The sequence below is a fragment of the Thermanaeromonas sp. C210 genome (genome assembly GCF_013167955.1).
In the GTDB taxonomy this organism is placed as follows: domain Bacteria; phylum Bacillota; class DSM-521; order Neomoorellales; family Neomoorellaceae; genus UBA12545.
In genome coordinates, this window is record NZ_BLWF01000004.1 from 172,737 (window position 1) to 286,928 (window position 114,192).

121 protein-coding genes, 2 pseudogenes and 3 riboswitches (1 of these 126 cut by a window edge) are annotated in these 114,192 nt (G+C 55.7%); of the genes and pseudogenes, 24 read left to right on the forward strand and 99 right to left on the reverse strand.

What is annotated here, in order from left to right; genetic code table 11:
- The first annotated feature begins 309 nt into the window (after positions 1–309).
- Genes TAMC210_RS11160 through TAMC210_RS13700 form a run of 6 tightly spaced genes read left to right on the forward strand, consistent with a single transcriptional unit; the run spans position 310 to position 5,019 of the window.
- On the forward strand, positions 310–972 hold the full coding sequence (locus TAMC210_RS11160; protein ID WP_173298882.1) for a hypothetical protein: 663 nt from the start codon (positions 310–312) through the stop codon (positions 970–972).
- 59 nt (positions 973–1,031) lie between these two features.
- Positions 1,032–2,009 (forward strand): NAD-dependent epimerase/dehydratase family protein, encoded by a 978-nt coding sequence (locus TAMC210_RS11165; RefSeq protein WP_173298883.1) that lies wholly within the window; start codon positions 1,032–1,034, stop codon positions 2,007–2,009.
- Positions 2,006–3,355, forward strand: a complete 1,350-nt coding sequence (locus TAMC210_RS11170; RefSeq protein WP_173298884.1) for a nucleotide sugar dehydrogenase — start codon at positions 2,006–2,008, stop codon at positions 3,353–3,355. Before TAMC210_RS11165 ends, TAMC210_RS11170 begins: the two co-directional genes overlap by 4 nt.
- Positions 3,352–4,356 carry a Gfo/Idh/MocA family protein gene (locus TAMC210_RS11175; RefSeq protein ID WP_173298885.1) on the forward strand — a complete coding sequence of 335 codons (1,005 nt, stop codon included), beginning with the start codon at positions 3,352–3,354 and terminating at the stop codon, positions 4,354–4,356. The genes TAMC210_RS11170 and TAMC210_RS11175 overlap by 4 nt, the downstream gene beginning before the upstream one ends.
- Positions 4,296–4,904 (forward strand): acyltransferase, encoded by a 609-nt coding sequence (locus tag TAMC210_RS11180; RefSeq protein ID WP_173298886.1) that lies wholly within the window; start codon positions 4,296–4,298, stop codon positions 4,902–4,904. Before TAMC210_RS11175 ends, TAMC210_RS11180 begins: the two co-directional genes overlap by 61 nt.
- The gene (locus TAMC210_RS13700; RefSeq protein ID WP_256366497.1) at positions 4,891–5,019 is read left to right on the forward strand and encodes a hypothetical protein; all 129 of its coding nucleotides are present in this window, start codon (positions 4,891–4,893) and stop codon (positions 5,017–5,019) included. The genes TAMC210_RS11180 and TAMC210_RS13700 overlap by 14 nt, the downstream gene beginning before the upstream one ends.
- A 96-nt stretch (positions 5,020–5,115) precedes the next feature.
- Here TAMC210_RS13700 and TAMC210_RS11185 read toward each other — a convergent pair whose 3' ends face one another.
- Genes TAMC210_RS11185 through TAMC210_RS11200 form a run of 4 tightly spaced genes read right to left on the reverse strand, consistent with a single transcriptional unit; the run spans position 5,116 to position 9,311 of the window.
- Entirely contained in the window at positions 5,116–5,805 is a 690-nt protein-coding gene (locus TAMC210_RS11185) for a diphthine--ammonia ligase (RefSeq protein ID WP_173298887.1), read from the reverse strand.
- Between the two features lie 52 nt (positions 5,806–5,857).
- The gene (locus TAMC210_RS11190) at positions 5,858–7,153 is read right to left on the reverse strand and encodes an ABC transporter ATP-binding protein (protein ID WP_173298888.1); all 1,296 of its coding nucleotides are present in this window, start codon (positions 7,151–7,153) and stop codon (positions 5,858–5,860) included.
- 14 nt (positions 7,154–7,167) lie between these two features.
- Complete coding sequence (locus TAMC210_RS11195; RefSeq protein WP_173298889.1) at positions 7,168–8,271, reverse strand: FecCD family ABC transporter permease; 1,104 nt, start codon at positions 8,269–8,271, stop codon at positions 7,168–7,170.
- 50 nt (positions 8,272–8,321) lie between these two features.
- Positions 8,322–9,311 (reverse strand): ABC transporter substrate-binding protein, encoded by a 990-nt coding sequence (locus TAMC210_RS11200; RefSeq protein WP_173298890.1) that lies wholly within the window; start codon positions 9,309–9,311, stop codon positions 8,322–8,324.
- Between the two features lie 148 nt (positions 9,312–9,459).
- Positions 9,460–9,656: riboswitch (cobalamin riboswitch) on the reverse strand.
- 401 nt (positions 9,657–10,057) lie between these two features.
- Here TAMC210_RS11200 and TAMC210_RS11205 point away from each other — a divergent pair.
- The 4 genes from TAMC210_RS11205 (at position 10,058) to TAMC210_RS11220 (ending at position 14,651) form a co-directional block, all read left to right on the forward strand.
- Complete coding sequence (locus tag TAMC210_RS11205; protein WP_173298891.1) at positions 10,058–11,410, forward strand: MFS transporter; 1,353 nt, start codon at positions 10,058–10,060, stop codon at positions 11,408–11,410.
- 128 nt (positions 11,411–11,538) lie between these two features.
- Entirely contained in the window at positions 11,539–12,324 is a 786-nt protein-coding gene (locus tag TAMC210_RS11210) for an SPL family radical SAM protein (protein WP_173298892.1), read from the forward strand.
- A gap of 156 nt (positions 12,325–12,480) precedes the next feature.
- Positions 12,481–12,616, forward strand: a riboswitch (molybdenum cofactor riboswitch).
- Between the two features lie 233 nt (positions 12,617–12,849).
- A complete protein-coding gene (locus TAMC210_RS11215) occupies positions 12,850–13,887 on the forward strand; it encodes an ABC transporter substrate-binding protein (RefSeq protein WP_173298893.1) in 1,038 nt (345 codons plus the stop codon).
- Between the two features lie 62 nt (positions 13,888–13,949).
- The gene (locus TAMC210_RS11220) at positions 13,950–14,651 is read left to right on the forward strand and encodes an ABC transporter permease (RefSeq protein ID WP_217267364.1); all 702 of its coding nucleotides are present in this window, start codon (positions 13,950–13,952) and stop codon (positions 14,649–14,651) included.
- A gap of 349 nt (positions 14,652–15,000) precedes the next feature.
- Here the strand turns inward: TAMC210_RS11220 and TAMC210_RS11225 are convergent, their stop codons facing one another.
- From TAMC210_RS11225 to TAMC210_RS11325, 21 genes are all read right to left on the reverse strand, one after another.
- A complete protein-coding gene (locus tag TAMC210_RS11225; RefSeq protein ID WP_373996454.1) occupies positions 15,001–15,711 on the reverse strand; it encodes a DNA-methyltransferase in 711 nt (236 codons plus the stop codon).
- 101 nt (positions 15,712–15,812) lie between these two features.
- The gene (locus tag TAMC210_RS11230) at positions 15,813–17,708 is read right to left on the reverse strand and encodes an aldehyde ferredoxin oxidoreductase family protein (RefSeq protein WP_173298896.1); all 1,896 of its coding nucleotides are present in this window, start codon (positions 17,706–17,708) and stop codon (positions 15,813–15,815) included.
- Positions 17,709–17,730: 22 nt separating this feature from the next.
- Entirely contained in the window at positions 17,731–17,958 is a 228-nt protein-coding gene (gene thiS, locus TAMC210_RS11235; protein ID WP_256366498.1) for a sulfur carrier protein ThiS, read from the reverse strand.
- Positions 17,959–18,034: 76 nt separating this feature from the next.
- Entirely contained in the window at positions 18,035–19,288 is a 1,254-nt protein-coding gene (locus tag TAMC210_RS11240) for an NAD(P)/FAD-dependent oxidoreductase (RefSeq protein WP_173298898.1), read from the reverse strand.
- Positions 19,289–19,295: 7 nt separating this feature from the next.
- Positions 19,296–21,242 carry an aldehyde ferredoxin oxidoreductase family protein gene (locus TAMC210_RS11245; protein ID WP_173298899.1) on the reverse strand — a complete coding sequence of 649 codons (1,947 nt, stop codon included), beginning with the start codon at positions 21,240–21,242 and terminating at the stop codon, positions 19,296–19,298.
- On the reverse strand, positions 21,235–21,723 hold the full coding sequence (locus TAMC210_RS14000) for a 4Fe-4S dicluster domain-containing protein (protein ID WP_173299223.1): 489 nt from the start codon (positions 21,721–21,723) through the stop codon (positions 21,235–21,237). Before TAMC210_RS14000 ends, TAMC210_RS11245 begins: the two co-directional genes overlap by 8 nt.
- Before the next feature lie 35 nt (positions 21,724–21,758).
- Positions 21,759–22,067 (reverse strand): MoaD/ThiS family protein, encoded by a 309-nt coding sequence (locus TAMC210_RS11255; protein WP_173298900.1) that lies wholly within the window; start codon positions 22,065–22,067, stop codon positions 21,759–21,761.
- 53 nt (positions 22,068–22,120) lie between these two features.
- On the reverse strand, positions 22,121–22,855 hold the full coding sequence (locus TAMC210_RS11260; RefSeq protein WP_173298901.1) for a GntR family transcriptional regulator: 735 nt from the start codon (positions 22,853–22,855) through the stop codon (positions 22,121–22,123).
- Positions 22,856–23,187: 332 nt separating this feature from the next.
- Positions 23,188–23,880, reverse strand: a complete 693-nt coding sequence (locus tag TAMC210_RS11265; RefSeq protein ID WP_217267366.1) for a L,D-transpeptidase — start codon at positions 23,878–23,880, stop codon at positions 23,188–23,190.
- 156 nt (positions 23,881–24,036) lie between these two features.
- On the reverse strand, positions 24,037–24,732 hold the full coding sequence (locus TAMC210_RS11270) for a hypothetical protein (protein ID WP_173298902.1): 696 nt from the start codon (positions 24,730–24,732) through the stop codon (positions 24,037–24,039).
- Positions 24,733–24,843: 111 nt separating this feature from the next.
- Entirely contained in the window at positions 24,844–25,536 is a 693-nt protein-coding gene (locus TAMC210_RS11275; RefSeq protein ID WP_173298903.1) for a TrkA C-terminal domain-containing protein, read from the reverse strand.
- A 146-nt stretch (positions 25,537–25,682) separates the two neighbouring features.
- Positions 25,683–27,158: an asparagine synthase-related protein gene (locus tag TAMC210_RS11280; RefSeq protein WP_308791921.1), complete on the reverse strand. Its 1,476-nt coding sequence runs from the start codon at positions 27,156–27,158 to the stop codon at positions 25,683–25,685.
- A 73-nt stretch (positions 27,159–27,231) separates the two neighbouring features.
- Positions 27,232–28,173: a glycine betaine ABC transporter substrate-binding protein gene (locus TAMC210_RS11285; RefSeq protein WP_217267367.1), complete on the reverse strand. Its 942-nt coding sequence runs from the start codon at positions 28,171–28,173 to the stop codon at positions 27,232–27,234.
- 153 nt (positions 28,174–28,326) lie between these two features.
- The gene (locus tag TAMC210_RS11290; protein WP_173298906.1) at positions 28,327–29,055 is read right to left on the reverse strand and encodes an ABC transporter permease; all 729 of its coding nucleotides are present in this window, start codon (positions 29,053–29,055) and stop codon (positions 28,327–28,329) included.
- Complete coding sequence (locus tag TAMC210_RS11295; RefSeq protein ID WP_173298907.1) at positions 29,045–30,157, reverse strand: betaine/proline/choline family ABC transporter ATP-binding protein; 1,113 nt, start codon at positions 30,155–30,157, stop codon at positions 29,045–29,047. Before TAMC210_RS11295 ends, TAMC210_RS11290 begins: the two co-directional genes overlap by 11 nt.
- Before the next feature lie 39 nt (positions 30,158–30,196).
- Positions 30,197–30,817, reverse strand: a complete 621-nt coding sequence (locus TAMC210_RS11300; RefSeq protein ID WP_173298908.1) for an ABC transporter permease — start codon at positions 30,815–30,817, stop codon at positions 30,197–30,199.
- A gap of 174 nt (positions 30,818–30,991) precedes the next feature.
- A complete protein-coding gene (locus tag TAMC210_RS11305) occupies positions 30,992–32,008 on the reverse strand; it encodes an alpha-hydroxy-acid oxidizing protein (RefSeq protein WP_173298909.1) in 1,017 nt (338 codons plus the stop codon).
- Between the two features lie 298 nt (positions 32,009–32,306).
- Positions 32,307–32,450: a hypothetical protein gene (locus TAMC210_RS11310; protein ID WP_173298910.1), complete on the reverse strand. Its 144-nt coding sequence runs from the start codon at positions 32,448–32,450 to the stop codon at positions 32,307–32,309.
- Between the two features lie 30 nt (positions 32,451–32,480).
- Positions 32,481–32,609 (reverse strand): transposase, encoded by a 129-nt coding sequence (locus TAMC210_RS14005; protein ID WP_273178071.1) that lies wholly within the window; start codon positions 32,607–32,609, stop codon positions 32,481–32,483.
- A gap of 844 nt (positions 32,610–33,453) precedes the next feature.
- Entirely contained in the window at positions 33,454–34,650 is a 1,197-nt protein-coding gene (locus tag TAMC210_RS11320) for an ABC transporter substrate-binding protein (protein WP_173298912.1), read from the reverse strand.
- Positions 34,651–34,765: 115 nt separating this feature from the next.
- Positions 34,766–35,269, reverse strand: coding sequence for an ABC transporter ATP-binding protein (locus TAMC210_RS11325; RefSeq protein WP_256366503.1), 504 nt, complete (start codon positions 35,267–35,269; stop codon positions 34,766–34,768).
- A 75-nt stretch (positions 35,270–35,344) separates the two neighbouring features.
- On the opposite strand from TAMC210_RS11325, the pseudogene TAMC210_RS11330 reads away from it, so the two are divergent.
- Positions 35,345–36,529 (forward strand): annotated as a pseudogene (locus tag TAMC210_RS11330) (IS256 family transposase); the annotation flags it as partial.
- A 77-nt stretch (positions 36,530–36,606) separates the two neighbouring features.
- Here the strand turns inward: TAMC210_RS11330 and TAMC210_RS11335 are convergent.
- Complete coding sequence (locus TAMC210_RS11335) at positions 36,607–38,256, reverse strand: IS1634 family transposase (protein ID WP_173297029.1); 1,650 nt, start codon at positions 38,254–38,256, stop codon at positions 36,607–36,609.
- 320 nt (positions 38,257–38,576) lie between these two features.
- Here TAMC210_RS11335 and TAMC210_RS11340 point away from each other — a divergent pair, with 320 nt between their 5' ends.
- Positions 38,577–39,095: a ferredoxin domain-containing protein gene (locus TAMC210_RS11340; RefSeq protein WP_173298914.1), complete on the forward strand. Its 519-nt coding sequence runs from the start codon at positions 38,577–38,579 to the stop codon at positions 39,093–39,095.
- A gap of 33 nt (positions 39,096–39,128) precedes the next feature.
- Here the strand turns inward: TAMC210_RS11340 and TAMC210_RS11345 are convergent, their stop codons facing one another.
- Positions 39,129–39,809, reverse strand: coding sequence for a metallophosphoesterase (locus tag TAMC210_RS11345; RefSeq protein ID WP_173298915.1), 681 nt, complete (start codon positions 39,807–39,809; stop codon positions 39,129–39,131).
- Positions 39,810–39,811: 2 nt separating this feature from the next.
- Positions 39,812–40,828, reverse strand: a complete 1,017-nt coding sequence (locus TAMC210_RS11350) for an isocitrate/isopropylmalate dehydrogenase family protein (protein WP_173298916.1) — start codon at positions 40,826–40,828, stop codon at positions 39,812–39,814.
- Between the two features lie 461 nt (positions 40,829–41,289).
- Between TAMC210_RS11350 and TAMC210_RS11355 the strand changes: the two genes are divergently transcribed.
- Positions 41,290–42,966 (forward strand): hydantoinase/oxoprolinase family protein, encoded by a 1,677-nt coding sequence (locus tag TAMC210_RS11355; RefSeq protein ID WP_173298917.1) that lies wholly within the window; start codon positions 41,290–41,292, stop codon positions 42,964–42,966.
- On the forward strand, positions 42,959–44,272 hold the full coding sequence (locus TAMC210_RS11360; RefSeq protein WP_173298918.1) for a histone deacetylase family protein: 1,314 nt from the start codon (positions 42,959–42,961) through the stop codon (positions 44,270–44,272). The genes TAMC210_RS11355 and TAMC210_RS11360 overlap by 8 nt, the downstream gene beginning before the upstream one ends.
- A gap of 392 nt (positions 44,273–44,664) precedes the next feature.
- Here TAMC210_RS11360 and TAMC210_RS11365 read toward each other — a convergent pair whose 3' ends face one another.
- The 40 genes from TAMC210_RS11365 to TAMC210_RS11560 all read right to left on the reverse strand — a co-directional run bounded on the left by TAMC210_RS11365 (position 44,665) and on the right by TAMC210_RS11560 (position 76,971).
- On the reverse strand, positions 44,665–45,027 hold the full coding sequence (locus TAMC210_RS11365; protein WP_217267369.1) for a YraN family protein: 363 nt from the start codon (positions 45,025–45,027) through the stop codon (positions 44,665–44,667).
- A 77-nt stretch (positions 45,028–45,104) separates the two neighbouring features.
- The gene (locus TAMC210_RS11370) at positions 45,105–46,535 is read right to left on the reverse strand and encodes an NADH-quinone oxidoreductase subunit N (protein ID WP_173298919.1); all 1,431 of its coding nucleotides are present in this window, start codon (positions 46,533–46,535) and stop codon (positions 45,105–45,107) included.
- Positions 46,535–48,064 carry a complex I subunit 4 family protein gene (locus tag TAMC210_RS11375; RefSeq protein ID WP_173298920.1) on the reverse strand — a complete coding sequence of 510 codons (1,530 nt, stop codon included), beginning with the start codon at positions 48,062–48,064 and terminating at the stop codon, positions 46,535–46,537. Before TAMC210_RS11375 ends, TAMC210_RS11370 begins: the two co-directional genes overlap by 1 nt.
- Entirely contained in the window at positions 48,061–49,944 is a 1,884-nt protein-coding gene (nuoL, locus tag TAMC210_RS11380) for an NADH-quinone oxidoreductase subunit L (RefSeq protein ID WP_173298921.1), read from the reverse strand. The genes TAMC210_RS11375 and nuoL overlap by 4 nt, the downstream gene beginning before the upstream one ends.
- Positions 49,945–49,978: 34 nt before the next feature.
- Positions 49,979–50,287, reverse strand: a complete 309-nt coding sequence (gene nuoK, locus TAMC210_RS11385) for an NADH-quinone oxidoreductase subunit NuoK (protein ID WP_254388650.1) — start codon at positions 50,285–50,287, stop codon at positions 49,979–49,981.
- On the reverse strand, positions 50,284–50,775 hold the full coding sequence (locus tag TAMC210_RS11390; protein ID WP_173298922.1) for an NADH-quinone oxidoreductase subunit J family protein: 492 nt from the start codon (positions 50,773–50,775) through the stop codon (positions 50,284–50,286). The genes nuoK and TAMC210_RS11390 overlap by 4 nt, the downstream gene beginning before the upstream one ends.
- A 27-nt stretch (positions 50,776–50,802) precedes the next feature.
- On the reverse strand, positions 50,803–51,216 hold the full coding sequence (locus tag TAMC210_RS11395; protein WP_173298923.1) for a 4Fe-4S dicluster domain-containing protein: 414 nt from the start codon (positions 51,214–51,216) through the stop codon (positions 50,803–50,805).
- A 2-nt stretch (positions 51,217–51,218) separates the two neighbouring features.
- On the reverse strand, positions 51,219–52,253 hold the full coding sequence (nuoH, locus tag TAMC210_RS11400) for an NADH-quinone oxidoreductase subunit NuoH (protein ID WP_173298924.1): 1,035 nt from the start codon (positions 52,251–52,253) through the stop codon (positions 51,219–51,221).
- Positions 52,254–52,289: 36 nt separating this feature from the next.
- A complete protein-coding gene (locus TAMC210_RS11405) occupies positions 52,290–53,357 on the reverse strand; it encodes an NADH-quinone oxidoreductase subunit D (protein ID WP_217267393.1) in 1,068 nt (355 codons plus the stop codon).
- Between the two features lie 41 nt (positions 53,358–53,398).
- Positions 53,399–53,848 carry an NADH-quinone oxidoreductase subunit C gene (locus TAMC210_RS11410; protein ID WP_173298926.1) on the reverse strand — a complete coding sequence of 150 codons (450 nt, stop codon included), beginning with the start codon at positions 53,846–53,848 and terminating at the stop codon, positions 53,399–53,401.
- Positions 53,845–54,321, reverse strand: a complete 477-nt coding sequence (locus TAMC210_RS11415) for an NADH-quinone oxidoreductase subunit B (RefSeq protein ID WP_217267395.1) — start codon at positions 54,319–54,321, stop codon at positions 53,845–53,847. The genes TAMC210_RS11410 and TAMC210_RS11415 overlap by 4 nt, the downstream gene beginning before the upstream one ends.
- 20 nt (positions 54,322–54,341) lie before the next feature.
- Complete coding sequence (locus tag TAMC210_RS11420) at positions 54,342–54,683, reverse strand: NADH-quinone oxidoreductase subunit A (RefSeq protein ID WP_373996455.1); 342 nt, start codon at positions 54,681–54,683, stop codon at positions 54,342–54,344.
- Positions 54,684–54,792: 109 nt separating this feature from the next.
- The gene (locus TAMC210_RS11425; RefSeq protein WP_173298928.1) at positions 54,793–55,398 is read right to left on the reverse strand and encodes a ribonuclease HII; all 606 of its coding nucleotides are present in this window, start codon (positions 55,396–55,398) and stop codon (positions 54,793–54,795) included.
- Between the two features lie 12 nt (positions 55,399–55,410).
- Positions 55,411–56,079 carry a response regulator gene (locus TAMC210_RS11430; protein ID WP_254388652.1) on the reverse strand — a complete coding sequence of 223 codons (669 nt, stop codon included), beginning with the start codon at positions 56,077–56,079 and terminating at the stop codon, positions 55,411–55,413.
- A 34-nt stretch (positions 56,080–56,113) separates the two neighbouring features.
- Positions 56,114–56,947 carry a ribosome biogenesis GTPase YlqF gene (gene ylqF, locus TAMC210_RS11435; protein ID WP_173298930.1) on the reverse strand — a complete coding sequence of 278 codons (834 nt, stop codon included), beginning with the start codon at positions 56,945–56,947 and terminating at the stop codon, positions 56,114–56,116.
- 12 nt (positions 56,948–56,959) lie between these two features.
- Positions 56,960–57,496, reverse strand: coding sequence for a signal peptidase I (lepB, locus tag TAMC210_RS11440; protein ID WP_173298931.1), 537 nt, complete (start codon positions 57,494–57,496; stop codon positions 56,960–56,962).
- Positions 57,497–57,562: 66 nt separating this feature from the next.
- Complete coding sequence (gene rplS, locus TAMC210_RS11445; RefSeq protein WP_173298932.1) at positions 57,563–57,907, reverse strand: 50S ribosomal protein L19; 345 nt, start codon at positions 57,905–57,907, stop codon at positions 57,563–57,565.
- Positions 57,908–57,943: 36 nt separating this feature from the next.
- Positions 57,944–58,690 carry a tRNA (guanosine(37)-N1)-methyltransferase TrmD gene (gene trmD, locus TAMC210_RS11450; protein ID WP_173298933.1) on the reverse strand — a complete coding sequence of 249 codons (747 nt, stop codon included), beginning with the start codon at positions 58,688–58,690 and terminating at the stop codon, positions 57,944–57,946.
- A gap of 14 nt (positions 58,691–58,704) precedes the next feature.
- Positions 58,705–59,211, reverse strand: coding sequence for a ribosome maturation factor RimM (gene rimM / locus TAMC210_RS11455; RefSeq protein WP_173298934.1), 507 nt, complete (start codon positions 59,209–59,211; stop codon positions 58,705–58,707).
- 5 nt (positions 59,212–59,216) lie between these two features.
- The gene (locus TAMC210_RS11460) at positions 59,217–59,444 is read right to left on the reverse strand and encodes a KH domain-containing protein (RefSeq protein ID WP_173298935.1); all 228 of its coding nucleotides are present in this window, start codon (positions 59,442–59,444) and stop codon (positions 59,217–59,219) included.
- Between the two features lie 22 nt (positions 59,445–59,466).
- Positions 59,467–59,739 (reverse strand): 30S ribosomal protein S16, encoded by a 273-nt coding sequence (gene rpsP, locus TAMC210_RS11465; RefSeq protein ID WP_173298936.1) that lies wholly within the window; start codon positions 59,737–59,739, stop codon positions 59,467–59,469.
- A 39-nt stretch (positions 59,740–59,778) separates the two neighbouring features.
- A complete protein-coding gene (ffh, locus tag TAMC210_RS11470) occupies positions 59,779–61,122 on the reverse strand; it encodes a signal recognition particle protein (RefSeq protein ID WP_173298937.1) in 1,344 nt (447 codons plus the stop codon).
- Positions 61,112–61,510: a YlxM family DNA-binding protein gene (gene ylxM, locus TAMC210_RS11475; protein WP_217267370.1), complete on the reverse strand. Its 399-nt coding sequence runs from the start codon at positions 61,508–61,510 to the stop codon at positions 61,112–61,114. The genes ffh and ylxM overlap by 11 nt, the downstream gene beginning before the upstream one ends.
- 43 nt (positions 61,511–61,553) lie before the next feature.
- Positions 61,554–62,855, reverse strand: coding sequence for an amidohydrolase (locus tag TAMC210_RS11480; protein WP_173298938.1), 1,302 nt, complete (start codon positions 62,853–62,855; stop codon positions 61,554–61,556).
- 65 nt (positions 62,856–62,920) lie between these two features.
- On the reverse strand, positions 62,921–63,835 hold the full coding sequence (gene ftsY / locus TAMC210_RS11485; protein WP_173298939.1) for a signal recognition particle-docking protein FtsY: 915 nt from the start codon (positions 63,833–63,835) through the stop codon (positions 62,921–62,923).
- Between the two features lie 21 nt (positions 63,836–63,856).
- Positions 63,857–67,435, reverse strand: a complete 3,579-nt coding sequence (gene smc / locus TAMC210_RS11490) for a chromosome segregation protein SMC (RefSeq protein WP_173298940.1) — start codon at positions 67,433–67,435, stop codon at positions 63,857–63,859.
- A 72-nt stretch (positions 67,436–67,507) separates the two neighbouring features.
- On the reverse strand, positions 67,508–67,768 hold the full coding sequence (locus tag TAMC210_RS11495) for a stage V sporulation protein S (protein ID WP_173298941.1): 261 nt from the start codon (positions 67,766–67,768) through the stop codon (positions 67,508–67,510).
- A gap of 107 nt (positions 67,769–67,875) precedes the next feature.
- Positions 67,876–68,625, reverse strand: a complete 750-nt coding sequence (gene rnc, locus TAMC210_RS11500) for a ribonuclease III (protein WP_173298942.1) — start codon at positions 68,623–68,625, stop codon at positions 67,876–67,878.
- A 22-nt stretch (positions 68,626–68,647) separates the two neighbouring features.
- Positions 68,648–69,889, reverse strand: a complete 1,242-nt coding sequence (gene fabF / locus TAMC210_RS11505) for a beta-ketoacyl-ACP synthase II (RefSeq protein WP_173298943.1) — start codon at positions 69,887–69,889, stop codon at positions 68,648–68,650.
- 75 nt (positions 69,890–69,964) lie between these two features.
- On the reverse strand, positions 69,965–70,198 hold the full coding sequence (gene acpP, locus TAMC210_RS11510) for an acyl carrier protein (RefSeq protein ID WP_173298944.1): 234 nt from the start codon (positions 70,196–70,198) through the stop codon (positions 69,965–69,967).
- A gap of 42 nt (positions 70,199–70,240) precedes the next feature.
- Positions 70,241–70,984 carry a 3-oxoacyl-[acyl-carrier-protein] reductase gene (fabG, locus tag TAMC210_RS11515; RefSeq protein WP_173298945.1) on the reverse strand — a complete coding sequence of 248 codons (744 nt, stop codon included), beginning with the start codon at positions 70,982–70,984 and terminating at the stop codon, positions 70,241–70,243.
- 1 nt (position 70,985) lies between these two features.
- On the reverse strand, positions 70,986–71,927 hold the full coding sequence (gene fabD / locus TAMC210_RS11520; RefSeq protein WP_254388653.1) for an ACP S-malonyltransferase: 942 nt from the start codon (positions 71,925–71,927) through the stop codon (positions 70,986–70,988).
- Between the two features lie 12 nt (positions 71,928–71,939).
- Positions 71,940–72,884 (reverse strand): enoyl-[acyl-carrier-protein] reductase FabK, encoded by a 945-nt coding sequence (gene fabK, locus TAMC210_RS11525; RefSeq protein WP_173298946.1) that lies wholly within the window; start codon positions 72,882–72,884, stop codon positions 71,940–71,942.
- Positions 72,885–72,901: 17 nt separating this feature from the next.
- Entirely contained in the window at positions 72,902–73,903 is a 1,002-nt protein-coding gene (locus TAMC210_RS11530; protein ID WP_173298947.1) for a beta-ketoacyl-ACP synthase III, read from the reverse strand.
- Positions 73,870–74,907, reverse strand: a complete 1,038-nt coding sequence (gene plsX / locus TAMC210_RS11535) for a phosphate acyltransferase PlsX (protein WP_173298948.1) — start codon at positions 74,905–74,907, stop codon at positions 73,870–73,872. Before plsX ends, TAMC210_RS11530 begins: the two co-directional genes overlap by 34 nt.
- Entirely contained in the window at positions 74,904–75,497 is a 594-nt protein-coding gene (gene fapR / locus TAMC210_RS11540; RefSeq protein WP_173298949.1) for a transcription factor FapR, read from the reverse strand. The genes plsX and fapR overlap by 4 nt, the downstream gene beginning before the upstream one ends.
- Positions 75,498–75,714: 217 nt before the next feature.
- Positions 75,715–76,188 (reverse strand): ferritin-like domain-containing protein, encoded by a 474-nt coding sequence (locus TAMC210_RS11545; protein ID WP_173298950.1) that lies wholly within the window; start codon positions 76,186–76,188, stop codon positions 75,715–75,717.
- A 48-nt stretch (positions 76,189–76,236) separates the two neighbouring features.
- Entirely contained in the window at positions 76,237–76,377 is a 141-nt protein-coding gene (locus tag TAMC210_RS11550) for a rubredoxin-like domain-containing protein (RefSeq protein ID WP_173298951.1), read from the reverse strand.
- 17 nt (positions 76,378–76,394) lie between these two features.
- Positions 76,395–76,556, reverse strand: coding sequence for a rubredoxin (gene rd, locus TAMC210_RS11555; RefSeq protein ID WP_173298952.1), 162 nt, complete (start codon positions 76,554–76,556; stop codon positions 76,395–76,397).
- Between the two features lie 37 nt (positions 76,557–76,593).
- The gene (locus tag TAMC210_RS11560) at positions 76,594–76,971 is read right to left on the reverse strand and encodes a desulfoferrodoxin (RefSeq protein ID WP_173298953.1); all 378 of its coding nucleotides are present in this window, start codon (positions 76,969–76,971) and stop codon (positions 76,594–76,596) included.
- Positions 76,972–77,537: 566 nt separating this feature from the next.
- Between TAMC210_RS11560 and TAMC210_RS11565 the strand changes: the two genes are divergently transcribed.
- Both TAMC210_RS11565 and rd (TAMC210_RS14010) read left to right on the forward strand, forming a co-directional pair.
- A complete protein-coding gene (locus tag TAMC210_RS11565; RefSeq protein WP_173298954.1) occupies positions 77,538–78,737 on the forward strand; it encodes an FprA family A-type flavoprotein in 1,200 nt (399 codons plus the stop codon).
- Positions 78,738–78,753: 16 nt separating this feature from the next.
- On the forward strand, positions 78,754–79,443 hold the full coding sequence (gene rd / locus TAMC210_RS14010; protein ID WP_173298955.1) for a rubredoxin: 690 nt from the start codon (positions 78,754–78,756) through the stop codon (positions 79,441–79,443).
- Between the two features lie 221 nt (positions 79,444–79,664).
- Here rd (TAMC210_RS14010) and rpmF read toward each other — a convergent pair whose 3' ends face one another.
- From rpmF to TAMC210_RS11585, 3 genes are all read right to left on the reverse strand, one after another.
- The gene (rpmF, locus tag TAMC210_RS11575; RefSeq protein WP_173298956.1) at positions 79,665–79,850 is read right to left on the reverse strand and encodes a 50S ribosomal protein L32; all 186 of its coding nucleotides are present in this window, start codon (positions 79,848–79,850) and stop codon (positions 79,665–79,667) included.
- Between the two features lie 3 nt (positions 79,851–79,853).
- The gene (locus TAMC210_RS11580) at positions 79,854–80,390 is read right to left on the reverse strand and encodes a YceD family protein (RefSeq protein WP_173298957.1); all 537 of its coding nucleotides are present in this window, start codon (positions 80,388–80,390) and stop codon (positions 79,854–79,856) included.
- 294 nt (positions 80,391–80,684) lie between these two features.
- Positions 80,685–81,887 carry an acetate/propionate family kinase gene (locus TAMC210_RS11585; protein ID WP_173298958.1) on the reverse strand — a complete coding sequence of 401 codons (1,203 nt, stop codon included), beginning with the start codon at positions 81,885–81,887 and terminating at the stop codon, positions 80,685–80,687.
- Positions 81,888–82,025: 138 nt separating this feature from the next.
- On the opposite strand from TAMC210_RS11585, the gene ylbJ reads away from it, so the two are divergent.
- Complete coding sequence (ylbJ, locus tag TAMC210_RS11590) at positions 82,026–83,225, forward strand: sporulation integral membrane protein YlbJ (RefSeq protein WP_173298959.1); 1,200 nt, start codon at positions 82,026–82,028, stop codon at positions 83,223–83,225.
- On the opposite strand, the gene TAMC210_RS11595 is transcribed toward ylbJ, so the two are convergent.
- The gene (locus tag TAMC210_RS11595; RefSeq protein ID WP_173298960.1) at positions 83,213–83,677 is read right to left on the reverse strand and encodes an ATPase; all 465 of its coding nucleotides are present in this window, start codon (positions 83,675–83,677) and stop codon (positions 83,213–83,215) included. The genes ylbJ and TAMC210_RS11595 overlap by 13 nt on opposite strands.
- Position 83,678: 1 nt before the next feature.
- Positions 83,679–84,230 (reverse strand): 16S rRNA (guanine(966)-N(2))-methyltransferase RsmD, encoded by a 552-nt coding sequence (gene rsmD, locus TAMC210_RS11600; protein ID WP_173298961.1) that lies wholly within the window; start codon positions 84,228–84,230, stop codon positions 83,679–83,681.
- Positions 84,231–84,711: 481 nt separating this feature from the next.
- Between rsmD and iorA the strand changes: the two genes are divergently transcribed.
- Genes iorA through TAMC210_RS11615 form a run of 3 tightly spaced genes read left to right on the forward strand, consistent with a single transcriptional unit; the run spans position 84,712 to position 88,312 of the window.
- Positions 84,712–86,469 carry an indolepyruvate ferredoxin oxidoreductase subunit alpha gene (gene iorA, locus TAMC210_RS11605; RefSeq protein ID WP_173298962.1) on the forward strand — a complete coding sequence of 586 codons (1,758 nt, stop codon included), beginning with the start codon at positions 84,712–84,714 and terminating at the stop codon, positions 86,467–86,469.
- Positions 86,466–87,047: an indolepyruvate oxidoreductase subunit beta gene (locus TAMC210_RS11610; protein ID WP_173298963.1), complete on the forward strand. Its 582-nt coding sequence runs from the start codon at positions 86,466–86,468 to the stop codon at positions 87,045–87,047. The genes iorA and TAMC210_RS11610 overlap by 4 nt, the downstream gene beginning before the upstream one ends.
- A 2-nt stretch (positions 87,048–87,049) precedes the next feature.
- Complete coding sequence (locus TAMC210_RS11615; RefSeq protein WP_173298964.1) at positions 87,050–88,312, forward strand: phenylacetate--CoA ligase family protein; 1,263 nt, start codon at positions 87,050–87,052, stop codon at positions 88,310–88,312.
- Here TAMC210_RS11615 and TAMC210_RS11620 read toward each other — a convergent pair.
- The 3 genes from TAMC210_RS11620 to TAMC210_RS13770 all read right to left on the reverse strand — a co-directional run bounded on the left by TAMC210_RS11620 (position 88,297) and on the right by TAMC210_RS13770 (position 90,409).
- Positions 88,297–89,346 (reverse strand): molybdopterin-binding protein, encoded by a 1,050-nt coding sequence (locus TAMC210_RS11620; RefSeq protein WP_173298965.1) that lies wholly within the window; start codon positions 89,344–89,346, stop codon positions 88,297–88,299. The two genes, TAMC210_RS11615 and TAMC210_RS11620, sit on opposite strands and share 16 nt — an antisense overlap.
- 425 nt (positions 89,347–89,771) lie before the next feature.
- Positions 89,772–90,098 (reverse strand): thioredoxin, encoded by a 327-nt coding sequence (gene trxA / locus TAMC210_RS11625; RefSeq protein ID WP_173298966.1) that lies wholly within the window; start codon positions 90,096–90,098, stop codon positions 89,772–89,774.
- 26 nt (positions 90,099–90,124) lie between these two features.
- The gene (locus tag TAMC210_RS13770) at positions 90,125–90,409 is read right to left on the reverse strand and encodes a CC/Se motif family (seleno)protein (protein WP_264175371.1); all 285 of its coding nucleotides are present in this window, start codon (positions 90,407–90,409) and stop codon (positions 90,125–90,127) included.
- A gap of 164 nt (positions 90,410–90,573) precedes the next feature.
- Between TAMC210_RS13770 and gpr the strand changes: the two genes are divergently transcribed.
- Positions 90,574–91,533: a GPR endopeptidase gene (gene gpr / locus TAMC210_RS11630; protein ID WP_173298967.1), complete on the forward strand. Its 960-nt coding sequence runs from the start codon at positions 90,574–90,576 to the stop codon at positions 91,531–91,533.
- Positions 91,534–91,580: 47 nt separating this feature from the next.
- Here the strand turns inward: gpr and TAMC210_RS11635 are convergent, their stop codons facing one another.
- The 4 genes from TAMC210_RS11635 to TAMC210_RS11650 all read right to left on the reverse strand — a co-directional run bounded on the left by TAMC210_RS11635 (position 91,581) and on the right by TAMC210_RS11650 (position 94,962).
- Positions 91,581–91,982, reverse strand: a complete 402-nt coding sequence (locus TAMC210_RS11635) for an alpha/beta-type small acid-soluble spore protein (RefSeq protein WP_173298968.1) — start codon at positions 91,980–91,982, stop codon at positions 91,581–91,583.
- 143 nt (positions 91,983–92,125) lie between these two features.
- On the reverse strand, positions 92,126–92,521 hold the full coding sequence (locus TAMC210_RS11640; protein ID WP_173298969.1) for a hypothetical protein: 396 nt from the start codon (positions 92,519–92,521) through the stop codon (positions 92,126–92,128).
- Between the two features lie 131 nt (positions 92,522–92,652).
- Positions 92,653–94,695: an ATP-dependent DNA helicase RecG gene (gene recG, locus TAMC210_RS11645; RefSeq protein WP_173298970.1), complete on the reverse strand. Its 2,043-nt coding sequence runs from the start codon at positions 94,693–94,695 to the stop codon at positions 92,653–92,655.
- Positions 94,696–94,725: 30 nt separating this feature from the next.
- The gene (locus TAMC210_RS11650; protein WP_173299230.1) at positions 94,726–94,962 is read right to left on the reverse strand and encodes a DUF1858 domain-containing protein; all 237 of its coding nucleotides are present in this window, start codon (positions 94,960–94,962) and stop codon (positions 94,726–94,728) included.
- Between the two features lie 732 nt (positions 94,963–95,694).
- Between TAMC210_RS11650 and rpmB the strand changes: the two genes are divergently transcribed.
- Positions 95,695–95,883: a 50S ribosomal protein L28 gene (rpmB, locus tag TAMC210_RS11655; RefSeq protein WP_173298971.1), complete on the forward strand. Its 189-nt coding sequence runs from the start codon at positions 95,695–95,697 to the stop codon at positions 95,881–95,883.
- 47 nt (positions 95,884–95,930) lie between these two features.
- On the opposite strand, the gene ribH is transcribed toward rpmB, so the two are convergent.
- From ribH to ribD, 4 genes are read right to left on the reverse strand one after another with little or no spacing between them, the layout of a single operon-like run.
- The gene (gene ribH / locus TAMC210_RS11660; RefSeq protein WP_173298972.1) at positions 95,931–96,392 is read right to left on the reverse strand and encodes a 6,7-dimethyl-8-ribityllumazine synthase; all 462 of its coding nucleotides are present in this window, start codon (positions 96,390–96,392) and stop codon (positions 95,931–95,933) included.
- Positions 96,393–96,419: 27 nt separating this feature from the next.
- Entirely contained in the window at positions 96,420–97,622 is a 1,203-nt protein-coding gene (locus tag TAMC210_RS11665) for a bifunctional 3,4-dihydroxy-2-butanone-4-phosphate synthase/GTP cyclohydrolase II (RefSeq protein WP_173299231.1), read from the reverse strand.
- Between the two features lie 27 nt (positions 97,623–97,649).
- Positions 97,650–98,297 (reverse strand): riboflavin synthase, encoded by a 648-nt coding sequence (locus TAMC210_RS11670; protein WP_173298973.1) that lies wholly within the window; start codon positions 98,295–98,297, stop codon positions 97,650–97,652.
- Between the two features lie 6 nt (positions 98,298–98,303).
- Positions 98,304–99,422 (reverse strand): bifunctional diaminohydroxyphosphoribosylaminopyrimidine deaminase/5-amino-6-(5-phosphoribosylamino)uracil reductase RibD, encoded by a 1,119-nt coding sequence (ribD, locus tag TAMC210_RS11675; protein ID WP_173298974.1) that lies wholly within the window; start codon positions 99,420–99,422, stop codon positions 98,304–98,306.
- A gap of 73 nt (positions 99,423–99,495) precedes the next feature.
- A riboswitch (FMN riboswitch) is annotated at positions 99,496–99,619 on the reverse strand.
- A 161-nt stretch (positions 99,620–99,780) separates the two neighbouring features.
- On the opposite strand from ribD, the gene TAMC210_RS13360 reads away from it, so the two are divergent.
- Positions 99,781–100,389: a hypothetical protein gene (locus tag TAMC210_RS13360; RefSeq protein WP_217267371.1), complete on the forward strand. Its 609-nt coding sequence runs from the start codon at positions 99,781–99,783 to the stop codon at positions 100,387–100,389.
- Positions 100,390–100,565: 176 nt separating this feature from the next.
- Positions 100,566–100,904 (forward strand): hypothetical protein, encoded by a 339-nt coding sequence (locus tag TAMC210_RS13595; RefSeq protein WP_254388654.1) that lies wholly within the window; start codon positions 100,566–100,568, stop codon positions 100,902–100,904.
- A 233-nt stretch (positions 100,905–101,137) separates the two neighbouring features.
- Here the strand turns inward: TAMC210_RS13595 and rpe are convergent.
- The 15 genes and pseudogenes from rpe to TAMC210_RS11755 all read right to left on the reverse strand — a co-directional run.
- A pseudogene (rpe, locus tag TAMC210_RS11685) lies at positions 101,138–101,782 on the reverse strand (ribulose-phosphate 3-epimerase); the annotation flags it as partial.
- 6 nt (positions 101,783–101,788) lie between these two features.
- Complete coding sequence (gene rsgA / locus TAMC210_RS11690; RefSeq protein ID WP_173298976.1) at positions 101,789–102,661, reverse strand: ribosome small subunit-dependent GTPase A; 873 nt, start codon at positions 102,659–102,661, stop codon at positions 101,789–101,791.
- Positions 102,662–102,695: 34 nt separating this feature from the next.
- On the reverse strand, positions 102,696–104,564 hold the full coding sequence (pknB, locus tag TAMC210_RS11695; RefSeq protein ID WP_173298977.1) for a Stk1 family PASTA domain-containing Ser/Thr kinase: 1,869 nt from the start codon (positions 104,562–104,564) through the stop codon (positions 102,696–102,698).
- Positions 104,565–104,568: 4 nt separating this feature from the next.
- Positions 104,569–105,960 carry a peptidoglycan D,D-transpeptidase FtsI family protein gene (locus tag TAMC210_RS11700; RefSeq protein ID WP_173298978.1) on the reverse strand — a complete coding sequence of 464 codons (1,392 nt, stop codon included), beginning with the start codon at positions 105,958–105,960 and terminating at the stop codon, positions 104,569–104,571.
- A gap of 3 nt (positions 105,961–105,963) precedes the next feature.
- Complete coding sequence (locus TAMC210_RS11705) at positions 105,964–107,193, reverse strand: FtsW/RodA/SpoVE family cell cycle protein (RefSeq protein WP_173298979.1); 1,230 nt, start codon at positions 107,191–107,193, stop codon at positions 105,964–105,966.
- Positions 107,186–107,896 carry a Stp1/IreP family PP2C-type Ser/Thr phosphatase gene (locus TAMC210_RS11710; RefSeq protein ID WP_173298980.1) on the reverse strand — a complete coding sequence of 237 codons (711 nt, stop codon included), beginning with the start codon at positions 107,894–107,896 and terminating at the stop codon, positions 107,186–107,188. Before TAMC210_RS11710 ends, TAMC210_RS11705 begins: the two co-directional genes overlap by 8 nt.
- On the reverse strand, positions 107,850–108,353 hold the full coding sequence (locus tag TAMC210_RS11715; protein ID WP_173298981.1) for an FHA domain-containing protein: 504 nt from the start codon (positions 108,351–108,353) through the stop codon (positions 107,850–107,852). Before TAMC210_RS11715 ends, TAMC210_RS11710 begins: the two co-directional genes overlap by 47 nt.
- Complete coding sequence (locus tag TAMC210_RS11720; protein WP_173298982.1) at positions 108,354–109,088, reverse strand: FhaA domain-containing protein; 735 nt, start codon at positions 109,086–109,088, stop codon at positions 108,354–108,356.
- 12 nt (positions 109,089–109,100) lie between these two features.
- Positions 109,101–110,180: a 23S rRNA (adenine(2503)-C(2))-methyltransferase RlmN gene (rlmN, locus tag TAMC210_RS11725; protein WP_173298983.1), complete on the reverse strand. Its 1,080-nt coding sequence runs from the start codon at positions 110,178–110,180 to the stop codon at positions 109,101–109,103.
- 154 nt (positions 110,181–110,334) lie between these two features.
- A complete protein-coding gene (locus tag TAMC210_RS11730; protein WP_173298984.1) occupies positions 110,335–110,469 on the reverse strand; it encodes a cyclic lactone autoinducer peptide in 135 nt (44 codons plus the stop codon).
- Between the two features lie 6 nt (positions 110,470–110,475).
- The gene (locus TAMC210_RS11735) at positions 110,476–111,147 is read right to left on the reverse strand and encodes an accessory gene regulator ArgB-like protein (protein WP_173298985.1); all 672 of its coding nucleotides are present in this window, start codon (positions 111,145–111,147) and stop codon (positions 110,476–110,478) included.
- A 50-nt stretch (positions 111,148–111,197) separates the two neighbouring features.
- Entirely contained in the window at positions 111,198–112,058 is an 861-nt protein-coding gene (locus TAMC210_RS11740; RefSeq protein WP_173298986.1) for a sensor histidine kinase, read from the reverse strand.
- Positions 112,051–112,557: a hypothetical protein gene (locus tag TAMC210_RS11745; protein ID WP_173298987.1), complete on the reverse strand. Its 507-nt coding sequence runs from the start codon at positions 112,555–112,557 to the stop codon at positions 112,051–112,053. The genes TAMC210_RS11740 and TAMC210_RS11745 overlap by 8 nt, the downstream gene beginning before the upstream one ends.
- Before the next feature lie 40 nt (positions 112,558–112,597).
- Positions 112,598–113,950, reverse strand: a complete 1,353-nt coding sequence (gene rsmB, locus TAMC210_RS11750) for a 16S rRNA (cytosine(967)-C(5))-methyltransferase RsmB (protein ID WP_173298988.1) — start codon at positions 113,948–113,950, stop codon at positions 112,598–112,600.
- On the reverse strand, positions 113,940–114,192 hold the final stretch of the coding sequence (locus TAMC210_RS11755) for a zinc metallopeptidase (protein ID WP_173298989.1). Its footprint extends 443 nt past the window's final position; only the last 253 of its 696 coding nucleotides appear in the window; the start codon falls outside the window, past its right edge; its stop codon occupies positions 113,940–113,942. The genes rsmB and TAMC210_RS11755 overlap by 11 nt, the downstream gene beginning before the upstream one ends.

The window sequence follows — 114,192 nt, forward strand, 5'->3', positions numbered from 1 at the left end:
CCCTTGAGGTCTTATACCCAACTTCTGCTCTTCATCGTAAGTAAACTTGCCGGATACCACCATTTGCCAGGGCCTACCCACTAGTTCATGGAACGACCGGTAACTTCCCTGAGGCGTGACTAATATTATATACCAGTGATTTCTAGTTGCCGCTCATACCTCCATAGGCTGTCTAATCAGGAAGTAATGCCAGGCAAATAGATAACATATTTCGGGAGCTTCTGCCCAAGGCTCAAGAAGACTATCCGGCTCCAGCGGTGGCGGCAGGGGCAATGGTACGGAAACAAGAACGGGGGGATATGTGTTTCAATGACCTGTTCCTGGACTTATGAGCACTACCGTTTCTGTATAGCCAAAGCCCAGGACCAAGGCTATATCCTGCTTCCGTTTAAAGAGGTTGCCAGTTACCCGGAGTCGCAACCTTTGATTATTCTAAGGCATGATATCGACCGTTCCCTCACTAGAGCTTTGGCCATGGCCAGGATAGAAAGAGAATTAGGGGTGAGGGCTACCTATTTTGTCAGGGTGCACGCACCCACATATAACGTTTTTGAGTATAACGCTTACCGGGCCCTGAAGGAAATACAATCCCTGGGGCATGAAATCGGTCTGCACTTTGAAGCCGTGGATTTCGGCCACATTAACGGCGAAGCCCCGCTGGAAGTCTTCCGGCGGGAAAAGGCGGTGCTGGAAACGGCCCTCGATATAACCGTCGTTTCGGCGGCTGCTCATGGTGAACACAGCCGGTCAGGCCCCGGGCATAACCGCGATTTCTTCCAGTGCTTCACCAAGGAACAGGTTGGTATCAAGTACGATGCCTATGATACCGCATTCACAAAGGAAATGAAGTACATCTCCGATAGTTACGGCATCTGGCAAGAAGGTTGTATGTGTAACCATATCGGTAAATACCCGCGCCTGCAGATCCTGGTCCACCCCTGCTGGTGGTTCAAGGATCACCCCTTTGAATAGCCCTGCCGGCTTTTGCCCAATTAGTAGGGATTTAGACAAATAAAAGGAGCGTAGAAACAATGAAGCATGTTCTGGTAACCGGGGGGGCAGGGTTCATAGGTTCCAACTTGGTGCGGATGCTGGTTAATGATTACGGGTGCGAGGTCACGGTCCTCGATAACATGTATACAGGTTGCCCGGAAAATTTAGGGCAACAGGGAATTGCCACCGGCGTCCAGCTTGTTACCGGCACCGTGTTGGACCAACCCCTCGTCAGAAAGCTTATCCAGGGAAAGGACACCATCTTTCACCTGGCGGCCGTGAACATTACTGCTTCAATGGAGAATGCAAGGGCAGATTTAGAAACCAATATTATCGGCACCTATAACGTCTTAGAAGCGGCGCACCAGGCGGGTGTTGCCAGGGTCGTTTACGCCTCGACTGCATCCGTATACGGCAACCCGGAGTATCTGCCGGTATGCGAAGAAGATAGGGTACGATTTCTCAACTTTTATGCCGCCAGCAAGTACGCCGGCGAATGTTACGCCCAGGTATTTTACGAACAATACGACTTGCCGGTTACGGTGGTGCGCTATTCAAATGTTTATGGTTACAACCAGCGGCCTGAGAACCCTTATGCGGGTGTGGTAGCCAGGTTTATCAACTGGGCACTGCACGATGCACCTTTAAGAATCTACGGCGACGGCAGCCAGACCCGGGACTTTACCTTTATCGCCGATGCCTGCCGGGCGACGGTGCTGGCGGCTTTATGTCCCCAGGCCGTTGGCAAGGTCTACAATATCGCTACCGGTACAGAAACAACCATTAATGAGCTTGCGCGGATAGTTATCGAACTTACCAGCAGTAAAAGCAAAGTCCTTTACGAGGATAGGCGTCCCATTGATAATGTTCACCGCCGGGTGCTAAACGTGGAAAAAGCCAGAAAGGAACTTGGATTCTTCCCTGAATGGACCCTCACCAGGGGGCTACAGGAAACCATCAATTGGGCCCGGAGCCTTGCCATTGATAAAGGCATTTCCGGGGGGTTACCGGCATGACTGCTGAACCAGTTATAACCGGAGCGTTCCAGAAGACACCTAAGGACAGTCTATTGCAGAAGATAAAAGGTAAAAGTGCCGTTGTCGGGATTGTCGGGCTGGGTTATGTTGGGCTCCCTTTAGCCCTGGAAATGGCCAGGGCCGGTTACCAGGTAATCGGCATCGAAGAAAACCCTTTCCGGGTGCAAAAAGTCAACCGTGGTGAAAGTTATATTACCGATGTGCCGGACCAGGAGCTGCAGTTCCTGGTAAAAAGCGGAGCCATAGCTGCGGTTAACGATTTTTCCTGCGTGCCGGCAATAGATATTATCATAATCTGTGTACCTACCCCCTTGACCAGGAACCTCGTGCCAGATTTGCAATACGTGGAAAATGTAACGCGAAGTATTGCTGCCGGGCTCAGGCGCGGCCAGCTGGTAAGCCTGGAGTCAACTACCTATCCTGGAACTGTGGAAGAGGTTATACTGCCAATACTGGAAAGCTCAGGGTTAAAAGCCGAGATAGATTTTTTCCTGGTCCATTCTCCCGAGAGGGTAGACCCCGGGAACAAGCGCTACACCATGAAAAATACGTCCAGGGTCGTAGGAGCCATCGGACCGGCTTCCCTGGAAGTGGCCCTGAGCTTTTACAGTCAAACTGTAGAAAAAGTAGTACCCGTTTCCAGCACAAGGACTGCCGAGCTGGTTAAGGTTTTCGAGAATACCTTCCGGGCGGTCAACATTGCCCTGGTTAACGAGCTGGCCATGCTCTGTGACCTAATGGAACTCAATGTCTGGGAGGTTCTCGATGCCGCTTTTACCAAACCCTTCGGTATCATACCCTTTTATCCCGGTCCGGGGGTGGGCGGTCATTGCATACCCGTTGACCCCCATTACCTGGAATGGAAAGCCAGGGAATTGAATTTCAATACCCACTTTATCGCCCTGGCGGGAGAAATCAACCGCAAAATGCCGGAATTCGTGCAGCGAAAGGCCCTGCGGATTTTGAACAACATGGGCATCCCCGCGTCCCGGGCCCAGATACTGGTTTTAGGGGTCGCCTACAAAAAGGATGTTGCCGACAGCCGTGAATCCCCGGCTATCCAGGTCATTCGCCTCTTACTAAGGGATGGGGCGCGCGTTCTCTACCACGACGAGCTGGTTAAAAGGATCCAAGACCGTGAATTGGATATGGCCTCGACGCCCCTAAGCGAAGAGGTGATCAGGGCCAGTGACCTGGTTATTATCACCACAGATCATTCCCACCTCGATTATCAATGGGTGGTGGAGAAGGCCAAACACGTGCTCGACACCCGCAACGCCACGCGTTACGTTGCTAACAACCGGGAGAGGATAACGCTGCTATGATGGTCGGTGTGATCGGAGCAGGCAACTGGGGCAAAAACCTGGTGCGTACCTTCTTTTCCCTGGGCCGGCTTGCCGGGGTAGCGGAAATAAACCCGGCAACAAGGCAATGGCTGGTGGCTGCATATCCCGGCCTGCCCGTGTACTCAGATTACGGGGACCTGCTGGCCTGCGATATTGCCGCGGTGGCCATTGCCACACCGGCGGCCACCCATTACCAGGTGGCCCGGGAAGCCCTGCTGGCGGGAAAGGACGTATTTGTGGAGAAACCGCTAGCCCTTTCCCGGGCGGAGGCCGAAGAACTGGTTGCCCTGGCGGAAAACAAGAACCGCATCCTGATGGTGGGACATCTCCTGCTCTACCAGCCGGCCGTCCAGTGGTTGAAACGTTACCTCGAGGCAGGGGTTATCGGGCCGGTGGCCTTTCTAACCCAGGAACGCCTCAAACTGGGGCGAGTGCGGTCAGCCGAGAATGTGCTATGGAGTTTCGGCGTTCACGATATCGCCGTGCTCCTCTACCTGGTAGGGCAAAAACCCCAGCAGGTAAAAGCCAGCGGGCAGTGTTTCCTGCAAAAAGAGATTGCAGACGACGTCTACCTGCACCTGAGGTTTCCCGGTGGTATTGCAGCCCACCTGCATGTATCGTGGCTGTGGCCCGAGCAGCGACGCCTCCTTACCATCGCGGGTTCTAAAGCCATGCTTGTTTACGACGAGGTGCAACAGCGATTAACCCTGCACAAGAAGCGGATAACCCCCGACCTGCAGAACGAAGACGCCGGCAGTGAAGTCGTTTTTCAGGGGGAGGGGGAACCCCTATTGCTGGAGTGCCGCCATTTCCTGAATAGGGTTGCGGACCGCCGCCGGCCGCTCTCCGACGGTAAGGGTGCCCTGGAGGTAATCGCCGTGCTGGAAGAAGCAGAAAAACAGTTAAAGGAAGATGGGAAATGGAGCGGAAAGATTATTTCGTCCACGAATCAGCCTGCATCGATGCCGGGGCCAGAATAGGCAAAGGCACAAGAATATGGCACTTCAGCCATGTGATGAGCGGTGCCGAAATAGGAGAAAACTGCACCCTGGGCCAAAACGTCTTTGTGGCCAGTAACGTAAAAATAGGCAACAACGTTAAAATCCAGAATAACGTTTCTGTGTATGAAGGAGTCACCTTGGAAGACGACGTTTTCCTCGGCCCAAGTATGGTCTTTACCAATATCAAGACGCCCCGTGCCGCCTATCCCCGGAACACCAGCGACGACTACGTCCGCACTCTGGTAAAAAGGGGGGCCAGCATCGGTGCCAACGCGACTGTAATCTGCGGGGTGACTATAGGGGAATGGGCTTTCGTAGCAGCAGGGGCGGTGGTGACCAGGGACGTGCCGCCTTACACCCTGGTTGCCGGTGTGCCTGCCAGGCTTTGCGGCTGGGCCTGCGAGTGCGGCCGGCCTTTACGTTTCGAGGGCAGGAGAGCCGCCTGTATTGAATGCGGCAAGAGGTACGAGAAACGCGGCAAGAAAACTATCGTCAGGATAGGCGGGGTGGGCGATGGGTCAGGTTAAAATTCCCCTGCTGGATCTTACCCCGGAGATTGAGACCCTCCGGGAGGAGCTGACGTCTGTCGTCGACCTGATCATGCATCAGGGGCCAGCAAGCCGCCGCTTATTACTTAGCTGAACCGGCTTTGCATGATGAGCCGTTTGCGCGAAGTGGTCCAGCGCCCAGCGCCGATATTTTCCCCGAGCCAGCCCGTTTTGCGGATTGGCACGTGACCTACCGTCCAGCCTTGCCAGCAAGTGCCGGGGCTACCCTCACTTGTTGAAACCAATAGCCGTCGTGCAAGACTTGGCTTTCCATTTCTAGGGAGAGGGGGAAAGAAAAGATAGGACCATCTGTCACTACGGTGTGAAATTCCCCCTGCTCGCCCATGGGATCCACCCCCGAGCGCTCCATCCTATCGATAATTTCCTCGTCCAGGGTTTTCCCCAGAAGGCTTTTGTCCAGGATGTCATCTTTAACCGCGATAATCGTGGCTTTAAAGCCCAGCTCCAGGAACTCTCTCAAAAGTTCGCGATGAGGTTTTTTCCACAGGGGCAGGAAGGGAAAAATGCCCGCCGAAGAACAGGTATTCTCTACCCATTCCCGGTGGGCTTCCAGATCGATATCGCCGAAGACACCGGCCTCAATCCCCTGTTCCTTAAGTTGACGGAGCACCGATATAAATACGGCAGTATAGTCCTCCCACGAAGTTGCCCGGGTAACTAGGGGAATGCCGAGGGCCGCGGATTGACGGTGCAGCAGGTCCAAGGGCAGGCCGTGGGCCCGGGTCTTATCTCCCCCTTCCGCCAGGGTGGTAAATAGCGCCCGCGGCTTCCCACCCTCCCGGATGGCGTAATACAAGGCCAGGCAGGAGTCTTTTCCCCCGCTCCACGAGCAGAAAAAAGGCAAGCCCTTGATGGACACGAAAATGCCCCCTTTGTCTTATTTAGCTTTCATTCCAGTCCACAGATCCACATTACTCGGATAGCGTAATACCCTTAGCGAAATGACTTTGGATGGCCTCTAAGGCGGAGGTCTCGCTCGGCACCGAGCAAGCTCCCTTCTCTATCATTCGCTTATAGACCTTTGTGGCCGCTCCTCCGGTGTAATCCCTTTCCTCAATGGGGCTTTCGTCTACCAGAAATACGGGCAGGCCGCCGGACAGGGCCTCCTCAAGAGCGTAAAGGTTGCGGATATTTCCCTGGCCGAAGGGCACGCTGGCCAAGAGGGCGCAATCCGCCTTCTTCATTAGGGCCAGGTTGCGCCGGTGGTCTTCGTCGCCGATGGGAACAAAGGGGGGTATTTCCACCATCTCAATCCCCAAAAGCCTCCCCTGTTCCCAGTCCCGGTCGCCCCGGTTCAGGACGCCGGCCGTAACCTTCCACCCCCGGCAGAACATGGCCTCCATTAACCCGGCCGCCGTCCCTCCCCCGCCCACCAGGTGCACCGCAGGGCGGGAGTTACCGGACGTCCTCCCTGCGCTTCTACGGGGCAACAAGGTTACAAAAAGCCGCCCGTTCCCGGGGTGACGGCTGAGGAGGATTTCGCTATTGTAAGCCTTCCTTATGTTAGGCGTAGTAATCACCTTCTCCGGGGGACCGACGTCCACAATCTTGCCCCCGCTTAAAAGGATCACCCGCGGGAAATACTGGGCGGCCAGGTTCAAATCGTGGATGACCGCTATGATAGATATATTCTTGATGCGGTTGAGGTAGGCAAGTAAATCCAGTATTTCCACCTGGTAAGTAATATCCAGGTGGGAAGTAGGCTCGTCCAGAAGGAGAACTTCGGGTTCCTGGGCTAAGGCCCGGGCAATAATAACCCGCTGCCTCTCTCCTCCGCTCAGGCTGGACACCGGACGTTCCGCCAGGTGCAGGATCGAAGTAAGTTCCATGGCTTCACGTACAATGGCCAGGTCCCGCCAGCTTTCGCGCCTCAACAGCCCGGACAGGTGGGGCTGGCGGCCCATAAGAACAACTTCAGCCACTGTAAAGTCAAATTCCGTGACCGTTTCCTGGGGCACCACGGCCATACGCTTAGCCGTTTCCCGGGGCGAATACTCCCACAAATCCCGTCCGTCGAGCATAACTGCCCCCCGCTGGGGGCGAAGGGCGCGATCAAGACATTTAATAAGGGTGGATTTACCGGAACCGTTGGGTCCTATCACGGCTATCATTTCCCCCGGCCGCACCCGGAAAGTTATTCCCTCTAAGGCCGGGACGGAACTGTAGCTGTAGGTAATTCCGTGAACATCCAGTAGAACTTGGCCCAAGACCCCCACCTGCCCTAACTAAAGAACCTCATTTTCCTCCGATTGCGGAGGACGTAGATAAAGAAGGGACCTCCTGCCAGGGCCGTTATCAATCCCACGGGAAGCTCCGTAGGAGCCAAGACTGTTCTGGCCAGGGCGTCGGCGGCCACCAGGAGCGTGGCGCCCGCCAGGGCCGAAGCCGGGACCAGGAAACGGTGGTCAGGCCCGGCCATCAGCCGAACGGCATGGGGAACGATCAGCCCTACGAACCCGATCACGCCGCTGGTAGAAACGGCGGTGGCCGTTAAAAGGGTGGCCCCCGTCAGGAGAAGTTTTTTCGCCCGCTCGACTTCAACGCCCAGGTGGCCGGCCGTCTCTTCGCCTAAGAGGAGAAGATTTAGTTCACGGGCATGGAAGGCGACCACACCCGTCCCCAGGATGAAATAGGGAACTGCCACCCGGACGTAGGACCAATTAGAGCCGCTGAACCCCCCCATTAGCCAGAAAACAACCTGGTGCAGCCGTTCACCGGAGAAGTATACCAATAAGGAAACAATGGCCGACAGAAAAGAACCTACGGCGATCCCCGCCAAGAGCAGGGTAAAAATGGAAACGACATTCCCCGTTCTGGCCAGGTGGTAAACGAGGACCACGGTAGCCAGAGCCGCGGCGAAGGCCAGTACGGGCACGGAGCCTACCCCTAGAAGCCGGAAATCCAGGGCCAGTAACATGGCTACTGTAGCTCCCAGGGAAGCACCCGAAGAAACCCCAATAACGTACGGATCGGCCATAGGGTTACGAAACAATGCCTGAAAAGTGGCACCCGCAACTCCCAGGGATGCCCCTACCAGGGCGGCCAACACGACCCGCGGCAGCCGAAGCTCGATGATGATGGCCTTGTTCACCGGGTCATGGGCAAGACCAGAGCCGGAAATCATCCCCAGCGTTCTCAATAAGTCCGTCAGCGGGATGTGGACCGCTCCCACCCGAACGGCTACCATCATGGTGGTGAGCAACAGCACAAGAAGCAGTAAGATGAGGATCCTGGCCTTCCATCTCTTGTGCTCCAGTACCGTGAATGGTGTATCGGGTATTCCGGAGGAGGCCTCAGGACGAGTCGCGAGTTTAATTATTTCCATCCCCCATAATCCTCTCAGCGCTCTTTATGAGTTTCTCCTGGCCGCTCCCTTCACGACGACGGCTCGGCCGGCTCCTCGAACAGTTCCGGGTGGATTATTTTGGCCAGCACCTCCAGGGCCTCAACTATCCGCGGACCCGGACGGGAGATAATGTTGGCGTCCACGCCGAAAACGCGGTTATTCTTGATGGCCCTGACCTGCTGCCACCCATTCCGCGACTTCACCTGTTCAACCGTAAGGGATTCACTGCCGTGCCACTGGGGGAAAATAATCACTTCTGGATTCCGCTCTATGATGGCTTCGACACTGAATTCTGGGTAGTCGGCCTGGGCGTCATAAGCTATATTCCGACCGCCGGCCAGTTCTATTAACTGGCCGATAAGGGTCTGGGGTCCGGCAGTCATAAGGGGGTCCGAGTAGACTTCATAGTAGACCCACGGCCTCTTCTCCCGGGGTATCTCCTTTACCACGGCCTCAACCTTTTGCATTCTGCCCCTTAAATCGGCCACCAACCTGGCGGCGCCCTCGCCCGCGCCGGTCATCTTGCCTATCCATTCGATGCTTTCCAGGACGCCTTCTACCGTTTTAGGAGATACGACGGCAACAGGTATCCCCACTTCCTCCAGCCGCCTTACGGCCTGCTCGTGCATATTGGTGGCCAAGACCAGATCCGGCTGTAGCGCCACGATTTTTTCCACATTGGGGTTAGAAAAACCGCCTACTTTGGGCACTTCCGCGGCCTTTGGCGGATAATCGCTGTAGTCGTCAACTCCTACTACCTTGTCCCCCAAACCCAGGGCGAAAAGAATCTCCGTGTTGCCAGGGGAGAGGGACACCAACCTCTCCGGCCTCGACTCCAGGGTGACTGTTCTACCCATGTCGTCGGCGACAGTCAGGGGATACTCCTCACCACCGGCCGCCGGAGAATTCCTCACCTGTGTCGCTTTTCGGTCGGCACAACCGAATAAAAAGAACCCCAACGCCAGCACTATTATGACCGCCGAAACAACCCGCAACTTTCTCCGTCGTCTTAAGTACACCTCATCATCTCCTCCCGAACATCAAGACGCCGCTTACTTGGAGAGGTCTAGCCGCCATCCCGGAAACAAAAAACCCGGCTACGACGGACCGGGGTATCGTTTCCTCTGCCATTAAGTATAGCGTGGCCCCCTTTCCCCCGAAGGTTGACACCACACCCCCGGACGGGCAGGTCTCCTGACTCCCGGATCATCGCCCCACGGCGCCTTCCCGTTCCCTCACGGTGCTTTTTGAAAGGAGAACAGTGGCTCCTGCCGCAGGCTTCCCGGTCACAGTGGCGGGACCGTTCAGGATTCTCACCTGATTCCCTATTAAGTCTCTTGGACACCCGTCCGCAGAACTAGCTTGTCAGCAGTATTATAACTTATAATCGCTTAAAGGTCGAGGGGGAAATTCGTCTGAGTTATCCCCACTTTTTGCAGGGCAGGCCTGCTTGGGCTTGGAAGCGAGCGACTAAACCTGAGCGGTAGCCAAACTTAGCGAGGCGAAAGGCGGAGGCAGGCCCGAGGCCATGGATGGCCGAGGCCGGCAACTGAGACAGGAGGTCGAATTTGCCGGGAAGCCTGCCGGAGCCTTGAGCCAAGCGCTAGTTTGGCCCGCGAGGGTTTTTGGAGCGAGCGAAAGTCAAGCAGGCCTAGAAGCAAAACTGGGGATGCGCCAGGGAAATTCGTACCCCAGCAACTAGGAGACGCCTGCAACTGGTGATATAATTAAACTGCGACCGGTAAAAATTAAGGGGGATGACCTGATGAGCATAGCTGCGAGGCTCGAGCGCCTCCCCCTCAGCTCCTTTCATTATAAATTGCTCCTTATATGCGGCCTTGGCTGGCTGTTCGATGCCATGGATGTGGGGCTGATATCATTTGTCCTGCCGGCCATAGCTCAAGATTGGCAGCTAGACGCCGCGCAGCTGGGCGCCCTGGGAAGCATCGGTATGGCGGGCCTGGGACTGGGAGCCGTCCTCGGCGGGATCCTGGGTGATTTGTGGGGACGGAAACGGGTATTTACGTGTACTCTAGTAGTGTACGGTGTGGCTACCTTTCTGGCAGGATTGTCCACTAACTATGCCGTGTTAATGTTTACCAGGTTTGTTATCGGATTAGGTTTGGGAGCCGAAATACCTGTGGCCTTCACTTTGGCCAGCGAATTCTCACCGGCCGCACACCGGGGCCGCATGACGGTCCTTCTCGAAAGTTTTTGGGCCTTGGGTTGGATAGCGGCAGCGCTGGTCGGCTACCTCGCGGTTCCTTCCTGGGGGTGGCGAGCAGCCTTTTTCATCGGGGCCCTGCCGGCCCTTTATGCTGCCGTATTGAGGCGCGCCTTGCCCGAATCACCGTCGTATTTGGAAAAGGTCGGGCGCACTTTTGAGGCCGAGGCCATCGTCAGCAACGTAGAAAAGGCCTGCGGGATTTCGCCCGGTCCTGCCGCGGCCAATCTACCCTCACCTAACGGAGCGGGAGTAAACCGCCACGTAACCCGAGCCAAACTCTCTGACCTGTGGTCCCCGCGGTATCTCCGACGAACCCTGTGCCTGTGGATCCTGTGGTTTGGTATTAATGTGGCCTACTACGGGATTGTGACTTGGCTGCCCACCCTCATGGTGGGCAAAGGCTTCACCATCATCAAGAGCTTTGAGTATGTCCTGCTCATGACCATGGCCCAAATACCGGGATATTTCAGCGCCGCCTACCTGGTAGAAGTGATAGGCCGCAAGGCTACTCTAAGCGTATATCTCCTCATGAGCGGGTTAGGTGCCTATATGTTTGCCCAATCGGCTACGGTACATCAAGTAATACTATGGGGTTCCGTGATTTACTTCTTTATGCTCGGTTCCTGGGGGGTACTCTACGCCTACACCCCCGAAATGTATCCTGCCGCCGTGCGGGCCACCGGGTCGGGCTGGGCGTCCTTCTGTGGTCGTATAGGGGCGGTCCTCGCTCCCTACGCCGTCGGCGCGGTACTTTCTTCCCTGGGACAGGCCACCGCCTACCCGGTAATTTTTGCCCTGATAGCTGCCGTTTGCCTCGTAACTTCCCTGGCCATGATTATACTGGGCATTGAAACGAAAGGCAAAACCTGGGAAGAATTGGCCCGGCTTTAGCTGGGCAGACCTATGTAAATAGATTCGTTGTGGCGCCCTCCAGGGGTAAAGGAAAAGGCGATTGCCGGTTGCCAATCCCGCCGACAGAGTAAAACCTTAGGCTTTTGCGGAAATGGAGACCGCCGGCCATGCTTAAATTATATGAAACCTCATGTCAGAGCGCCCTGAACCGCTCCCGCATCCCCGGCATGGACTACTGCCTTAACCCCTATACCGGCTGCAGCCACGGATGCATTTATTGCTACGCCAGCTGCATGACGCGCTTCTGTGGCGGCCGGGAAAAATGGGGCTCCTTCGTAGGCGTCAAGAGGAACTTTGTCGAGGTCTTGGCCCGCCAGCTGCGCCGGCCCAAGACGGGGAGCGTCATGCTGGCCAGCGTTACCGACGCATACCAGCCCATCGAGAAAAAGTACGGCCTGACGCGAAGTTGTTTGGAACTACTAACCCGAAGCAGGCTGCAGGTATCCATCCTCACCAAGTCCGACCTGGTCATTAGGGATATAGACCTCTTGAGGACCATGCCCTCCGCCGAAGTAGGCTTTACCATTACCACTTTGAATGACCGACTGGCCGGGCTACTGGAGCCCGGTGCCTCCCCTCCTTCCCGGCGCCTCAAAGCCCTGGAAAAGCTCGCCGGGTCCGGCATCAAAACCTGGGTTTTTGTTGCTCCGGTGATACCCGGGCTGACGGATGTTCCTGAAAACTTGGCCTCCCTAATAAAGGCGGCCCGGGCGGCAGGTGCCCTGGAGGTGGACTTCGATCCGCTTAACTTTTATCCTTCAGCCGTGGCCGGCATTAGGCACCTTATGGCTCGGTACTGGCCCGGCAGTAGGACTGCTTTTGAGCATGCCTGCCGCGACCCGGCGGCTTACCGGCAGCGGCTGCGGGCTCTAATCAGGCAACTCAATAAATAACCGCCGCCGGCGCCGGTTCTGGCCCCCTGCTCCTTGCCTGCGGGAAGCCCGGACCAACCGCGTTGGTAAATTATGGATGTACCATATCCAAAGGAAATTCGGCGGTTAAAGGGTGGATGTCGGCAGGAATTTTTGAACATATGTAGAAATAAACTCGACAAGAAGCCTCTCCGAGCCGGTTAACCTAAAGGGCAACCCATGGTTAGTCGGCCTGGGTTTTCCAAGCCCACGGGGTATATCTGGAAACGGGTATGCCTTCCGAGGTTTGAAAAGGAGGTGGCTCAGTTAGGGTTATTTTGGGTGTCTTCTTACTAGCCCCACCTCCTAGCGGTGGGGCATTATTTTTGGGGCCCAAACCCGCGGGCCGGAGGCGGGTAACATGTGCCCTCTCGGGCGGGCCAAGCCGGGTCGCAGGCCTTTCCCTGATCCGCAGGTTAAAGTTGTTATGCTCTAGACCCGCTCCGGCCATTGTCGACCTTAACAGTCAAAGCCTCGACTCATTTCAAAAGGGGGAGGAAAATCCTTATGGGAAACTTTTTTAGGACCAAAAGTATACTGGCTATCGGGGTGCTTGTGGTCTTACTGCTGGTCTCTGGGGGTTGCGGCCGCCTAGGCCCAGCGGAAACGGAAAAGAAACAGGAAGAAGCTACAGAAGTTACAGTGGCCGTAGAATATACCGACCATGCGGCCGGGTTTTACGTGGCTCAGGAGAAGGGTTGGTTTGAAGAAGCCGGTCTTAAAGTCCGCAGTTGCAACGTGTACGCCACCGGTACGGCCTTGGCCGCAGCCCTTACCAAAGGAGATATCGATGTAGCCTATATCTGTCTGGTTCCTGCGCTGACCGCTTATGCTCACGGCGGCGTATCCTTAAGAATCGTAGCCGGTACGCACAAAAACGGCTATGCACTGGTTTCGAACCAGGCTCGAGTACGGGAAATAGAGGGCCTGGAAAAAGAAGGAATTAAAATAGCTAATATGCAGCCGGGTTCGACCACCGATTTGCTTTTTGTTTTTCTTCTGAGGCAGAAGGGGTTAAATGAAGCCAAAATACTAGGCCGTACCGCCCGCATGAACCCGTCCAAGCAACTCTTAGCCTTGCAGACAGGCCAGGTAGACGCCATTTTTGTCCCCGAACACTTTGCGACCATGGCCGGCAGTCTACCGGGCATGGGGGTGCTGGCCACAAGTCAAGAGATCTGGCCGGACATGCAGGGTAGCGTGCTCGTGGTCACCGAGAGGCTGCTTAAAAAGGACCCCCAGGCGGTAGAAAAGCTTAAAGCCGTAAATGCTCGCGCTCTCGATTATATCAACCGGCATCCGGAAGAGGCTGCCAACATAGTAGCCGCTCGCCTGAACGAATACCAGTCGGTGGTGAAGAACGAAATGGCTACCCCCGAAGCTTCCCTGGAGGTGACGCCGGAAATAGTACGTCAATCCATGGCCAACCTGCGTTATACCCCGGACCTGGAACCGGGGGAAATCCAGAAGGTAATTGACCTAATGGAGTCCCTAGGCTATCTGAATACTCCGGTACGGGCAGAAGACCTTTGGCCTAAATCATGAACTGGGGAATGGTGAGCAAGATGCAATCATGGCCTAAGGCCTTAAACGGGTTGCCTTTGATATTGGTCGCCATAGCCTGGGAAGCAGGCGGGCGTCTGGCCGACACCCCCCTTGTTCCCCCTTTGAGCAGCGTATTGAGGGCTTTAGGACAGATGCTTTTGCAAGGTATACTGGTTGAGAACCTGGCCTTTTCCTTAACTCGGGTGGCATTGGGGTTTTTGGCAGGGAGTATTGTGGGGTTGTCCATGGGCATTTTGATGGGTTGGAGTGAATTTGCCTATAGATTCTTTAGCCCGCTGTTCAGCCTCCTGTATCCTATTCCGACCCTGGGCTGGATGCCCCTCCTCATGCTCTGGGTTGGTTTAAACGAAACGCTGCCGGTGACCATAATTTTCATCTGCACCTTCATCCCCGTCCTGTACAACACCACAACCGGTATAAAGTCGGTAGACAGGCAGTATATCATCGCCGCCCGGACCCTGGGAGCCCCGCCTCTCATGGTGCTGCGCAGAGTCGTGCTCCCCATGGCCCTGCCTCAAATCTTTACCGGCCTCCGTTTGGAAGCCGGGATGGCCTGGCGCACAGTAGCAGTCGCCGAGATGATAGCCATTCCTACCGGCATAGGTGCCCTGCTGATAAAGGCGGAAAGCCTTATTCGGGTGGACATAATCATGGCCTGCCTCCTCGTCATCGCCTGCATCAGCCTGGGTTGTGAAAAAATGTTCTGTTGGCTGGAAAACAAATTTACGTCAGGGTGGAGGTAAAGCCGAACGCGAACCCCGGCTCTACCGCCCGCAGTCCCGAAACCACGGCCACGCCCTAGTTAAACCTAGGCCGGTCAGGCGCATTGTAGTGCTGGGGGCTATTATATTTATATTATCAGGCGACGATCCACCTCAAGCCTGGCGCTGTTTCTGGCAGCCAGTGCGCCGCGTAGCCTCCAACTCGAAGACACCGGGGGTTCCTGTGAAGTAAAAAAGGCAGCCTTTGAAGGCTGCCGATGTCGTGAGAAATTGCGGCCATTCCATGAGCCAAACCTCCTCCCCGGCAGTATCCCCTGCCGGGGCAGGTAGCCCGGCAGACCGGCTATTCCGGGAGGGCATTGAAGACCACCTAATCCCGTGCAGGCGGCGTACCGTAAACCAGGTCGGCCCCCAGAAACTTGCGGCCCGCAAGCTTGCACGCTTCCAGCACGGAATAACTACCGGCTGCCGGGTCCAGCACCACATCCCCCGGGTTGGTCACCGCCTCTATCAGGCGCTTCTGTAAGCCTACCGGCTTGCAGTGGGGATGCGCGCCGACCACCCTTTCTTCCCACACGTCGGGAATATCATGAACCGCCCAAATACCTTTAGCCCGAATAGGCCTCTTCTGAATGACCACCAGGTACTCGCACTGCCTTCGCGTCCGATACCCCATTCCCATCTTCTGCTTATTCCATACGATCATATCCACTACCTGCAAGTCCCGGGGAAGCCAACCGGAAACTCCCTCACAAAGGTGGAACTTATCTACCCAGAGAAACAGGTGGCCGCTGGGAATGAGGACCCTGCTTATCTCCTGGATAAATTCCCTTATAGTTTCCTCGCTCATCTGGGGCAGCATAGAACGCCGCATACCCCTGCTTACGCCTTCGTTGCCGTAGGCCAACTTGTCGAGCACGCCCCGGTACTGCGGATCAAGGAAGACACAGGGAACTGAACTGTCGTGAACGGCCCTTAAAAGTTCCCTGCCGTCGCACCGGTTCCGATAGTCATACCTGTAACTCTTGTCGCGCAAACCGTCAGTAAACGTTTCTGTACGCCTCGCGTTGGAAAAAACCAGAGACACCTGACCGTCACCCTCCATGGCAAAAGAGCCGGGGCGCGCGCATCCCCGTCAGCCTTCAACCCTTTTAATTTCAGCGGCAACCCGTATAGATACTGTTAATCATTTCTAGGCAGATCCTTGATCAGGTCCTCTAGACCAAGTTCTTTCAGGCGGGCCGGGGTGGGAATGCCTTCTTTGGTCCACCCGCCCAGGGTGTAGTATTCGTCCAGCATGGTATCGAGGTCAACGGTCAGGCCTTGGTAAAGGAGTTCTGCCTCCTGGGGAGAAACCCTTTCAATATCTTCAGGGTGAACGTATACATCTAAGGGTTCCTTTAAAAAGCGCGGCGGGAGGTAATCGTCTTTGCGGCCCAAACCGTGACGCACATTATACATCCGCTCCAGATTTACTATCCGCTGTCCGGCCAGTAAAATCTCTTCATCTTTAATAGGTATCCCTAAGGCCCGCAATCCCTTCGCCAGATCATAGGGAGACAAGGCATAAGTTTCGGTGAAACTAAATTTGCATATTCCTAAGGCATCCGCCAGGGCATTACAAGCCTCGGTAAAGCGGACCATGTGGGCCTTGAACTTCTCAGAAGTTACCTGCATGAGTTCGGGCCCGCACTCAGGCAACCACTCCTCGGCTACATCTGTTTTTCCGGCCAAATCAATAATGGGCAAAGCATAAAGATGATCTGCTCCCCGATTACCAGTAGCATGGGCCAACCCGAAGGCTTTTAAAACCCGGCCTTCTTGGCGCGGGACCTCTACTCCCTTAACATGCAGCGCAAAATCACGGCTTGAACTCCCGAGCTTCATGCTAGCCCCTTTAACTCCCTCGGCAAGAAGCTCTCCCAGCCCTTCGCGGTAAGCTATATCCCTAATGAGTCCCAGGATAGTTTCCGGGTCCCCCCAGGCCAGGCTATATTTTTCCGCCTGCAGCAGCCCTTTTTCCCTGGCTTCCATGGCAAAAGAAATAACCATACCGGTGGAAATAGTATCCAACCCCAGTTCGTTACATAATTTATTAGCATGGATGACCACTTCTATATTGTCATTCCACAAGTTGGAACCCAAGGCATTGGTGGTCTCGTACTCAGGCCCTTCCGCTTCCGGGGTCTTGAAGGGGCCTTCTGGAACACAAGTTATGCGTGAACATCTAATGGGGCAGGCAAAACAGCCCTGGGTGCGGACTGTGTAACGGGCTACAGCTTGAGCATCAATATTTTTACCGCCCGGGAACTGTCCCCAGCGGTGGTTCTTGGAAGGCATGTCGCCTATTTTGTTTTTCGAAGCAATCAGCACCACCGTGCCCCATTGGCGGTACGCCCGGCTACCGGGATGTTCGCGTACCCGGGCCATGGCCTCCCGCGCCGTGGCCACAAATGCAGGAGGAAAGGAAAGTTTCTGAGAGCCTTTTACCACCAAAGCCTTTAAGTTTTTGGAACCCATGACCGCCCCCATGCCGGTGCGGGCGGCAGCCCGGGCATAATCGTTAATAACGGCCGCAAAGTATACCAGATTTTCCCCGGCGGGCCCTATGGAAGCCACCCGGCTTCCCGGATATCTCTGGCGAAGGATAGTTTCAGTTTCGGCGGTGGTTTTTCCCCACAGCTCCCCGGCCGGCAGGATGTCGATCTGCCCATCCAGGAGGGACAAGTATACCGGTTCAGACGCCTTACCGGTAATAACTACCAGATCATAGCCTGCTTTTCTCAATTCAGGACCGAAGAAGCCCGAACTGTTGCCATAACCATAGGCTCCCGTGGCCGGGGATTTGGCGGTGACAGTATAGCGAGCCCCACACGGCCAAGGAGTACCCGTAAAAGGGCCCACCGAAAAGATCAAAAGATTGCGGGGATCAAAGGGAGAAATGTCCGGACCTACGTGGTCATAAAGGATCCTCGCCGCTATCCCCCGGCTTCCCAAATACTTGCCAGTATATTCCTGGGGAACTTCTTCTACCCGGATTTGCCGGGTGGTAAGGTCTACCCATGCCATTTTTCCCATTATCCCAATCCCCTTCCTAAAATTAGCCTCCCACTACGGCGTTGAAAATCTCCACCCTGTCCCCGTCTTCTACCAGAGTCCTATCCCATTCTTCCTGCGGAACCCGCCTGCCGTTTAAACTTAAGCCTAACACATTGGCTAAGGTGGGGTCCTGCAAGAAAGGAAATTGAGAGGACAGAAGTTTAAGCAATGAAGAAATGCTTTGCGGGGAGGGGATATCCAGCTTATATTTACCAGTCTTAAACAACACCTGCCATGAACCGAAAAAAGAAACTTCTACCCCACTAAGGTAGCCCTCCCTTTATGACCTCTTAAATATAAACCCTTTAAGCCTCTCGGCACCAGGGGGCCACCTGGAGCCGGTAGGCGCTGAAATTATAGATTTTCCTCCCCAGCTCCCGCCGCAGGAAATGGGCCGGCTTTTGTTCGGCTATTAACCACCGGTAATGTCCTATGCTCCTTATATCCCCTACTATCACGGCTCCCACCAAGAATTCCTCGCGGAAAACCAGCTTGTGGTAATAACCCTCACGGTTTACCACCACCTCCTCCTCGTCCCCGTCCAGCGGCCGGACACGGCCCACCGATGCGGCCTGAAGGCCCAAAAAGGAAGCGGCGTTTACCCTCGTCCCCGGGCGGCAGGCTACGCGCTGCCCCGCCATGTTAAGACCTGCAGCCTCACCCTGAAATACGGCATTGGGCCACATGGCGTTAACACTGCCCTGCTGCCGGACGGGATCGTAAGCTTCGGCCACATCCCCGGCTGCATAAATCCCCTCCCGGCTGGTCTCTTGATAGGGGTTCACTACTATCCCCTGGTTCACGTGCAGACCAGCTCCTTGAGCCAGCTCAAGGTTAGGACGTACACCTTTAGCTACTATGGCCAGCCTTGCAGCTATCTCTTGCCCGTCCTCTAAGTAAACGGCCTCTAATTCTCCTTCACCCTCATAAGCCCTAAGATCACAACCCAGCCTTATCGTTACGCCGGCGTCTGCCATACGTCTTTGGATAATGCCGGCCGCTCTTTCATCCAGCATCTGGGAAAGAACTTGGGGCGATTTAACTATTAGAGTTGCTTCCCCTCCCCGCCCTATTAGCGCCTCAGTAACCTTAAGACTCACCAGGCCACCGCCTACAACAACTACCGGCAACCCCGGCGTATCTTCGATCCTTTTCGCTACTTCTAAGGCGTCGGCCAAAGTTCGCATACCGGTAATCCCCCGCAAACCGCTACCCGGCACGGAAGGCAGTTGGGGCGAAGCCCCCGTAGCTAAGAGCAGGCGATCAAAGGTAAGCACAGCCCCCTTTTCTAAATAAGCCTCGTGGTTTGCCGGATCTATCTGCACCACCTTTTGCCCCAAAACAGCCTTGATCTGAAACTCCTCGTAAAAGCCCGGCGGCCGCATTAATATGTTTTCTGGCCTCGCCTTGCCGGCCAAGACATTGGTGATAAAAATCCTGGAATAAGCCGGATAAGGCTCGTCGGAGACGATGGTGATCTCTCCCTTAGTGTCTATCTTCCGGATGGCTTCGGCCGCCGTCACCCCTGCCGCACTGTTGCCGATAATAAGGTACCGCATTCCTAACTCACTCACTTCGATCCGGCTTCATGTCTTCCCGGGAATAAATCAACTTTTCGCGTCCGATCCGGTCTACAGCATCCTTGAGGTCCAATTCCTCCAGTTTCTTGATAGTCGGGTATCCAGTACGGGGATCCCAATTCCGCAGGTAATAATACTCCTCAAGCATAGGCTCCAGCCTACACACCAATCCTTTAGCCGCCGCAGAGGGGTTGGGCTCTTCCAGAAATCTACGGGGTAAAGTATCGTCTTTGCGGCTGATGCCGCACAAAACATTGTAGCAGCGCTGGAGGTTGTATATCCTTTCCCCTATTTTCTTTAAACCCTGTACCTCTATCTCCAGCCCGGTAGCATAGCGGATGGCCCTGGCCATATCCTCCCAGTAAATCTCGGCCAGGACAAAAGTGCCTCCCGATTTGCAGTTTCCGGCGCTGTCTACCACTGCTGCAAAGTCTTCCCCATCCTTAACTAAAAACCCTTTATGTTTGATACTGCGCGGGTCTGCCATATCCGGTAAGTATTCCTTACCATACCGGCGCTCCGCTTCGGCAGGATAACCGGTCTCGTCAATAGTGGGAAAACCCTTGAGGTGGTCGGCCCCGCGGTTGGAGGTAACATGGGCCAGGCCCATGGACTGCTGAGCCCTTCCGTCCTGGGCTGCTATCTCCTGGCCCTTCACATGCATGGCATAGTATTCTGCGCCGCGGCCTATCTTCTCGGCAGCCCTCTTTACTCCTTCGGCCAGGAGGTCCCCAAAGCCCTGGCGGTAAGCTATCATGTTAAGGAGCTTAAAAACCGTTTCCATATTGCCCCAGGAAAGATCCATCCCCTCTACTTCGCCGTGGCTCAGTATCCCCTTTTCCCATAACTCCATAGCAAAGGAAATAGCCCGGCTGGCCGATATTACGTCCAGGCCCAATCTATCCGCCATATCGTTGGCCTTAAGGATCGAAGCAAGGTCCCGGTTTAATATATTAGCGCCGAAGCCGTTCAGGGTCTCGTATTCTACACTCCGGCAGGCAAGCCCCCGATACTCTCCTTCTTTTATCTTAAAAAGCTTGTCGCAGGCCACCGGACAGGCGTAGCAGGCCAGGTGCTTCACAAAATGTTTTTTATGCAGAGACTCGGCATTTATGTCATCGGCCCACTCATAGGCCCCGTACTGGAAGTTTTTCGTGGGAAAGCGCCCTATCATGTTCATTATAGACACAATACCCGGGGTGCCGTATTTAGAAACAGCCGGATACACATCATTAGCCCGCAGCCGACGGTGAAACTCTAAAGCCAGGTCGTGAAATTTGTCCGGTTCGGCAATGGCTATACCTTTAGTCCCCCGGACGGCCACGGCTTTGAGGTTTTTAGAGCCCATAACCGCACCCATGCCGCTTCTGCCCAAAGAGCGCTGGGGAGTAACCTGGATGCAGGCGTAGCGCACCATATTCTCCCCGGCCGGACCGATACAGGCCACCTTAACATCCGGGTCCTTCAGCTCATCGCGGAGGATTTCTTCCGTTTCTATGGTGTCCTTGCCCCACAGGTGGGTGGCATCCCGCAATTCCACCAGTTCATCTTCTATATACAGGTATACCGGCTGCGGTGCCCGGCCCCGGAAAACTAACATGTCATAGCCGGCAAATTTTAGCTCTGGGCCAAAGAACCCCCCGGCATTAGAATCTCCGTACATATTAGTCAAGGGAGATTTGGCAATCGCCTCTATCCGGCCGCTGTTAGGGATGAGGGTACCCACTAAAGGCCCCGTGGCAAAGATAAGGAGGTTCACCGGAGAAAGGGGATCTGCCTCCGGAGGCACTTCATCCCATAAGAAACGAATGCCGAAGCCGTTGCCTCCCAGATATTTTTCGGCCAGGCTTTCGGCCAAAGGGATTTTATCTATCTTCTGCCGGTTAAGGTCTACCCGCAGTATATTCCCGGTGTACCCCCGATACTTAAACATGTGTTTCTACCCCCCAGTTTTGAAGCAGGTGAAGCATATTTTGTGTAACCCGACGCCTTTTGGCCAGGACGACTTCAGGCCCCTTCACTAATTTAAGGGCTCCCGGGGCGCACACCTTGACGCATTCAGGATCCCCACCGCACAAATCGCACTTAAATGCCCGGCCCCTATGGGGATCAAAGGCTACTCCGCCCAGAGGGCAGGAGGCCACGCACATCTTACACCCCATGCACTTATTTGCATCTATCTCCCAAGCTCGTGTATGGGCATTGCGCTTTATGGCCTGGACCGGACATACCTCGGCACATATGGCTTTCTCACACTGCTGGCAAGTGAAGGGTATATATAGGGCCTCCCTTTCGTATTTTAAGACCGAAATACAAGATTTGGTGGGCCATATGGCTTTCTCCCGTCGAAAAGAACAAAAAGCCTCACATAGGCTGCAACCCGTACAAAGCTCCGGATTAACATCTAAGTACACGGGCTCCTCCCCCCTCTTCTGTGTTTTTTAATCCTTTATCCTCCCGCTATCGCCGAAAGCAGAGCTATTTCCGCACCCGGTCCTATAAACTGCTGCCCCATCTCTTCTATATTCCCCTCCCCTCTGGTTAGGAGCTGCCCGTTAGCCAATATAAGCAAGCTAGGGTTCACCTTCCGTGGTTCCCGAAACAGCAGTTTACCCATTTCTTTCCCGTATCTTTGTATCAGAAGCTCCAGCAGCTCAGCCAAAGTTAGGCCCTCTTTCCCTTCCGGCAAGGGAAACCTCTCCGTGGTCTTTCCCGTTACCTCGGAAACCAGGTTATAGTATTTTAAGGTTATTTCCATCCACTGCCTCCTTTCCTTCTTCTTCTTCTTGCCTACTTTCCCGGTCACTTATCCTATCCCAGGGCTACCACCATTGCCAAGGAGGTTATCCCGGGGTTAAAGTATACACTGGCATAGCACGCCGGTTGGTCTTCTAAAGTCAGCCACTTTTCCTGCCACCACAATAGGGGTGTCTGCCCGTCGAGCTGAAAAATTTCCGCGGCGGGAGGATAAATCCGGGACTTCATCCGGATGATCATCTTCACCAGCTCTCCCTCACAGTAGTGCTCATAGAACTCCTTCAAAGTAGGGTGGGCCTCCCCTCCGGAAGGTAATTCCTTAAAGCGGTTACGGGGAATCTCGATCTCGGCCAGGATGGCCGGCCGCCCGTCCTGGTAATAGAGGCGATCAAATCTAACAACTTCTTCTCCCTCTCCCAAGGCCAAGTACTTCCGGGCCTCCGCGGTTCCCGCAGTGAACGCCAGGTTCCTGTGCACCACCCGGGCCTCCTTGCCCTCCGCCCTTAAAAGCTCCAAAAAGTCGGTGCTTATATCCAGGCGGGCAGACAGATTCGCGATGGTAGGGTGGCAAAAATTCCCCTTCCCCTGCCTCTTAGTAATCACTCCCAGCTGAACTAACGAATATAACGCCTCCCTTACCGTAGCCCTGCTGACCCCCATCCTGCGCGCCAGCTCTTCTTCTGCCGGTAATCGGTTGCCGGGGAACTTCCTTTCTTTAATCATATTAAAGAGTATCTCCGCCGCCTGACTGCGGAGGGTGCTGCGGTCAAGCTTCACGTTTAAACTCATAAGCCGTCCTCCATCTACTTGTACGTACGTCTATCAACGTCGTTTATGGATATATTCTACCTGAAGGTTAATTTTCCTTCAAAACCCGCCGGAAAATTTATTAGGGGTTTACACGAAAGACTTCTTACGTGATATTTTATTGTTAAATTCACATAACTCTTAAAATACTAACCCGCATTTCTGTCCCGGTGGACTCCTCCTCTACATTTTTCTTTCAGCAATGTTGATTGGCAACTTGCCAAGATAGAATGACTTCTCGACAGCCAAGGTGAACCTCTCCCGCCGAGAAGCCGGGCCCTAGGCAACCATACCATCTGACAAGCAAGAAGCTTCTAATGTATATAGACCGGCGCTCCCTGGGGGATATGGTCGTAGATCCACTTCGCGTTTTCGGTGGCCAACCTCACACAGCCGTGGGAGGCCGGGGTTCCCAGCCGGGCCGCCTCTGCTTCAATAATGTTCTGCTGCCGGTCCATGGGTACACTATGAAAGAGGTAAACACCCCAATCCTTAAAGGATACCCACCACCGGCCGCCTTGCTGGTACTTTTCACTGAAAAACCACTCCCCCCGGTTCTGGATAGCAAAAACCCCCGTAGGAGTAGGCTTGTCCGGGGTACCGGTGGAAGCGGGCCAGTCCTTGATTAAGTCCCCATCGTGGTAAATACGGACTCTTTGCTCTGCTATAATTACTTCAATCCAGTAACCCCGTGATGGGGGGACAAATACCTGGGAGGTACTACTTTTACTCGCCTGTGGGTTGGTGCTTTCACTTCCCGCCGGGTAGTTACCCCCGCCTGAGCCTGCCGCCGGCTGGATGACCTCACTTTCGTTTTGGGAGGCCGTAGTCCCCGGCTCCTGTTCCGCGTCGGCCACGTCTTTCTCCTGTTCTTCCCCGTGTTGTGCTCCCTGTTGCGCTACCTGCGCCCCGGCAATTTCGCGGCTTCCATTTCCCGCGACGGTAACTAAAATGATGCCCAAAAATATCGCCAGGATGCCCAACGAAAAAGTTATCACCTTGCGCACTATCGTTTCCCCCGAACTTCCGGCTCGGCATTTATTGTCTTTCTATGCAGTTATTCGCCGGATTTCGGGATTTCCCTGCAAAGCCGCAATAGGACCATAAAAAAACCCCATTCCAGGCTTGACTGCCTGAGTGGGGCCCAATCCGTTTACCCTTCCCTAATCCATATAAAAGGAGTGGGTAAGCTTTATAAGTTCCACCTTGTCTTCGTCTTTCAGTGTTTCATTTACATAAGTACCGTCATCCTTGTTGAAATCAAAGATTAAGTAGGCGCCGTCTTCAACCTCAAACCATCCCTGCAGAGTACCTGACCCATGCCTGCTCTGCGGCTCCTTGTACAGGGTCCGGTATTTTGCCAGGACATCCTTGGCGCTGTCCCCCACTTTGGCCCCCAGGTTGGTTGCAAAAGAGGGGCTGTAGGCCACTATATCCAGAACTTTCCGGGTATCTTTCCCTATTACGATTTCTATTCCCGCATCATACTTCCATATGTATTGCCCCTCACCGTAATAACCTTCCTCTTCTACAACGATTTGTTGGTATCTGCTGCCCAAAATCCTCAGGACGTCCTCCGGGGTATCCCATAAATGGATACCTGCTATATTGGTCCTGGTATCGGCTTTATTTTCCTGCCCGGCAGGCGGACTGTGGACCGGCGTATCGGGACTCGAACCTGGATTCTCATTTGCATGGCCCCCAGGCTCCAGGCTCTCACTAAGGGAACCTTCCTGCGCCGTTTCCGTGTTCGCTGGAAGGGTGCTGCCCTTCACCTTCTCCCCCTCCCCGCGACCGCAGCCGGTAAACATTAGAGACACCACGACCATAAGCATCAGCAAAAGAATTCTCGGCCTCACCAGCACCAACTCCTTAAAATAATTTACATATCCCCTCGCAACCAGTTTAGCCCCCAGGCCCAGCCCACGAAAAGGCACCCCTTCCCTTGAGCAAGGTCAGGGGTGCCTGGGTTAGTTCACACAAGTATCTGTCCCACCCGGGTCAAAAAAAGAGCCGAAACCCTTATCTTCCACCAGTGTGCCGGCCACATAGGAAGATACCCTTTCTTTAACCTCGTCGGGTGCTACAATAATCAACAGATCCCCCGCGCAAATCGGAGTCTCGGCCCCAGGGGAAAATATAATTCGGTTATCCCGCTGTATTCCCACCACTGTTGCCCCGGTGCGTGCCCTAAACTCCGAACTGGCTAAAGTCTTGCCCACCAGGGGAGAAGTGCTGGGGATGGAGATTTCGTGAATTTTTTGCAGGCGCATACTGGCTCTAAAGGTATAATCCAGCAGCTCCTCCAGCAAGCGGTTGATCTCTGTTTCCAATTTGCTCTTTTCCCGCAAAAGGACGGATAACCTCTCCTGGATCTCCTGGAGGGCATGGTGTTCTCCAACCCGGGCCAGGTAGGCTTTGGCTGCTTCCCTGGACTTTACAACTACTCCAACGCCGGCTATAACCTGGACTACGCCCATTTCTTCCAGCAACGATACAGCCCGGCGGATGGTTTCCGGCGACACGCTGTACCTTCCGGCTAAAGAGGACCGGCCCAGTACTTTTTCCCCTTCTTTGTATTCCCCCCTGGCAATACGGGCTGCCAAATCGCTAGCAATGGCTACGTAACGCGCAGAAGATGTCCAGCCTTGCCCCTGTTCCATAACCCTTGTCTCCTTTTCTTGGTGCAAGCATATTTCTTCCAAACATGGCTAACCACAATTATACTCTATTATCTACAAAACACAACGTTTAACAGAGCAGACCGGACAAAATCTCTTCGCCCACACCACCCGGCGGGAACTAACCGTTACCATGGAGTCCAGCGTCCTACCAACCGGTCCAGCTCGGGCTGGGGATAAAACTCTTTAAAGATGCGATAATAATAAAGTTCTTCCTTGGAATGGAGGGTAACTCCCGAAGTGACCCGGCCCTCGGCAGCAAACTCCTCGTCGGATATCTTACCGGCGGCCATCTCGGCCATTAACTCCGCCGACCCAGCGCCTTGGCTGAATTCGTCTTTGCGCCGGTCAACTATCTCTGGAGGTAACTCGGCCCTGAAGGCCTCCCGCAAAATCCACTTTTCTACCCCATCCCGGCTGATCTTCCATTCCACCGGCAAAGAAGCTGCCAGCTCTACCACCTTATAGTCCATAAAAGGTAAAATACTGGTTAGGCCATAGGCCGACGTCATGCGGTCCGCCCGCTGCAGTCCCATAGTGTGGGCGCTTTCCAGCAATCTTTTCATTTCTTGCTGCTGCTCCTGTCGGGTTTTGTTCTTTAAATAATGATAACCGCCAAAGAGTTCATCACCGCCTTCTCCCATGAGCACATAATCCAGTCCGTGCTGCCTTGCCAAGCGGGCGGCCAGGTAATTGGGTACTGCACTTCGTACTAGGGACCAATCGAAGGACTCGAGGTGGTAAATTACCCTGGGAAGAACATCTTCTACTTCTTTCCTGCCGTAAACATACTCGTGATGCTCCAGCCCAAGATTCTGGGCCATCAACCTCGCATATTCCAGGTCCAAGCTTCCCTCGTAACCGACGGCAATGCTCCGGATATCCGCACCCAAGCTCCGGGCTACAGCGGCTACAATGCTGCTGTCGAGGCCACCGCTGAGTAAAATACCGACTTTGCCCTTGGCAGGCAAACATCTAGCTACGGCTTCTCTTAGAACATCACGCAGGCGGGAACAGGCTTCCTGCCAAGAAAACGGTGTAGCCGCATTTCCTTCTTCACCTTCTTCAGGGTTAAAACGTACCAGGCCTTCCCGCGGGTGAAAATAGTGGCCGGGAGGGAAAACTCCTATCCCCTCGCACCTGTTGATCAGAGCTTTTATCTCGGAGGCGAAGTATAAGGCCTGGCCTTTCCGCCCCCAATAAAGGGGCTTTATGCCGAACCGGTCCCTGGCCACAAGGAATTCCCGGGTCGGCAAATCCATACAAAGGGCGAACATCCCCCTTAACCGGCAGGAAAACCGGGGGCCCTCCCCTCGGTACAGGGTGAGAAGTTCCTGGGCCCTTAATCGGCGGTCAAAGGAACCCCCGTTATCACAACACGATAATAGTCCATCCAGCGCGATTATCGCGTCCCCTGCAGCATAAAAATTATCTTCTTCACCGCTATGACCAGTAGACGCATAACCTACTGCCCTCGGGGGAAATTCTGAATTCCCCACGCGCTGCCCGGCAGGTCCCCGGTGTTTTATGGCCGCTAACATTTCTAAAGCTCTACCCGCACCGCATTCTCCGTAAACTGCCACCAGCCCGCTCAAGGGAATCATCCTTCCTTCCCGTAAGTTATTCCTTTAAAAACCGGAGCCATTTCTCCCACCCGAGAATTACAAAAAAAAGGGGCTATCTATTTCTTCCTAATCTCTTTCCTTCGTTAATCACCCGCGCCAGGTCGCTAATGGTCTTAATGCCTAATGCTTCAGCGTCGGCCTTGCGCATCATGATGGTATAAGTGTTATCAAAGGGAGCGTAATCAAGCCAGACCAGGTGGTGCTTGGCAAGGTCTTCCTCCTTCACCCGGTTAAAACATTCTTCGGAATCCGTCAGGGGTTCCTCGTGCCCTAAGTGAACCAACCATGCCGTGCCGGTGTACTCCCAGTAAACATCAATCTCCCCGGTGGTCAGCGCTTTGCGTACAACTTCTGAACCGGCCAGGCCAGTGTTATCCACGGCTTCAAATCCTGCATCAGTAAGGACCTGCAGGGTCATGGCCCCAAGGATCAGCTGTTCAGTGAACTCCTTGGAGCCCACCACAATCTTACCTTTCGTGGGCGCCGGGGCCTCTTCCTTTATGAGGCCCTTCTCCAATAGCCACTGCCTCGCCACCTCTTTGGGGTCCTTGTTTTCTACATCCACCTGGGCGTTCAGGTTTATCATGGTCTCGGTATCAAGGAGGGGGCTAATCTTACCCAAAATTTCTTCCAGTTCCGGGTAGCGATCTATAACCTCCTTGCGCAACACCGGCGCAGGGTTGTACACGGGGAAAAATTTCTTGTCGTCCTCCAGGTTAACCAGATTAAAGGCAGCTATGCGTCCGTCAGTGGCAAACCCCATGGCCGCAGCTACTTGACCATCTTTTAATGCGCCATAGGTAACACCCAAATCCATAATCTTAATGTCGTCAAATTCAAAGCCGTAAATTTTAAGTAACTCGGGTAGACCGTCGGGCCGAACCGAGAACTCGTGATCAGTAGCAAAACTCCACTTGTCAATGGACCCCGGGGCCTGCTGCCCCTGCCCCCCGCTGCATCCGGACAATGTTCCGAGTACAAGCAATAGGGCCATTAGCCATATTATTCCATATCTTGACATTAGTCGTCTCATTAATAATTACCCCCCTTAAAGATCGGTACTTCCGAAGCATTCCCCATGCCGGCGTGCTGGCGCCGAAGGACCAAGGATCTGCTTTATGGGTAAAGAGAAATAGCTCCGGCCCCCTTACGTGGAAGCCCTAACCTTATCTTCCACCATACCCAGGAGATGATCACAAAGCATGGCCAGAAGGGCACTTAAAATACAACCCGTCAGCAGTAACTGAAGTCTGCGTACCACAATTCCGGTTACTATAAGGTGCCCAAACCCACCGGCTCCAATGAAGGTAGCCAGCGTGGCCGTTCCCACATTTACGACTACTGCCGTGCGGATACCAGCCATAATAATAGGGAAGGCCAAAGGTAGCTCAATGCGGAGCAGGACACGCCAGGGACGCATACCCATCCCCACGGCGGCCTCCCGAACTCCTTCCGGTACACTCATGATGCCGGCGTACGTATTGCGCAGGATGGGCAAAAGGGAGTAGAGCCAGAGGGCAAAGAGGGCTGTGTTAAATCCCAGACCCAACACGGTAAAGGACAGAGCGATAACCGCAATACTGGGAATTGTTTGCCCTATATTCACCAGGTTCTCCAGGACCAGGCCCAGAAGGCGCAGCCGAGGCCGGCTAATAAGGATACCAAGGGGCAACGCCGTAGCCGTCGCCAGAAGGGAAGATATGACAACCATGCTTACGTGCTGTACAGCCAGGACGGCGAGGTGATCATAGGTGAGCACACGGGCGGCCATGGCGCTCCCAGGATTTTCCACAAAGTACACGGCTGCAGCAACACAGCCCCCTACGAACAGCAGGGGTGGCAACAACTTTCGAACCCAAGACAGCTTAAGACCCATTTTCCTTCATCAACTCCAAGAGATAGCCAAAGGTAATGACTCCTTGAAATTCCTTATTCCGGTTTAAAACTACTACATAACGCTCGCCGTAATTTAACATCGTGGAAAGGGCGTCGTAAAGGGTTGCATCCTCATCGGCCACGCTTTCCAGCGGATTTATGAGGTCCTTGAGGGCAGCCTGCCTGTTCTGGCGCAACAGTTCCTCCCTGTTGACAACCCCCTTGGGGCGGTTCAAGCCGTCCACTATAACGATTACCGGTAAGTTACCACCCTGTAGAATCTTTTTAGCTTCATCAAGGGAACAATTGGTTTGGGCCACGGGCACATCCTGCCGGGCCACATCCCCTGCTTTGACCAGGTGTAGCCTTTTCAGGGCACGATTGTGGCCGACCAGGGCTGCTACAAAGTCATCTGCCGGTGCGCTCAGGAGCCGGTCCGGCGTATCATACTGCACCAGCTCGCCAGCCCGCATAACAGCAATCCTGTCACCCATTTTTATAGCTTCGTCTATATCGTGGGTCACAAAGATGACAGTTTTATGCATTTTTTTTTGCAGGGAAAGAAATTCGTTCTGCAAGTGGGCCCTGGTAATGGGGTCTACCGCGCCGAAGGGCTCATCCATAAGCAATATGGGAGGATCGGCCGCCAATGCCCTGGCCACGCCTACCCGCTGTCGTTGCCCACCGCTTAAGTCCGCAGGTTTACGGTGCCGGTATACGGCAGGATCTAGCCCCACCAATTCCAGTAGCACGTCTACCCGCTGTTGTATTTTATCCGCCGCCCAACCCTTTTCCCTGGGCACAGTAGCAATATTCTCGGCAATGGTCATGTGAGGGAACAGCCCTATTTCCTGAATAACGTAGCCAATATCTTGACGCAATTTAATGGGGTCCACGGCGGTCACATCCTGGCCGTTCACATATATCTTCCCTTCAGTAGGCTCAATCAACCGGTTGATCATTTTCATAGTAGTAGTTTTACCGCAACCGGAAGGACCTACCAGTACACATATTTCTCCTTCCCCGACTTCCATACTCAAATTTTTTACCGCCGGAACTTTTTGACGGGGAAACACCTTAGTAACACCTTCAAGCCTGATCAATCCCGTCCTCCCTCCTTCAAGCCTCTGGGGCCGTCTCCTTTAGCGGCGGGCCCGGCTTTCCGCTCGTTTCAGTAAGCCGTCGGCAAGTACGGCTAATACAGAGACACAAAGGGCTCCCAGCAGAACAAGCTGCAGATTCCATTGGGAAATACCCCGGAAGATAAATTCACCTAACCCGCCGGCCCCAATATAAGAAGCGATTGCCGCAATCCCGACGATCATGACCACTGCGGTACGTATACCGGCCAGAATTACAGGCCAGGCCAGGGGAAGTTTTATGCGGCGTAAAATAGTAGTTTCCCTCATTCCCATGCCCTTCGCCGCCTCAATTATTGCCGGTTCGATTCCCTGGATACCTGCGTACGTGTTGCGCACAATGGGTAAAAGAGAGTAGAGGATTAGAGTGGCCACTCCCGTCTTGTAACCAATGCCAAACACCGGCAGTAAAAGGCCTAGCATGGCCAGACTGGGTATGGTCATAACGACCTGACAAAAGTACAGGACGGGGCCCGCCAGAAAGCGCCAATAAGTAATCATTACCCCCAGCGCCACCCCGACTATAACAGCAATACACACTGCCACAAGAACAATTAAGACATGTTCGCCCGTGGATTCCAGGATGTTATTCCACCGGCTGATGACTAATGACCAGAAACTCATGCCATCACCGTCTCCCCCAAAATAAAAAAGCCCTATAGTTATTCTATAGGAATTCGCACCGGGATGCAACAACTTATTGCATTTAATTAAGATGCCGGCAAATCGTTTGTGAGAGTACTTTAGATGAGAAACTTTAGCACGCCTTTATCGCCTTCGCCGGATTGCCGGCAAAGGTTATACGTTTTTGAGAATAGAACAATTTACATCTTGTAAAGTTCCGCACCCTGTTAACCGCATAGCTGCCTGCAATTCGCTGGCCATATCTAGAAGTTTTTTATGGACACCTTCAGCCCCACCTCCGCACGCAGCTATGCACAACGGACGGCCCACCAATACCGCCTCGGCCCCTAGAGCAAGCATTTTCAGGACATCCACCCCTGTACGTATGCCTCCATCGGCTAGAATGGCTATCTTCCCCTTAACTTTGCCGGCAATCCCCGGTAGGGCTTCAGCAGTCCCCAAAGTATGGTCCAGGGCGCGTCCCCCATGGTTGGAGACTACAATGGCTGCTGCCCCGCCCTCTACTGCCGCTTCGGCATCCGCTACCGTCATTATGCCCTTTAAAATTACCGGTAAAGAGGTAGCCCGCACAATTTCTCTTATATCCGCCACACTCTTGGGTTCAACCAGCTGACCCGCCCTCACCATATTGATAAACCCTGCTGCATCTACATCGATACCCACAGCCGTGGCTCCTGCTTCTTCCGCCTGCCGTATTAAGGCGATAATCTCTTTGTTCGCTCTCGGTTTAATAACGGGAATACCCCAACCCCCGGCTTCGCGTACGGCAATAAGGCCCGCCTTAAAAACCTCTGGGTCCGGCGCATCGCCCGTCATGGCTAGGGTCCCCGCCAGTTTGGCACCCTGGACCATAGCCCTAGCCAGGTCAGTCTCTTTCATGCGACCTCCAAAATTTACTTTAGTACCGGTCACCGGGGCAGCCAGTATGGGAAAGGGTAGACTGCAACCTAAAAATTTCAGACAAGTATCTTGCTCTTTTTTATCATGCAAAACTCTTAAATTTACTTTCCATCCCTTCAAAGCTTCGATATTGCGGCGGAAGGCCTCTCCCGTTCCTACGCCGCCCATGCCGGGCACACCAGTAGGGCAACGGCGTCCGTCGCATACGGGACAAACGCTGCAGATGCCTTTTAAAATCTCGAAGGCCTTCCGCTTAATCTTTTTTTCCATCTCTTCGTCGGGCACCCCCTTTAGGCCGCTCTTCTAAAATCGTAAAAACATTGGGCTTGAGCGCCACCCATGAAAAATCCCACCTATGAAAAACCGCAACCCTGATTTTAGGTGATTTAGGCTGCAGGAGAAGGTATTCCTGTAATCCTTTGCTCTTCTTCTACGAGAGACGTAATTTTTTGCGGTAGAGCAGCCCGGTCAACTTTACGATAACGCCCTTTTGTGCATGCGGCGTATCTTCTTCTGCCTTAAGTCTTCCTTAGAGGTAGCGATACCCCGTGTTCTTGGTCAGCAGGGCCTAGATGATGGTGAGTAGCTTCCTTGCCGCTGCTATGATAGCGATCTTATGGCCTTTGCGCTTCTTAAGCCTTAAGTAGAAGTCCCGCAGAGCACCGGGCCTAACCGCCGTCTGGGCAACCTGAATGAGGATCCAGCGCAGCATACTCCGACCAGCCTTGGTGATGTGTCCGGTTTACCTGATCTTGCCCGATTGGTGCACCGAAGGAACCAGACCGGAAAAACTAGCAAACTTCTTCGCCCCGGAAAAGCGCTTGATATCGCCTATCTCGGCCAGGATGGTCAAGGCGGCTATGGCGTCTATACCAGTAGGCCTAGAGGGATGTTCATCCCAGGTAGAACAGTAGCTCTTAGGTTCCGCTCTTTCTCAATGGTCGCAATTTCCGCCTCCAAGACTTCAAGGATTTTAAGGTTCGAGGTGAGGACTATTTTCTCTACCTCCGGAAGTTCCTCAAGCTCACTCCTGGAGGAACTTCCTGCCCTTTACTCCGAACAGGTCGCTTACCTGCCGACTTATGGCGTGCCTGGCCAGAACCGCGTGGATCCTATTCTTAATACCCTCTAGCCCACTTGGGCGAGTCGAGGGGCGGCCAAACAGTTTGTCGGGCTTTTGATTGCCAATAGCGCTCAACGACTGCCCTGCCTGCGCCCCGCCTTTGCTTTGATCCCCCAAGCCCTAATTGTTTAATCCGCCAGGGTTGCGGTTTTATCATGCCAACAGTTAAATTTCTCGCCACTTTCGTCGGGTTCCACTTCTTTTGCTTGCATGGTAGTATTTCCGGGAGGGCTAAGTGTGTTAATGATTCGCCATGGAGCCTGGAATTCCTTCGATATTGTAACAACCAAAAATCGAAGCCTGGTGGATTTCGCTTATGTTCGTGTTAATTAATTCTTAACCCCGTCTTTTACAAAGTTTGTAATTGGCCCATACCCAACCGTAATGGAGAACACAAATTTTGGCAACATGTGTGGTGCCGCAACGCTTCCTTCAGATAAAACCTTTTCTAATTCCCCGGAGTAGCTGAAGAAAGGTAAAACCCCAGCCTTACTTGTACAGGTAGCCAGTAAGGGTGAGGTTTTACCTACAATTTTACCTCATTATTTCAAAAGGGATTATAGTACGCAGAAGGAGCCAAATTTGAGCCTTCTTATTCAACGAGCACCGTCTTGCCATCCACCACTCTAACCAGATACATCTGCACCTCACTCTGGCCCTTTTCATTGAACTTAATCCGGCTGGCTATTCCGTTAAAATCGAGGCTGCGCAATGCCGGCACCAGGTCTTTAGGATCGTCGCTTCCTTTAGCTACCTTAACAGCTTCCGCAATCGTATAGATTCCGTCGAAACCTCTTACTCCTTCTTGCACTCCAAGCCACGGATAATTGGCCTTAGTCCAGCTTTCCAAAAAGACTCTAGCTCGCTCAGGGTTTGCGGTCTTGTCGGGTATCCACGGGACAGAATGCTGTACTGACCATACCCCTTCAGCCGCTTCTTTTCCTGCCAATTCAATAAGGGCGTCTGAAAAATTGCTGCCGCCGATGGAAATTATGTTCTGAGGTAATTTAAGTTCTCTAACTTGCTTAACAACTAGAGCAATTTGGCTTATCTCGCTATTAATAAAGATAGTGTCGGCACCCGAATCCCTAATCTTAGTAAGTTGGGCATAAAATTCTGTCACTTCCTCCCCCACATATTCAACTGAAACCACTTCACCACCCAGTTCCTTAATTATGGTAGAATATGCTTCTACGCCACCGCGTCCCCAATCGTTGTTAACCGCAATGAAAGCTGCCCTACGAATATCGATGTTCTTAAACAAAGTATCTTTAATCCCTTCCGCCTCCTGCACGCTGGTTGCGGCAATTCTGAATACCATTTTGTACCCTTGCTCTGTTATTTTGGGAGAGCTTGACGTTTCTACCACTATAGGTATTCCAGCCTTTTCTACAATGGGTAAGACGGCCAGCGTAGGAGAGCTACCCCAGCAACCCATTATTACGTTAACTCTGTCACCCGTGATGAGTTTCTGGGCAGCGTTAACGGCGTCGGCGGGGTCGTTCTTGGAATCATACACTACTAGCTCAATTGGTCGCCCTAATACGCCTCCTTCCGCATTAATGTTGTCAACGGCTATTTCGGCTCCCCAGAGCACATTTTGACCAGATTGGGCTACGGGACCTGATAGGGGTTGTATTACGCCCACTCGCAGGGGTGCGGCCGAAAAACTTTCTTTCTCGCCTGTAACCTGTCCCGAATCCTGCCTATTAGTTTCACCTCCGCAGCCTGTTACCGCTAACATCAGGACTAACACACCCACCATTAACCCCAGAACTCGCCTAGCCAACTTTTTCGCCTCCCTTCTCAAGGTTTGTAGTATTTTTGGGGGAACTAAGTAATTTCCTTGTTTACTGCACTAGAACCGATTCATGAGTTGCCCTGTTATCCCATAGCGCAAATTTTCAGTTCGCAACCCCAAGGTAAACCTTTTTCACTCTACTATCCACTATCAAATCTTTGGCCCGTCCCTCCAACACCACCTCCCCATTCTGAATCAAGTATCCCCTATCGGCAATTTGCAAAGCTATATTAGCGTTTTGTTCTACCAGTAAGATACTTATACCTTCTCTTTTCAAAGACAAGATGGCCTCCGCGATGCGCTGGACCATAATAGGTGCTAGACCTAAGGAAGGCTCGTCGAGGAGTAGCAACTTGGGTCTAGCCATCAAGGCTCTTCCTATAGCTAACATTTGCTGTTCTCCTCCACTTAAAGTCCCAGCTTTCTGTTTCCATCTCTCTTTAAGGACTGGAAACAGTTTGAAAACTTTCTCTATCTGTTCCTGCACTATGGTACGGTCTTGGACACTAAATGCGCCAATTTCAAGATTCTCCAGTACGGTCATACGAGGAAAAACTCGTCTTCCCTCGGGAGATAAACCGGCGTTGTCCCAAAAATCGTGGAAAATGAAGGTGGCGGTCCCTCAATCCTCTGTGATATAACAGAGGTGGACAATCCATACAAAAGGAGGTAACCGCCACCAATGCCAGTATATCACAAGTCAAAAGAAAACCCAATATCCTCCGGAGGCTTTCCTAACTTACCTGACCATGTACAAGTATCCTTAAGGGAGATCATAGGTAAAGCCAAGGAAGGGCTCTTAGCCCTTTCCGTTGCCGTAGGCTTGGATGTGGTTCAATCCATGATGGAGGCCGAAGTAACTGAGATAGCGGGACCCAAAGGAAAGCACAATCCGGAGCGCACAGCTAGACGTCATGGGAGCGAGAAAGGTAGCGTGGTGTTAGGGGGGCGAAAGGTGGCGATCCGGCGTCCCCGGGTGCGCGCCATAAACGGCAGAGAAGTAAAACTTAAAACCTATGAAGCCTTCCAGGATGAAAGGTTCATAACTGAGACAGTTCTAGAGCATATACTTTACGGGTTATCCATAAGGCACTATAAGCATAGCCTTGAACCCATAGGAGAAGAATTACCTGTTCATGGGACTTCCAAGAGCACCATAAGCCGGCGATTTATCTACGCTACCCGTAAGGCCTTAGAGGAGCTGCTAAGCAGGCCTTTGGGAGACAAACGTTTCTTGGTTCTGGTAATTGATGGGGTTGTGTTTGCCGGGCATACAGTGGTAGCTGCTTTAGGCATCACTGACAAAGGCGAAAAAGAGGTCTTGGGCTTATGGGAAGGGGCTACAGAGAATGCTGCAGTCTGTAGGTCTCTTCTTACCAACCTTGTAGAACGCGGCCTAAAGGTGGAAGAGGGTATACTGGTGGTCATAGACGGCTCCAAAGCTTTAAGGGCGGCGGTTAAAGAAGTTTTTGGTAATCGGGCCGTAGTACAGAGGTGCCAGGTGCATAAGAAGCGGAACGTCTTAGAACACCTGCCCAAAGGAGCCCAAGAATGGGTGGGTAAGAAGCTAGAGCAAGCCTGGTCAGAAAAGGATTATCATAAGGCTTTAACGGAACTAAATAGGCTAGCTGATGCCCTTGAAGATAAGTACCCTGGGGCAGCGAGGAGCCTGCGGGAGGGATTAGAGGAGACGCTGACCGTTACCCGTCTAGGTCTACCCGAAACCCTGTGGAAAACTTTACGGTCAACGAATGTAATAGAGACGGCCTTTGACAAGGTCAGGGTTGTTACCCGGAACGTAAAGAGGTGGCGAAATGGGATGCAGGTTTTGCGCTGGGCTGCAGCTGGACTGCTTCAGGCCGAGAAGGGCCTGACTTTATCAGATGAGAATCTAGAAGTCGCATAAAATCTAGGAAGATAGAAACCAAGGCGTGCATTTTGCCACTACGCCTGGCCCTGCCAGCGAGAAGCAAACTCTTCTACACGAGTGATATTGGCAGGGGGAGCGATTCGCATCAGGCGCAGGATCTTTTTGCTTAACTCTGTACCCTTGGTCTTAATAAAGAAGGTTTCTCCTTCGATTTCCACCTCGGCAAAGTTGAGGGAGTTTAACGCTTCCCGGATCTCTACCGGCGAGGCGTTTTCTCCAGCTTGCCGGAGCTTGGATTCCAGGGTGCGTTCGAGAAGAAAGGCCAGGAAACAGATTACAAAGTGCCCCTTAATCCGCCTTTCGGTCCAATGGAAAACCGGTCGTACTTCCAGGGTGCTTTTCATGACGCGGAAGGATTCTTCAATCCGCCACAGGTTGTGGTAAGCATCCAGAATGTCTTTGGCGCTCATCTCTTTCTCGTTGGTCTGGATGCCGTAGTAGCCGTCAAATTGTTGGTCCCAGTTAATTGCTTCTTCGTCCAGCACCCAGGTGCCGGTACAATCTACTTCTTTGAGGTATTTCTTGCCGCCGCGTTTATTGCTGGCCCGGATTTTAGCCTTGCTTTCTAAAAGGCTTTGGGCCTTCTCGATTAACCTTTCCCGGTCGGACCGGTCTTTCTCCGCCCGCCGGCTGGAGTAGGTGACGATCAGTTTTTCGGGTAATTGGTATTTTTCTCCTTCAGCGGTGAACTCGTTTATGTATTCGATAACCTTGTAGCGAAGGACTTCTCCTTCTTCGTCGTCCTTGATCTCCTGATAGCCGTCTTCGTCCAGGATCATATCGGTAATCTCTTTCTTCATCTTCTTAATGCGGGCGGCAAAAATGTAGCTGTAGTTACGTTCTACTATGCGCTTTAAATTGAGCTTGCTGTTAATCCCCCGGTCCGCCACGATAATTACCCGGCGCAGGCCAAAACGTTTTTCCAGCTTTTCTAAGGCTGCTTCCAGGGTTTTACCGTCAAAGGTATTGCCGGGGAAAAGCTCATAGCCTATGGGCCGACCTTCGCAATCAATAAGTAAACCCAGTACCACCTGGACTTCGTTGTACTTGCCGTCTTTACTGAAGCCAAAATCTCGTAAAGTATCGGCTTTGACGCTGGCAAAGGAAAAGGTCGTTACGTCGTAAAATACCACATCTACTTTCATGTTGAAAAGGTGGCGGTTCTTCCGGAACATCTCTTCTTCCAGCAATTCTTTGTGCTCACTGAGTAAATCCAGGGAGCGATAGAGGTGGTTCAAAGCCACGTCGGGCAAACTGGCATAACGTTGCTGGTGGTTGTAGGTGCCCAGTTTGCTCCTGGGCTCAAGGAGGTGCTGGACGACCATCAGAAAACTCGCGTCACTTAAGCTGAATTGGACCTTGTGTTTGGCACTAATCTCTTTCAGCAGTTCGGGTAGTTCAAATTGGTTCCAGATCTTCCGGTAGACCACATAACCCCAGTTCTTGATCTGCGCCTCAGAGAAGTTCGCTAAACTGGTCACCTCCCTGGCCTTGGACAATTCTAAAAGGCGCTTTCCCAATCTTTGAAAGCTGGGGTTGTTTTCAATCTCATCCAGGCGGCCGAGATTTAAAAGGACCTTGTGTTTGACAACACCGTTTTCCCGGTAAGACCGAACCAACTGAACGTACTGGTGGTCCCTAGATTTAGTTATCTTGATGAACATGTTTTTATGATACCACTATTTACACCTATTGTCTAGCTATATAACCATTATTACCGCTAATGTTGCCACTACACTTTTCGCTTTCTGACCGGCTTTGAGCCCGCAAACCTAGATTTTATGCGGGTCCCCGTTTCGAAAACGAGTTGTAACTGATAAAGTCAGGATATTCTACGCCTAAAAACTAACCTCCTCCCCGACTCCCTTTTAAATGATGCCGGAGACGGTTATTCTAAAAACTGGGAGGATTTTATGGCCCCTCGCCGAAATATAAAAGTCGGCTTCCGATAATGCCCAAATTTTTTTCAAGAGGTGATCAGTTAATGCCCAACATTATGTATACCGCTGCCGAACTTATGGCGGTAGCCGCCCGTACGGCTCCCAAGGCGGCCGGCAAGGACTTTGTGGTCTTAGAAATCCTGCAAGGAGACCAGTTGCAGAAGCTGGCCGATGCCATGGTTGACTACGGGCGTCAGACTAATCGCAAGAATTTCGACCGGGACGGGGAAAATGTAAGACGTTCCGAAGCAGTCCTGCTGATAGGGTTAAAAAACGCCCAAAAGGCCGGATTGGACTGTGGCGCTTGCGGAGAGCCTCGGTGCGCAGAGCTGAAGGATTTACAGCCGGGCCCGGAGTTTGCCGGCCCTATATGCGCCTGGCGTCTCCTGGACTTAGGCATCGCCATAGGCTCGGCGGTCAAGACGGCCAGCATCCTCAATATTGACAATCGCATTATGTATCGCATTGGGGTCCTGGCCAGGCGTCTGGGCCTCATCGATGCGGACATGGCAGTGGGCATACCCCTCTCGGCTACCGGCAAAAACATTTATTTCGACCGTTAAACGTAAAGGTCCCTCACCATTTGAGGGACCTTGTTAGTTTAGCTGCGCCGGCCGGAAGGCCAGGTGGTCTCCCGACACCAAATGAAATTCCATTCCCCAGTGGTTTCCCTCCAGGGCTCTTAGGCGGTCCTGGCCGTGGAGATGGGCGTAATAACAACGTTGGACGCCATACTCCCGCATGAGGTCCACGAAGGCAGAAGGCTCGCCCGTAAGAGCCGGGGGAAAATGCAGCATTACAATTATGGGTTCGGTTCCCTGCCTTATTCTGGCCAGCTCCTGCAGGGCCCTTTCCAGCCGCAGGGTTTCCCTCCGGTAAACCCTCTCATCGGTTTCCGGATTAAAAAGGGGGTGCCCCGGCACCAGCCATCCGCGGGTACCGCAGATGGCCAACCCTTCCACCACTTCGGGTTTCAAGAGGTCGAAATCCGCGTCTAGAATGGCAGCCCGCATCTTCCTTTCGGTTTGCCACCAGTAATCGTGGTTGCCCTTAAGAATCCTCTTGCGGCCGGGCAAGCTCTTTAAAAGCTGTAAGTGGGGAAGGGCTTCCTCCAGGCGCATGGCCCAGCTGAGATCTCCCAGCAGGTAAACGGTATCCTGCGGTCGAACGGCTTTCTTCCATTCCTCCACTATTCTATGCTCGTGATGATCCCATTCCGGTCCGAAAAGGGACATGTCGCGACCCAGATGGAGATCGCCTAGGGCAAAAAGGGCCATTTTTATCCTCCCGTGCTCTGTTCCAGCCTCCGCACAATGGCCTCCGCCATCTCCTGGGTTCCTGCCGTCCCGCCCAGGTCGTAGGTTAAATATTTGCCTTCCAGCAAAACCTCGTTGACGGCCTGCCGGACCCGCGCGGCAGGTTCATCCTCACCTAGGTGCTCCAGCATCATAACTCCGGAAAGGATAGTAGCCAGAGGATTAACCTTGTTCTGCCCGGCGTACTTCGGCGCGCTGCCGTGGATGGGCTCAAAAACCGCAGCCGCCTCCCCCAGGTTGGCTCCGGGAGCTACCCCCAGGCCGCCCACTAGGCCGGCGCAGAGGTCGGAAAGGATGTCGCCGTACAGGTTGGGCAATACCAGCACATCGTACTGTTCCGGCTTCTGTACCAGTTGCATGCTGAGATTATCCACAATCCGGTCGTCGGCTTCGATTTCAGGATAATCCTTGGCCACTTCGTAAAAGCAGTGCAGGAAAAGACCGTCGGTGAGTTTCAAAATATTGGCCTTGTGACCCGCGGTGACCCGTCGGCGGCCTTTCTTCCGCGCATACTCAAAGGCCGCCCGGGCTATCCTTTCCGAGCCCTTGCGGGTAATGATCTTGATACTCTCCGCCGCATCCTCGCCTACCGTATGTTCCACCCCGGCGTAAAGGTCTTCGGTATTCTCTCGGAAGATTACCAGGTCGATGTTCTGGTACCGGGAAGGTACGTTGGGTAAATTCTTAACCGGCCGAACGTTGGCGTAAAGGTCCAGTTCCTTGCGCAGGGCCACATTGACGCTGCGAAATCCGGTGCCTACAGGAGTGGTAATGGGTCCTTTAAGGGCCACCCTGTTCCGCCTGATGGATTCCAGCACTTCCCCGGGCAGAACGCTGCCGTATTTCTTAAGGGCGGATTCACCTGCCTCCACCACTTCCCACTCGAGCTCGGCCCCGCTGGCCTCCAGGACCCGCCGCGCGGCCGCGGTCACTTCCGGGCCGGTACCATCCCCCGGTATCAACGTTACTACATGCCGCAAATTCTGCCACCTCCGCCTCGGAAACAATTACGCCTCTTATTATACGCAATTTAGTTTCCTTGAGCTAGCCTTCTCTGTGGCAGTTTTGACCTATTTTGAGCAATACACGCTTCCACTACTTCGGGGGTAAGTAACGAGGTATCCCCAATTTTCATTCCAGGCCTGCTTGGCTTCTGCTCGCTCCAAAAACCCTCGCGGGCCAAACTAGCGCTCGGCTCAAGGCTCCGGCAGGCTTCCCGGCAAATTCGACCTCCTCTCTCAGTTGCCGGCCGCAGGTTTCTCATGGCCTCGGGCCTGCCTCCGCCTTTCGCCAAGCTTAAGTTTGGCTACCGCGAAGGCTTGCTCGCTCGCTTGAAGCCTAAGCAGGCCACCCCAGCGAAAACCGGAGATAACTCATGGTAAATAATGATTGCTACCTTTTCCCGCCAGAGTTACAATAAACCAGGAGGCGGTATTTACTCATGCTGATCGGCTTAGACATGGGCGGCACCCATACTGATGCCGTCCTTATCTCTGAAGGCGAGGTTGTGGAGCACGTAAAGGTCCTTACCGATCCCGCCGACTTTTTGGCTTCCATCGAGCAGGCCCTAAACACCCTTCTGAAGCACAGGGACCCTGCAGCCATACGGCGCATAAACTTGAGCACCACCGTGTGCACCAACGCCATTGTGGAAGGGAAAACAGAACCCGTGGGCCTGCTCCTTATACCCGGTCCGGGACTTAACCCCTCTTTTTTGACCTGCGCAAAAGTGACTGTAATCCTCCAGGGCAGCATTGACCACCGGGGCCGGGAGACCAGCCCCCTCAAGCGTGAGGAACTGGAGTCGGCCAGGCGGCAGTTCCAGGACAACGGTATCCGCTGCCTGGCAGCGGTGGGAAAATTCTCCGTCCGCAACCCGGCCCATGAATTGGAGATAGCGCACCTTTTGGAAGGAAGCTATGATTTTATCACCTTGGGCCACCGGTTGTCGGGCCGCTTAGCCTTCCCCCGGCGGGTGTACACTGCGTACCTGAACAGCTCCGTCTGGCGGGTCTACAGCCGATTTGCCGGGGCAGTCCGGTCTTATGTGGAAAGCAAGGGTTTGAAGATAGAACCCTTTATTCTCAAGGCGGACGGGGGTACCTTGACTTTAGCCAGCGCGGTGAATACTCCCGTGGAAACCATCCTTTCCGGACCGGCGGCCAGCATCATGGGTGCTTTGGCGCTGGCACCGGTTGAAGACGATTTCGTCATTCTGGACATCGGCGGCACCACTACGGATATTGCCTTCTGCGCTGGCGGCGTCCCCCTTTTTGAACCCCAGGGCATACGCCTGGGGCCTTATCCCACCCTGGTGCGGTCCTTTTTCGTTCATTCAGTAGGGCTGGGCGGGGATAGCTCCATTAGAATAGTAGACGGGCGTATGGCCATCGGTCCCCAGCGTCAGGGCCCTCCGGCTGCCCTGGGCGGTCCCGCTCCCACCCCTACCGACGCCCTCATCACACTCGGCCTGCTGCAACTGGGGGATCGAGGGCGGGCAGAGAGGGCTATAGAAAGTCTGGGTAAACCGGTGGGCTTATCCATTAGGGAAACGGCTCAAAGTGCCCTCGACGAATTTACCGCAGGTATCGCCCGGACTGTAAACCAGCTTCTTCACTACCTGAACAGCCGACCTGTGTATACGATCCGGGAAGTTCTGACCGAAAGGAAGCTGGAGCCGCGCCGGGTGATTGCCGTAGGGGCCCCCGCTCCCCTCTTAAAGCCCTTCCTGGAAAAAGCCTCCGGCCTGCCGGTAGAAGTGCCTTCCCTCGCAGGGGTAGCCAATGCCGTAGGCGCGGCTTTAAGCCACCCCACGGCGACCCTGGCCCTTTTCGCGGATACGGAGAGGGGTGTCCTGACGGCTCCCGAGATAGGATGGCAGGAAAGAATTGACCGCTCTTTTTCCCTGGAGCAGGCGCGGCGGCGGGCCTTTGCTTTGCTGGAGCAGCGCCTTAGAGAATTGGGGTACACCGGAGGCGTTCCTGAGCTGGAAGTAATAGAGGAACAGGCCTTCAATATGGTGCGCGGGTTTTACACCGTCGGCAGAAATATACGCCTCAAGGTCCAGAACAGGCCGTCTCTCATCGGGCTGAAAGGGGGAACCTACGACCATGCTTAAAGCTGCCCGCCGCGTGGGACTGGTGTTCTTCCCGGCCTACGACTGGGCCATCTCCCCTACCCACCCGGAGCGGGAGGAGCGGCTCCTCTATACCCAGGACCAGGTCTGGGAAGAGGGAGTTTTAGATATCGAAGGCATTACCGAATACCGCCCGCGGCTGGCCGACATTAAGGACGTCGAGCGGGTCCACATCTGCGTGCCCGACGTTAGGAGCCGGGCCGGTGAATCAGATCTCATTGCCGCCGGCGGGGCTCTGGTGGCGGCCGACGCCGTCCTCCAGGGGGAGGTAGACCGGGCCTTTGCCATAGTGCGTCCCCCCGGCCACCATGCCCAGCGCATTGTCTACGGCAACCGCGGCTTCTGCAATATCAACATTGAAGCCATTATGATCGAATACATCCGCCAGAGGTACGGTCCCAAGCGCATCGCCATTGTAGATACCGATTGCCACCACGGCGACGGTACCCAGGACATTTACTGGCACGATAAGGACACCCTCTATATCTCCATTCATCAGGACGGCCGCACCCTCTACCCGGGCACCGGTTTTTTGCCCGAGTTCGGCGGTCCCAATGCCTGCGGGTACACCCTGAATCTCCCCCTACCCCCGCAAACCGGGGAGGAGGGATTCCTCTACGCCCTGGAAAACCTGATCCTCCCTGTGCTCAACGATTTCCGGCCCGACCTGATTATCAACTCGGCGGGGCAAGACAACCACTACACGGATCCCATTACCAATATGCGTTTTTCCGCCCGAGGTTACGCCAGGCTTACCGAACTCTTGCAGCCCCACATCGCGGTTCTGGAAGGGGGCTACTCCATCGAAGGCGCCCTCCCCTATGTCAACCTGGGGATCATCCTGGCCCTGGCGGGGCTGGATTATACTTACGTCCGGGAACCCGATTACACCCCGGCTAAAGTATCCCAGCCCCAGGAAATTACCGACTATATTGCCCACCTGTGCCGGGAAACTTATGCAGCCTGGCAGCAGCGGGAGGAAATACGGGCGCAGACCACACGGGGGAAAAAAGAAATCACCCGCCAGCGCCGCGTCTACTACGACACCGAAGGGCTGCTGGAGATCCAAAAGGAGACCACCTTGGTCTGTGAAGAGTGTGCCGGCCTGACCTGGATAGATTCCCGCTGTTCAGAGCGGGGCGAGCATATTTTGGCCGTCTTTATTCCCCGGGATGCCTGCCCTCGCTGCCGGCAGGAAGGGGAAAAGCTTTTCCGGCAGGCTGACCGGCGGAGCTATACCCGAGTATACCTCCAGGACCGGCCGCGGGATATTCTGGTTAGAGAGTAAGGGGAGGGCGCAAGTCGCCCGTCCTGCTGGAGCTGCATATCCCCATTTTTTGCTGGGGAGGCCTGCCTGGGCTTGCAAGCCAGGTTCTTTCCCTGAGCGATAATCAAACCTGAGCTTCCCTCAAAAGCAAAAGCGGGGTTGAGGATAGCGAAGCCCAAGGCCGGCCCTATCGGCAAGGATGCCGCATGCATCCGGGGACCCCGCTCTTACTGCTTTTAGTGCAGGGCAAGTCCTGCCCGCGAGGGAGACTTGCGTGAGGAAAAGCCAGGCAAGCCCAGGTCCAAGAACTGGGCATAACTCAGCTGCTGGTGAGGCAACCACGCAAAGGAGGGCCAAGTAAGGCTGGTAGCAAAAATAGGGGTGCTCCAGGTGTTGGAAGCCCTGGCTTCTTTCTAAAAGGCGCCCCGCACCAGCTCTATTCTCTCCACCCCTCCCCTTTTATCCAGCCATACGGCTACTACATCAAAGCGGCAGGGAAGGCCGGCCAGGCCCTTCTGTTGCAGATAGTAGGCCGCCAGCCGGCGCAAGCGGTGCTGTTTGCGCCAGTCTACCGATTCCTGGGGAGTTCCCAGTAAGTTCGAGGAGCGGGTCCTGACCTCTACGAAAACTATTTCCCCGCCCTCCTCGGCCACTATATCCAGCTCACCCAGGCCGCAGCGGAAGTTCCTCTCCCGCAGGCGAAAGCCTTTCTCCTGCAGAAAGGCGGCCGCCGCTTCCTCCCCCTGCCGACCTATGCGCTTCCTTTCCAGCGTCATTAAGAACAGCCCCCAACTGTTCCCGGCGTACTTTGCCTGCCGCCCCGGAATGTGCGTCAGGCCTCCGACCCAACGCCTCAGTGCCCGAGAAAAGCCATGGCGGAATTAAAAGCGTAACTGGTAAGGGGTGTTGGATAGAGGCCGAAGAAAAATAGCACGGCCAGGGATAGCACGAGAGCCACCTGCATTCCCAGGGGCACCTGTATAACCGGGCTTCCGGTCGGGGGTTCACCAAAATACATGGCTTTGACTACTTGTAGATAGTAATAGACGGAAACCATGCTCATCAAAACGGCCAGAATGGCCAGCCAGATATATCCCCGGCCGATCACGGCCATAAACAGGTAGAATTTGCTCACAAACCCCGCCAGGGGCGGTATGCCGGCCAGGGAAAGGAGGGAAAAAAGCAGAACGGCTGCCAGCAAGGGCGAACGCCTGGCCAGACCTGCATAATCCCCGATCTCATCGCTTCCCTGGACATTGTAGAAGGCTGTAGCGGCCATGAAGGCTGCCATATTAGCAAAAACATAGAGCATGGAATGGTACAGGATAGCGCCCACCCCCAGTACGGAGAAGGCTACCACGCCCAGGAGCAAGTAGCCTGCCTGAGAAATACTGGAATAAGCCAGCAGCCTTTTGATATTCTTCTGGGGAATGGCCACCAAATTGCCCATGACCATGCTTAAGACAGACAGGGCCACGATTAATTCCGCCCAGAGGCCGTGAGTTTGGGGCAGAGCCCCAAAGAAGATGCGCAAGAAGGCCGCAAAACCTGCAGCTTTAGAGGCTACCGACAAAAAACCGGTAATGGGGGTAGGCGCTCCTTCGTATACATCGGGCGCCCACATATGAAAGGGTACCGCCGCCATCTTAAAGGCAAAGCCCGCCAGGACAAAGATGATACCCACTCCCAACAGAGGTCTTACGCCTTCCCTGGTTATGACTGAGCTTATCTCCCTTATAACCGTACTGCCCGTAGCCCCGTAAATTAGGCTGAGCCCGTAAAGGAGAATGGCCGAAGACATTGCTCCCAGGATGATATACTTAATACCCGCTTCGGCGGATTTCATATCCCCCTTGCGATAAGCGACCAGGATGCAGAGGGAAATGGTCATCAACTCTAGTCCCAGGTACAGGGTAATCAATTCTCCGGCGGAGGCCAGAAGCATCATGCCCAGGGTAGCCAGGACCAGTAAGGCATAGAACTCCCCTTCGCCGCGCGGCAACCGGCCGATATAGTCAAAGGAGGCAATACACGTCAGCACCGCCGCCGCAAGAAAGAGGATTTTAAAGTAGGTTCCCAGGGGATCGATAATGTATCCGTTCAAGACGACTCCCTGGGCCTCCCGCAGAGCCCAGGCCACGGCCGCAATTCCTATTAAGCCGGCTGTAGTCAGGTAAGCCAATCCCCTTTTCTCCTGCCCCGGCACCAAAAGCCCCAGCACCAGCAGCCCTAATCCCAAGGCGGCCGTCAAAAGTTCCACGCTCAAAAGCTGCCAGACACCCACTAGAAAATCCCCCCTACGGCCTTTGCGGCCTCGATCTTGGCTACCAGCGGGGCTACCCCGGTATGAATGAGGTCCACCATAAGGGAGGGAAACAGGCCGAAAAGAACGAGCACCGAGCACAGCACCACAATGGGGACCAGCTCCACTCCCCGGGCATCTTCCAGACAGTCCCACTCGGATTTGCGCGGTCCAAAAAAGGTTTTCTGCACGACCCGCAGGACATAAGTGGCGGTAATGACAATGCCCAGGATGGCTAAAATGGCTAGGACCCGGTAGCTTAAGAGGCCACCCCACAGCGCCTGTTCCCGGGTAAAGGCCCCTAAGAAAATCAAGAACTCGGCCACGAAGTTATTCAGCCCGGGCAATCCCAGGGAAGCCAGGCCGCCGATCAGGAAACCGGCAGCCACCCGCGGCATCTGATGGGCCAGCCCGCCAAAGCGGGCGATCTCCCGGGTATGGGCTTTATGGTAGATATTCCCCACCAGAGCGAAGAAGAGGGCCGTCATGATGCCATGGGCGAACATCTGGGTTACGGCTCCGCTCAAGCTTAAAGTGTTAAGAGCAGCTATCCCCAATAGCACATAACCCATGTGGCTCACGCTGCTGTAGCCGATGACGAACTTTAAATCCTTCTGGACCATGGCTATCATGGCTCCATAGACCACATTCACGATGCAGAGAACGGCGATAAGGGGAGCCCAAAACTTGGCCCCTTCCGGGAAGAAGAAAACTCCCACCCGGATTAAGCCGTAGGCCCCCAATTTCATCAACACCCCGGCGTGGAGCATACTTACGGCCGTAGGCGCTGCCACGTGGCCGTCGGGGGACCACAGGTGCAGGGGCCAGATGGGCACCAGCACCCCGAAGCCGATGAGCATGAGGAAGAAGATAAACTTCTGGAAGCCTACATCATACCGGACGGTAGCCAGCGTCTGGATATCAAAGGTTAGGTAGCCCAACTGGTTGGAGGCGTATAGGAAAAGGGCAATAATGCCTATCAGGGCAAAGGCGCTGCCTACCAGGAGATACAGGGTGAGCTTCATGGCCGCGTACTCTTTTCGGGTGCTTCCCCATATACCGATTAAGAGATACATGGGGATCACCGCTACTTCAAAAAAGAGATAGAAGAAAAAGAGGTCCCTGGTCATGAACACCCCGAAGACACCAGTTACCAGCATCAGGAGGAAAATGAAGAACTCCTTGATGCGGTTGGTCATATCCCAGGAGGCAAAAACGCCGGTAAATATTACTATGGCCGTAAGCAACACCATGGGCAGGCTCATTCCATCCACGCCCACAGAATAATTGATGCCGAAGGCCGGCACCCACGTCCTATCTTCCAGAAACTGTAACCCGCCTGCCCCCTGGTCGTAGGCAATGTATGCATAAACCGACAGCGCCAGGGCGACAAAGGTAGCGACGGCGGCGGTGATCTTTATGAGCAACTGCTCCCTTTCCGGTATTAACAATATGAGGATAAGCCCTATTACCGGCGCCAGAAGAATGGAAGTCAAAAGCGGGAAACTCATCTTATCCCTCCTATCACCGGCGCTGCCGCCCAGATTACCAGGACCACTACCGCTGCAAAAATCACCAGGGCATAAACCGGCAAGCTGCCGCTCTGCAGGTAACGCAATTTACGTCCCGACCAGCGCACCAGGTCTCCCACGCCGTCAAAAATCCGGTCTACCACGTTACGGTCGTGCCAGTTAAAGGCCTCGGCCAATCCCAGTACCACCCGCCGGAAAAACCAGAGGTAAGCCTCATCCACATAGTACTTATTATATACCACCGTATAGATCCCCTTCCACCGCTGGGCCAGGGCCTCATGAGATACGGCCTCCCGTCCGTAGATGAGCCACGCTAGATAGATCCCTAGGAGGGCCACCAGGGTAGAAGTGAACATTATCATATAGTTGGGTTCCACATGGTGGGGTTCCCCGAAGTATACCCACGAGCTGAACCCGTCCTGAACAAAAGGAGCGCCGATAAATCCTCCCACCACGGACAGGGCGGCGAGAACGATGAGGGGAAGGGTCATGGTCCACGGTGACTCGTGGCCGTGGAGACCCGCCCGCCGGCGTCCGAAGAAGGCCACAAAGATGAGGCGGAACATATAAAAGGCCGTCAGGAAAGCCACTACCGTCCCCAGAAGGTAGAGGCCGGTATAGCCGTGGCTGTAGGCGGCCAGCAGAATTTCGTCCTTACTCCAGAAACCCGCTAAGGGTGGAATCCCTGCGAGGGCCAACGCGCCTATAATAAAGGTTCCGGCCGTGATTTTCATATCCTTTGCCAAGCCGCCCATACGGAAAATATCCTGCTCGTTTAGGGCGTGGATGACGCTGCCGGCGCCCAGAAAGAGCAGGGCCTTAAAGAAGGCATGGGTGGTCAAGTGAAACATACCGGCCGTCATGCTGCCCACACCCATGGCCATGACCATGTAGCCCAGCTGGCTGATGGTGGAGTAAGCCAGGATCCGCTTTATATCCCGCTGGACCACCCCGATGGTGGCCGCGAAGAGGGCCGTAAAGCCGCCCACGTAGGCAATGATTAGCATCACTGAGGGCAGGCCGGCAAAGAGGACGAAAGCCCGCGCAAGGAGGTAAACACCGGCCGCCACCATGGTGGCTGCGTGGATCAAGGCACTCACAGGGGTAGGGCCTTCCATGGCGTCCGGCAGCCAGACGTGCAAGGGAAACTGGGCGGACTTACCTATCGGCCCGATAAATACTAGGGTAGCCGCCAGGGCCAGTAACCCTAAGTTGGAGGCCTGGGGGATGCCTTCCGCCAGCTCCCGGAAATTAAAGGTGCCGAACATAAGAAAGAGGAAGAAGAATCCCAGCATAAACCCGAAATCCGCCACGCGGTTGGTTACGAAGGCCTTTAAGCTGGCCCGGGCTGCCTCAGGCTTGTGAAAGTAAAATCCTATGAGTAAGTAGGAGCACAGGCCCACCAGTTCCCAGAAGAAAAACATCATGAAGAAGTTGTTGGCCACTACCAGTCCCAGCATGGAGGCGCTGAAAAGGGAGAGATAGCTGAAGAAAACGCTGAAGCCGGGATCCCCATGCATATATCCCACCGAATAGATCTCTACCAGCAGGGCCACCAGGGTCACCACCACCAGCATGACGGCGGTGAGGGGATCTAGCAAAATCCCAGCCTCAATCTTAAGCAGCCATCCCCGGGGCCCGGGAATAGCCAGCCAGTTGAGGGCCCTTTCCACCGGTTGCTCCATGGTGACCCCCGCCTGGAGTACCTCCACGAGAATCCCTACGGACAACACAAAGGAAGCAGCAATGGCTGCTATTCCCACGAGGGCGCTCAGTAGCTTCAGGCGGCGGGTGAGAAAAACGATGACCGGAAAGGCCAGGGCCGGGAAAAGGGGCACTAACCAGGCGTACTCCATCATGGCTCTTCTATCACCTGCCCTTTGACGAGTTGTTTTACCACTTCAACCAGTCAGCTTCTTCCACATCGGTGGCCAGCCGCCGCCGGTACAGGTTGATGACAATGGCCAGCCCCACGGCCACCTCGGCGGCCGCCACTACAATCACAAAGAGGGCAAAAACCTGGCCCGTCACCTCACCGGGGTTGAGAAACCGGTTAAAGGCCACCAAATTGATGTTCACGGCGTTCAGCATAAGCTCAATGCCCATCAGCACGGCCACCGCATTTCTCTTGGCCAGGGCACCGAAAAGGCCCACGACGAACAAAAGGCCGGCCAGGGCTAAATAATGGCTCAGGGTAATCATTTTTCCCCTTTCTCCTCTCTTGCCAGCAGGATGGCGCCGATTATGCCCACCAACAGCAGTACGGCCGCTACCTCAAAGGGGAGCACATAGGACCCCAGAAAAGCTTCGGCGATGGCTCCCACGGTATTCTCCGGCCAGGTACCGGGGTCCCCATGCCAGGGGCTACGGCCGAGGGCGAGGACCACCAAGATGAACAGAGCTAGGGAAACCACACCCGCGGCCACATGATAACTATTGAAGGGATTGCTCTGGCGTATGTGGCCCCTCCTGGTGAGCATAACACCGAAGATAAGGAGGATGGCCACGGCGCCCGCGTACACCAGTACCTGTACCGCGGCCAGGAATTCGGCTTCCAGCAAAATATAGAGGCCGGCGACGCCTATAAAGGTCAACACCAGATAAAGGGCGCTGTGTACGATATTGGGAAGCAACACCACGGCTACCGCCGAGCCCACCGTCAAGGCTGCCAGCAGCCAGAATACTGCCACGCTCCTCCACTCCCTCCTACCGCCTGCTTATTTCTCATCCACTTCCTGCTTCGAAGCCCCGCCCTTATCTTCAAATAAAACATGAATGGTATCCTCAAAGCGGTAACATGCCAGTTCGAAGTCGGTCTTAAAATGCAGGGCGTCGCTGGGGCAGCTCTCTACGCAAAGGCCGCAAAAGAGGCACTGACCCAACTTCATGGTAAATTTGCTGAGGTGACGTTTCTTATCTTCCCCCCGTCGCGTCTGGACGCTAATTACGTGGTTGGGACAGGCATTGGCACAGACCTCGCATCCCCTACATTTGTCACTTTCCAGCACGAAGGAACCGTGGGAACGCGGTGGTAAATTCGGGCGTCTCTCCGGATATTGTTCGGTAATGGCCTTGCCGAAGGCCAAATGCCAGGTGACCTGCAGACCCTTTATAAGACCTTGTCCGAACACCCTTACCACCTCCCCGGAGACAGCCACTGGTAAACTTTAATACCCACACCGGTCACCAGAATATTGACCAGGGACAGGGGGAGGAGAAATTTCCAATTGAGTTTTAACAAGTGATCGATACGTATGCGGGGGAAGGTCCACCGAACCCACATGAAAAGTAAAATCATGATATACAACTTAATAATGAACCAGAGCCACGACGGCAGCCACGGACCCTGCCATCCTCCGAGGAACAGGGTTACGGCCAGGGCCGAAACACTCACCAGATTAGCGTACTCGGACAAATAAAAGAGGGCATAACGCATGGCCGCATACTCCACATAGGGCCCGGCGATAATTTCCTGTTCCCCTTCTACTAGATCAAAGGGTCCGCGGTTAACCTCCGCGTTGGCCGCAATGAAGTAAATTAAGAAGGCCACCGGCTGCCAAAAGATAAACCACACATCCTTCTGGGCTGCCACAATATCGGAAGTCTTCAGGGAGCCGACGAGCATCACCACGCCCAGAATGGAAAAGACCAGAGGAATCTCATAGCTCACCATCTGGGCTACCGCCCGCATGGCTCCCAGGAGGGCATATTTATTGTTGGCCGCCCAACCCCCCATGAGGATGGCAATGGTGGTGGTAGAGGACACGGCCAGAAAATAAAACACCCCAATGTTCAGATCGGCAGCAATAAGTCCCCGTCCAAAGGGAATCACCGCATAGAGCAGGACGGCCGGGATAAAGATGGCTATGGGGGCCACTATGAATACCCACTTGTCCACATGCCGGGGAATGATATCCTCTTTCCCCAGGAATTTAAGGGCATCGGCCACCGATTGCAGCAACCCACGGGGACCAACCCGATTGGGACCGAGGCGCTGCTGCATATAAGCGCTGATCTTGCGCTCGAGATAAATAAGATAAATCACATTCAGAAAGACAAAGGCCAGGATCCCTACCAGGTAGATAATCCCCGTCAGGAGGCTGTTCAACCACGGAGGGAGACCCCACGTATTTAACCACGCTGCTACGAGATTTCCTCCTCCAGCCATACCTCCACTCCCCTATAGGATAAAACTCATTTTCACTTAGCGATCTACCTCGCCCAGTACGATATCGATGGAAGCAAGGGTAGCCACCGCATCCTGAACGGTGCCCCCGGCAGCCATCAACGGGAAGGCCCCCAGGTTTACAAAGGAAGGGCTGTGGATGTGCAACCTATATGGCTTGGACGACCCGTCGCTCACCACATAGAAACCCAAAATACCCTTAGCCCCCTCGATCTGGTGGTAAACTTCGCCCTCCGGCGGCTTGATTACCCTGGGAACCTTGGCCAAAACAGGCCCTTCCGGCAAGTCTCGTAAGGCCTGGGCAATAATCCTGGCACTCTGTTCTATCTCTAACAGGCGGATTACAAACCGGTCGTAGGCATCGCCGTTGTTCAAGGTGGGAACGTCAAATTCAAAGCGGTCGTAAATCCCGTAGGGCTGGACCTTCCGCAGGTCGAAGGGCAAGCCGCAGGCCCTCAAATTGGGACCGGTAACACCGTAGGCCAGCGCCGTCTCCAAATCTATCTTTCCCACTCCCCGGCACCGCGCCTGAAAGATCTCATTCCCCGTCACCAGCCCGTTAATCTCCTCCAGACCACGGGGAAGCTCCTTCAAAAAGCTCTGTAAAGCCGGGATAAATTCCGGCGGGATGTCGGCGGCTACACCCCCGATACGCATATAGCTTAAAGTCAGGCGGGAGCCGCAGGTCATTTCGAAAAGATCAAGGATCTTCTCCCGGTCCCGGAAAGGGGGAAACCACGCCGTCCAGCCGCTCAAATCCAGGGCCATGGACGCCACCATAACGTAGTGGCTTGCTATCCGGGAGAGCTCGGCCATGATGACCCGCAGGTACTCGGCCCTCTCCGGAACCTGAATTTCCAAGAGTTTTTCCACGGCCTGCACATATCCCAGGTTATTAAGCATAGCGGCCAGATAATCGAGGCGATCCGTATAGGGAATAAACTGGGTATAGGTACGATCTTCGGCCAGCTTTTCCAGGCCGCGATGGAGATAACCCACCACGTTCCGGACTCCTACTACCGTCTCGCCGTCTAGGGTGAGCACGGCCCGGTAAACCCCGTGGGTACTGGGGTGCTGCGGGCCCATATTGAGCGTTATTTCTTCGGTCGTAAGCTGGGCGGAAGCCTTCACTGAGTGCTCACCTCCTCCCGAGTTACCCGGAAATCTTTACGCAGGGGATGTCCCTCAAAATCGTCCGGACAGAGGATGCGCCTTAAATCGGGATGTCCGGTAAAGATAATCCCCAACAGGTCATAAGCTTCGCGCTCTTGTACGTCCGCAGCCGGCCAGACCCCAGCCAGCGATGGGACACGGGGGTTCGCCCGAGGCAGTTCTACCTTTACCCGCAGCATCTTTCCCTGGGGCACGGCCATCAAATGGTATACCAAAACTAACCGCTCTTTAGCGGGCTCATCGACCCCCGTAAGGTCCGACAGGAAGTTGAAACCGTATTCTTTTTTCAGGGCTATCATCACTTCCATTAGCCGTTCCACCGGTACCTTTAACACTGGCATATCGCGCCCCTGCCCCGCCTCTACGCCCGGAAAACGCCTCTCCAGATCCGTCCAGTCCCTCATTTTTCCCTCACCAGCGCTACCTTGGGATTTACCACTTTATCCCTTAGTTTGAGAAGGCCGTTAATCAGGGCTTCCGGCCGCGGAGGACAACCGGGAACGTACACATCTACCGGCACGAGGGTATCGACCCCCGGAACCACATTGTAAGAGTCCACAAAGGGACCCCCGCTGATGGAGCAGCTCCCCATAGCCACCACCCACTTGGGAGCCGGCATTTGATCGTAAAGCCGTCGCAGTAAAGGTGCCATTTTCTTGGTAACAGTGCCGGCCACGATCATCAAATCCGCCTGGCGGGGAGAGGGACGGAATACCTCGTACCCGAAGCGGGCTATATCGTACCGCGCCCCACCGGCGGCCATCATCTCAATGGCGCAGCACGCCAACCCAAAGGTTAGAGGCCAAAAGGAGTGGGCCCGACAATAGTTGAGCAACTTTTCCACAGAAGCCAGCAGCACATTAGGCGGCGTCTCCACCTCAGGGGGTTTTAGCCTTACTACCTCCACTCCAGGGCTCCCTCCTTCCAGGCATACCACAGACCCAGAACTAGAATACCTATAAAAATAATCATCTCCGCGAAGGCAAACCAACCTAGAACTTTGAATTTTACGGCCCAGGGATACAAGAATACCGTCTCCACGTCAAACAAAAGAAAAATGAGGGCGTACAGGAAGTAGCTGATCTTAAACTGGACCCATGTGGGCCCCTGGGTTTCCAGACCGCACTCATAGGTTTCTCCTTTAGCCCCTGTGGCCGGCCTCTTGGGCCTTACCAACCAGTTGGCCGCAATGGCCCCCACGGCCACCCCTATGGCTCCCAACAAAAATACAGCCACAATGACATATTGATATAGTATTTTTGAACACCTCCCCCAAAAAATTAGCAACCCTTCATCCGTACACCTTCCCACGTTCTATTCTATTCGCCAAGGGTAACGCGATTCCTGCCTACCTTACCCCTTTCAGCCTAAAGCTATGGCGATGAATGGGAGTCGGTCCAAGGGCTGCCAGGGCCGCTCGATGCTCACGGGTGGGGTAGCCTTTATGCCGGCCAAACCCGTAGCCGGGAAAAACTCTATCGTAGTCTTCCATAAGTTTATCCCGCGCCACTTTGGCTAGAATGGCCGCGGCAGCTATGGAAGCGCTCAGGTTGTCCCCGGCGATGAGGGGGGTCTGGGGAATATTAATGCCCGGCAGATAAAAGGCGTCCACTAGGATATGCTCCGGAGTAATGGCTAGTCCGGCCACCGCCCGCTGCATGGCCAGACGCGAGGCCACAGCAATGTTCAGGCAGTCGATTTCGAGAACCGAAGCCCAGCCAACGGCCCAGGCCAAACTCTTTTCCATAATTTGCACCGCCAGCCTCTTGCGCCGGCCGGGCGAAAGTTTCTTAGAATCGACCAGCTCAGCCAAGTAAAAACCGGGGGGCAGAATCACAGCACCTGCCGCTACGGGCCCGGCCAGGGGACCCCGCCCCACCTCGTCCACCCCGGCTATATAACGGATACCCCGCGCAGCCAACTGCTCCTCCAAGCGGTAAAGCTCCCGACCCATACCCCCGCCCACCTACTTTAGATTAGCATCTGTTAATCCGTGTTTCAAGGCGTAAACCGCTGCCTGTGTGCGGTCCTGGACGCCTATCTTGCGAAAGATCCGTGTTAAGTGGTTTTTTACGGTTTTCTCGCTGATGAACAAACGGCTGGCGATTTGCCGGTTGGAAGCCCCCCGGCCTACGTAAGCCAGGATCTCCTTTTCACGGGGCGTTAGAGGTACTCTTCCCTCACCTTCCTTCTGTCCGTCGGCCTGAGCTAAGAACCGCAGCACCTTTTTAGTAATACCCGGGTGAATCACCTGGATGCCTTCCGCCACCTGCAACACGGCATTCAAGAGACCCTCGGCGCTTACGTCCTTAAGGATATAACCGGACACGCCCGCCTTTAGCAATTCCACGATATATTCTTCGTGGTCGTGAATGGTAAGGGCGATTACATGCGCCTGCGGCACCTCCCGGCGGATTATCTTGGTAGCCTCGATGCCGTTTAAAACAGGCAAGTTTATGTCCATCAGAACAATCCGTGGGCGCAGGACCCGGGCCAGCTCTACGGCCTTCTGACCGTCCTCCGCTTCCCCTACCACCGCCAGGCGCGGGTCCAGGGACAGAATTTTACGTATCCCCTCCCGCATCAGAGGATGATCGTCGGCAATGAGAACCGTGATCTTGTTCTCCGCGTTCACACCCATGCCCTCCCCCGTAAAAGCCCCTCGACGGCTAACTCCTATCCGCGCTACCCAAGTCCCCCGGGAGCTCCAGGGTAGCCTTGCCCAGGTCACCCCGCCGAAATTCCCGGAGGAAAAAAAGGGCCGCCCTTTCCAGGTCCACTCCTCCTCCGGGCAGCAGGAATCCCCGCTTGCGTCCTACTATCTCCAGTACCGCCTCCACGGGTTCATCTCCCTTGAGGCCGTAAGTTGTGCTGGGAAGAAAGAGATTATTTTCCCTCAAGGCCTTGAGCAACTCCCCCACCGCCTCTTCCGGGCGGACAATATCCGGCGGAAAGCAACCCACGGCCGTAAGAAGGGCAGCGGTTCGGGCCTCCCGGTGCGGCGGGGCGAAAACTCCGGGAGTATCCAGCAGTTCCCATCCATCCCCCTGGCGGACCCACTGGGGACCCCGGGTTATACCGGGACGGTCACCTGTGCGAGTTGCTGCCCTGCCGACCAGGCGGTTGATTAGGGATGATTTACCCACGTTGGGTATTCCCACTATCACAGCCCTTAAGGGCCCCCGCCTGCCCTGTCGGCTCAACCTTTCCTTTTTCTTGCGGGCCATCTCCCCCAACAGGGAACGCAATCTCCCCACGCCCCGACCTTCCCGGGAATTGACGGCTACGGCCGGAATCCCTTGTTCCTTATAGTGTTCCAGCCACTCCTGGGTAGCCGCGGGCAAGGCCAGATCCGCCTTATTTAATACCCGGATAAGTCCCTTGGTGCCCAAAAACTCCTCGATGCCCCGGCACCTGCTAGAGGCGGGCAGGCGGGCTTCTACAACCTCCACCACCACATCGACTAGTTTTAAATAGGGCTGGATGTTTAGGAGTGGGTTCACGGCCTCACCCGCTCACCTGATTAGCCCCAGCCGGCTCAAGGGCCAATAAATGAATGCGGCTTTACCTATCACAAACCTGCGTTCCAGCGGCCCCCAAACGCGGCTGTCTGAGCTGATATTCCGATTATCGCCCATCACGAAATAACTGTCCGCCGGAACTTTAATAGGCCCGAAATCGCTGTGGACCACCCCGGGAGGTAGATAACTCTCGTTCAGAGGCTGGCCATTAACATAAATTTTGTTATCGTGGGCCTCTATCGTGTCTCCGCCCACGGCAATAACCCGCTTCACATAGTCCCGGTTAGGCTCCAAGGGATACCGAAAAACCACCACGTCTCCCCGCTGGGGTTCGCTAAAACGGTAGACCAGGCGGTTAACCAGTATGCGGTCCCCGGGGTAGAGGGTAGGCTCCATGGAGCCGGAAGGGATCCAGAAGGGAGTAATCAAAAAGGCCCTAATTATCATAGCCAGAACCGCCGCTATTACCAGGGCTTGCAACAGCTCGGTAAGAAAAGACCCCTTCTTTTCCTCTTTTTCGATAACATCCATAGCCCGGTTTAGCCTCCCTAAAGTCAAACAAGGGGCTGTTTTCGACCAACCCCTTGTCCTTCGGCTCTACTGCTTCTCACCCCGGATGCGGGCCGCCTTGCCCACACGCTCCCGCAGGTAGTACAGCTTGGCACGCCTCACTTCACCTCTGCGCACCACTTCAATACGCTCGATGCGGGGAGAGTGCAAAAGGAAAATCCTTTCTACGGCAACGCCGTAGGAAACGCGCCGGACGGTAAAAGTTTCCTGAGATCCCTTACCCCTCCGGCTGATAACCACCCCTTCAAAAACCTGGATACGTTCGCGGTTGCCCTCAATGACTTTAAGATGCACCCGGACGGTATCCCCGGGTTTAAAGGAGGGGATGTCCTGTCTCATCTGGTCCTTTTCCAGGGTCTCCATTATGTTCATGGGTTACCCCCCTTTCCTGTTGCAAACCGAGTCATATTATACCATTTTTCCCTTTTCCTTCACACATTCATCCAGCAGGCGCCGATCTTCTTCGGTCAGCGGTGCCTTTTCAAGGAGATCGGGCCTCCTGAGCAGCGTGCGCTCGAGGGCCTTTTTCCGGCGCCAGATCCTTATTTTCTCATGGTCCCCCGATAAGAGAACCTCCGGAACTTCTAGACCGCGAAAAGAGCGGGGCCTGGTATATTGGGGGTATTCCAAGATGCCCCAGGTGAAGGAGTCTTCCCAAGGGCCTTCCTCCGCACCGACCGCCCCTGGCAATAGCCTGGCAACGGCATCGATTATAACCATGGCCGGCAGCTCTCCTCCGGTCAGGATGTAGTCCCCGATGGAAACCTCCCGGGTAACCAAATGGGTGCGTATTCTTTCATCCACACCTTCGTAATGGCCGCAGAGGAGAACCAGCCAGTCTTCCCGTGATAGTTCCACCGCCAGGGCCTGGTTGAAAACCTCTCCCTGGGGGGAAAGGAGAATAATGGGGGGACGCCGGGCGGCCCCTCCCAGCAAGAACTCCACCGCCCGAAAAACCGGCTCGGGCTTTAAAATCATGCCCGGTCCGCCGCCGTACGGATAATCATCCACCCGACGGTGTTTATCTTGAGAGAAATCCCGGATGTCCACCAGGTTCACAGTTAGCAGACCCTTTTCCCGGGCCCTCTTTATAATGCTCGCATCGAGGGGCCCGCTAAACATTTCAGGAAAAAGGGTTAAGACATCTATTCGCACCCCTTCAGGTCCCCCTAATCTAGCAGGCCGGGTATGGGCTTCACTCTGATTATCCCCTGCTCCACATCTATTTCCCGGACTACCTCCTTAACCGCCGGGATAAGGACTTCCCCGGCCTCCGGGGTGACGACGACAAACACATCATTAGCCCCCGTCTGCTGCACGTCCCGCAGTTCTCCCAACAATTCACCTTCCTCCGTATATACCCGGCACCCAACCAGTTGAAAGATGTAGTACCGGCCCGGTGGTAAGGGTTCCACTTCCCAGGGTTCTACCTCCAGGATGGCCCCACGCAATTTTTCGGCCGACGTAAGGTCCTGTATTTCAGCAAACTGGACGATCACGCTTTTCCCGTGCTGCCTGGACCGGGCAACGGTTAGACAAGTATCGCCCTGAGCAAGGAAAAGCCTGGTTCCCGGCCGATAGCGCTCCGGAAAATCCGTCCAGGGCCAGACCTTCACTTCCCCCCGATGACCATGGGTGGAAACCACTTTACCCACCGCTATGCGTTTTTTCTCCATGGGGGCTATATAATCTCCACCACCACGCGCTTGCCCTCACGGGCGGCCGCTGCCTTAACTACGGTGCGAATGGCCCGGGCGATGCGGCCCTGCTTGCCGATCACCTTTCCCATATCAGCCGGCGCTACCCTCAGCTCTAGAATGACCGACTTCTCTCCTTCGATCTGGGTAACTCTAACCTCGTCGGGATGATCTACCAAAGCTCTCGCCAGGGTTTCTACCAGCTCCTTCACAGCTGCCCTACCCCCTTACTAGCTACTTGGCTTCTTTCGCCGCCATGAACTTCTCCCAAACCCCTGCCTTTTTTAGAAGCGCCCGGGCCGTCTCGGAAGGTTGAGCCCCTACCTTCAACCACCGCAAGGCCTTTTCCTCGTCGATGGAAATTTCCTCCGGCTGCCGCACGGGATTATAGTAACCCAGCTCTTCAATAACCCGGCCATCCCTCGGAGAACGGGAATCGGCTACTACCAGGCGGTAAAAGGGAGCCTTCTTAGCGCCCATCCTCTTTAGCCTAATGCGCGTCGCCAATCTTATTTTCACCTCCTTTCCAAGGTTTCGCGGGAATATCTACCCCGGCGGAAACTTTACCTTAACCTTGCCCTTCTTACCTCCGGCCAGGTCGCCCAAATGTTGCATCAACCTCCGGGCTTCGTCGAATTGCCGCAGTAACCGGTTCACCTCCTGGACCGTCGTCCCGCTACCGGCAGCTATACGCCTCCTGCGGCTGGCATTGATGATACCCGGATTTCGGCGCTCCTCCGGCGTCATGGACTGGATGATGGCCTCTATATGCACGATCTCCTTGGGATCCACCTGAAGGCCCTTCAAATGCTTCCAGGGGCCCGTGCCGGGCAAGAGTCCTAATAGCTCATCCAGGGGGCCCACTTTCTGCACCTGTTTGAGCTGCCGCAAGAAATCCTCCAAGGTAAAATCCTGTTGACGCAACTTCCGCTGAAACTCCAGGGCCTCGTCCCGGTCGATGGCAGCCTGGGCCTTCTCTATAATGGTGAGGACATCGCCCATGCCTAAAATTCTGGAAGCTATCCGGTCGGGGTGGAAAGCCTCCAGGGCATCGGGCCTCTCCCCTACCCCGATAAATTTAATCGGGCACCCGGTGACGGCCCGGACGGACAACGCCGCACCGCCCCGGGTGTCCCCATCCAGCTTGGTCAGGATGACCCCCGTCAATCCCAGCTGCCGGTGGAAAGCCTCGGCCACCCGCACCGCATCCTGTCCGGTCATGGCATCCAGCACCAGCAGGATCTCATGGGGCCGAGCGGCTTCCTTCATGGCTCCCAGTTCGGCCATCATCTCTTCATTGATATGCAGGCGACCTGCCGTATCAACAATCACGGGATCGTGACCCAAACGGCTGGCCTCCTCCAGGGCCAGGCGAACTATACGAACCGGACTCTTTTCCTGCTCCGAGCTAAAAACAGGCAGCTTTAACTGCTCCCCCAGCACCTGGAGCTGCCTGATGGCCGCCGGGCGGTAAACGTCCGCCGCCACGAGGAGGGGGCGCCGGCCTTGCTTCTGGCAATAATAAGCCACCTTGGCCGCGGTGGTAGTCTTGCCCGCTCCCTGGAGTCCCACCAGCATTATCACCGTAGGGGGATGACCCGTCCACTTAATTTTAGTTTCCCCGCCGCCCATTAAGGCGGTCAATTCCTCATAAACTATCTTGACCACCTGCTGGCCGGGAGTCAGGCTTTGCTGAACCTCCTGGCCTACGGCTCGCTCTTTCACCCTGGCGAGAAAATCCTTGACGACCTTGAAGTTAACATCTGCCTCCAGCAGGGCCAGTCTTATTTCCCGCAGGGCCTCATTTACATCGGATTCGGTTAGTTTGCCTTTCCCTTTAAGTTTTCTTAACGTGTTCTGTAGTTTCTCCGCCAACGAACTAAACAGCACCCTGGCGACCCCCTTGCCCTCTGCCGTCACCCACAGGCCACTCCAGAAGTTGTTCCAGTTGTTGCAGGGCCTTATCGAACTCCTGCCAGCACCTGCTCTCCTTAAAGGCCGACAATCGGCGGGCTACTTCCTCCAGTTTTTCCCTTTCCTTCGAGTATCGCTCCAAATACCCCAGGCGGGCTTCGTAATCCTCCAGGGCCTTCTCCGCCCGCTGCAGCCCGTCATAAACGGCTTGACGGCTTACCTGGCATAAGGCCGCAATCTCGCCCAGGGAGAGATCATGATGATAATGCAGCTCCAGCCACTGGCGCTGCTTGGGTGTAAGCAGGGGGCCGTAAAAATCATACAAACGGCCGATGCGCGTCATGCGGTCCAAAATGTTGGCCATCGGTTTAAGATTATAACCCCTCGTCACAGGTCTGTCAAGGATTTTACTTTGACAGCCCTTGTAAAGCCCTTATCCGCTGGTTAGTTTCCCTATAAATGCGCTCTTCATCTAAAGTTTTCAACTGGCCCCCGGCCATAAGAATGCGGCCGTTGACGATCACGGTGTCCACATCGCTGCCGCGGGCCGAGTACACGACATGGGCTACGAGGTCGTTGGCCGGCTGCCAGTGGGGCTGCCGGGTATTAAGGAGGATGACATCGGCCTTCTTCCCCGCTTCCAGGGTCCCGATCTCCTTTTCCAGACCCAGCGCCCGGGCTCCGTTAATGGTAGCCAGGGCCAAGGCTTCCTCTGCCCTCAAAACATTAGGATCGCCGGAAATACCCTTGGCCAGAAGGGCTGCCGTGCGGGTTTCTTCCAGCAGGTCGAGGTTGTTGTTGCTCGCCGCGCCGTCGGTACCAATGCCTACCGTGACTCCCGCAGCTAGCATGGCAGCTATCGGAGCCACGCCGCTGGCCAGCTTTAAATTGCTCTCCGGGCAGTGGGCCACCCCCACCTTTTTCTCCGCCAGGATGGCGATCTCTTCTTCCGTCAAGTGCACGCAGTGGGCGGCGAGGGTAGGTAGATCGAACAGGCCCAGGCCGGCCACATGGGCCACCGGCGGCGAACCGTAAGCGGACCGGATTTCCTCGACTTCCTGCCGCGTTTCGGCCAGGTGGATATGTAAACCCACCCCCAACTTTGCCGCCGCCTCGACCACTTTCCGGAGGTAATCCGGCGGACACGTGTAGGGGGCATGGGGACCGAGCATGATGGTTATGCGTCCGTCTCCGGCCCCGTGCCATTCCCGCACCAGGCTTTCGGCCGCCCGGAGCCTCTCTTCTCCCCCGCCACCCAGCCCGATCAGGCCCTGGCTTAAGCAGGCACGTACCCCGGCTTCCTCTGCGGCCCGGGCCACCACATCCATGTGAAAATACATATCGGCAAAGGTAGTAGTCCCCGAACGGATCATTTCGGCCAGGGCCAGTTGGGTACCCCAGTAGATATCCTCCCGGTCGAGCTTGTTCTCCACGGGCCAGATTTTCTCTTCCAACCACTGGCGCAAGGGCAAATCATCGGCGTAACCCCGAAAGAGGGTCATGGCCGCATGGGTATGGATGTTAACCAGTCCGGGCAAGGCCACTTTGCCCTCCGCCCTTATAATTTCCCCCTCCTCCCAGCCGGAAGGCAGCCCTTCCTCCCGCCCCACATAGGCTAACCGGTCACCCGCTATGGCTATGGCCCCCTTATCGATTACGGGACCTTTTACGGGCACAATAGAGCACCCTTTGATGAGGAGTTTTTTCATGCCCTGCTCTCCTTTCTTGCAAGCTTCCCGGCCCCTTCGCCGGCAGGGTCAGGGCTCCACCCGGATTAACCGCCGAACAAGGCCAGGGCAAATTCCCGCGGTCTAAATTCTTCCAGGTCCTCAGGCCCCTCGCCCAGGCCCACCAGCTTGACGGGAATTTTCAACTCGTGGGCAATGGCCAGTACTACTCCGCCTTTGGCCGTCCCGTCCAACTTGGTCAGCACAATACCCGTAACCCCGACTGCCTCATGGAAGAGGCGGGCCTGGGAAAGGGCATTCTGGCCGGTGGTGGCATCCAGTACCAGCAACACTTCGTGGGGCGCTCCCGGGTGCTCCCTCCCGATGACGCGCCGGATTTTCTTCAGCTCTTCCATCAAGTTCGCTTTCGTCTGGAGGCGACCGGCCGTGTCCACCAACACCACATCAGCCTTGCGGCTGCGGGCCGCCTGGAGGGCATCGAAAACTACCGCGCCGGGGTCCGCCCCGGGCTGGTGGCTTATCAGCTCTGTCCCCGTCCGCTGGGCCCAAACGGCCAGCTGATCGGCCGCTGCCGCCCGGAAGGTATCGGCCGCAGCCAAGATAACCCGGCTTCCCTTCTGCCGGAAGCGGTAGGCCAGCTTGCCAATGGTAGTGGTTTTACCTGTCCCGTTAACCCCTACCATGAGTATGACGGTAGGAGGAGAAGGGGCCAGTTGCAAGCCGGCCGCTTCATTTTCCATCAGTCTTACCACGTCTTCCTGCAAAATGGAACCGAGGGCCGACGGATCGCTAATGTTTTCTTTCCTCGCCCGCTGCCGCAATCCCTCCACTAGCTCCAGGGTAGTGGTTACCCCTACGTCGGCCGTAAGCAGAATTTCTTCCAGCTCCTCAAAAAATTCCTCGTCCAGCCCTTTCTTCCCTGTAAAAAGGTTTTCCAGGCGGCCGGCCAGGTTTTCCCTAGTTTTGGCTAAGCTCTGTTTCAACTTTTTTAGCAGGTTCAAGGTGCAGAACTTACCTCCCCTTTAAGCCGAAATCTGCTCCATACGTACGGAGACTAACCGCGACACACCTTCTTCTTCCATGGTTACCCCGTAAAGCACATCGGCAGCCTCCATGGTTCCTTGCCGGTGGGAGACCACTATAAATTGAGTATGGTCGGCAAAGGAGCGCAAGAGCCGGGCAAAGCGCGAAACATTGGCGTCGTCCAGGGCGGTATCAATTTCATCGAAGATGCAAAAGGCCCGCGGCCTCACCTTAAGCAGGGCAAAGATAAAAGCGAGAGCCGTCAACGCCTTTTCGCCTCCGGAGAGCAGACCCAGGTGTTGCAATTTTTTGCCCGGCGGCCTGGCCATTATCTCCACTCCGGCCTGCAGGATATTGTCTTCCCCGGTCAGCACCAGTTCGGCGGAGCCGCCACCGAAAAGCTCACTAAAAACGGAGGCAAAGGCCTCCTGTACGGCCTGAAGGGTAGTCTCCAACTTTTGGGCCATAAAAGCGTCGATTTCCTGCAGGGCTCTCTGAAGGGTGTCCCTCCCGCCCTCCAGGTCGGCCACCTCGGTGCCCAGCTCCCGATATCGGCGGCACACCCTCTCGTATTCATGAATGACCCCGGGATTCACTTCTCCTAATTTCTCTATCTCTGCCTTCAGTCTGGCCTTTGCTTCGCCGGCCCTCTTGATTAAATGGGGCCGGGGCCGGGCCACCCTATCCTGCCAATTCCGCCCGTAGAGGGCAGTCAACTCCCGGTAGCCATGTTCCAGGGCCGCTTCCAGCCGGGCCAGGCTGATCTCTTCCCGCTGTAACTTGCTGGCGAGGGACCTGAGCTGCCGGGAAACCTCTTCCCTGCGGGCCAGCAGCCGGGCCTGTTCCTCCTGCGCCTTACGCACCGCCTCCTCCTGTTCGCGTAGCAACGCTGCCAGCCGGGCGCAAGCCCCGGACAGCTCTCCTACGGTTTTTTCGAGGTCTTGTTGCCGTTCCTCTAAGCTCCGGCCAGCCCTCCGATCTTCCTCCCGCCGGACCTGGAGCTCTTCAGCCCTGCGCGCCAGACTTTCTAGCCGCCTAACTAAAGAGGTGAGATGGGCCTCCAGCTCCCTGGCCGTTACCCTTAATGTTTCCCACCGGCTGCGGGTTCCTGCTAGCTCCTGCTGGTGCTGCCGCAGGGTTTCTTCAACCCTGGCCAACTCCTCCTGCCTGGAATCTAATTCCCCTTGCAGCTCCTTCTGCCTGGCATCGAGGGCCGTAAAGCGGTCCTCCAAAGTTTTTTCCCTCTCAGCGGCTTCTCGGGTCCAGAGGGCCAGCCCGTCCAGTTCCCTCCGCTTGCTCTTTATTTTCTCTTCCAGGCTCCTGCATTCCTCCTCGCCATCACTTAGTTTTTGCATAAGGAGGTGAATTTTGCCGCCCAGCCCGTCGATTTCCCGTTCTACCCGGGCTAGCCGACGCTGGCTTTCTTCCAGGGCAGAGGCCTTTTCCTTCTCCTCTTGCCTTAAGGAGGTTAGCTCTGCCTCCACTTCTTCCAATTCCTGTTCCCAGCGCCTGATTTCCGCCGCCTGCCAGAAAATACCCCTGCGTTTATGGGAGGACCCTCCTGTGATGGGTCCCTGGGGATGGATCAAATCCCCGTCTAAGGTGACCAGCCGCAAGGGATTCTTCAAACGAGGCGCCAGGGTCAGGGCCTTCTTCAGCTCCCTTACCATAATAGTCTGCCCCAAAAGGTACTGGACGGCGGGCTGCAAGTCCGGAGCATACTGGACCAGATCCGAAGCCACTCCCAGCACGCCGTCCTCCTGCAGAATCCACCTGAACATCACGGGCAGAGGGCGTCCCGTCAGCCATTCTAGAGGCAGGAAGGTCGCCCTTCCCCGCCTGGTCTCCTTCAAGAACTTGATGGCTTCTTCGGCGTCCCGTGCCGTGCGGACCAGGATATTCTGGGCAGCCGCTCCGAGGGCAACGTCCAGGGCCCTTTCGAGGCCGGCAGGAACGGCTATTTTCTCGGCCACCACCCCTATGATTCCCGCCTTTAGTCGGCCCTCCTCGGCGGCCGCGAGAACCGCCTTCACACCTTCGCCGAAGGCTCCCCGCTCCCCTTGAGCTTGGCGCAGAACCTCTAGATGGGCAAGGGCCTTATGACGCCGCTCCTCCCCGGCCCTTATACGATGTCTTAATCCCCTGAGTTCCCCTTCGCACCAGGCCACTTCGCCGGCCAGACTATGTTTTTCTGTTTCCAGGGCCTCGAGGCCGGCTTCTAAGGCCTTTAGTTCCTGGCGCCAGGCCGCCCTTTGGGCCTCCAGCCGCTGGTGGCGGCATTCCAGTTCTTTTAACTCGTTTTCCCTGGACCCTACATCGCGCTGTTCCAGACTGCGGCGCTCGTCCAGCCTGGCCCTCTCATCCCTGAGGGCGGCCATGCCCTCTTCTAGTCGGCGCAGTTCCTGGCGGAGCCGCGCGATCCCTTCCACCTCTCTATCCTTCTGAACCTCAAGTTCCCTTATCGTGCCTTCTAGACGGGATATCTCCCCCTGTAAATCCCCTTCCTCCCGGCCGATATCTTCCAGGCGCTGCCTGGTTCTCTCCTGCTCTCCGGACAGGGCCGCGTATTCCTCCTCCAAAGAGGCAATTTCTCGGGTATACTCCTCCAGCCTGCCGACCAGTGTGGTCAGCTTTTCCTGCAGCAACCTCTGTTCTCCCCGGGATTGCTCCAGCCGGGCGGTCATTTCCTGGAGTTCCCGCTCGAGGGAATGCTTCCGCGCCAGGGCTTCATCCACCTCACCGCCCTTACCCTCCAGAGCCGCGGTTATTCTTTCTTCTTCCCGGTAGAGGCCGGCGAGTTTTTGGCTCCAAAGTTCTTTCCGCCGAGAGCTTTCATCCCGCTGAGCTGCCAGATCTCTTAATTCGGCCGCTTGTTGGATAAGTTCCACCAGCTGGAGGGCCTGTAGCAGCTTGAGGTACTTCCTGGCGCGCTTGGCCTCCTCTTCCAGGGGGTCCAACTGCGACCGGAGTTCTTGCAGAATGTCTCTTAAACGCATCAGATTCCCTTCGGTTTCCGCAAGCTTCTTCAACACCTGTTCCTTGCGCCAGCGGTACCGACTGATACCGGCCACTTCTTCTAAGAAGGCGCGCCTTTCTTCTGGGTGGGCCGTGAGGATTTCTTCCAGCTTCCCCTGACCTATAATGGCAAACTTTTCCTTGCCCGCTCCTGTATCCAGGAATAATTCCTGGATATCCCGGAGCCGGCACGGAGTTTTATTGATCTTGTACTCGCTCTCTCCGGAACGTGTAAGGCGTCGTGTAACGGCAACTTCTGGGAAGTCAAGGGGGAGACCGCCGTCGCCGTTATCCAGGGTGAGGGTGACCTCGGCCAGGCCCACCGGCCGGCGCTTTTCGCTGCCGGCAAAAATAACGTCTTCCATATGGGCTCCCCGGAGCACCCTGGCGCTCTGCTCGCCCAGTACCCAAGCGATGGCATCCACGATATTGCTTTTCCCGCTGCCGTTGGGACCCACAATACAAGTAATCCCGGGCCCGAAATCCAATCGGGTCCTGTCTACGAAGGTCTTAAAACCCTGCATCTCTAAGGTCTTAAGAAACAAAGGCACCTTTACCTCCATAAAAGAAACTGCTCCTCTTTAGAGCAGTTCCCTTTCTGCTGCTAGATGCTATTAATTTTACACCTACTTTGGCTACCTCGGTTCCACGATAAATCTTATGGCCGTCCGCGTTTCGCCGTCAATATTGATTTCGGTAAAGGCAGGTATCATCACCAGATCGATCCCGTTGGGGGCGATGAAACCGCGGGCTATGGCAATAGCCTTTACGGCTTGGTTCACCGCACCCGCGCCTACCGCCTGGATCTCGGCTCTACCGTACTGGCGGAAGACGGCTGCCAGGGCACCTGCTACGGCCTTGGGGTTAGATTGAGCCGATACCTTTAGTACCTCCATGGTCCTCCTCCCTTGACTGGCGTTCTGTGTTCTCCATGCGATTAGGTTCTTTTACTCCTGTAAGCATTTCTCTAAAAAGTTATTAAAATATTATTTCGACGTAGGAGTTACAAATCCTTCCTTGGATCATGGTAATCAGCAAGGAGGAGGGATATCTCTTCCCCAGCCTGAAGCCTAGATAAGGCAGCCCGGGCAGCCTCTTGTTCCGCCTCTTTTTTGCTCCGGCCTTCGCCCGTTGCCAGGAGCTTGGTCCGGTAGAACACTCCTGCCCTGAATTGCTTGGCGTGGTCTGGTCCCCACTGGTCCAGGATTTTATAGTTTACGTTCTCCGTTCCTCTCTTTTGAACCCATTCTTGCAGTCTGGTTTTGAAGTCCACAACCCTACGGCCGTCCAGTTCCTTAATCCTTTCCCCGAACAACCGCCGCACCAGCCTTTTAACCTCCGGCAAGCCAACAGAAAGATACAGGCTCCCTATCACCGCTTCCAGGGCGTCGGCCAAGTTGGAAGGCCGGTGGCGGCCGCCGCCTTGTTCTTCCCCGTGGCCCAGCAAGAGAAATTCTCCCAGCCCCAGCACCTCAGCGGTCCGGGCCAGGCTGGCCTCGCAGACCAGAGCGGCCCGTAGACGGGTCAGATCTCCTTCCGGTAAGGAGGGGAACTCCTGGAACAAATATTCCGCCACGGCCAGGCCTAAAACAGCGTCGCCTAAAAATTCCAGGCGCTGGTTATGGGCCGGAAGATTATGTTCAAAGGCATAAGTAGGATGGGTTAGGGCCAAGTCTAGTAATTCCAGATCCCGTACCTGCAGGCCCAGCTTGTGCACAAGAAGCTCCAGTTTGCGGCGTCTGTCGGCGTCCATTTGCGCCACCTCGAAGGTTGGTTTACCCCTCCACTCGTTTCAACAAAACAACAGCGTTGTGGCCGCCGAAGCCAAAGGAGTTCGAGAGGGCGGCCCTCACCTCCCGCTGCCGTGCATGATTAGGCACGTAATCCAGGTCGCAGTCGGGGTCGGGATCCTCGTAATTGATGGTAGGGGGAATAATGCCCTCGTAAATGGTCAAGGCAGTGGCCACCAGTTCTACAGCCCCGGCGGCCCCCAACAGATGACCTACCATGGACTTAATAGAACTCACCGCCAGCCTATAAGCATGGTCGCCGAAAACCTTCTTGATGGCTTGGGTCTCAATACGGTCGTTGAGTTCCGTAGAAGTCCCATGGGCGTTAATGTAATCCACGTCCTCGGGCTGCAAATCCCCATCCGCCAGCGCCAGGGCCATGGCCCTGGCCGCCCCTTCCCCCTCCGGATCGGGGGCCGTTATATGGTAGGCGTCGGCCGTACAACCATATCCCGCCACCTCGGCGTAAATTCTTGCTCCGCGCGCCCGGGCATGTTCCAGGGTTTCCAGTATTAGGACTCCTGCCCCTTCCCCCAGGACGAAACCATCCCTCTGGCGGTCGAAAGGGCGGCTGGCCGCCTGGGGGGCCTCATTGCGGGTAGACAAGGCTTTCATGGCGCTAAAACCCGCCAGGGCCAGAGGAGTTACGCTCGCCTCGCTCCCCCCGGTTATCACTACCTCCGCCTCGCCCCTCTGCAAGACCCGCAGGGCTTCTCCCACGGCATTGGTCCCCGATGCGCATGCGGTATTGACGGTGAAATTAGTTCCCCGGGCGCCCAAGTGAATGGCAATCTGCCCGGCTGCCATATTGGCTATCATCATGGGTACGAAAAAGGGACTGATGCGGCCGGGGCCCTTTTCCAGCAGGATACGGCTCTGATCCTCAAAAGTCTCCATGCCGCCGATGCCCGTGGCGAAAACTACCCCCACCCGCCAGGGGTCGACATGCTTTATATCCAGCCCGGCGTCCTGCCAAGCCATTTTGGCGGCCGCCACCGCGTATTGACTGTAGCGGTCCATGCGTTTAGCCTCTTTGCGGTCCAGGAAGGCGCCGGGGTCAAACCCGCGCACTTCGGCAGCAAAACGGGTGGGCATCTCGTCGGCATTAAAGCGGGTGATGGGACCGATGCCCGACACGCCGGCCTTAAGGGCCTGCCAGAAGCTCTCCTTATCGTTACCGACCGGGGAAATCACACCCAGGCCGGTGATAACTACCCGTTTGCGCAAAGGCTCTCCCTCGACTTTCCCACAGAAGATTTGTTGCTGCAGGGAGATAACTCCGCCCTGCAGCAACTTCAAACGCTACTTGGTATGTTCTTTAATATATTCCACTGCGGCCCTTATGGTAGTAAGCTTTTCGGCATCCTCATCGGGGATCTCGATATCGAACTCCTCTTCCAGGGCCATGATGAGTTCCACAATATCCAGGGAATCCGCATTGAGATCCTCGAAGGAAGTGTCCATGCTGATCTCCTCTTCCTCCACTCCCAATTGCTCGGCCACGATGCTCCTGACTTTGTTAAAAATGTTGTCCACTTACCTCACCTCCTTCCCGGTCCTGTCGAGGCCTTAAGAAATCTATATGGTCAGCCCGCCATCCACCACGATAACCTGCCCGGTGATATAGCGGGCGGCAGGCGAAGCCAAAAAGACTACAACATCCGCCACTTCCTCCGGGGAACCGGGCCGGCCCAGGGGAATACGCTCCAAGAAGGACCGGCGACTTTCCTCCGGCAGCCCATCGGTCATATCGGTGCTAATAAAGCCGGGGGCCACAGCATTGACCAGAATGCCGCGGGATGCGACCTCTTTGGCCAGAGACTTGGTCAGACCTATAATCCCGGCCTTGGCCGCCGCATAATTGGCTTGCCCCACATTGCCCGTCAAACCTACCACCGAAGTAAGGTTGATAATGCGCCCTCCCTTCTGGCGCAGCATGGGTCTTAAGGCCGCCTGGCAGCAGAAGAAGACCCCCGTCAGATTGGTATGTAGGACGGCTTCCCACTCTTCCTCGCTCATGCGCAGGGAGAGATTGTCTCGGGTGATGCCCGCATTATTTACCAGAATATCCACCCGTCCAAAGGCTTCGAGGGCTCCCTCCACCAGGGCCCGGGCCGTTTCCGGCCGGGAAACATCCCCTTGCCATGCCAGGGCTGCACCCCCCTGCCCCTGAATGAGGGCCACCACCTCGCGGGCCTCCCTTTCGCGGTTAAGATAATTGACAACTACCTTGGCCCCGGCTCTGGCCAAGGCCAACGCTGTAGCCCGCCCGATGCCCCGCGAGCCCCCTGTTACGACGGCCACCTGTCCCGCCAACACCATTTTACATGCCCTCCTGCAGGAGTGCCAGGGTCTTGTTCAAGGTGTCAGGATCTTCAACTCGCGTCACCGTTACCTGGGAAGCGATCCGGCGGATCAGGCCGTTCAAGACGCTACCGGGACCTACTTCCACAAAAAACCGATAGCCGTCCTGCACCAACCTCTGTATGGATTCTTCCCAGCGGACGGGTCGAGCTACCTGCTCCACCAGCCCGGCACGTATCTCCCCGGCATCCTTAATATAATCCGCGCTGACATTCGCTACAACGGGGATCTGGGGATCCGCCACGTCCACCTCCGACAACACGTTTCTTAATCCCTCGGCAGCCGGCCGCATGAGGGAAGAATGGAAGGGCCCGCTTACATTGAGGGGAACCACCCTCCTCGCCCCGGCCTCCCTGGCCAATTCTCCCGCCTCCTTCAATCCTTCCTTATCCCCGGCAATGACCACCTGCCCCGGGGCATTGAAATTAGCCGGTTCCACCACCCCCGCCTCTACCCGGCGGCAAATCTCCTCCACCTGGGCGGCACCAAGGCCCAGGATAGCCGCCATGCCGCCCCTGCCGTATTCACAGGCTGCGGCCATCAGCTCTCCCCGCCGAGCCACCACCCGCAAGGCATCGGCAAAGCTAAGGCTGCCGGCCGCCACCAAGGCCGCATATTCCCCCAGGCTGTGCCCGGCAGCGGCCGCAGGCTTTACTCCTTGTTCTAGAAGAACCCGGAGGCACGCTACTTCTACCGCCAGGAGGGCAGGCTGGGTGATCTCGGTGCGGGCCAGATCTTCCTCCGGCCCCTGAAAGCAAAGCCGAGTTATAGGCCGGCCCAAAACTGTATCGGCCTCGGCCAGGGTAGCTGCGGCCACGGCAAATTTTTCCGCCAGTTCCCGCCCCATTCCCACGTATTGGGAACCCTGGCCGGGAAAGACGAATACCGGTCCTTTCCGCACGGTTTCACCCCCTCACAGCCCGGCCAATTTCCCCAGACGGGCCATTACTTCCTCGGCCTCGGCCATTACCTCTTCCAGGATGGCCTTGGCCGGCTTGATCTCTTTTACCAGGGCGGCAATCTGGCCTGCCATAACGGAACCGTACTCCACATCGCCTTCCACTGCCGCCGCCCTAAGTTTACCGGCCCCCAATTTATCCATCTCTTCCCAGCTGCCACCCCGGGCAGCTAGCTCCTCGAACTGGCGGGCCAGCTTATTGCGCAAAATGCGCACGTAATGATCCCGGGCGCCCGTAACTACCGTATCGCGATCCCCTGCTTTAAGGATGGCCTCCTTGTAGTTAGGATGCACCGTACACTCCGAAGCGCAGATAAAGCGGGTGCCCATCTGGACTCCTGCGGCCCCCAGGGCCAGAGCGGCGGCCACACCACGGCCGTCGGCAATGCCACCGGCAGCAATAACCGGGATGTTAACGGCATCTACAATCTGGGGGACCAGGGCCATAGTGGTAATTTCGCCGATATGGCCTCCACACTCCATACCCTCGGCGATAAGGGCATCCACTCCCAAGCGCTCCAGGCGCTTAGCCAGAGCTACCGAGGCCACCACCGGGATTACCTTAATGCCAGCCTCCTTAAGGCGAGGAAGGTGCTTGCCAGGATTCCCGGCTCCCGTGGTTACCACCGGCACCTTTTCTTCCACTACCAGGTCCACCAGTTCTTCTATGTAAGGAGACATGTAATAAAGGTTAATACCAAAGGGGCGGTCGGTGCGTTCCTTTACTTTGTGAATTTCCCGGCGAACCAATTCGGGAGGGGCATTTCCGGCCCCGATGATTCCTAGACCCCCGGCCGCCGAGACCGCGGCGGCCAGTTCGCCTGTAGCCACCCAGGCCATGCCGCCCTGCAAGATGGGGTAAGGGATCTGCAGTAGTTCGCATAAAGGGGTACGCCACATGCTGCTCTTTCCTCTCCCTAGTCCATACTCCATTTGACGACGGCTGCGCCCCACGTTAGGCCTGCGCCGAAGGATACCAGCACCAGGTTATCTCCTTTTTGCAGCCTGCCCTCCCGCCGGGCCTCATCCAGGGCGACCGGAACCGAGGCGCTGGACATATTGCCATACCGGTCTAGATTGACATAAGCTTTTTCCGGGGATAATCCCAGGCGTTTAAGGGCTGCCTCCACAATGCGGATGTTGGCCTGGTGGGGGATTAAAAGGTCCACATCTTCTTTCTGCAGCCCCGCCCTTTCCAGGGCTGCGAGGGCGGCCTCGCCCAGGATCCGAACGGCAAACTTGAAAACTTCACGTCCCTGCATGTGAATGGTGTGGAGCTTCCGGTCCACCGTGTCCCGGGAGGCCGGTAACCGCGACCCGCCGGCCGGCATAACCAGCAGCGGACCCCCACTGCCGTCGGCGCCCAGGTAAAGGGAGAGAATCCCTTCCCCCGGAGGAACGGGAGCCAATACCACCGCACCCGCCCCATCGCCGAAGAGAACGCAGGTGTTACGATCCTCCCAGTTAAGGATCTTGGTGAGCAGGTCGACTCCCACAACCAAGACTTTTTCATAAGTGCCGCTGCATATGAACTGCTGGCCTACCCCCAGGGCATAGAGAAAACCCGTGCACCCTGCTGCAAGGTCGAAGGCCGCCGCCCCTTTGGCCCCCAAACGCTCCTGCACCAGGCAGGCAGTGGAAGGAAAAAGGGTGTCGGGGGTAACCGTAGCCACAATGATGAGGTCGATTTCCTCCGGTGCCACCCCCGAGTTGGCGAGGGCCTCCCGAGCTGCCTCCACGCTAAGGTCGGAAGCGGCTACGTCTTCGCCGGCCACCCGACGTTCGCGAATACCCGTACGTGTGCGGATCCATTCGTCGCTCGTGTCCACCATTCTCTCTAGATCGAAATTGGTCAATACCCTGTCCGGTAAAGCAGAACCCGTTCCTATGATACCGGCATATCTGCTTTGAGCTGGCAATTCTCCACCTTCTTTCTAGAGTTAAGGCCGGGCAGGTGGCCGAGGTTCTCTACCAACTTTTCCTGAATGCAACGTACAGCCACTTTAATGGCGTTTTTGATGGCCCGTTCATCGGAACTACCGTGACAAATGATGCTTATCCCCTGCACCCCTAAAAGAGGAGCGCCACCGTACTCGGCATAATCCACCTCTTGTTTGAGGCGGCGCAGAGCGGGCAGCATGAGGGCCGCTCCTAGGCGGGCCCTAAAATTGCGCCTTACCTCTTCCTGGATTTTGGCGAAAATGGACAGGGCCAGGCCCTCGCCGAATTTCAGGAGGACGTTGCCGGTAAAACCGTCACAGACGTAGACGTCGGCTACTCCTCGGGGCAGATCCCTGCTCTCCACATTGCCTACGAAATTGAGGGAGGAATTCCTCAACAACTCATAAGTTTGGAGGACGAGCTCGTTGCCCTTACCGGCCTCCACACCCACATTGATAAGGCCCACTCGCGGAGAGGGAACTCCCAGGATCTTATGGGCATACAAGCTCCCCATCTGGGCGAACTCATAAAGGTGGTCAGGCCGGCAGTCTACATTGGCCCCGGCATCCAGGAGGAGTTTGGGGCCTTCCAGGGTGGGTAGAAAAGTGGCAATGGCCGGCCGCTGGATGTTGCCGCTGCGGCCCAAGATGAGAAGGGCGGCGGCCATCTGAGCTCCCGTGCTGCCCGCCGACACCACGGCCTGGGCCCGGCCTTCCCTCACCAGACGCGTGGCCAGGACGATGGAAGCTTCCTTCTTCCGGCGCACGGCCAAGGCGGGCTGCTCGTCCATGGTAATAACCTGGTCCGTATGTACGATTTCCACTTTCCCTCCGGGAGGACCGTGCTCCAGCTCCTTCTCGATGGCCCGGGAATCACCTACCAGAATAACCTCCGCCCAACCTTCCCGAGCAGCGGCCACCGCACCGCGGACAACGGCTCCCGGCGCATGGTCCCCGCCCATGGCGTCTACGGCGATCTTCAAGGGTTGCCTCCTCCCTGCTTTTGGTCGTCGACATCAGGAGCTATAATGACGAATTGGCCTTTAAAAACGATCTCCGTACCTACACGGGAATGGACCGAAACCAAATAAGTACAACCCCGCTGGACCTTCACCATGGCCCTGGCGATAACCTTTTCGCCTTCATAAACCGGGCGGCGGTAGCGCACCCGGGCGCTGCTGGTCAGCACCATTTCCCTACCAACGGTGGCCAGGGCCAGGGAGTTGGCCTGGGCAAAGAGGTAATATCCCCGGCAGGCACCACCGGGCCTTAACAACATTTCCGGACGGACCTCCAGAAAAGAAATGCCAAGCTTTCCCGGCTGCAATTCTACCAGCTCACCCACCAGCTCTTCCGCCGTAACCCCCCGCATGTGGGCGCGGGCCTCCTGGGCGAGCATCATAATCCGCTCCCGGACCTCCGGAATCCCCAGGGCCAGTCTATCCAGGCGAATGGTGGGAATGCTAACTTTAAACCGTGCCGCCAATTCCTCGTCGGTGGCGAAGGGCTGCTCTTTAAGGTAGCGCAAGAGAGCCTTTTGGCGCTCCTCTTTTCTGCTATGATTCCGGGCCACCGGAAACACCCCAAGGTTATTTTGGTACCACGTATTATTACCAGACTATAGTATTAGTATAAGCATCTTGGCATTCTTATGCAACCAAAAAATAAACCGGCTCCGGGCCGGTTTTGCTCCTTTCCAAGCTTACCCAGTATGCGCTTAACGAGACAGTCAACGTATCTCCCTATCTCTACTCCCCCAATGTATTGGGCCGGATTTCGGATGATCCCTTTTAGGGCTGTACCTCCTCCAGGGCGCTATGCAGCTCGCACAGGTGGCGCCTTTCCTGGCGTAACAACTCGTCAATCAGGGAAGTTTCGGTCAAGGACACGAGATTCTTTAAGCCGCTGAAAAAGAGTAGGGCTTCCTTTTCCAATTGGATGGCAAAATTCAGGGCTTCTTTATCACTGCCAATCTGCCCCGCCAGAGCCTCGGGTTGTATATCCTTAGGAAAAATATTACTATCCACCAGAGCCTGCATGTAGGCCTCATACTCTCCCGGGTAGGACTCCGGCGGATCGTAAGGAGCTGCCGTGGAGGCCAGCTCATCAAAATCCCGTATATGCCGGGCTTCCTCTAAGGCCAAACGCTCGAAAAGCCTGCGGACCTTGTCGTCCCGGGCGCCGTCGGCCATGGCCTGATAAAAGGCCCGCCCCTTTTCCTCCATAGCCCGGGCAAAGGCAAATACTTCACTGGCGCGGAACATAAGCCACCTCTTTTGCGGTATGATATTGGTCCCCTTACCCAGCCAGGACTACGAGGCTCCACCCCCGCACTCGGGTATATAGCAGTTGGCATCCACGAAACTGCAGGCCGACCGACAGGAAGGACATTTTTCCGGAGGGACTTCGCCTTCAAAGGCATAGCCGCACACAGAACACCGCCACTTGTTCATAATTTATGTACCTCCCTTTAGGCTTCGGGCTCAAACATTTCTTTGTCGGCACTGCAGAGGGGACAGACCCACTCTTCCGGTAAGTCGCTGAAGGGTGTTCCCGCAGGGATGCCGTTTTCCGGGTCTCCTTGACTGGGATTGTAGACGTACCCGCATACCGTGCAGATATATTTTTCCATGCTCTTACTCCTTCCTGAAGCGATTATCGATATTTACTTAATCCCCCTTCCAGAGACCGTGCAGGTTGCAATAGGCTCGGGCCGTGGCGTCCCCGGTAGCTCCATAAAAAACTGCCTCGGGAGGATCGCCGGGCGCCAGTTGCTGCCGCCATACCCGGCCACCGGCCCTGAGCTCGATCCACTCTATGTAATGCTTGTCCTCCATCGGATGGGGGACACTGCCCACGGTAACTTTGAGACCGCCGTCAACCCAGGTAACCACGGGGACATGCTTTTCCTTGCTGGCATCTACGGTGTTCTCGCCCATTAACTCCATGGGCTTACCGCAGCAGACCAGAGTCCCGACACCGGTATGCAGGACCTCGACCATATTGCCGCAAACGCTGCACCTGTAAACCTGGCCTATTGCCGTCATCATTAACGCTCCTTCAGTAAAGATTATTATTGGCAGTAATTATTCGTCGTGGCCGACCTATTTCCTGCCGGCCGAAAAAATTTTTACGGCCAGTGGAGATATTCCCCAGCACCTCTAACTTGTCCCCTGCGCCCTGTTTTTACGTGGATTATCTTAGGTCGTAACCTGAGCTACTTGAGCAGACCGGGAGAGCAAACCGGTCTAAATTACGCAACAGGGCCCGGGCTAAAGAAAGCCCGGGCCTGGCCCTAAGAATCATCGGTCAGACGAAACGAAGCCCCGGATACACCGCGTGTCGTGGACCCGAAGGGCATTGACGCGAGGGGGGAGTTAACCCACCCCGGTTTAGAGGTGGAAACCGCCTTGACTCCCTAACTTTGGTTAAGGTAAAATTGGGTCGCAATATCCGCAATCTCATAGAAGTATACACTAACCTTTCAGGTCTTCAGGGCCCGCGCTCGAAAGTAACCGGCCGTCGAATTTTACAACCTCGACGATCTTCGCCCGGAAGATCGGCGCCGGGTGAAATTACAAAATATCATAACTTCTAAAGGAGACTTGAAGCCATGAACCATCCCCTTGCCATCGCGGAAGGTATTTACTGGGTGGGCGCTATCGATTGGAATATCCGCCATTTCCACGGTCCGGCTTTTTCCACCCACCGGGGCACTACATATAATGCCTATTATATCGTCGATGAAAAAACTGCCCTGGTGGACACGGTCTACGAGCCCTTCCAGGAGGAATTAATTGCCAAACTGAAAAAGATCCAGGACCCCGTCAAAATAGAGTACCTTGTGGTCAATCATACGGAAAACGATCACGCCGGTGCTTTTCCGGCCATCATGAACCTGTGCCCCACAGCCCATGTCCTTTGTACCCAACGCGGGTATGAAAGCCTTAAGGACCGCTATCCCCACCTTGACTTCCAGTATACCATCGTCAAAACCGGAACGAGGATCACCCTGGGCAAACGCTCCCTGCTGTTCATTGAAGCGCCCATGCTCCACTGGCCCGACAGCATGTTTACCTACGTCCCCGAAGAATCCCTTCTCATGCCCAACGACGCCTTCGGCCAGCATATCGCCAGCAGTGCCCGCTTTGACGACCAGGTTGATTTGGGAATAGTTATGGACGAAGCGGCCAAATATTACGCCAACATTCTGATGCCTTTTAGTAGTTTGATTACCAAAAAGCTGGAAGAAATCCAAAAAATGAACCTGGAGATTAAAACTATCGCTCCCAGCCACGGCATTATCTGGCGCCGGGATCCTGGGCGCATTCTTAACGCCTATGCCCGGTGGGCCGAGGGCCAAGGTGCGGCCAAGGCCGTCATCGCTTACGATACCATGTGGTTGAGTACCGAAAGGATGGCCTATGCCCTCCTTGACGGCCTGGTTTCTGGGGGATGCGACGCCCGGCTCTTCAAACTCTCCTTATCAGACCGCAACGATATTATTAAAGAGCTTCTAGATGCCCGGGCCCTTCTGGTGGGCTCGCCGACCATCAACAACGACATCCTACCCGTGGTCTCGCCCCTCCTAGACGATCTGGTGGGTTTGAGGCCGAAAAATAAAATCGGACTGGCCTTTGGGGCTTACGGCTGGGGTGGTGGTGCCCAGAAGATTTTAGAGGAGCGCCTGAAGGCCGCCAAAATCGAGCTTTTTGTCGAGCCGGGGCCCACGGTCAAGTGGGTACCAAAACCCGAGGACCTGCAGCTCTGCTACCAACTTGGGCGAGAACTAGCGGCCAGGATTAAAGATTAACCGGGGAGGGATCATTTTGGATACCAAGGCTCTTCACACCATCTCTTACGGACTGTATATCGTGACGGCCAAGAAGGGGGAACGCTTTAACGGCCAGGTCGCCAATACCGTGTTCCAGATTTCCTCTACACCGCCGACGGTTGCCGTCAGCATCAACAAGCAAAACCTTACCCACGAGTTTATCACCGCCGGGAAGATTTTTGCCGTCTCCGTGCTGGCTAAAGAAGCCCCCCTCTCCCTCATCGGCCGGTTCGGCTTTAAATCCGGCCGCGAGGTAGATAAATTGGCCGGGTTAAATTACAAGCTGACCGGGAAAGGATTGCCGTACATACCGGAGGAAACCCTGGCCTACCTGGAAGCCGAAGTTGTCCAGACGGTGGACGCCGGGACCCACAGCATATTTATCGGTTCCCTGACGGATGCGGCGGTCCTGCGCAGGGGTGAGCCCATGACCTACGCTTACTACCACCAGATCAAACGCGGCACGACACCGAAAACGGCGCCCACCTTTGTGGCCTCCCACGTAGAACCCCTTTCGGGCGCCGGTACGCCAAGGTATCGGTGCACCATCTGCAATTATATCTATGACCCGGCCCAGGGCGATCCGGAGCGCGGTATTGCCCCGGGTACGCCCTATGAAGACCTGCCGGGCAACTGGGTCTGCCCCATATGCGGCGCCGGGAAGGAAGCCTTTGAGAAAGTCTAGCGTCAGCCGCCTTCCGGATGCCCAGGCTTCATGCCGTAGTACCGGGCCTTCTCTGGCGGAAACTCCCGAAATGCCGCCTGCGGACCTGCCGGGAGCAGGAATGCCGGCCCTCCTTCGAAAGGAGGAAAGTCCCCGGGGTAACAAGTTCCCTTATAAAAAGCCGGCCCCCTATCCCTCCTAGGGATAAGGGGTCGGCCGCGCTTCTTTATGTTACTTTCCTTCTACTCTTCGGCTACCTTCAGCACTTCCCGTCCTTTATAGTAGCCGCATTTGGGACAAGCCCGGTGTACCTGCTTAAGCTCATGGCACTGGGGGCATTCCACCAGAGTAGGGGGCACCATTTTAGCCCACGCCGAGCGCCGCTTATTCTTCCGAGCCCTGGAAACCCTTCTTTTCGGTACGCCCAACTTCTAAACCTCCCTTCTCTCCGGCGACAGCAGCTCCGCGAGAACCGCCATCCGCGGGTCGATCTCCTCTACCCGACAATTGCAGTCCCGCTCATTCAAGTTCTGACCGCAAACAGGGCACAAGCCCAGACATTCCTCCCGGCAAAGCCATTTCATGGGAAGAGCGAGGATGAAGGCTTCGCGTACTGCTGGAGCAATATCGATACTGTCCCCTTCATAGACTCGCACCTCATCCCTCGCCTCGTCATCCTCGGGGAGGGACGCAAACACATTTGGAGTGCAGTACTCCTCTTCCACCGAAACCTCTAAAGGCCACGTGTAGGGTTCCAGACAGCGGCAACATCTTAACCGCACGGTGGTGTAAGCCTTTCCTTGAAGATAAAGGAATTTGCCCGTATTGGTAATTTCCCCCACCACCCGTACCGGCTCGGTCAAGGGGATACTCTCCCCACCCGCATCCAATTGGGGCCACGTCTCCCGCCGGTCGAATTCCACCCGGTTGCCCCGCTTGACCTTCAGTTCGCCCACTTCCACTAGCACCCATCTTCACCCCGCTCATTATAGCGAAAGGGATTTTTACCTGTCAACGGGCCTTTTGGCTGAGTTATCCCCACTTTCTGGGGAAGAGGCCTGCCTCGGCTTGAAAGCAAGCGACTAAACCCGAGCGGCTGCCAAACTTCACGAAGCCGAAAGCCGAGGCCGGCTCCTGAGGCATGGAAGCCGAATAAGCCAGGAACCCCGCCTCCAGCTCTGAGGCTGAGTGGTAGTTTGGCCCGCGAGGGTTTCTGGAGCGAGCGAAAGCCAGACAGGCCCAGGCTCAACAGTGGGGATACCTCAGGCCTTTTGGCCCTGTATGAGGGCTTGGGTGTCCCGGGCGATCATCAACTCTTCGTTAGTGGGTATCACAAAAGTCCGCACCCTGGCACCGGCAGCCGTGATCTCCCGTTCTTCTCCCCGCACGTCGTTCTTTCCGGGATCGATGCTCAGGCCCAAGTACTCAAAGCCCCGACAGATGGCCTCCCTGGCGCGGGGAGAGTTTTCGCCCAGGCCGGCGGTAAAGACCAGGATATCGAGGCCGCCCAGGACGGCCGTATAGGCTCCTATATACTTGCGCACCCCATGGACGAAAACGTTCCAGGCGAGGCGTGCCCTAGGATTCCCGTCGTCCATGGCTGCCTCAATATCCCGGAAGTCGCTGCTAACTCCCGAGATGCCCAGAACTCCAGAGCGCCTGTTCAGTACATCTTCCACCTCCTTGGGCCCATACCCTTCCTTCTCCATGAGGAATGTCACTACAGCCGGGTCGATGTCCCCGCACCGGGTGCCCATGGTCAATCCGGCAAGGGGAGTAAAGCCCATACTCGTATCATAAGATTGGCCGTCTTTTATGGCTGCAATACTGGAACCATTTCCCAGGTGGCAGGTAATGATCTTTAACTCCTTAAAGGGACGACCGGCCAGGGTAGCGGCCCTCAAGGCCACGTATTTATGGGAAGTCCCGTGAAAGCCGTAGCGCCGGATCTGGTATTTTGCAGCTAATTCATAGGGGAGGCTGTAAGTATAGGCGTAATCGGGCATACTCTGGTGGAAGGCGGTATCAAAGCATGCCGCCTGGGGTACACCCGGCAGCAGAGTTTCACAGGCGGAGATTCCGCGCAGGGCCGGGCCGTTATGTAAAGGCGCCAGGGCCACCAGCTCGGCAATACGGGCTTTGGTATCGGAATCCAACAAAACCGACCCGGGGAAAGCCCCTCCATGGGCCACCCGGTGGCCCACCCCTTGGATTTCTCCGAAATCCTTTATTACCCCGTATTCCGGATCCGTTAAGGCTTCCAGGCAGTGCCTAATGGCCTTTTCATGGTCAGGCGCTTCTACTTCCTTGACCAGCTTATCCTTCCCTGCCGGCCGGTGGGTGAGAAGGGAGCCCTGGAGACCGATTCTCTCCAGCAGCCCCCTGGCCAGGGATTTCTCCTGGGCCATATCAAAGATCTGGTACTTTACCGAAGAGCTCCCGCAGTTAAGGACCAAAATTTTCATGCCGACCTCTCCCTTCAGTCATAGGTTGATAAGCCCCGGTCTAAAACTCTCCTCGCCTCCGTATATATTATGGGGAAGAGAGCTAGGGCCTTCCGGTGGAGGTGTTTAGACCTGCCGCCTTCCAGGCACGGTTCGACCTTGTCGGCGACCGTCGGGGCCATTCCCGTCCTTTTAGTTTTGTTCCTCATTATTCTGCATCCCCTCCAGGCCTTCCAGGCGGCCCTGGGCGGCCTGGAGGCGTGGTGGGAAATTGTAGTCCCGGCTCTGCTACCCTTTTTCGTCCTTTCCCAACTTCTTATGGGGCTGGGCATAGTGCATTTCTTAGGCGTCTTCCTGGAACCCTTTATGCGGCCCCTCTTCAACGTGCCGGGAAGTGCTGCCTTTGTCGTCCTCATGGGCTACACTTCCGGCGCCCCCTTAAGCGCCCTCCTGACGGCCCAGCTCAGAAGCCAGGGCCTGCTCACGCCCGCAGAAGGAGAAAGATTAATCTGCTTCACCAACAATGCCAGCCCCCTCTTCATGTTGGGGGCGGTGGCGGTAGGCATGTTGCACGACCCCCAGCTGGGTCCCATCATAGCCGCTGCCCACTATGCCGCCAACCTCAGCCTGGGGATCCTTTTCCGCTTCTACCGGCGGCGCGAGGGATCCAGCCCCATGGCAGGCACTCCTCTCCGGCGTCTGCCCCGTCGGGCCTGGCAAGCCCTCCTGGAGGCCCAGCGGAGGGACGGCCGCCCCTTTGGACAACTGTTGAGCGACGCCGTCACCCGCTCCTTTCAGGTACTCCTGGCCATCGGGGGATTTATCGTCCTCTTCGCCGTCGTTATCCGCCTAGCCCAGCTCACCGGGGTTACCCGCTGGCTGGAAAAGGCCCTGGTACCCTTCCTGCGGTTAGTCGGCCTTGATACTCAAAGCACATCTGCCGTGGCGGCGGGGATGCTGGAAATGACCATAGGAACAAAGACGGCCGGCGAACTACCCCTAACCCTTCCCGCCCGACTGGCCGCCATCAGCTTCATCCTCGGCTGGGCCGGCCTGTCGGTCCACGCCCAGGTAGCAGCCATGATCAGCGGTACGGACCTGCGCCTCAGTCCCTTTATCGGGGCCCGCCTCCTTCACGGCGTCCTGGCGTCAAAGCTGGTACTCTTTTTCTACGGCCCGGCACAACCGGTGGTCAATCTGCTAAAGGCGCCCTTCTCTTCTGCCGCCGGGTCGTGGCATGCTCTATGGATTTATTATACCGGTTTCCCTTTACTCGCCCTTATGTTCTTTATTTCCCTCACCGCCCTGGGACTGTTGGTTTACGCCCTCTTACGCCGTCCGAAAAACTACTGGTCTTGAGAAGGAGGACGGTGGTTTTCCAATTCCTGCAATCCCTGCCTGACCCGGGTCAGAACATCGGCCAAATGCCCTTCGAGGCTTCGCAATACCTCGTCGGCATAGGCCACGGCACCCGCCTTAAGCTCGGCCGCCGTACGGCGGGCTTTAGCCGTAATTTCCCCTGCCTGGGCCCGGGCCTGCCTCACGATTTCCGTCTCCTGGGCCAGGAGTTGGGCCCTCTGTTCCGCCTCCGCCACCAGCTGTTCCGCCTGCTTCCTGGCCTCCTCCAGGAGGCGGTCCTTTTCCTGCCGGATCCACTGGGCCTGTCGGAGTTCTTCAGGTAGCAAGGTCCTCAGCCGGTCCAGATAATCCAGGATCAGGTCCCCGTCTACGAAAACACGGTCTGTAAAGGGTATGCGCGGCGCCTTCTCCAATATCCTTTCCAGTTCCTCGATAACCTCCATTACCTTCACTCTAGCTACCCCCATGCTCTTTTTGGTAAAGGTTTAAAAGGGAATCCCCGTACCGCCGGCTCTCCCGCAAAGCAATTCCCCTTACGCTGGGAACAACTTCTTTCCTCCCAATTTCTAAAACCATCCAGCCACCTTCGGCCAATAAAGGGATAAAGAGGGGTAACACCCTTTCCCCTAAGCCCTGGCCGTAAGGCGGGTCCAAAAAAATAAAATCAAACCGTTCCCTCTTCTTCACCAACCGGTCGGCGGCCTGCAGCACGTCCAGGGGTAGTACCTGAGCCCGATTGTCAAAGCCGGTCAGCCGTAAGTTGTCCCTTAAGGCCTTCAAAGCCAGGGGATCCTTTTCAATAAAGGCCGCCCTAAGGGCTCCCCTGCTCAAGGCCTCAATGCCCACGGCTCCGGAGCCCGCGAACACATCCAGGAATGACTTTCCCTCGACCTGTAAAATATTAAAAAGGGCCTCCCGCAGGCGCTCGGAAGTGGGCCGAGTGCTCCTCCCCGGCGGCACCTTGAGTCGCCTGCCGCGCGCCGTACCGGAAATAATGCGTACCATGATTGATTGATCCCTGGGCGTATTATAACACAACTATAGACCTTTTTCCCTTTTTTCTGCCTTGGTTTGCCTTGAAAGAAAAAATTTTTCGCGCCCTATGTATAAATAAGCGCGGACAGCCCCATAATATATACTGGTAAATTCAATTTACCAGAAGAGCTTAGGGTTATTTCTTTAACCCTCCCCCATGAGCTCTTCCTCCGGTTTCTCCTCTCCCAGGCCGCCGGCTACCCACCGGCGGCCCCGACTCGTACCGCCCCAAAAGGGGCGGTCTTTTTTTGCTCTTCTGGCGGTCACCTCTATACCCGGCCCATTTTATGTGATATACTTGTATAGTAACCATAGAGTAATAACAACCCCTTATAGCCGTACGGGTACGGAGAGCGAGAAGAGGGGAGCTTAGCCGAGTAGAGAAACGGCAGAGAGAACAGGCGCCGGGCTCCTGCCCGGCCTTTATTTTTGTGAGGGGAGAAAACGGTCCATGAAAATGTTGCTCATGGGGAATGAAGCCATTGCCCGGGGGGCCATGGAAGCCGGGATCAATGTGGCCACTTCCTACCCCGGCACCCCCGCCTCCGAGGTCTTCGCGACCCTGGCCCGCCATGCTCCCGAGGTGGGCTTCTACGCCGAATGGTCGGTCAATGAAAAGGTAGCCGTAGAGCTGGCAGCCGGTGCGGCCTATGCCGGCGGCCGCGCTATAGTTTCCATGAAACAAATGGGCCTCAACGTGGCGTCCGACGCAGTCATGAGCCTGGCCTATATCGGCGTCAGGGGCGGTCTGGTCCTGGTGGTAGCCGACGACCCGGGCCCCCATAGCTCCCAGACGGAGCAGGATACGCGGCTGTTTGCTCGCTTTGCCGGGCTGCCGGTCCTGGACCCCTCCTCACCGGCCGAAGCCTATGCCATGACCAAGTATGCTTTTACCCTATCGGAAGAACTGGGGCTGCCGGTGATCCTCCGCCCGACCACTCGCTGCTGCCATTCCTGCCAGGATGTGGAAGTGGGAACCATCCTTCCTCCCCGTCCTGTTCCCGGGTTCACCAGAAGCCCCGAGTGGGTTATCCTTCCCTCGTTATCCGCCCGCAAGCACCGCTGGTTAGTTGAGCAGGAGGCCAGGGCCCGGCTTCTTTTTAACGATTCCCCCTTTAATACGGCAACCCTGGAAGGCCGGACGGGGGTGATCACCAGCGGAGTTTCCTACGGCTACGTGGTAGAAGCGATGGAACAGTTAGGTGTCAAGCTGTCTCTGTTAAAAATCGGGACCCCTTACCCTCTACCCCAGGAAAAAGTAGTGGAATTCCTGGCCCACCTGGATCAGGTCCTCATCGTAGAGGAACAGGAACCGGTTGTGGAAGAGCAGGTCATCCACCTGGCGTGGCGCCAGCTCATCCCCTGCCACATCTCGGGGAAGCATGATGATTATCTGCCCCGCACGGGGGAATTTAACGTAGACATCGTGCGCGCGGCCCTGGCGCGTTTTCTGGGGGTGAAATCGACCCCACCGGCCGCCCTAACCCCTCCGGAGTTGCCCCAGAGGGCTCCCACCCTGTGCGCCGGCTGTCCTCACCGGGGATCCTTTTACGCCTTTAAGCGGGCAGCCCGAGGCCAAGAGGTGATTTTTTCGGGGGATATCGGATGTTATACTTTGGGAGCTGCTCCTCCCCTCAGGGCCCTGGACACCTGTCTCTGCATGGGGGCGAGCCTGGGACTCGCCCAAGGTCTCGCCCGGATAGAGCCCCAACGCCGGGTCGTGGCCTTTATCGGTGACTCCACCTTCTTCCATGCCGGTCTACCGGCCCTGGCCAACATAGCCCACCATAAAGCCCCTGTTACAATGGCCGTCCTGGATAATGGCACCACGGCCATGACCGGTCACCAGCCCCATCCCGGTATGTCTTTGGATATCAAGGCCATAGCCCGGGCTTGCGGGATCACCTGTGTCTTGGAAGCCGATCCCTACCACCTGGAAGCGACCATCCAGGCCGCTTCCCAGGCCCTCGCCGAACCGGGGCCTTCCCTCGTTCTGCTCCGCCGGCCCTGCCCTCAGGTAACATCTTCCGAACGGTGCTGTACCGTAGATCCTTCCCTCTGTACCGGTTGCGGGTTCTGCCTGAAGGAACTGGGATGCCCGGCCATGTCCTGGAAGGACGACCATATAAACATCGGCCCTACGTGCAACGGTTGCAGCCTGTGCGCTCAAATCTGCCCTGCAGGAGCCATTCGGGAGGTGCGGAAATGAATATCGTCATTGCCGGCGTGGGAGGGCAAGGGATTATACTGGCTTCCCGGGCCCTGGCCGAAGCCGCCCTTAATGCGGGCCTGTCGGTACGCACAGCCGAAACCATCGGCATGGCCCAGCGGGAAGGAGCGGTGGCCAGCTACGTAAGGATAGGAGTATCCGACTACGGGCCCCTGATACCCCAGGGTACGGCGGACATACTGGTGGCCTGCGAGCCGGCAGAGGGAGCCCGCCATATAGCCTGGCTGCGTAGAGGCGGCCGGGCCGTTATTGCCACCTCGCCCGTTATCCCCGTTTCGGTATCCCTCGGTACTTCTTCCTATGATGTGGGTGCCGTTCTTCGCTTTCTTGAGGAGGCCATTGAGCGCCCCTGTTTCCTGGACGCTGCTGCCCTGGCCCGGGAGGCGGGAAGTATAAAGGCCCTCAATATGGTTATGCTGGGCGCCCTTTCCCGCCTGGATCTGCCCCTCGCGGCCGATGAGCTTCTAAAGGCCGCCCTCAAGCTATTACCTCCCCAAGTGCAGACCATAAACCGGCACGCCTTCGCCTTAGGCCGGCAGGCAATGGAGGGACTGTAGAAATGAGCCGCTATTTTGACTATGAGGCCCTTTACAGGGAACAAGAGCAAAAGCTACCCGCCTTTATACAACACCTCTACCATCATTCTCCCTTTTACCGGGATAAGCTAAAGGCCGCCGGGGTGCAACCCGAAGAGGTGCGGACTCTGGAGGACCTGGCCCGCGTTCCCTTTACCGACAAGCACGAGCTGCGGGATGCCTATCCCCTGGGCCTGGCAGCAGTCGCCGAAGAACAAATCGTCCGCATCCATTCTTCCTCGGGAACCACGGGCAAACCCATAATTATTCCCTATACCGCCGGAGACGTGGCCCTATGGGCAGAAATGGTGGCCCGCTGCTTCCGAACGGCCGGGGTTGAACCCCGGGACAGGGTACAGATTACTCCGGGGTACGGGTTGTGGACGGCGGGCATCGGCTTTCAGGCGGGAGTAGAAAGGCTGGGAGCCATGGCCATTCCCACCGGCGCCGGCAACACCGAAAAGCAACTGGAGATGATGGAGGACTTGAAAACCACGGTGCTGGTGGCCACCGCCTCCTATGCCCTGCTTCTGGCCGAGGAAGTGGCTCGGCGCGGTTTGCAGCCGAAGCTCCACCTGCGCCTGGGTATTTTCGGTTCAGAACGCTGGGGCGAAAAAATGCGGCAGCGCATTGAAGAAATCCTGAAGATTGATACCTTTGATATCTACGGGCTTACCGAAATCTACGGCCCCGGCATCGGTATAGACTGTCCGGCCCATGAAGGTATCCACATGTGGACGGACCACTTATTGCTGGAAATCATCGACCCGGCCACCGGCAAACAGCTGCCCCCGGGGGAACAAGGAGAACTCGTCATCACCACCCTGACGAAGGAGGGAGCGCCCCTCCTCCGCTACCGCACCCACGACCTTACCAGGCTTAAGAGGGAGGCCTGCTCCTGCGGCTCCCCCTTCCCCCTTATGGACCGCATTTTGGGACGGACCGACGATATGGTAAAGGTGAAGGGAGTTAATATTTACCCGGGCCAAGTGGACCACATCTTATACCTCACTCCCGGGGCCAGCAGCGAGTACCAAATCATCCTGCGCCGGAACCAGGGAAAAGACGACATAGAAATCGTCGTGGAGTGCGAGCCCGGCGCCAATGCAGCCGCGGTGGCCGACCGTTGCCGCCATTATATTAAAACGAAAATAGGCGTGACGGCGCGGGTGACTGCCGTGCCCCAGGGGAGCCTGCCGCGCAGTGAGAAAAAGACGCGGCGCGTTTTGGACTACCGGGAGGGATAATAGCCGCCTTTACCGAAGGGGCAGGCCGGGTAGCGGCACTCAGAACATTCAAGGCAGAGACCCCCGGCCGCCATGCCGGCAATATCCCCCCTGGTCAGGCGCTCGCCGGTTAGAATCCGGGCCAACACGAGATCGAAAATCGTGGCGCGGTAATACATGACGCAGCCCGGCAGCCCCACCAGGGGGATATTATCTAGATAGGCCAGCATGAACATGGCGCCGGGTAAGACAGGGGCGCCGTAAGTAATTACCTCCGCCCCGCTCATGCGGATCCCCGCGGGAGTAACATCGTCCGGGTCTACGGACATACCTCCGGTTAAGAGGATTAAATCTAATTTATGCCCGGCCATTTCAAGGATGGAACGGCTGATAATTTCCGCATCATCGGGCACAATCCTTTCCTCCACTACCTGGGATCCGTACTGAGCCACCTTGGCCCGGACTACGGGGCCGAAGGCGTCCTTTATACGGCCTTTATAAACCTCGCTTCCGGTGGTGATAAGCCCCGCCCTCATGGGCCGATAGGCCACCACCTTAAGAATTCCTTCTGCTTCCCGGCAAATCCCCTCAATCCTCTCTATGACATCCCTTTTAGTTACCAGGGGGATGAGGCGGGTTCCGGCTACCACTTGCCCCTCCCGCACCGGATAATTGTTGTGCAGGGTAGCCAAAATTACCTCTCCGACTTGGTTGACCTCCTGAAGAGCGGGGAGATTTACCTTAAGCAAGCCCGCCCGGCGGGCTACCAGGCTCACCTTCCCTTCCTTGGGCTCGGTGAGCTCTATCCCGTGGTTACCCACGGCCAGGGCGGCCCGGGCAAGTCTGAGGGCTGCCTCGTCCTCGTGGATGTCGTCAGGCCCGAGCTCCAGGACATAAAGATGCTCCTTACCCATCTGTAAAAGCTCGGGGACATCCTCCGGTCGGATGATATGCCCCTTTTTAAAGCGACGGCCTTTAAATTGGCCGGGAACTATCTTGGTGAGATCATGGGCCAGAACTTGGCCGATGCTGTCTTCTACCCTGATCTTTTTCATAGGCATTCCCCCTTGTTTAATACGGTATTCGACATTACTCAACTAATGCCTGCTAAATGAAACAGGATTTTAACTCCGTGAACGGTATGAATAGGCTATCCCAGGAGGAATAACCAGCAGGTTCCCCGAAAACAGAGAAAGCCACCCGATTGGGTGGCTTCCCTCCGCCGTTTTTCTCCGCCGACAAATCCTTCTGGCAGTTGCCCGCCGCCCTTTTAGGTCAGATCCAAGGAATAGCATTAACCTGGCAGAAGGAAAGGAACGGCCGCAACCTAGGCAACCCAGTCCCACAAAAACGGCCCCTCTTCTTCCCTAACAATGGCTCCGGCCGGGCAATGGGCCCGGGGAGGGCAGTAGAGAGCAGTAAGCTGCTCCATCACACCGGGCGGCATCGATAAAGGCCTGCCGCCAACGGAACCGGCCTCCTAAAGGAGAGAATCGAGGTTTTCCTTTAACTTATCCTTGGGCATGTAGCCTACCAGGCGGCCTGCTTCCTCCCCATCTTTAAAAACAATCAAGGTGGGAATACTCATAATGCCGTAGCTGGAGGCTATTTCCGGGTTTTCATCCACATTTATCTTTACAAATTTAATCTGGCCGTCGTACTCACCGGCGAGCTGTTCAAGTACAGGGGCCAACATACGGCAAGGCCCACACCAGGCCGCCCAAAAATCAACCACCACCGGCTGGGGCGCCGTCAAAACTTCAGCCTCGAACTCCTTTTGGTCGATGTTAATAACCTGACCGGCCATAAAATATGTGCCTCCTTGTACGTACACTAGTTAAAAGATATGCCGTCCACCACCAGCTGCTTAAAGGGGCCGAAGCCCATGAGGTCAATATTAATTGCCTCAGCAGCGGGCTTAATCCCCTTCTGGACGTACACTTGCAGACCGTCCACTTGCTCTAACTGATAACGGCTGATATCCTGCGGAGCACCTACAAGCACGGCAGGGCGATAGGTGATACCGGCTCAGCCGCCGCTCATTACCATTCTAATAGTAACTACCCCGGTCTTCCCCTTAATGTATTCCTCTGCCTTGGGAGAAATCCGAATGCGCATTTCCTTGCCCCCCCTTTATGTTAGATTATACTATAGGTTGATTTCGCTGTCAATAAACCGCCCTCTACACAATAATTCAACATGAGAATAAAGTTTCCCTGCTCACGTATATTTTTTTTCGTTTTGCATAACCTATTGCAGGAAATTCAAGGGGGAAAAGGTTCTTGGACCGTTACCAGTTTTACCAAATATGTGGCGTTGCGTCCGACTTGGCCATGGAAGCCCATGCCCTTCTGAGGGGTGCTACGCGTCAAGAAGTACCCGGGGTTAAGGAAGAAAAAGAAAGCCATCCCGAGGCCCAGGTTTCCATTATTACTATTTTTAACGAGGCAGGATCCCGGGCTTTAGGCAAACCCCAAGGTACATACATTACCATCGAGGCGCCCTCTTTGCTTGTTGCCGACCCACCGGCACATGAAGCCGTCGCCCGGCTGTTGGCCCAGAAACTTTCATTCCTCCTGACCTCCCTGGAAGTAGGGCCGACGGATCCCGTCCTGGTCGTCGGGCTGGGTAATTGGCAGGCCACTCCCGACTCCCTGGGGCCTAAAGTGGTAGGGGATTTCACAGTAACTCGTCACCTATTTAAGTATGTCCCCCAAAGCCTGCCGCCGGGCAGCCGACCGGTCAGTGCCCTGGCTCCGGGCGTCTTGGGTACCACCGGTATAGAAACAGCGGAGATCATCCGCGGTGTGGTGGATCGGACTCAACCCAAGGCAGTAATAGCCATTGATGCCCTGGCCGCCACGGACCTCCGCCGCATCGGCACCAGTATCCAAATAACCGATACCGGCATAAGTCCCGGCTCTGGGCTCGGCAAACAGCGTACGGCCATCAACAGGCAAACCATGGGGGTTCCGGTGGTGGCCATCGGCATACCCACCGTGGTCCCTGCAGCCATTATAATTTACGAAGCTTTATCCCAAGCGGGATCAACAATTTTCCCGGCCGCTGATGGATCGCAACTTGTCCAAAGGATCTTGCAGCCCTTTGGCGGCAACTTGACCGTTACCCCCAAGGAGATAGATGACCTGATCGGTAATCTAGCATGGGTGGTGGGAGCAGCTTTAAACCAGAGCCTCCATACCACGTTGTTACAGACCAGAACCGCCCTTCCCCTTCACTAACCGTGAAAAAGGGCGGGAATATAACCCGCCCTAGTGCAGAAAACTCCTTAGCCCATAGTCCCCGCGCCGGCTCCCGCCGCCGGGCCGCCGACCAAGCCGGTCGACTGGGCGTTGTACTGCTGGGCATTGATATTCAACTTCTGGCCGCCGGTAGTAAAAGCAGGATTGGGTCCGCTGATGCGGCCGGTAACCTGCTGGGCAGCACCGAGTTCCACATCGCTCCCAAGGCCGCCGCCTGCGGCAGTCCCGGTCAGCGTTTGCTCATAGGCGGCGATCATCTTTTTAACCATCAGCCCTCCGACCGAACCGTTAACCTTGGAGGGGAGATCGCCGAGGTAGCCGTAGTAGTTGGAAATCCCCAGCTCAGTGGCTACTTCCTGCTTAAACCTCTCCATCTGGGCCCGAGCCTGGGGGATCAATAGACGGTTGGTCCTACCTCCGCGCGGCATTTTCTTCACCTCCTTCTCCTTAAGTCTAGTTCTAGTATGCGTCCCGAAGACGGTTTTATGCTCAAATAAAACTAGTATTATTTGGTCAGCGAAACTTCTACTTTTATACTAAAAAAAGAAAAAATAAGCCGGATTGCTACCGGCTATAACTTTCCACCATATTTTTCCACAATCTCTACGGCTTCCCTAACCCTAGCCTCAGGAGTTACAATCGTCACCAAAAATCCTTCGTTGCCAGCCACACCGTAACTGCGCAGGCCCACACCGCTCACCGACGGGTCCGCGCCCAAAAGGGCCCGGGTGTCGGTTTTTACTGAAGGATGGATATCTTCGCTGTAAAGGGTCAAACCGGTAACGGTGTTGGCCTGGTTGGCCAAAGGATTGTTGTAACGATCGTTGAAACGGGTGCCAAAGCGGCCTACCCGGTCCAACTGCACATCTTGGAAGCCCGCCCTCTTCAGGGCATCGATGGCCTCCTGGGCTTTGGTACTGCTGGCAAAAGATACCAACAGTGCCCTTTCTCCCCTATCTAACTGCATGCTTTATACACCTGCCTTGAACAAAATCTGTTGACAAACTCTAGTCTGTCTTAAAGAGGGGACGATCATGCGCTGCGGATATCCTTCTAGCCCACAAGGAGCTAACATTGCCCCGGCGTCGGCCTTCGCTCTCACACCTCCCAGGCGGCGAGCTTTTCCTCGGCTAAAGCCTTCAGCTCGGCGTATTCCGGCCTATCCAGGTATCCCGACAGGATTAAAAAGTGCGCGTCCTTTCGCGCCTGCTCTAACACCGCCAAATCCCGGGGAAACTCGGCCAGCCGGAATTCGGGCCAGCCATGCTGGCGGGTACCGAAGAATTCTCCGGGCCCGCGCAGCCGTAAGTCGGCTTCGGCAATGGCAAAGCCGTCGCTGTTATCCACCAGCACCTTTAAACGCCGGCCGGTCCCCCCTAAGTTGTTTTCGGTAATCAGCAAACAATAAGCCTGGTGGCTGCTGCGGGCTACCCTCCCCCGAAGCTGGTGCAGCTGGGCCAGCCCGTAGCGCTCGGCACCCTCAATTACTATTACCGTGGCATTGGGTACATCCACCCCTACTTCGATAACCGTCGTTCCCACCAGAATTTGAATGTCACCCTGGCGGAAGCGTTCCATAACCTCTTCTTTTTCCGCTGGGCGGAGGCGTCCGTGAATTAGCCCCACTTTGAAGGCGGGAAAGACCCTTTCCTGCAGCTCCCTGGCCCGCGCCGCAGCCGCAGCCGCCTCCTGGGTTTCGCTTTCGTCAATGAGAGGGCAGATAATATAAGCTTGCCGGCCGGCTTGTACCTCCTTGGCCACGAGCCGGTAAGCCTGTCGCCTCTGGCTGCCGGTCAGGACGTAAGTGGCCACCGGCTTTCTTCCGGGGGGAAGCTCGTCGATGAGGGATACATCCAGATCGCCGTATGCCACCAGGGCCAGGGTCCTCGGAATGGGGGTAGCCGTCATGACCAACAGGTCGGGCGTCCTTCCCTTGGCCGGCAACTGGGCCCTCTGGCGCACGCCAAAGCGGTGTTGCTCATCGATTACTGCTAAGCCCAGGGACTTAAATTTTACGCTTTCCTGGATGAGGGCGTGAGTTCCTACCACCACGGATATTTGTCCCGTCTCCAGCCCTGCGATAACCCGATCCTTCTCCCTGCGGTTGGTGCTGCCGGTTAAGAGGGCCACGGATAAGCCCAGGGAACCCAACAGGCGCCTGAAGTTCAGGAAATGCTGCTCGGCCAAAACTTCGGTGGGCGCCATGAGGGCACCCTGCCAGCCCCCGGAGGCCGCTTTTACCAGGGCCGCTGCGGCTACGACGGTCTTACCCGAACCAACATCACCCTGCAGGAGGCGGGCCATGGGGCGAGGGGCTTCCATATCGGTAAAGATCTCCTCTAAGACTCGCTCCTGGGCACGGGTCAAGGAGAAGGGAAGGCCCTTGAGAAATTTATTTACCAGGGTGTTATCCCGGCTGTGGGCAATTCCCCCTTCACTTCCCGCCGTCCTCCGCCGGTGCATGGCGAGGGCCAGTTCCCAAATTAGCAGTTCCTCGTAAATCAGCCTTCTCCGGGCCTGGTGCAGAGCTTTTTCCTCGGAAGGAAAGTGAATATCCCTTAGGGCTTTAGCCAGGGGTACCAGGCGGTACTGCTGTCGCCATTCCAAGGGGAGGGTTTCCTTAATATGGGGCAGGTATTCGGCCAGGGCTTGATAGGTCACCAGCCGGTGCCAACGCTGGGTCAGCCCCGCAGAGGAGGGGTAAAAGGGGACCAGATAACCGGTGTTCAACCCCGTATATTCTCCCTCTAGAAGTTCGTAATCATCCACCTGTATCTCGGGCAAAAGGGAGCGTACGCTAACTTTGCCCGTGAGGAGAACGCGGCTTCCGGGCGGCAGCCGCCTTTTAATATAGGCTTGATTGTACCATACTGCGTATCCCCTCCCGCCTTCACCTTCCACCTCAGCCCTCATGAGGGTCAGGCGGGGCCGTACACTCTTTTCTTCCCACCCCACTATGGTGACCAATACCGTAACCCTGCTGCCCGGAACTAACCCGTCAAGGGTAGAAAGCCGGCGGCGGTCTTCATAGCGCCGGGGGAAGTGATAGATTAAATCCTTAACGGTCCTGATGCCCAGCCTGTCCAGCCTTGCCCTGCGCTGGGGCCCCACGTACTTTAAATCGGCCACCGGCCTATCCATAGCCCTAGTTAAGCTTCCCTGCCTCCTGCCCTAAAATCGGTTTTTAATGGCATCATTTAGATCGGCCAGCAGTTCCTCCAGTTTGATCCCGTGAACGCGGGCTCCGCTTTCAATGGTCTCAGCCATGGCCCCCATGCAGGTGAGGCACCCCATACCATGTCGGGAAAAAACAGGTCGCACCTCGGGATAAGCCTGTAGGACTTCCATAATGGATAGGTCCTTAGTGATCCTCCGGAAAATAATTTTCTTTTGCGGGCTATCAGTCATGCGGCTCACCCCTTAGAATTTTCCCCTACTTCTATTTTCGTCATGTGACCATTATCTCCTGCTAAATTTTGTTCTTTAGCACGTGCCTATAGGAGGGGGTCTTTCCTGCCTTTAGAAGCGTGCTCCTGTTCGCTTAGGAATTAAGCCAAGGGTGAGGCTGAACCCGCCGGAGTGTAAGGATGGGGCCAAGGGCCGGGATCCCACGAGGCCTCTGGCCAGCTCCCGAAGTACGGAAGCCAGGAACCCCGCTTTTTGCAGGGCAGGCCTGCTTAAGCGCTGGGAAGTTTGCTTTAATCTTTTAGGCCTGGCGCCGGTCTGGCCCGCGAGGGTTTCCGGAGCGACTGAAAGTCAAGGAGGCCCAGAAGCGAAACCGGGTATGCGCCAGGTGGCAGTACTGGCGTATCCCCCGTTTGGCTTCTAGGCCTGCTTGGCTTCAGCTCGCTCCGGAAACCCTCGCAGGCCAAACTATCACTCAGCCTCAAGCTCCGGCGGACTTCCCGGCAAATTCGGCATCCTGCCTCAGTTGCCGGCCTCGGGCATCCATGCCCTCGGGTCCGCCTCCGCTTTCGGCTTCGCTAAGTTTGGCTGCCGCTCGGGTTTAGTCGCTCGCTTGAAGCCTAAGCAGGCCTTCCCAGCAAAAACTGGGGATAACTCAGGTGGCAGTACCCTTGCGCGGGGAGAACAACTCTGGTAAAATAACCGGGTGGTACTTTTTAAGAGGGGTGAAAATACATGGCCGTTTGCAGCATTTGTGGCAAGAAAGCCGTTGTTGGCAACCAGATAAGCCACTCCAACATTAAAACCAAGAGGCAGTGGCGGCCCAACCTCCAGCGTGTAAAAGCCATTGTCAACGGCACGCGCCAGCGGATTTATGTTTGTACCCGTTGCTTGCGTTCGGGGAAAGTTCAACGTGCCCTGTAAGGCCATTCTCCGGGGCCCGGGCCGAGAAAAAGGCCCGGGCCCCTTGTCTACGTCAGTTCCTTAAACAAGTTAGCCATTTCCATGGCAGCCATGGCGGCCTCAAAACCCTTGTTCCCTGCCTTGGTACCCGCCCTCTCAATAGCCTGCTCCAGGTTGTCGGCCGTAATAACTCCGTAGATGACCGGACGGTTACTACCCAAGGCCACCTGGGCGATGCCCTTGGTCACTTCGGCGGCCACGTATTCAAAATGCGGGGTAGCGCCGCGGATAACCGCACCCAGACAAATGACGGCATCATAGCCGCGCTGTGCCATTTTCTGGGCCGTGATGGGTATTTCAAAGGCCCCCGGTACCCAAACGACATCAATGGCGTCGGGCCCAGCACCGTGGCGTTCCAGGGCGTCCAGGGCGCCGGATAATAAGCGGCTGGTAATAAACTCGTTGAACCGGCTGACCACAATGCCGAATTTTAACCCTTCGGCAGTTAGTTTCCCTTGTAAAGTACGCACTCCCTTTAACCTCCATTTCGCCAAGATTTAACTTATGTGTAGCAGGTGACCTAGCTTGTCCTTCTTAGTCTGCAAGTAGCGCTGATTAATCCCATTGGGCTGAATTTCCAACGGGACCCGTTCAACTACTTTCAGTCCGTAGCCTTCTAAACCCGCTATCTTGCGGGGATTATTGGTTAGCAATCTTAGTTCCCGGATGCCCAGGTCCACCAGTATCTGGGCCCCGATGCCGTAATCCCGAAGATCGGCCGGGAAGCCCAGAGCTTCGTTGGCTTCAACGGTGTCCTTACCCTCTTCCTGGAGCCTGTAGGCCTTTATTTTGTTTAAAAGGCCAATACCCCTTCCTTCCTGCCGCATATAAAGCAGCACGCCCCGCCCCTCGGCTTCGATCATGGTCATGGCCCGAGCCAGCTGTTCCCCGCAGTCGCAACGATAGGATCCGAAGACGTCACCGGTCAGGCATTCGGAGTGGACCCGCACCAATACCGGCCGCCCGTCATCCACGGCACCCTTTACCAAGGCCAGGTGACCCTGCTTTTCCAGGACATCCTCGTAGGCGATAGCCCGAAAATGACCATAACGGGTCGGCAGATTAGTTTCTGCCACGCGTCGTATTAGTTTCTCTGTGCGGCGGCGGTATTTGATTAAATCGGCGATGGTGATGATTTTTAATCCGTGGCAGCGGCAGAATTCCATTAATTGGGGTACCCGGGCCATGGTCCCGTCATCATTCATGATCTCACAAATGACTCCTGCCGGGTATAGCCCCGCCAAGCGGGCGAGGTCTACTGCCGCCTCGGTATGACCGGCCCGTTTTAACACGCCTCCCTCCCGTGCCCTCAAGGGGAAAATATGGCCCGGCCGCCGCAAGTCCTGCGGCCTGGTTTCGGGATCGATGAGCTTTTTGATGGTTATGGCCCTTTCATAGGCGGATATCCCCGTGGTAACCTCGGCGGCATCCACGGAGACGGTGAAAGCCGTACCCAGGGTGTCCGTATTCTCCTGGACCATAAGCTCCAGCCCCAACTCATCCAGCCGGCGTCCGGTCATGGGAACACAGATCAGGCCCCGGGCATGGGTAGCCATGAAATTGACAATCTCCGGGGTAACTTTTTCGGCCGCCGCCACTACATCCCCCTCGTTCTCGCGGTCTTCGTCGTCCACTACCACTATCATTTGGCCCTTTTTGAGGTCCTCGATAGCTTCCTCAATGGTATTAAACTTGAATATCCCGGACAACCTTTTCCCCCCTTCCCTCTAAACAAACCCGTGTCGGGCAAGAAATTCCATAGTCAACCCGGCAGACCCTTCGGAATTTCTGGCCCGAAGGAGCCCTTCCAGGTAACGGGCCAGCCAGTCCACCTCGATATTAACCTCGTCCCCTACCCGTTTGTAGCCGAGGACAGTTTCCCTCAGGGTATGGGGTATCAACCCTACACTGAAATTATCCCTCCGGCAGGTGATTACCGTGAGGCTGGTACCGTCCAGTGCCACCGAACCTTTGGCTACCACATAGGGACTGAGATGCGGGGGTAGATTCAGTACTATCTCCTCGGCCGCACCTACCTTGCGGCGCTCAAGAATGCGAACCACTCCGTCGACATGGCCGCTTACCAGGTGCCCGCCCAGCCGATCCCCGAGGCGCAGGGCCCGCTCCAAGTTAACGCCTTCCCCCGGCCTCAAGCGGCCGAGATTGGTAACCCGCAGGGTCTCGGCCATCATTTCCACCACCAACCCATCGGCCAGCAGCTCCACAACGGTCAGGCAAACACCGTTCACCGCCACGCTGTCGCCGATCTTAGTTCCGTCCAAAACCTTGCGGGCGCCTAAGACCAGCCGGGCATCCTCTCCCCGAACTTCTAGGTCCCGTACCCTGCCGATTTCTTCCACAATACCTGTAAACATAGTGCGCTATTCTCCCCGCTTCTTCCTCAAAGGGATTTGGCGAGAAATCAGTCCGGTGATCATTATATCCTCTCCTGAAGGCTCTACCTCTACCTCCTCCAGTTCCCAGGCCTCCTCCGGCCGGCATACCCCCAGACCGGCCACTGCTCCGGGGGCTTCCCTTCCGCCAAAAATCTTAGGGGCAATAAAGGCTATCACCCGGTCCACCACTCCGTGGGCCAGGGCGGAACCGTTGACTTCGGCCCCGCCCTCTACCAGGACGCTGGTTATCTGGCGCCGAGCCAAATTTTCCAAGAGGGCAGGCCAGGAAACCCTCCCTTCCTTTGCAGGCAAGACCATTGTCTCTATACCCGCCCGGGCTAACTCTTCCCTCCGTTCCTGGGGAGCCTCCTCGGTAGTGGCCACCAGGGTAGGGGCGCTAGACTTAAGATTGACTACCCGCGCATTCAGGGGAAGGCGCAGCCTGCTGTCCAGGATAACCCTCACTGGGTCGCGGCCGCCCGGCAGCCGCGTGGTCAGTTCCGGATCGTCGGCCAGTACTGTGCCGATGCCCACCAAGACGGCATCGTAGGTATTGCGCAACTCGTGGGCCTTGCGGCGGGAAACCTCGCCGGTTATCCACCGGGAGGCCCCGGTACGGGTGGCTATTTTCCCGTCCAGGGTTAGGGCCACTTTAAGGGTTACCCATGGTAGGCCGGTGGTCATGTACTTTATGAAAGCCTCATTTAAGCGCCGGGCTTCCTTCTCCAACAACCCCACCTCTACCTCTACGCCTGCCTCCCGCAGCCGCCGTAGGCCGCGGCCGGCTACCTTAGGGTTGGGATCTATCATGGCAGCCACCACCTTTTTTACCCCTGCCGCAATAATGGCTTCGGTGCACGGTGGGGTCTTGCCGTAGTGGCAACATGGTTCTAAAGTAACGTAGAGGGTGCTACCCCGGGCCCTATCACCTGCTTCCCTTAAAGCATGTACTTCCGCGTGGGGACTACCGGCCCTCTGATGGTACCCCTCTCCTACAATCTCCCCGCTCCGGACGACGACGGCTCCCACCGCCGGATTAGGGGCGGTCCGGCCCAATCCCCGCCGCGCCAATTCTAAGGCTCGTCGCATAAAAGCTTCACCCATGGGCTCCCCCCTGTCCCCATAAAAAGAAAAACCCCGAACGCTCATCGGGGTTGGCAAGCAAAAACGCTTCCTTTGACGCCTTCTCCCATCCAGACTTTCACTGTCGGCTCCGGAGTTGCACCGGATCAACTGCCACTACAGGCAGCTCGCGGGCTTTCACCGCCGGTAAGGAATTCCACCTAACCCCGAAGACGTCAGGATGATTATAACACTTGTTACAACTCAGCGTCAAGGATGCGCGATCACTCACTTAAAATATAACCGAAGGGGGAACGGCTCACTCACGGCGAAATCTTACCGAGGGGATGTGTATTGAGGATGTCATTAAATAGTCGCCGTGAGTATTTAAACAAACAACATGCACCAGCGTTACTCTCAGGCCGCTTCCCAAACCGAAAAATCCCAGATTATCGACGAGGTAGTCAAGATGCTCGGCTATAACCGTAAGTATGCTATCTATGTCTTAAATAATCCTATTCCTGCCAAAAAGCCAGCTAAAAAGCGTTCTAAACCATTAAAGTATTTGGAGGCACTCCCGGCCATCCAGCTCGTTTGGGAGGCCCTGGATTATCCTTGTGCCGAACGCCTCCATCCAGTACTCCTTTCTACGGCTGAGCTCCTGGCCAGCCACGGAGAGCTCCTCCTCACTCCTCAGATACGGGAACAGCTGGCTCGAATTAGCCGCCCTACTTTGGCTAGAAGAATAGCTAAATGGCGCTCTCCTAAGCCTAAACGTACCCTGCCCCACCCAAAACCCGGCTCCAGGCTTCGTAGCAAGGTGCCAATTGAATGTTATGCTTGGAATGAAAACCGCCCCGGTGCCCTGGAAGTCGACCTGGTGGAGCATCATGGCGGTTCTTCCCTGGGCCATTTCGCCTACACCATCACCGTCGTCGACGTGGTGACGGGTTACAGTCCCGCAGAGCCATCCTTGGCCGCAGCCAGGCCGCCGTCTTTCGCGAGCTGAAGGCTATCCTTAACGAATGGCCGCTTAAACCTTGGGGCATCCATACCGATAACGGTAGTGAGTTCTTAAATGACCAACTCCTCCGTTTTTGCCAGCAAAATGACCTTACATTTACGCGAAGCCAACCCTACCGCAAAAATGATAATGCCCATGTTGAACAGAAAAATCGCCAGTTCGTGCGGCATATCGTCGGCTATGAACGCTATGACACCCCTAACGCCGTTACTTGGCTTAATCAGGTCTACGCCTACTTGGATATCTATGTTAACCTTTTCTTACCAATGCGTAAAGTAGTTGCTAAGAAACGTCAAGGTGCCTATGTGCGCAAAACCTATGATACGGCTCGAACCCCTTTGCAGCGTTTAATAGACGCCGGGATACTAGACCCTCATACTAACGCTAAATTCCAGCGCGAACTGCAAGCTATTAATCCCCTTGTACTTCACCGCCAACTGGAGGAATTGCTCGCTAAAGGTTATACTGAGCCTTCTCAACAAAATCAAGCCGTCCATTAAAACAATGACCCATATACAGCATACCCTCTGAAGCTAAAGGGAGATGATGGAACATAGTACCCCCTTCAACTATCGCTCTTTAGGTTAGGTCTTTATTTGAGTGAGCCTTCTCCCTTCGGTAAGGTTTTTATGTGAGTTGACACGGGATGCGGCCGGCCGCACCAAGATCCAGCCGTCTCCCCGCCGCCGGGCCGGGCAGTGGCCGTCAAGCGCTCCCTCTCCCCTTGACCGGCCGCCTTCTGCAGGGCCTGCAGGGCGGCCTCCCGGTCCAGGGAGCCGAAAACGGCCGACCCCGCCACCAAAACCCGAGCGCCGGCCCGGCAAACGGCGGCGGCATTTTCCGCGTTAATTCCTCCGTCCACTTCAATGAGTATTTCCTTCCCTTTCCTCTGCACCACCTCAGCCAAGTCCCTTATTTTGGCCAGCATGGAGGGGATAAAGGACTGCCCTCCAAAGCCGGGATTAACCGTCATGAGGAGGACCATATCCACGTCTTCCAGGATATAATCCAGGGTCCTTAGGCTGGTGGCCGGGTTTAGGGCTACCGCCGGTCGGCATCCCGCCTCACGGATCTGGTGGATAACGCGATGGAGATGGGTACAGGCCTCGGCGTGCACGGATATCCAGTCCGCCCCTGCCTGGGCAAAGGGAATTATATAATCCTCCGGCCGTTCAAGCATCAAGTGCACGTCAAAGGGAAGCCGCGTGTGGGGCCTCAGGGCCGCGACCACATCGGGTCCTATAGTTAGGTTGGGTACAAAGTGCCCGTCCATAATATCCAAATGGAGCCAATCGGCCCCTGCCGCCTCAACGCTGGCCACTTCTTCCCTAAGCCGTCCAAAGTCCGCCGCCAACAGGGACGGAGCTATGAGAGCCATATATATTTAGTAACTCCTTTCAGTTTCGATTACTTCCTCCAAGAACTTGAGGTAATGGGCATACCGGTGTCGTGTAATGCCGCCTTCCTCCACCGCCTTGCGTACGGCACAGTCGGGTTCCGAACGGTGCAGGCACGAGTGAAAACGGCACTCGCCCTCGTAGGCGAGGATTTCGGGAAAATAAGCGGCCAGATCCTCCCGCTTCATCTCCGGCAGGTTCAACTTGCTGAAGCCCGGCGTGTCAGCCACTATACCGCCGTTCTTTAACAGGAGGAGCTCTACCTGTCGTGTAGTATGGCGCCCGCGGCCCTGCTTACGGCTCACTTCGCCGGTCTTAAGGTTTAGGCCCGGCTCCACCGCATTAAGGAGCGAGGATTTCCCTACTCCCGAGGGCCCCGCAAAGGTGCTTACGTGTCCCTGCAAGACCTCCCGCAACAAATCCACTCCCTGCCCCGTCCGGGCACTGGTAACCAGCACGCGATAGCCGAGGCTTTCGTATAAGGAGGGCAAGGGTAAGAACTCCTCGCTGGCTATATCGGCCTTGTTCCAGCATATGATCGGCTCAGCATTGCTGGCCATACTCAAAACCAATAGCCTGTCCAAAAGCTCCAGATCCGGAGGCGGTTCCCTTAACGAGAACACCACAATAACCTGGTCAATATTGGCTACCGCCGGTCTTTCCAGCTTGGTTACCCGGGGCAGGACGGCTTCAATGGCTCCTTCTTCGAGCCCTGTTTCTTTAAATTGAACCCTGTCGCCGACCAAAATCTCCCCTGCCTTAACCCGCAAGCGACCCCGCAGGCGGCACCGGTAAATTTTCCCCTCGCTTAAAACAAAGTAAAAACCGCCTACCCCTTTAATCAGAATACCTTCCCGCATCTGCCTTCCCACTTTTTTCCCGAGGACCCTTGCCTTAGTCATCCCGGTCCAAGGTGATGTTTTTAGTCGGAACCGGGCCCTCAAAAATCATCTCTTTATCGCGAAATACCTGTAAGGTTCCCTTACCATAATAAGGGACTACCGCAATCAGCTTTTCCCCGGCTTTCTGGACGCCGTTAAATTCCTCGTGGGGACCTTTAGCATCGATAACTACAATACGGATGTGGTGTTCCTTATCGTCGGTGGGCTCGATGAGCACCACTGCTTCCTGGCGTGCCGGCCCGGGCCCTTGGCTGATTACCAGATTGACGGCGCTGCCCTGCAGAATACGCGCATCCGGCCGCGGATCCTGGTCGATTATCACCCCTGAGAAGTACTCCTCACTCCTCTGATAAGTTACGGTTCCCTGCTCGAGTTTATTTTCCCTTAGAGTTTGCTGGGCGTCCATCAAGGTCTTACCAATTAAGTTGGGAGCGGGAATCCATTTGGGTTCCGGACCCTTACTTAAGGTAATTCTTACATCGCTACCTTCAGGCTGCAGGCTCCCCGCCGCAGGTTCCTGGCTAACCACCGAACCAGCTGCGATGGTGGGATGATAGACCTCGTTGGGACTGATAACCACGTTAAACCGGGCATTTTGCAGTTTGGTCCTGGCATCGCGTTCGGAATCCCCGACCACATTAGGAACTTCGCGCATCCGCGGTCCCAAGCTCACGACCAGCATCACGGGACGGGAACGCTTTATCCTTTCCCCCGCCGCGGGGTTCTGGGAAATAACGCAACCCCGCGGTACCTCACCATGGTTTTGGCGCTCGGCTACCTGGCCTTTAAGCCCGGCGGCCGCCAGTCGATTCAGGGCCTCGGCCTCCGTCAACCCCTCCACCGGCGGCACCACGGTTTCCCCTACTACCAGGTAATAGCGAAATCCGGCCCATAGGCCCCCTGCAGCCAGGGCTAAAAAAAACACAACCATGAGGGCCCACGCCCAAATCCGCGGGCGGCGCCTGCCCTTTTTCTCCTCCGGCGGATCGGCCGCCAGGGCCGCCAGTCCCGGCAATTCCTGGGTGGCCGAATTTTCCTCCAGCAGGACATTACGGAGGGCCCGTAAATCCGCCCTCAAGGCGGCGGCGCTGGGATAGCGGCGGGCGGGATCCTTGGCCAGCGCCCTCAAAATAATTCTTTCCAGGGCAAGCGGAAGATCGGGATTAAGCTCCCGGGGCGGGCGTGGCTCTTCCTGCAGGTGTTTTAACGCGACGGACAGAGGCGTGTCTCCGTTAAAAGGTACCTGGCCGGTTAACATTTCATAAAGCACGACTCCGAGGGAATAAATGTCGGCCGTGACTCCCGTGGTTTCCCCACGCGCCTGTTCCGGCGCCAGGTAATGCACCGATCCGATGAGCGTGCCGGTATAGGGCATGGTGGCCTCGCTCACCGCCTGGGCAATTCCGAAGTCGGTAACCTTTACCCGACCCTGTTTGGTAATAAGAATGTTATGGGGCTTGATATCGCGGTGGATAATCCCGTTCTCGTGGGCGTGCTCCAGGGCTTCGCAGATGTGCAGGGCTATGTCTACAGCCTCCTGGGCCGGCAAAGGAGCCCTCCGGTCGATTACTTCTTTTAGGGAATTACCTTCTACATACTCCATAACGAGATAATGCAATCCCTCTTCTTGCCCCACATCATAGATACTGACGACATTGGGATGGGAAAGCCTGGCCACTGCCTGAGCTTCCTGCTGAAACCGGGCCACAAAATTGCGGTCACTGGCGAACTGTTCTCGCAAAATCTTGATGGTAACGCTCCGGTTAAGCAGCTGGTCCTGGCCCCGATACACCAGGGCCATCCCGCCGCCCCCCAAAGCCTCCTTGATTTCGTAACGGCCATCCAGGATTTTACCGATCATAACTTCACCGCCCTAAGACTTTCGCCATAATTTGCCCTCCTATAGGGGCTGCTACTGCTCCACCGGCGCCGGCGTTTTCTACAATCACGGCCACCGCAACTTGAGGGGCTTCGGCCGGGGCAAAGCCCACAAACCATGAATGGGCCCTCCCCTGGGGGTTTTGGGCGGAACCTGTTTTCCCTGCAACTCGTATACCGGGAATCCTGGCACTCTGTCCCGTTCCCTCCTCCACCGTGGCTACCATGGCTTCCTTAATGATTAACGCCACGGCGGGGTCGGCGGCCAGCTTTAACAGCCGGGGGCGGGTCACCTTGAGCACCGCCCCTTTCTCGTCCTCTACCCTTGCCACCATGAACGGCTGCATCAGGCGGCCGTTATTCGCAAGGGCTGCCGCCACAAGGGCCATATGAAGGGGAGTTGCCACGAATTCTCCCTGGCCTATGGCAGCTTCGGCCAGGGCATTGGGATTGCTCCTCACCGTAGCCGGGAACCGCGAGGAAGCCACATTTAAATCGAAATCGAGCTCCTGACCCAGGGCAAAATTCCTAGCTGCCCGTTCGAATGCCTCCGCGCCGGCTTCTAGGGCCAACTGCGCAAAGGTGACGTTGCAGGAAAACATTAAGGCCTCATTAAAATTAATATTACCATGAACCCGGGGACAAGTCAGCTTCCTGCCTTCAATTTCTATATGGCCGGGGCAGTAAAACTCCCGTCGCGAGATCCCGTAGTCCTCCCCAAGGGCCGCCGCTGCGGTAATCAGCTTAAGGGTAGAACCCGGCGGGTATAAGCCCTGGAGGGCTCGATTGAGGAGAGGGCTGCCCTGGCGGGCATCGTTCAACTGATCCCAGGCATTCTCTATCCCATGGGGATCGAAGGAAGGGCTGCTGGCCAGGGCCAGGACCTCTCCCGTCTGAGGGTTGAGGGCCACAACAGCTCCCCGGTAACCCTTCAGCAGCTGGAAGGCTAACTGCTGCAGGGAAGCATCCAGAGTCAAGACTAAGTTATTGCCATGCCGGACTGTATTCTGTAATTCCCGCCATCGGTTGAGCACCCCTTGCCAGCCGGTAAGACCCAAAAGTTCGCCGTTATAGCCAGCTTCCAGGCCGCTCATACCTAGGCGCGGGCTGGCATAGCCCACCACATGGGCCGCGGCAGCCCCCAGGGGATACTCTCTTTGCAGGCGTCCCCCGGTAACGTAGGTGCGGGCCCAGACTTCTCCGTGACGCCCGCTGATCTGGCCCCTCCAGGTCTTTTCCTCGAGGAGCCGGAGGCGGGGATTAAAGGGATTTAAGTACAGTTCTTCTCCCTTTAACACCTGGATGTAAGTGAGATGTAGGATCAGCAGGAGAAACAAGGAGGATAATACCAAGGCCAAAAGCCGGACAGGTTTTTCCATTCCTTACACCCGCCCTGCAGCGCTTACGTTGAGCAACAGGCCCAAAATCAAGTAACTTATGATCAGGGAACTGCCGCCATAGCTCACAAAAGGCAACGTTACGCCCGTCAAAGGCATCAGTTTGCTGACGCCCGCCATAATGATGAAAGCCTGAAAGGTAACCAGAACGGTTAGGCCCGCCGCCAGCATGGTGCCCTGACCTTCGGGTGCCCTCAAGGCCGCGCGAAAACCCCGATAGCCGAATAAAAGATAGAGAATGGCGATACCGGCGCTACCTAACAATCCCATTTCTTCACCCATGGTGGCAAAAATAAAGTCGGTAGCCACATGGGGGATTATCTGGGAATATCCCAGCCCCATTCCGGTCCCGATCAGCCCCCCGCTCCCCAGGGAAAAGAGGGACTGGATTACTTGATAGCCTGCCCCCTGGGGGTCCGACCAGGGATTAAGCCAAACAGCCACCCGCGCCCGCAGGTGGGGGAAAAGACTATAAGCTGCCAATGAGCCCGCCAAAAAGAGAAGGCCTCCCAGGAGCATGTACCGCCGGCGCCCGGTGGCCAGGTAAATCATGGCTAAAAATACGGCCAGGAGAATGAGGGCCGAGCCCAGGTCCGGCTGCAACACCAAAAGCAACACCGATAGGGAAACGGCCGTAATCAAGGGGCCCCAGGTAGAGCGCCAGCGGGATTGTTCCAGCATAAGTTCCCGCTTTTCCTCGAGGAACCCGCTTAAAAAGAGCACAACCAATACCTTTACCGCTTCCACCGGCTGCAGGGTGAAGGAACCTAAAGTCAGCCAGCTCTTGGCTCCCCCCATCCTGGTCCCGGCTATCACCGTTAAAAACAGAAAAAACAGTCCCCCCGTCAAGTACAGGTAGGGGTAGCGGGTCAGCCTTTCGTAATCCCTTCCTCCCATCACCACGGCCACCAATACCAATAAACCCACTACGCTCCATGCCACCTGACGCCTGGCTAAGTCCGGGTCCAGCCTGAAAAGAAACACCAATCCTGAGGCGGTCAGCATGGCGGCCAGGGGCAGCAAATACTGATCCCCCCGGTGCCGGCTGATCTTTAGAATAAAATGCACGGCCCAAAAGGCAGCTATCAGAAGGGTTATTTCGGGACTCCCTAGGCCGGCCGATTCCTTTCGATGTAATAAGCCGTAAAGATACCCATTGAGGAGGATGAGGGAAGGCCACAAAAGGAGGGCAAACTCTTGCCGCCTTTCAGTCATAGGCTGCGAGCACCACCGTTATATTATCCGGTCCTCCCCGGTTTAGAGCAAGGGCCAAGAGGTTCTCCAAAATTTCTCTCAGCGTTCCTCCCTGGCCCACGGTGAAAGCGATCTCTTCATCCCTTACCACTTCCGGCAGGCCATCCGTACAAAGGAGCAGCAAGTCCCCTTCCATCAGAGAAACGACCTTCCCGTCCACCTCCACCTCGTCTTCGGTACCCAGAGCCCGGGTTAAGATATTACGGTGGGGATGCAACCTGGCTTCCTCCTGGGTCAGACCGCCGCTGCGAACCAACTCCCCTACATAAGAATGATCGTGGGTTAACACCTGGAGTTGACCGTCCCGGAAAAGATAAGCACGACTATCGCCCACATGGGCCAATAATACCTTATCGTCTATCACCCATGCCACCGTAAGGGTAGTACCCATTCCACGGTATTCCCGCCGGCTGAGGGCCGAACTGTAAACCACCCGGTTGGCAAAACGTACCGCGGACACCAGGTGCACGAGGGGGTCTCCCCGGTAATGCTCTTTGATTTTTTCGCCTAAAGCCCTTAAGGCCAAGGCGCTGGCCACTTCCCCCGCCTGATGCCCGCCCATGCCGTCGGCCACGGCTAGGAGGCCCAGCCCCAAGTCTACAAGATAGGCATCTTCATTATCGGAACGCATTAAGCCGGGATGAGTTAGTACTTCGGCCCGCATTCTCCCACCTCACTTCGAAAATAACGCCTCCAATACGCACCTCATCGCCCGGTGCTAAGTCTACGGGGCCGGTGATACGCTTGCCATTTACATAAGTGCCGTTGGTGCTGCCCAAATCGCGGATCTGCCAGCGGTTTCCCTGGCGCGTGATGGCCGCGTGGCGTCCCGATACGTGGGTTTCACTGAGGACAATGTCGCTCAGCTGGTCACGACCGATTATGATGTTTTCGCCAAGGGGGTAAATTTCTCCTTTTTTTATATTGCCGCTGAGGGCTTCCCGCACCTGTAGAGTCAACCGCCTGTTGCTTACAGGTTTAGTTTGGGGTGCCCAGGGGTGGGGAATCCTTCGGCTGACCTTGAAAAGGTCGTGATACAACAGGCGCAGGACATGAAACAAGAACAAATAGAGCAGCAACAAGAACCCAAAGCGCACGGCCACCATTAATAGGGCCAGCATTTAAACCACCTGCACTTCCAACACCGTACGACCAACCTGAATGCGGTCCCCCGGAGCCAAGAGGGCCCTCTGAACCGGTTTGCCGTTTACCAAAGTGCCGTTACGGCTACCTAGGTCCGTAAGGATCCCCTGGTTGTCCTCTATCGTGATCTGGCAGTGTTGCCGCGAAACCTGCTCATCGGTGAGGAGGAGCTCGCAGGTTGGATTACGCCCCAAAATTTGTTTTCCGGGGTGGAGTACAAAGCTCCGCCCCTTATCCGGCCCCTCTACCACCACCAACCGGAGTTCCCCCGCTGTATTTTCTCGAAGACCCTTGTCTGTTTGACCTAGATATACCAGGGTATCCTCGGAAGGTTTCTCCGGCCGGCCCTCCTCCAGGCGGGCATGAACGCGCATCTCCCCGGGTGGCAATTCCTCGTCTATTTCCCATTCTACTCTTATCTCACCTACCAGGGTATAACTTCTCGCCTCCACCTGGTCCCGGAGATATTCCGCCAGCTCCTCGGCCAGGGCATTCTTATACATGGACAAGTTTTCATAGTCCCGGGGACTCAAATAAACCAAGTAAATATTGGGCACGTAGACGCGGTTGACGCTTACGGAGCGGTTATCCCGCATGACTTGAACCAGTCTCTTGGCGACCTCCACCGGCTGCAGAGGAGACCCTTCTCCCCGCTGGAATATTCCCTCAAAAACCCGCCGCCAAAAGGTTTCCGCCCTTTCCAACCAGTTCATGTTGTATACCTCCTACACCCCCTCAGCTCTAAGCTGCCCGCAAGCAGCCCCAATGCGGCAGCCCCGGCTTTCCCGAACGGCTACCTCCACGCCCCTTTGCCGCAAACGGCCGGCAAAGGCGCGGACATCTTCCATTGCCGGGGCCTGAAACCTGAGGCCGGGGACAGGGTTGAATACCAATAGGTTGATGTAAGCCAACGTGCCCTGCACCAGCCAGGCCAGGCGATCCGCGTCTGCCGGACTGTCGTTGATCCCCTTAATTAAGACATACTCAAAGGTTATCCGGCGACCGGTAACTTGGGCGTACTCACGGCACGCGGCCAAGAGCTCGCCTAAGGGATAGCGCCGGTTAAGGGGCACTAGTCTGTTGCGTACCGCGTCGGTGGTAGCATGCAGGGAGATGGCCAGTTCGGGAGGAGGTGTTTCCAGGGCTAAACGTTTTATTTGGGGCACTACGCCGCAAGTAGAAATGGTAATCCGCCGGTGGCCTATACCCCATCCCTGCGGGTGCATCAAAATCCGGCGGGCTTTCAGTACGGCCTCGCAGTTCAGCAATGGTTCACCCATGCCCATAAAAACAACATTGCTAATGCGTTCCCCGTTTACCCGGCCCTCCAGGTGATGCTGCAGGGCCACAACCTGCAGGATGATTTCTCCGGCCGTCAGATTGCGCCGAAATCCTCCCTGGCCGGTGGCACAAAAGCTGCACCCGATAGGACAACCTACCTGGCTGGAAAGGCAGGCCGTAAGGCGCTTTGCTGCGCCCCCCCTGCCGTAGATCATAAGCACACATTCCACCTTTTCGCCGTCCGGCAGAGATATCAGGAGCTTGGTGGTCCCATCTTCAGGATCCTCTAAGGTACGCAGAATGCTAAACGACGGCAGGGAAGCGACGGCGGCCAACTGCTGCCGCAGATTCTTGGGGATATTGGTCATGGCCGCCCAGTCGGTAACCCGGTGAAGGTGAAGCCATTGGAACAACTGGTTCGCCCGGTATTCGGCCTCTCCCAGGGTACGGACCAGCTGCTTCAATTCATGTAACTCTAAACCGTGAAGTTCCACTCCGTGAGCCATGGTGCCCCCCTGGTACATATTATACCAGGTCTCCCACTAGTATAGCTAAACCCGTGCCATCATATACCAGGCCCGTCCGATCAAAAAAGAAAAAGGGGAATTACTTTCCCCTTCTTTATACACTGCCCCTGGTTTAAAAAACTGTACTAAAGTAATATGTTGACCAACCGTGCTACTTTCTCAAGCCCTGGGGTACTTCGGGTTGGTAAAATGTAAGTATACTACTGGGAACTACACTCCCCTGAGCTACTACCACGGCCAGAACGGCCATCCAGGAAGCTGCCAGGGCTGCTACCTTCCTCCACATGCTCCTTCACCTCCTTCCTTCCAGGGGCAGTAACTGCCTTAATCCCTGGTCGACCAATGCCATGAGCCGATAACCCACCGGGGTAATGGTGAGAGTCTGGAGCATGACGGCCAAAGCCGAGGCATAGAGCAGGCTAGGTCTTACTCTATTCGCTTCCACCAACATAAACAACAACCAGGCGCCAAGGAAGGCCAAGGCCGAGCTTTTCAAGAGTATCCGCCGGCGCGGGTTGGTGATGGGATTGGCCGGCGTATCCGCCGGCGCCCAGCGCCATACGGCCGGCAGACTAACCAAGAAGGCAAGAAAAACCAGGCTGAAAACTCCAGTGACGGGCAAGGTCTGGGCCAGCTGCCGTCCCCCCCACCCCACCAGAGTGAGAGCCCCTACGGAACTCAACAGGCAGCGGTAATACGCTGTACAGTGGGCGCCCCCCGCTCCGAAACGGTAGAGGACCTGGGTGATGAGGGCTGCAGCCGTTTCCGGCAAAATTCCCAGACATTGGGCCACCCCTATTATGGCTAAGACTTCTACCACCGCCCCCAGGGCTATCTCCAGGCCGTAGGCCACAATTTCTAGGCGCTCGGGGTCCTTGTCTCCCGGGGAGGCGGGCCCTTGCCCGGCAGAATAAGATAGTATACCTTCCGCCATCAACCTGGCTATGCGGTGGATACTGATCATGGAATAGTAATTCTATATAATTCAAGAAAATCCTTCTTCTTTTTCCATATTTATCTTTCTTTTTTCCACCGGGGAAAGGATAGAGTAAACACCGTGCCCTGTTCGCTGCTCTGCACACTAATTTTCCCGTTGTGTCCGGTTACCAGGCTCTTAACGATAAACAGCCCCTGGCCGTGGCCCTCCTTTTCCTTTTTGGTGGTAAAACCACGTTCGAAGATTTTTTCCTGTAGGGTTAGAGGAATGACCGGCCCGGTGTTGCCCACCTCGAAAACGTATTCGCCGTCCTTGTCATAAATGCGAAGCCAGAGGCGCTTTTCCCGGGATGATTCCCGGCAACAGGCTTCAATGGCGTTGTCCAGGAGATTGCCAAAAATGCGGGTTATGACAGGGCCCGGCACAAGGAACTCCCGTAAATCCGAAGTGATTTCGCATTGCCAGGTTACACCTTTGCTTTCAGCCACTCCCATTTTGCTCCTGATGAGAGCCGCCAGGGTCGGTTGGTTGGTGGAAATAATACGGGTAGGCTGGCTTATCTCGGAACATAAAGATTGGACATAATCCCTGGCCTCCTCAGCCATACTCAGCTGCAAGAAGCCGAGGATTACCTGGAGGTGGCTGATGAAGTCGTGACGCTGGGCACGCAAGTTTTCCAAGCTTTCCCGCAGGTTGTCAATATGAATCCGCTGGTTGTTAACTTCTATCTCCTTTTCAGTATACTTGAAAAGCAAATAAGTTAAGGCCAGGGAAGTAATGATTAACAGAGGCGATATGAGCTGTACGGCCGTGCTCGGATTTATGGTAAAGGTAGGAAAAGCTGGCGCGTTAATGAGGTTTAGGTCGAGGAGTAAGACCAGGCATGCCTCGACCAGGATTAAGATCAGGGTGGCTATAATCGCGGGCTTTTTAATCATGGGAGTCCACATCCCTTTTGCCCTCGACCGGAGTGCCAAAGGCAGGTAGGGATATACGGCGACGCCATATAAAATAGGCTAGTATTCCCAAAACGGTTTCATGGGGTAAGGGGAAGAATACTCGCAACCACGTATCGCGGAGCACCTGATCCATGGTGAGCCCCGTCAACTGTAAGAGGACAGGTATAAAGATGCTTTCCGCCAGTCCTAACACGGCTGTACCCAACAGGACGGCAGTTACAGCATGCCACCATTCTATCTTCTTGATGATTATCTTTATCAAAAAAACGAGAAGAACAAGGTGCATTAAAGTATGTAAACCAAAGGGCAGGGGCAACCGCCTGACCAAAAAGAAAGAAAACAGGGAGTTAATAAGTCCAATGCTTACAACATATTTGAAAGGCGGATAATATCCCAGCAGTCCTAGTCCCAAGCCCGTAACAATAATCCCTTCCGGAATGGATTGAAACACCAGCGCTTGCCACGGCATATGATCCATTCATAAATTCCTCCCTTACCCCGGTTTCGTCCCACTTCCCCTAGTTCTTCCGACGTAACCTGGCTATAAAGAACCCGTCCGTGCCGTGGCGGTGCGGCAAGAACTGAACCTGTCCGCCTTTGGCCTGCCCCTTGAGATCTGGAGGGAGATTGGGGATATACCCCGAAAGGTCCTCATACTCCATAAAATCGGCTTCCTGCAGGAAACGCCCCAGTACCTCCTGGTTTTCTTCCGGTGCCGTGGAGCACGTGCTGTACACCAGGACACCGCCGGGCTTCAGGCACCCAATAGAGCCCTTCAAAATTGAAAGCTGTAGTGCCGGCAATTCCTCTATTTCCCGCGGTTGCTTGCGCCAGCGGGCATCGGGACGGCGCCGCAACACCCCTAATCCCGAACATGGAGCATCGACCAAGAGATAGTCGGCCATCCCCGCATACTTTTCTCCCAGCCGGCCGGCATCGGACAGCACCGTTGTTGCACAGGTTACACCCAGCCGGCGGCAGTTTTCTTCAATGAGCTGCAGCCTGCCGGGATGGACATCCACCGCCAGAATGGTTCCTTTATTCCCCATTAACTGGGCCAGATGGGTCGTCTTACCTCCGGGTGCAGCATTGGCGTCGATTACCGTACTGCCCGGGTGGGGAGAAAGGGCATATCCAACGAGCATAGAAGCCTCATCTTGCACATAAAACAGCCCCCTCCCGAAAGCAGGGTTCCTCTCGAGGCCCGCCAGGGCCCGCAGTTCCAGACCGTCCGGGGCATAGCGAGTGCGCTGCGCGCTAATCCCCTCTCTATTCAACAGCTTCACAAGGGACGGCAAATCTACTCTTAAGGTGTTCACCCGGACGGTTAAGGGAGGGGGTGCATTGTTTGCCTCGCAAAGCTCAACGGTTTCTTCCAGACCGAATTGCTCCAGCCATCTGGCCACCAGCCAGGCCGGATGGCAATAACGCAAGGCAATATGTTCAACAGGATTCTCTCTTATATCAGGATAGGGCAGCCGGTCTTTCTGGCTCAACAGGCGCCGCAGGACGGCATTGACTAAAGCTACGGTACCCCTATGTCCGTATCTCTTAGCTAGTTCAACCGTCTCGTAGAGGGCCGCATGGGCGGGTATGCGGGATAGAAAAAGCAATTGGGCCGCCCCCACCCTCAGCGCCGAGCGTATCCATGGGGGGAGATCCCCCAGTCTTTTCTTTTCCAAACACAGACCTAGGGCCCAATCTACGGTGTTCCATGCCTTGATGGCTGTATACGCAATCTCCGTCGCCAGGGCCCTTTCTCGGGGTCCAAGCCGGGCGTCCCCCAGGACTTCATTGGCCGCCAGGTTAGCATAGGCGCCTTCTTCGCACACTCGATATACGATGTGCAGAGCAGCTTCTCTACTCGTCACGGCGCCCCAGGAACCCCGCCAGAAGCATAAAGCGTAGCAGGTTGAGAACGGCAGTCAGGGCTGCTGCTACATAGGTAAGGGCCGCCGCATTTAATACTTCCCTGGCTCCTACCAATTCCTGGCCCGTCAAATACCCGCCGTTTTCCAGCAGAGCAATAGCACGGCGGCTAGCGTTAAACTCCACCGGCAGGGTGATCAGGGTAAACAGCACCACCAGGGTGAAAGCATACACACCGAGACGG

Coding starts and splice junctions, on each gene's coding strand:
- TAMC210_RS11160 (WP_173298882.1), top strand. CDS start 310: ATGACCTGTTCCTGGACTTATGAGCACTACCGTTTCTGTATAGCCAAA.
- TAMC210_RS11165 (WP_173298883.1), top strand. CDS start 1,032: ATGAAGCATGTTCTGGTAACCGGGGGGGCAGGGTTCATAGGTTCCAAC.
- TAMC210_RS11170 (WP_173298884.1), top strand. CDS start 2,006: ATGACTGCTGAACCAGTTATAACCGGAGCGTTCCAGAAGACACCTAAG.
- TAMC210_RS11175 (WP_173298885.1), top strand. CDS start 3,352: ATGATGGTCGGTGTGATCGGAGCAGGCAACTGGGGCAAAAACCTGGTG.
- TAMC210_RS11180 (WP_173298886.1), top strand. CDS start 4,296: ATGGAGCGGAAAGATTATTTCGTCCACGAATCAGCCTGCATCGATGCC.
- TAMC210_RS13700 (WP_256366497.1), top strand. CDS start 4,891: ATGGGTCAGGTTAAAATTCCCCTGCTGGATCTTACCCCGGAGATTGAG.
- TAMC210_RS11195 (WP_173298889.1), bottom strand. CDS start 8,271: ATGGAAATAATTAAACTCGCGACTCGTCCTGAGGCCTCCTCCGGAATA.
- TAMC210_RS11205 (WP_173298891.1), top strand. CDS start 10,058: ATGAGCATAGCTGCGAGGCTCGAGCGCCTCCCCCTCAGCTCCTTTCAT.
- TAMC210_RS11210 (WP_173298892.1), top strand. CDS start 11,539: ATGCTTAAATTATATGAAACCTCATGTCAGAGCGCCCTGAACCGCTCC.
- TAMC210_RS11215 (WP_173298893.1), top strand. CDS start 12,850: ATGGGAAACTTTTTTAGGACCAAAAGTATACTGGCTATCGGGGTGCTT.
- TAMC210_RS11230 (WP_173298896.1), bottom strand. CDS start 17,708: ATGGGAAAAATGGCATGGGTAGACCTTACCACCCGGCAAATCCGGGTA.
- TAMC210_RS11240 (WP_173298898.1), bottom strand. CDS start 19,288: ATGCGGTACCTTATTATCGGCAACAGTGCGGCAGGGGTGACGGCGGCC.
- TAMC210_RS11245 (WP_173298899.1), bottom strand. CDS start 21,242: ATGTTTAAGTATCGGGGGTACACCGGGAATATACTGCGGGTAGACCTT.
- TAMC210_RS11255 (WP_173298900.1), bottom strand. CDS start 22,067: ATGGAAATAACCTTAAAATACTATAACCTGGTTTCCGAGGTAACGGGA.
- TAMC210_RS11260 (WP_173298901.1), bottom strand. CDS start 22,855: ATGAGTTTAAACGTGAAGCTTGACCGCAGCACCCTCCGCAGTCAGGCG.
- TAMC210_RS11275 (WP_173298903.1), bottom strand. CDS start 25,536: ATGGAACAGGGGCAAGGCTGGACATCTTCTGCGCGTTACGTAGCCATT.
- TAMC210_RS11280 (WP_308791921.1), bottom strand. CDS start 27,158: ATGATTCCCTTGAGCGGGCTGGTGGCAGTTTACGGAGAATGCGGTGCG.
- TAMC210_RS11285 (WP_217267367.1), bottom strand. CDS start 28,173: ATGGCCCTATTGCTTGTACTCGGAACATTGTCCGGATGCAGCGGGGGG.
- TAMC210_RS11290 (WP_173298906.1), bottom strand. CDS start 29,055: ATGGGTCTTAAGCTGTCTTGGGTTCGAAAGTTGTTGCCACCCCTGCTG.
- TAMC210_RS11300 (WP_173298908.1), bottom strand. CDS start 30,817: ATGAGTTTCTGGTCATTAGTCATCAGCCGGTGGAATAACATCCTGGAA.
- TAMC210_RS11305 (WP_173298909.1), bottom strand. CDS start 32,008: ATGGAAAAAAAGATTAAGCGGAAGGCCTTCGAGATTTTAAAAGGCATC.
- TAMC210_RS11310 (WP_173298910.1), bottom strand. CDS start 32,450: ATGCTGCGCTGGATCCTCATTCAGGTTGCCCAGACGGCGGTTAGGCCC.
- TAMC210_RS11335 (WP_173297029.1), bottom strand. CDS start 38,256: ATGTTCATCAAGATAACTAAATCTAGGGACCACCAGTACGTTCAGTTG.
- TAMC210_RS11340 (WP_173298914.1), top strand. CDS start 38,577: ATGCCCAACATTATGTATACCGCTGCCGAACTTATGGCGGTAGCCGCC.
- TAMC210_RS11345 (WP_173298915.1), bottom strand. CDS start 39,809: ATGGCCCTTTTTGCCCTAGGCGATCTCCATCTGGGTCGCGACATGTCC.
- TAMC210_RS11355 (WP_173298917.1), top strand. CDS start 41,290: ATGCTGATCGGCTTAGACATGGGCGGCACCCATACTGATGCCGTCCTT.
- TAMC210_RS11360 (WP_173298918.1), top strand. CDS start 42,959: ATGCTTAAAGCTGCCCGCCGCGTGGGACTGGTGTTCTTCCCGGCCTAC.
- TAMC210_RS11365 (WP_217267369.1), bottom strand. CDS start 45,027: ATGACGCTGGAAAGGAAGCGCATAGGTCGGCAGGGGGAGGAAGCGGCG.
- TAMC210_RS11375 (WP_173298920.1), bottom strand. CDS start 48,064: ATGAGTTTCCCGCTTTTGACTTCCATTCTTCTGGCGCCGGTAATAGGG.
- nuoL (WP_173298921.1), bottom strand. CDS start 49,944: ATGATGGAGTACGCCTGGTTAGTGCCCCTTTTCCCGGCCCTGGCCTTT.
- nuoK (WP_254388650.1), bottom strand. CDS start 50,287: ATGATTACCCTGAGCCATTATTTAGCCCTGGCCGGCCTTTTGTTCGTC.
- nuoH (WP_173298924.1), bottom strand. CDS start 52,253: ATGGCTGGAGGAGGAAATCTCGTAGCAGCGTGGTTAAATACGTGGGGT.
- TAMC210_RS11405 (WP_217267393.1), bottom strand. CDS start 53,357: ATGGGCCCGCAGCACCCCAGTACCCACGGGGTTTACCGGGCCGTGCTC.
- TAMC210_RS11410 (WP_173298926.1), bottom strand. CDS start 53,848: ATGAGGGACTGGACGGATCTGGAGAGGCGTTTTCCGGGCGTAGAGGCG.
- TAMC210_RS11425 (WP_173298928.1), bottom strand. CDS start 55,398: ATGGGTCGGGAGCTTTACCGCTTGGAGGAGCAGTTGGCTGCGCGGGGT.
- lepB (WP_173298931.1), bottom strand. CDS start 57,496: ATGGATGTTATCGAAAAAGAGGAAAAGAAGGGGTCTTTTCTTACCGAG.
- rplS (WP_173298932.1), bottom strand. CDS start 57,907: ATGAACATAATGGAGACCCTGGAAAAGGACCAGATGAGACAGGACATC.
- rimM (WP_173298934.1), bottom strand. CDS start 59,211: ATGGAGAAAAAACGCATAGCGGTGGGTAAAGTGGTTTCCACCCATGGT.
- ylxM (WP_217267370.1), bottom strand. CDS start 61,510: ATGGCCAACATTTTGGACCGCATGACGCGCATCGGCCGTTTGTATGAT.
- TAMC210_RS11480 (WP_173298938.1), bottom strand. CDS start 62,855: ATGAAAAAACTCCTCATCAAAGGGTGCTCTATTGTGCCCGTAAAAGGT.
- smc (WP_173298940.1), bottom strand. CDS start 67,435: ATGGAGGTAAAGGTGCCTTTGTTTCTTAAGACCTTAGAGATGCAGGGT.
- TAMC210_RS11495 (WP_173298941.1), bottom strand. CDS start 67,768: ATGGAGGTACTAAAGGTATCGGCTCAATCTAACCCCAAGGCCGTAGCA.
- rnc (WP_173298942.1), bottom strand. CDS start 68,625: ATGGACGCCGACAGACGCCGCAAACTGGAGCTTCTTGTGCACAAGCTG.
- fabG (WP_173298945.1), bottom strand. CDS start 70,984: ATGGTGTTGGCGGGACAGGTGGCCGTCGTAACAGGGGGCTCGCGGGGC.
- fabK (WP_173298946.1), bottom strand. CDS start 72,884: ATGTGGCGTACCCCTTTATGCGAACTACTGCAGATCCCTTACCCCATC.
- TAMC210_RS11545 (WP_173298950.1), bottom strand. CDS start 76,188: ATGTTCCGCGCCAGTGAAGTATTTGCCTTTGCCCGGGCTATGGAGGAA.
- TAMC210_RS11550 (WP_173298951.1), bottom strand. CDS start 76,377: ATGAACAAGTGGCGGTGTTCTGTGTGCGGCTATGCCTTTGAAGGCGAA.
- rd (WP_173298952.1), bottom strand. CDS start 76,556: ATGGAAAAATATATCTGCACGGTATGCGGGTACGTCTACAATCCCAGT.
- TAMC210_RS11560 (WP_173298953.1), bottom strand. CDS start 76,971: ATGACGGCAATAGGCCAGGTTTACAGGTGCAGCGTTTGCGGCAATATG.
- TAMC210_RS11565 (WP_173298954.1), top strand. CDS start 77,538: ATGAACCATCCCCTTGCCATCGCGGAAGGTATTTACTGGGTGGGCGCT.
- TAMC210_RS11585 (WP_173298958.1), bottom strand. CDS start 81,887: ATGAAAATTTTGGTCCTTAACTGCGGGAGCTCTTCGGTAAAGTACCAG.
- rsmD (WP_173298961.1), bottom strand. CDS start 84,230: ATGGTACGCATTATTTCCGGTACGGCGCGCGGCAGGCGACTCAAGGTG.
- iorA (WP_173298962.1), top strand. CDS start 84,712: ATGAAAATGTTGCTCATGGGGAATGAAGCCATTGCCCGGGGGGCCATG.
- TAMC210_RS11610 (WP_173298963.1), top strand. CDS start 86,466: ATGAATATCGTCATTGCCGGCGTGGGAGGGCAAGGGATTATACTGGCT.
- TAMC210_RS11615 (WP_173298964.1), top strand. CDS start 87,050: ATGAGCCGCTATTTTGACTATGAGGCCCTTTACAGGGAACAAGAGCAA.
- TAMC210_RS11620 (WP_173298965.1), bottom strand. CDS start 89,346: ATGAAAAAGATCAGGGTAGAAGACAGCATCGGCCAAGTTCTGGCCCAT.
- trxA (WP_173298966.1), bottom strand. CDS start 90,098: ATGGCCGGTCAGGTTATTAACATCGACCAAAAGGAGTTCGAGGCTGAA.
- TAMC210_RS11635 (WP_173298968.1), bottom strand. CDS start 91,982: ATGCCGCGCGGAGGTAGGACCAACCGTCTATTGATCCCCCAGGCTCGG.
- TAMC210_RS11640 (WP_173298969.1), bottom strand. CDS start 92,521: ATGCAGTTAGATAGGGGAGAAAGGGCACTGTTGGTATCTTTTGCCAGC.
- recG (WP_173298970.1), bottom strand. CDS start 94,695: ATGGATAGGCCGGTGGCCGATTTAAAGTACGTGGGGCCCCAGCGCAGG.
- TAMC210_RS11650 (WP_173299230.1), bottom strand. CDS start 94,962: ATGACTGATAGCCCGCAAAAGAAAATTATTTTCCGGAGGATCACTAAG.
- rpmB (WP_173298971.1), top strand. CDS start 95,695: ATGGCCGTTTGCAGCATTTGTGGCAAGAAAGCCGTTGTTGGCAACCAG.
- TAMC210_RS11670 (WP_173298973.1), bottom strand. CDS start 98,297: ATGTTTACAGGTATTGTGGAAGAAATCGGCAGGGTACGGGACCTAGAA.
- ribD (WP_173298974.1), bottom strand. CDS start 99,422: ATGGGTGAAGCTTTTATGCGACGAGCCTTAGAATTGGCGCGGCGGGGA.
- TAMC210_RS13360 (WP_217267371.1), top strand. CDS start 99,781: ATGCACCAGCGTTACTCTCAGGCCGCTTCCCAAACCGAAAAATCCCAG.
- rsgA (WP_173298976.1), bottom strand. CDS start 102,661: ATGCGGGAAGGTATTCTGATTAAAGGGGTAGGCGGTTTTTACTTTGTT.
- pknB (WP_173298977.1), bottom strand. CDS start 104,564: ATGATCGGTAAAATCCTGGATGGCCGTTACGAAATCAAGGAGGCTTTG.
- TAMC210_RS11700 (WP_173298978.1), bottom strand. CDS start 105,960: ATGGAAAAACCTGTCCGGCTTTTGGCCTTGGTATTATCCTCCTTGTTT.
- TAMC210_RS11705 (WP_173298979.1), bottom strand. CDS start 107,193: ATGACTGAAAGGCGGCAAGAGTTTGCCCTCCTTTTGTGGCCTTCCCTC.
- TAMC210_RS11710 (WP_173298980.1), bottom strand. CDS start 107,896: ATGCGGGCCGAAGTACTAACTCATCCCGGCTTAATGCGTTCCGATAAT.
- TAMC210_RS11715 (WP_173298981.1), bottom strand. CDS start 108,353: ATGCTGGCCCTATTAATGGTGGCCGTGCGCTTTGGGTTCTTGTTGCTG.
- TAMC210_RS11720 (WP_173298982.1), bottom strand. CDS start 109,088: ATGAACTGGTTGGAAAGGGCGGAAACCTTTTGGCGGCGGGTTTTTGAG.
- rlmN (WP_173298983.1), bottom strand. CDS start 110,180: ATGTACCAGGGGGGCACCATGGCTCACGGAGTGGAACTTCACGGTTTA.
- TAMC210_RS11730 (WP_173298984.1), bottom strand. CDS start 110,469: ATGTGGAGGAAGGTAGCAGCCCTGGCAGCTTCCTGGATGGCCGTTCTG.
- TAMC210_RS11735 (WP_173298985.1), bottom strand. CDS start 111,147: ATGATCAGTATCCACCGCATAGCCAGGTTGATGGCGGAAGGTATACTA.
- TAMC210_RS11740 (WP_173298986.1), bottom strand. CDS start 112,058: ATGATTAAAAAGCCCGCGATTATAGCCACCCTGATCTTAATCCTGGTC.
- TAMC210_RS11745 (WP_173298987.1), bottom strand. CDS start 112,557: ATGGATCATATGCCGTGGCAAGCGCTGGTGTTTCAATCCATTCCGGAA.